Raw genomic sequence first — 112,870 nt, 5'->3', positions numbered from 1 at the left:
TGCAGGACTTCTCCCATCTCGGCACGTTCGACGTGATCTTCTGCCGTAACGTGCTGATCTATTTCGACCAGGACACCAAGGCGGTGATCTTCGAGCGGATGGCGAAGGCCATGGAGCCCGACGGCACGCTGCTGCTTGGCGCCGCCGAATCCGTCATCGGCATCTCTGATGCGTTCCGCCCCATCGCCGATCGCCGCGGTCTCTATCAGCTCAACCCCTTGCGCTCCGGCCGCCCTATGGGCGGTTTGATGCCGCCGTCGTTGAAGGTGGCTGCGGCGCGGTGATCTCATCTGTCATACGCCTCACAATATCGCATGTGGCAGAAACCGCGAGCGGTTGCCCGTGATCGGGCTCTCGTCTTCGCGGATCGAGAGGCCACACGGCTCGTGGTTCACCAGCCAGCTTCCAATCACAGGATAGAAGCCTCAAAAGTTCGGCAGCGGTGATAGCGCCTGCCGCACGAAACCTTCGGCGCCGTAAGGGCCCGCCTGCGCGTCGAGCGGCATGCCGCCAGATACAAGCGTGACATTGGCGCCTTCACGCGACAGCAGCGGCTTGCGCACATAGGACGTTCCGAGTTCAGCAGCGCGAGGATCATCCTCGAAGAAGGCCGGCAGCAAATTGGGATGGTTCGGAAACATCTCCCACAGCAGCGGCAGGATTCCCTTGTTGGAGAGCACGGCCTTCCACGGCGGTTCGATCCAGCGCGTCGGTGCGTCCTTGAGCTTGGCGCCGAAGGCGTCGTGGAACATCCACTCCCAGGGATAGAGCTTGAAGGCCAGCCCGATATCGCAATCGTCGAGATCGACGAAGCCGCCACCATCATCGCGCCAGCCGACCGCCTCGATGTCGAGCAGCCTGGTCGAGAGCCCCGCCTGGCGCGCGGTGTCTTCGAGAAGCCAGCGTGCCGGCGTCTTCCTCATTGCCGGTAATGCCGGTGAGATGGACGTGGCGGCCGGCGGCGATCTCCTTCCACGCGGCGATCAGCCGCTCGTGGATGGAGTTGAACTGGTCGGCACGCGACGGAATGATGCGCCGTTCGATCGCCTGCTCGAGCCATGTCCATTGAAATACCGCGGCTTCGAAGATCGAAGTCGGCGTATCCGCATTGTATTCGAGCAGCTTTGCCGGACCTTCGCCGTCGAACTTGAGATCGAGCCGGCCATAGAGGCTGCGGTCGTCGCGCTCCCAGCTCTCGGCAATCAAGGTCCAAAATGCTCGCGGAATCTTCAGGCTGCGCAGGTAGCGCTCGTCGCCGATGACGCGGCCGGCAAGCTCCAGACACATCGCCTCGATCTCGCCGGTCGGCGTCTCGATGTCGCGCTCGATCTCGTCGAGGGTGAAGCTGTAATAAGCGCGCTCGTCCCAATAGCGTTCGCCGTCGATGGTGTGGAAGACGAAACCGCATTGCGCTGCGGTTTCTCGCCAGTCGTTGCGCTCGAGACAGACGATGCGTTGCATGGATCAGCCGCCGCTTGAAAAGCCATGGCCAAACGAGCCGAAGCCGCCGCGGCTCACGCTGCCGGAGCCCGACTCGGACGACGTTCCCGACGAGGAATGGCTCGAGGAATGCTGCTGAAGAAGCTCGATCGCGACGACCAACGCGAGCTGCTGCCACCGCTCGAGGAACTGCTTCGGCTGCTGCACGGGGTGCTCGCCTGAGCTGGCGCTTCCGTTCCGGGCGGAGGCGGCTCGCAGGTCTGCGGCATCATCGTGTAGGCGGTGGTGCCGACCGCGATCGTGCCCATCACCAGCAGTGCAACATGGCCGGAGCGCTTCACCGGCGGCCTCCGAGGCGGTAGCTCGGCCACTTGCCGGCGCTTGCCGAACTCCTTTTTGGAGGGTTTGTCGGCCATGTCAGTAGATCATGCAGGCGGCGTTCAGCAGGCCCGCGGCGAGCGAGGACAGGCCAAGCCAGATCGCCGGGGCAAGCTCGCCGGCAGAGATCCGCGCCGACAGGTTCGGCACCGGGACCTTCACGAGGAAGAACACGATGACCTGCACGACCAGTGCGATCGTCGCCCAGATCAGGCAATCGAGCACATTGGCCGAATGGGCGATGGCGCTGACCAGCGGTGCCACGAAGCCGAGCAGGCTGAGGCCGAGCGCAATCGCCGCGGCCGGCTCGTTGTCGCGGATGAGCTGGAATTCGTTATGCGCAGTGATGCGCGTGTAGACGAACAGATAGGCCACGATGGCGATCAGCCCGGTGCAGAAATAGACCAGGAAGGCGGGCAGGCCGGCGAGTGATTGCAGGATCATCGTTCCCCCGTCGTGCAGCGACCATTCGTCGGCGGAGAAAGGATAGCGGTTCAATGTCGGGAGGACGATGAGGCGCCTTGGCGTCCCCAAAAAACAAAACCCCGCCATTTGCGGCGGGGTTCAGGCTGGGAGGAGCGAGCCCGAGGGCTCGCGACGTAAACCAGGATCAGGCCGGGATGCGCTCGTCGGCCTCGTGCGGCTCGCGCAGCACGTAGCCGCGGCCCCACACGGTCTCGATGAAGTTGCGTCCCTCGGAGGCGTTGGCGAGCTTCTTGCGGAGCTTGCAGATGAAGACGTCGATGATCTTCAGCTCCGGCTCGTCCATGCCGCCATAGAGATGGTTGAGGAACATTTCCTTGGTGAGGGTCGTGCCCTTGCGCAAGCTGAGGAGCTCCAGCATCTGATATTCCTTGCCGGTCAGATGCACGCGTTGGCCGCCGACTTCCACCGTCTTGGTGTCGAGGTTGACGACGAGGTCGCCGGTCTGGATGACCGACTGGGCATGGCCCTTGGAGCGGCGCACGATCGCGTGGATGCGGGCCACCAGCTCGTCCTTGTGGAAGGGCTTGGTCATGTAGTCGTCGGCGCCGACGCCGAGACCCTTGACCTTGTCCTCAATGCCGGCGAGGCCGGAGAGGATCAGAATGGGTGTCTTGATCTTGGAGACCCGGAGCTGCTTGAGCACGTCGTAGCCGGACATGTCGGGCAGATTGAGGTCGAGGAGAATAATGTCGTAATCGTATAGTTTACCGAGATCGACGCCTTCTTCCCCCAAATCGGTCGTGTAGACGTTGAAGCTCTCCGACTTCAACATCAGCTCGATCGACTGCGCGACGGCGCTGTCATCTTCAATCAGCAAAACGCGCATGCCAGTTCCCCATAGTCGCCGCTCCTGGGCGTCAGGTCGGCCGCATTCGCGGCACTCAACAAAACGCCTTTGAACAACTGATTCGGATCCTGACAACAGATGGTTAACAAACTCTGATTCTGGAACGCAAGTCCCCCCGGTGCAATTTTTGTCGAATCGCCCTAAGGTCTTGCGTGCGAAGCAGCTTTCGTCACCCGATTCCGTTCAAGCTCCACTTTAAGAGACGGGCCTAACCGACTCCCGCGACTCAGCCTTCTTCTGAAGGGAAGTCACGCTCAGTCTCAAAGACAGTGACGCAATGATTAATGATGCGGGTAAACACGAAGTTAAGCGCCGTTCAGAAATATGGCGAAACTTAAGGTTTTCACCTTGAAGCCCCGGACGACGAAGGCGCGCACCTCATGAAGGCCCACCTATGAAGGCTTTGGCCGAACAGATCGGCGACATCGACGGCGTCAACATCTACGGCCGTGTAGTCGGCGTGCGCGGCCTCATGGTCGAGGTGGCTGGTCCCATTCACGCAATGTCGGTGGGTGCGCGGCTGGTGATCGAGACCGGTGCCAACCGCTCGATCCCCTGCGAGGTGATCGGCTTCTCCGGCAACAATGCCGTGGTGATGCCGTTCGCCGGCCTCGACGGCGTGCGCCGCGGCTGCAAGGCGGTCATCGCCAATGCCGCCAATCAAGTGCGGCCGTCAGCGGCCTGGCTCGGCCGCGTCGTCAATGCGCTGGGCGAGCCGATCGACGGCAAGGGGCCCCTGCCGCAAGGTTCCTCGCCGATGCCGTTCCGCAATACGCCGCCGCCCGCGCATTCGCGCAAGCGCGTCGGCGCCCCGCTCGACCTCGGCGTGCGCGCGATGAACACCTTTCTCACCTGCTGCCGGGGCCAGCGCATGGGAATCTTCGCGGGCTCCGGAGTCGGCAAGTCGGTGCTGCTGTCGATGCTGGCGCGCAACGTCGATGCGGCGGTCAGCGTCATCGGGCTGATCGGCGAACGCGGCCGCGAGGTGCAGGAATTCTTGCAGGACGATCTCGGCGAGGAGGGCCTTGCGCGCTCCGTCGTGGTGGTGGCGACCTCGGACGAGCCGGCGCTTATGCGCCGCCAGGCGGCGTATCTGACGCTCGCGGTCGCTGAGTATTTTCGCGACGAGGACAAGGACGTGCTCTGCCTGATGGACTCGGTGACGCGCTTTGCCATGGCCCAGCGCGAGATTGGTCTATCCGCCGGCGAGCCGCCGACTGCCAAGGGCTACACGCCGACCGTGTTCACCGAATTGCCCAAACTCCTGGAGCGCGCCGGACCCGGACTGGGAGAGGGCGCCATCACCGCGATCTTCACGGTGCTGGTCGACGGCGACGATCATAATGAGCCAATTGCGGACGCCGTCCGCGGTATCCTCGACGGCCATATCGTGATGCAGCGCTCGATCGCCGAGCGCGGTCGCTACCCCGCCATCAACATCCTCAAATCCGTCTCCCGCACCATGCCGAAATCGGCCGATCCGCAATTCTGGCCAACCATCCAGCGGGCACGACAGGTGATGGCGACCTATGCCGACATGGAGGAATTGATCCGGCTTGGCGCCTACCGGGCCGGCTCCAGCCCCGAGGTCGACGAAGCGATCCGCCTGCACGAGCCGCTCGAGGCCTTCCTCCGCCAGCGCAAGGACGAAAATGCATCACTCGCGGACGGCTATCGCCAGTTGGCGCAAATCCTGGGTGATTTGGAAACGGAACGCTAACTTTGTCAGGTCATCATCCGATCCCACAGAGTAGCAGAGCCGGTCTTGGCCGCAATCGGGCCTGTGGGGAGACCGGTGCCGTCCCACGTGCAGCGAGGGGACTTCTGGGGAGTACGAGTCGATGAAGTCACGTGATACCCTCATTCGCCTGAAGAAATTTCAGGTCGACGAGAAGCGCCGCCGGGTCACCCAGATCGAGACCATGATCGCCGACTTCCAGCGGATGTCGGTTGATCTCGAGCGCGAGATCCAAACCGAGCAGGAGCGCGCCGGGATCAACGATCCCTCGCACTTCGCCTACCCGACCTATGCCAAGGCTGCGATCCAGCGCCGCGAGAACCTGACCCGCTCGGCCGACGAGCTCAAGGGCCAACTCGACGAAGCCAAGGCCGCATTGGCCGAAGCCTTCGAGGAGTTGAAGAAGGTCGAGCTCCTCGACGAGCGTGACCAGGCCCGCGAGCGCGCCGAAGAGAACGCCCGCGAGCAGGCCGACCTCGACAGCATCGGCCTGATGCGCGCCCGCATCGGCGCCGTCGCCTAACGGCGCCAGCAGCCCGACCGCCGAGAAATCTGCCAAACCCGGACCGCAAGGTCCGGGTTTTCATATTTGCTGTCCACAGTGGAGGCGCGGCGCCTCTTGGTGGTCAGGTTTGTCGCGCGCTATGGTAGCGACGTGCCTGGGCTTGCGCGGAAAGCGACGGGCGGTGGGGGGCTGAATGCTGACGCCAGCAGAGCTGGTCGGGCTGATTGAGGCGGTGGCGAAGGGCGATCAGGCCGCATTCGAGCGGCTCTACGTCGCCACGCGCGCGAAACTTTACGGCGTCGTGCTCCGTATCTTGCGCCGGCAGGATCTCGCAGAGGAGGTCATTCAGGAGACCTACGTCAAGATCTGGAACAGCGCCGGCCAGTTCAATCCGGCCATGTCCTCGCCGATCACGTGGATGGCGTCGATCGCCCGCAACCGCGCGATCGACGTTGTGCGCAAGAAGTCGGAAGTCTCCATCGAGGAAGAGCCTCAGGCGATGGAGGTGGCGGCCGATAGTCCTGATCCGCTGGCGCGGAGGGAGATGACCGAGGAGTTGAAACGGCTCCTGGAATGTATCGGCCGGCTCGAGCCGGACCGCCAGCGGCTCGTGCTTCTCGCCTATTACAACGGTTGGAGCCGTGAGCAATTGGCGGAGAAATTCGTTGCGCCTGTCAACACGGTGAAGACGTGGCTGCGGCGCAGCATGCTGGATATCCGGGAGTGCCTCGGGCTTTAGTGGATGATGAGAGTGGCAGGTACCAGCGCGGCAACGACTGTCCACCTCTCCCCAATGGGGAGAGATGAAGGACAGTGATGGCCTACACGGAGGACCATATCGCGCTCGCCGCGGAATATGCGCTCGGTACGCTCGACGCCGACGAGCGCGTGCAGGTCGAGACCATGATGGCGGTGGACAAGGCGTTCGCCGATATCGTGCAGGCCTGGGCCTTCCGGCTCGGCGCGCTCAACCAGATGGTCGGCTTGGTCGAGCCGCGCCCGATCGTGTGGGAGAACATCAGGTCCGAGATCGCGCGCACGACCCTTGCGCAGGAGCCGCATGTCGAGGCTGCACCGCCACCCATACCGGAATTGCCTTCGCTGGACATTGCCTCTTCGGAATCGTCGACGGCCGGCGTGCAGTCCCCGGAGCCGCAGCATCCCGAAGCGGAGCAGCCGCAGACATCGCGTGCCGAGCCCGACGCTATTCCGGACATCGCGCCGCAGTTCATGCCGCAGGTCCATGCTCCGGATCTCAACGTCGGCCGCGCGCCGCAGGCGCCGGCCGTCGAGGACGGCAATGTGATCCGTATCGAGGGGCGCGTGAAGCGCTGGCGCAACATCGCATCCGCCGTCGGCGCGCTTGCGGCCGCGCTGCTCGTGGCGCTGTCGCTTCAGATATTCCTCCCTGATGCGTTGCCGGGTGCCTTGCGTCCCGCGCCGCGCATCCAGACTGTGGAAGTGAAGACACCGGCCGCGCCGCTCGCCCCCTCCGCGCAATATGTCGCGCTGCTGCAGGGCCAGGGCGGCGGCCCCGCCTTCATTCTCACCATCGACGGCGCGACGCGGAATTTCACGGTCCGCAAGGTCGGCGCGACCCCGGAGCCCGGCAAGAGCTTCGAGCTCTGGCTGATCTCCGACAAGCTGCCGCGCCCGCGTTCGCTCGGCGTGATCGGTGCTAGCGATTTCACCGCGCGTCCGCTGCTGGCTTCCTACGATTTCGACGTCGTCAACGGCGCGACTTACGCCGTCACGGTCGAGCAGGCCGGCGGTTCGCCCAATGGCCAGCCGACCTCGGCGCCGGTGTTTTCCGGCAAGCTGATCGAAACCGTGCCGCCGGCGCAGCCGGCGAAGTAGCCCAACATTTCATCGTCCTGGCGAAGAGCGTCGTGGCCCGGATGGAGCGCAATCCGGACGACCACTGTCCGGCATTCCGCTCTGCTCCGAGCTACCAGCAGAAACTGTCGCCACGGTCCATCCTGTCGTCGTAATCCGACAAGTCCCGCCGATTCCCGCGCCCGATTTGAACCTGGCTGCACTTGGCGGCGTCAAATGCCCAGAATTTGAAGGCGGCGCCGCTGAGCGCGATGCCGGAGAGGGTGAGAAAATCAGATGGATGCAGTGAAGGCTCCCGGCATCTTCATTCACCAATATGCGGGGCTGCCGCACGGTCCGGAGTTCGAGCACTGGCGCGAGCGGGTCTTCGGGTCCTGCGGCCTCGATATCGCGCCGAGCCGGGGCGACAGCATCGACTGCCGGCTCCAGGTCAGCGTCGTCGACAACATCGCGCTCGCCATTCCCGAAGGCGCTTCCGCACAATATTCACGCACGCAGAGCCACCTTGCCGACGGCCGCGACGATGTCGTCCTGATTGCCGGACATGCGGGCCGCGTCCGCGTCGGGCAGAACGGTCACACCGTCGAACTCGCGCCGGCGCAGATGGTGCTCGCCGACATGAGCATCACCGGCACTGTCGGCCACACCGACGAGGAGCGCTTCACTACCATCCGCATGCCGCGCCGCGCGCTGCTCGACATCAATCCGCGCGCAGAGGAGAAGCTGTCGCAGGTGCTCTCCGACGGCGCGGTCGCCGAGACCATCTTCCGCTACCATGCGCTCGCCGCCAATCAGGCGCCGCATCTCGATGCGGTCGGGCAGCGTCTGACCGCGCAGCACATGATTGATCTCGTCGGTCTTCTGCTCGGGACCGACGCCGAGCATGCCAGCCTTGCGCGCGGACGCGGGCATGCGGCGGCCCGTCTCGATCTCATGCGCGCCGACGTGATGGCGGCGCTCGGCCGCAACGATCTCTGCCTGTCCGAGATCGCGACGCGCTCGGGCCTCAGCCCGCGCCAGGCGCAGCGCCTGTTCGAGCAGGCCGGCACGACCTTCACCGAATTCGTGCTGGAGCAGCGCCTGCTCCAGGCGCGCAAACTGCTCTGCGATCCCCGCGCCAGGACGCGCAAGATCAGCGACATCGCGCATTCCTCAGGCTTTTCCGATCTGTCCTATTTCAATCGCGCCTTCCGCAAGCGCTTCGGCGCGACGCCGTCGGAACTGCGCGAGGCGTGATCCGGCCGGTCTAATCTTGTCCGGCGCGTCAATGCTGCCGCAGTTGGTCAAGGCGGCCGAATGCGCTATATCTGGCTGCGGCGGATCGCTCGATCCGCATGTCGGTCGCTCGTATCGGCCGTTGGGAAAGCGCAGTAGGCGGACATGGCGCGTATCGTCGTGCTCGGCGCCGGGTTTGCAGGCCTGTGGGCGGCCATCGGCGCTGCGCGCAAGCGCGACGAGATCGGCGCGAACAGCGACATCGATATCCGTCTCGTCGACCGCAATCCCTATCACAACATCCGCGTCCGCAATTACGAGGCCGACCTCGGCGAGGTCGCGCTACCGCTGCCGCAACTGCTCGATCCGATCGGCGTCAGCCACGGCATCGGCGAAGTTGAAGCCATCGATCCGACACGACGTGAAATCTCGCTGGTCACGAGCGGCGGTGAGGAGAGGTTGGACTATGACCGCCTCGTGCTGGCGCTCGGCAGCGAGGTGATGCGTCCCGACATTCCAGGCCTTGCCGAGCACGCTTTCGACGTCGATACCTATGCCGCGGCGCTCCGCCTCGAGGATCATCTCGTCTCGCTTGGACGCAGCGTGCCGGCGCCGGGGCGTTCGACGGTGGTAGTGGTCGGCGCCGGCTTCACCGGCATCGAGGTCGCGGCCGAGATGCCCGCGAGGCTGACGCGTGCGGGCATCAGCGGCAGCCGCCGCATCGTCCTCGTCGATCCCAATCCAGCGGTCGGCGCCACCATCGGCGCGCAGGCGCGTCCCGTGATCGAGACGGCCTTGGCCTCGCTCGATGTCGAGATGCGGCTTGGTGTGCGCGTCGTCTCGGTCGAGGCTGCCGGCATGCGCCTGAGTTCGGGCGAGTTCATTTCGGCGCAGACGGTGATCTGGTGTGCCGGGCTCCGTGCAAGCCCCTTGGCGGCGAGCTTTCCGGACGCGCGCGATCGCCTCGGGCGCATCCTGGTCGATCCTTTCATGCGGGTTGCGGATGTCGGCGGTGTGTTCGCGGCCGGCGACGTTGCCTCGAGCGTGATCGACGGGCTGCATCCGACCGTGATGTCCTGCCAGTTCGCGCGCCCCATGGGCCGCTTCGCCGGTCACAACGTGGTGGCTGATCTCGCCGGTCTGCCGATGCTGCCGTTGCGGATCGACTGGTACGTGACCGTGCTCGATCTCGGCACCTGGGGCGCGCTCTACACGGAAGGCTGGAATCGTGAGGTGCGCGCCACCGGCGCGGCCGCGAAAGTGACCAAGGAGACGATCAACCGCAGGCGCATCTATCCGCCGCTCACGGGCAGCAGGGACGAGCTCTTCGCTGCCGCGGCGCCGACGGTGCAGACGCCGCCGCCGACGTACCGGGCGCGGTAGCCGCAAGCGCACTGTCATCGTCCGCGAAGGGGTGATCCAGTATTCCAAAAGGAATGGAAAACGAGCCGTCCGCGGCGCACTGGATTGTCCGCCTTTGCGGGGAATCGCAATTGTGACCGTCGTGGTATCGCTGGCTACATCCGCGCCGAATTCATTTCATTTTCCGCAACATACCTCAGACATGAGAAAGCGCCCGTGGGGGGCGGGCGCTTTCTGTAGTCGACTTGGGGTTGGGGTCGTCTACATATCCACGTGGCGACTTTGGGGGGCTGGTAAAGAGCCGCGTGAATTCACAAAACTCGTCAGGTCTCCTTAGCGAACGAGGGACGCGTTCGAACTGGTAATCACGACCGGCTGGCCGGCCTTGATGACGCGGGCGCTCTGGGTCAGGCCTTCATCCGAACCCGTGCGTGCCGTGATGCCGAGGCCGGCCACCACGATCCCTGCGACGAGGGCCACGACCACAATCTTCAGATGGGTCGCGCGGTCTGCGCTGTAGATCGAGTGGTTCATGGAAGCCTCCTGCCGCCATCTACCCGAAGTAGTCGCCAGCCCATTCAGGCAGGTTCATGCTTCCGGTGCCCAACAACCTAGTATTGGGAGGATTCGTTCCCAAGAGGCCATCACAAGAGCGTGACAGGACGTGAAAGGTCGCGATCAAAAGCGATCGTTGGTCATGCGATTATATAATTATTTCAACGATGTAATTACCTGTGAGGCGCCTTTTCGGCTTTTGGGCCACAAGCAGCCAAGAACTCAAAAACCATTTGCATGTGGCCAAAAAACACGCGGCTTCTTGAGCCAAATCAGATGCTTCCGACTGTTTTCAACCTCGCTCTAGGGTGGATTTCGGCCTGCGACAGCACGGTCGTCTGTGCCCGGAACCGTTCCACCAGGGAGCGGACGAAGGGACGAATTGCGGCAGAGGTGACCAGCACCGGCGCCTCGCCTTCGCGGGCGGCGCGCTCGAACGCCTCGCGCACGGCGGTCATGAACTCCGACAGTTTCGAGGGCTGCATCGCAAGGCTGCGCTCTTCGCCCTGGCCGATGATCGACTCGGCAAATGCCTGTTCCCAGCGTGCCGACAGCGCGATCAGCGGCAAATAGCCGTTGTAGGAGGTGTTCTGCGCGCAGATCTGCCGCGCCAGCCGGGCGCGGACATGCTCGACCATGGTCGCGGGATTGCGTGAGAAGGCGAGCGAGTCGGCGATGCCTTCGAGGATGGTCGAGAGATCGCGGATCGAGATGCGCTCGGCCAGCAGGAGTTGCAGCACGCGCTGGATGCCAGAGACCGTGACCTGTCCCGGCACGATGTCCTTGACCAGCTCGCTCTGCTCCTTCGGCAGCTCCTTGAGCAGCTTCTGCACCTCGCCATAAGAGAGCAGGTCCGACATGTTGGCCTTGAGCAGCTCGGTGAGGTGGGTCGAGAGCACGGTTGCGGCGTCGACCACGGTATAGCCCTTCAGCGAGGCCTCTTCCTTGAAGCTGGCGTCCACCCAGGTCGCAGGCAGGCCGAAGGTCGGCTCGGTGGTGTGAATGCCGGGCACCTGCACCTGGCTGCCGCCGGGGTCCATGACCATGAACTGGTTCGGCCAGATCTTGCCGGTGCCGGCGTCGACCTCCTTGATCTTGATGATGTAAGTGTTGGCCTCGAGCTGGACGTTGTCGAGGATGCGCACCGCCGGCATCACGAAACCCATCTCGACCGCGAGCGAGCGGCGCAGCGCCTTAATCTGCTCGGTGAGGCGGTCGGTGCCATCGGGGCCGTTGACCAGCGGCAGCAGGGCATAGCCGAGCTCGATCTTGAGGTCGTCGATCTTGAGCGCAGCCGAGATCGGCTCTTCGGCCGCAGCCGCGCCCGGCGCACCCGGCGTGCCCGGAGCAGGCGCGGCCTTGGCGGCTTCCTCGGCCTTGATGCTGATCCTCTTGTTGGTGCGCGCCTGCCAGGCGAGCGCGCCGGCGCCGGCGCCGAGCGCGAGGAAGGGGAGGGTCGGAATGCCCGGCAGCGCGGCTAGCACCAGCATCACCGCCGAGGACATGGCCAGCGCCTGCGGATAGCCGGAGAACTGCTTCATCAACGCCTTGTCGGCGGCGCCGGAGACGCCGGCCTTGGAGACAAGCAGGCCGGCCGCGGTCGAGACGATCAGCGCCGGCACCTGGGTGACGAGGCCGTCACCAACGGTCAGGAGCGTGTAGCTGCGGCCGGCGTCGGCGAATGACATGCCCTGCTGCGCCACGCCGATGATCATGCCGCCGACCACGTTGATGAAGACGATCAGCAGGCCGGCGATGGCATCGCCGCGCACGAACTTGGAGGCGCCGTCCATGGCACCGAAGAAGCCGCTCTCATCCTCCAGTTCCTTGCGTCGCTCCTTGGCGACCTTCTCGTCGATCAGGCCGGCGGAGAGGTCGGCGTCGATCGCCATCTGCTTGCCGGGCATGGCGTCGAGGTGGAAGCGGGCGGCGACCTCCGCGATGCGGCCCGAACCCTTGGTGATGACGACGAAGTTGACGATGATCAGGATGGCGAAGACGATGATGCCGATGACGAAATTGCCGCCCATCACGAAGCTGCCGAAGGCCTCGATGACGTGACCGGCGGCAGCCGTGCCCTCGTGCCCGTGCGACAGGATCAGCCGGGTCGAGGCCATGTTGAGCGACAGGCGCAGCATGGTCGAGATCAGCAGGATGGTCGGGAAGGCGGAGAATTCCAGCGGCGCCTGGATGAACAGCGACGTCATCAGGATCAGGATCGAGAGCGTGATCGAGATCGCCAGGAACAGGTCCAGCACGATCGCGGGCAGGGGGAGGATCAGCACCACCAGGATGGTGAGGATGCCGAGCGCCAGCGCGATATCGCCGCGCTTGAGGACGTTGACGATTTCGGAGACGGAGGGGATCCCGGGCCTTGCCCCGCCTACGCCTTGTCCCGCGGTGACATCGACCATGGTAGCTGCCTCCCCGCGCGACTGCCGTCCGCGCGCCCCAAACGTCTGCGCAGCGGCCGAGGGGCCGCCGTTCCGAAAGTGAGGCACCGCACTGGCGTCCACGGGGGCTCCCGTTCTACGCGGCTGACGACACTCGACTTCACCCGGCAATTTTTGCCCGGTGTATGGTTAGCAAAGTGTTAACGGAGGGTGCGGAAGAGCGAGGCGAGGGGTTTTTGGGAGTCATTTGCGGGGCGATGCGGAGCATCGAACCCGGAATTCTCGGGATTCCGGGTTCGGCTCTTCGAGCCGCTCCCGGAATGACGCAGAGAGAAAGCCGCCCCTACTTCCACTTCTCCATCTTGGTCACCGAGTAACCCGAGGCGGCCTCCTCGGCCTCGAAGGTCACCTTGTCGCCGACCTTCACCTGCTTCAGCATCGCGGGATCTTTGACGCGGTAGACCATGGTCATGGGTTCCTCCATGCCGAGGCTTTTCGCGGGGCCGTGCTTGAGCGTGATCTTGCCGGCGCCCTCGTCGATCTTCTTGACCTCGCCGCTGATCGAAGCGCCGGCCGCCAGGGCTCCAGTGGCACCGCCTAACGTCAGCGCCAGCGCAGCAGTGATACGGATGATGCGGTTCATGGCAGTCTCCCTTTTCGTTACTTCACGGTGACGTGGCCGACCATGCCGTAGTCGCGGTGGTCGGGAATCAGACAGGAAAATTCGAACGTGCCGGCCTTGCTGAACTTCCAGAGGATCTCGGCCGTCTTGTTCGGGGCGAGACGCACCCCGTTCGGATCGTCGTGCTGCATGTGCGGATGCTTCTTCATCTCCACCGCATGGGCGAGATTCTCCTTGGTGGTCGCGAGCAGGAATTCATGGTCCTCCTTGCCGACGTTGCGCAGGACGAAGCGAATCTGCTCGCCCCGTTTGACCTCGATCCTGGCGGGTGTGTAGTCCATCTCGTTCATCAGAATCTCGATGGTGCGCGCGGGCTTGTTGGGATTGCCGGGCTCGCCGGCCGAAAAGGCCCCGTGCCCGTGCTTGTCGTGGGCAAGAGCCGGCGCGGCCGAGAGCGCGGTCAGCGCCAGGGCGAGCCTGATCGTTTTCTTCATCGTCGTCTCCAGTTGGTGATTCATCGAACGCTCACATCTTGTGCTTCATTGGCGGACTGCCTGATTTTTGTCGTGCCGGCTCTGCGGCCGGCGGCGTGACCTCATAGGCGACGGTACCTTTCGGGAATTGGTAGGGGCCGGGATCGCGATAGTCGTCGCGTGCGAGCTCCTCGCGAATCTTCATCACCGTGAACATTCCGCCCATCTCAATCGGCCCGAACTGGCCGGTACCGGTCATCATCGGCAGCGTGTTGTCGGGCGCGGGCATCTCCATGTTGCCCATCGCCATGCCGGTCGAGCCCATCGCCATGCTGTCGGGCGCGAGCTTGCCGACGGCCTTGGCGAGATCCTTGCGCGATACGCCGATCAGGTTGCGCACGTCATGGCCCATCGCATTCATGGTGTGGTGCGACTTGTGGCAATGGAACGCCCAATCGCCGGGATTGTCCGCGAGCACGTCGAACACGCGCACCGCGCCGACCGGTACGTCCGTCGTCGTCGCCGGATATTGCGCGCTCTCGGGAATCCAGCCGCCGTCGGTGCAGGTCACGGCAAAGCTGTGGCCGTGCAGATGGATCGGATGATTGGTCATGCTGAGATTGCCGATGCGCACGCGCACCTTGTCGCCGAGCCTGACCGGCAGCGGATCAATGCCGGGAAACACCCGCGCGTTCCAGGTCCACATGTTGAAGTCGGTCATCTCGTTGACCTGCGGCAGGTAGGTGCCGGGATCGACGCGATAGGTGCTCATCACGAAGACGAAATCGCGGTCCACGGGCCGGAAGCTCGAATCGCGCGGATGCACGACGACCATGCCCATCATGCCCATCGCCATCTGCACCATTTCGTCGGAATGCGGGTGATACATGAAGGTTCCGCTCTTCTTCATCTCGAACTCATAGACGAAGGTTTTTCCCGGCTGGATATGCGGCTGGTTCAGCCCGCCGACACCATCCATGCCGCTGGGAATGATCATGCCGTGCCAGTGCACCGTGGTGTATTCGGGCAGCTTGTTGGTGACGAAGATGCGGAGCTTGTCGCCCTCGACGGCCTCGATGGTCGGGCCCGGCGACTGGCCGTTATAGCCCCACAAATTCACCTTCATGCCTTCGGCGAATTCGCGCACCACGGGCTCGGCGACGAGATGGAATTCCTTCCAATCGCCGTTCATGCGGAACGGCAGCGACCAGCCGTTCAGCGTGACCACGGGACGATAGTCCGGGCCGCTGATCGGATGCAGCGGCGGCTGCATCACCACCTTGTCCATATGCGCAGCCTCCGGAATCGAAGCGGCCTGGACGCGGCCCTGAATCGCGGAGGCGCTGACGAGCGCGGCAGTGCCCAAAAATCCTCGGCGGGAAAACATGCTGGCCTCCATCTCAGTGGCCGCCATCGGCAGGCGCTGCCGCGGCGATGGTGGTTGGATTGTCGCTGCCGGCTGCAGGGGAGCCGCCGCCATTGACGGCGGTCTGCAAGCCGGACTGCGCGAGGAAGAATCGTTGCTTGGCGTCGATGGCGCCGCGCAGCGACGCGAGGCGCTGCCGTGCCTCGGTGAGCAGCGCAAATATGTCGACCTGCATACTGGAGAAGCGCAGCTGCATCTCCTCGGTGATGATTTTTCGCAAAGGGACGATCTCGCGCTGGTAGTGGCTGGCGATGTCGTAGCTGGAACGATAGATGCGATAAGCGTCGCGTGCTTCCGAACGCACATTGACGGCGCGCTCGGTGAGGCGGTTGAAGGCGAAGTTGTAGATCTCCGCCGCCTGCCGCACGCGCACCTCGCCGCCGTCGAAGAGCGGAATCTGGAACTGCACGTCGAAGCCGCGCTCGCGAAACGGGGGGCCTTCCGGATCCCGGGTGCGGCGGGAGATGCCGGCGAGATCGAGCAGGGTGACGAAGCGCGTCGCCTCGGTGAGGTTCAGCGACTTCGCCAGCGCTGTCAGCTCCAGCCGCGCGATCTGTAAGTCGATGCGATGTGCGACCGCGTCGGCTTCGATCGTGGGCAACGCGTGCGGGCGTCGCGGCAGCGGCGGTAATTGGTTGGGCAGGCGGAAGTCGAGGCCGCCGTCCCACAGCCCCATCAGGCGCGCGAGCCTTTCGCGGGCGCTTGCCGTCGTTTGCCGTGCAGTGGCGAGGTCGGCGGTGGTCTCGGCGTAAAACACCTGCTCGCGTGCTTGGTCGAGCTTGTTGAGTGAGCCGGTCTCACCGAGCTTGACCGCGAGCTGTGCGGTCGATTCCGCCGTCGCTTTCGCGTCGGTCAGCAGCACCACCATCTCGTTGCCGGCAACGGCGCGCCAATAAGCGCTGCGGACGTCGGCGGCGAGCCGCAGCGTTGCCAGTGCGGCGCGCAACTGGGCCTGGCGAAAGCGGTCGCGCGCGATGTCGGAGCGGAACGGCAGGGTGGCGAGCGCAAGGATATCGCCGACTACCTGGCGCTCGATCTCGCTGGCGCCATTGCCTGAGATCCGCGAGATCGAAAACACGGGATTGGGCGGCAGGCTCTGCTCGACCAGATCGGTCTCGGCGAGCGCCAGCTCGTTATAGGCCGCTTGCAATCCCTTGTTGTTGAGCAGCGCAATCTGCACGGCAGCATCTGCGGTCAATGTCCGCGACAGCAATTGGCGCACGCGCCCGTCAACCGCGCCGGCGCCCTCGGTTGTTCGCACGAAGGCGACGTCCTTGTTGATGCTCTGATTCGTCAGCTCCGAGACTGTCGTCATGCCGCTGTCGGGCGAGAACGCAGCACAGCCGGCAAGACCGGCCGCGCAAAGGCCGAGCGCGGCGAGAGCGAGCAGGGGGCGCGCGAGATGATGTATCATGGCGCGCTCCTACTGTTCTTGTTTTGGCTGCGGTGTGACCGCGTCGTTGCGGCCGCGCCATGGGGCCGGCGCCGCAGGCCGCAGGCTCGTGTAGGGCGCAATCGTCGACCGATAGCCGACAGACGCGACCTTGGCCGCGGGATCGGCAGGGTCCGCACTGGCGACGGGTATCGTTGCCGGCATGCAGCCGGACAACGCCAATGCGGCCAAGACCAGCGCCAAGGCCAGCAGCGGCCAATCGTGTCGAAAGTGTCGTCCACGCGCAGCGAGTGCTGCCGCGGACTTCGCCCCGGAAAGCGTAAGCATGATTCATCCCTGATCTGTCGTAAGACCACAGGCGCGCGCGCGGATGCGCTCGACCTGATGCCGTCGCGTCAGATCAGGCGATGGGAGGACGGTAGTGCAGGGGCGGCGCTGCGCTGTGCAGGATCGCCACGATCTCGGGTGCACAGGCGGAGACAGGCAGAAGCGGCTTGGCCACGCTGGGCAGATCGGCCGGCAGCGCGCTCACGCACATCATCGCGCAGCAGGGGCCGACTGTTCCCTTGCCGCCATGATGATGCGAGGCTGGCGCGTCCTGTTCGGCGGTCTGGTGATGCGTATGTGATCCGGCGTGGTGATGCGAGGTGCCGTCATGGGCGTGGCTGGCCGCCATCTGATGATGCGCCGGCACGAGGTCAGCCAGCACGGCCTCATCCAGGCAGGGCGCCGGGCCATTGCTCCAGGCGAGGCCTGCTGCCGGCGCGACCACGCAGAACAGATAGGCCAAGGCAACGAAGCGCCCCAGCTTGATCCGCATCGATCGTGTCAATCGCAGCAACATATTGCGTCGTTAAGTTCCCCGCGCGGCGGTGTTGCACACGCTGATTGCAAATTAATGACAAAACGCGCCTTCGCCAAGCTCCTTCTTACCGCAGTGCACCGCGCATGCCCAATATCGCGCCACGATGCTTGACCATAAAGCGTCCAGCGAACATGGTCCCGACCGTGCTTGCGCCAAATCACCCAGGACAGAGACCGGCCTCCTTCACGCCTGATTCCCGTCAGGCCTGGGTGCGGCTCGCGATTGCGCTTGTGATGGGCTCGATCGGCGCCGTCGGCATGTGGGCGGTCGTGGTCGTGATTCCCGTGGTGCAGGCGGAATTCGGTGCCACACGCGGCGCGGTGTCGCTGGCCTTCACGCTCATGATGTTCGGTTTCGGGCTGGGCGGCGTGATCGCCGGCAAGATCACCGACCGGTTCGGCATCGTGCCCGCGATGGCAATCAGCATCGCCTTCCTCGGCGTCGCCAATGTGCTCGCGGGCTTATCAACTCAGCTCTGGCAGTTCGTGGCGGCGTATTTCCTGATCGGCCTTGGCACCTCCGCGACCTTCGCGCCGCTGATGGCGGAAGCCTCGCATTGGTTCGAGCGCTATCGGGGGCTAGCCGTGACCATCGTCGCCAGTGGCAATTATGTCGCCGGCACGATGTGGCCGCCGATCGTGAGCTGGGGCACACAGACCGCCGGCTGGCGCTATACCCATATCGGCATCGGCATCGTCTGCGCGAGCACGATGGCACTTCTCGTCCTCGTCCTCCGCGCGCAGATGGGCGACGATCATATCCGCGATCACGCCAATGCACCGCCGCCCCAAGTCGATCTGAAGCTGTCGACCAACACACTGACGGTGCTGCTCTCGATTGCCAGCATCTCCTGCTGCGTCGCCATGGCGATGCCGCAGGTGCATATCGTCGCCTATTGCGGCGATCTCGGCTATGGCGTCGCGCGCGGCGCCGAGATGCTGTCGCTGATGATGGGCTGCGGCATCGTCAGCCGGATCGGCTCGGGCTATCTCGCCGACAAGATCGGCGGTATCCGCACGCTGCTGGTGGGATCGCTGGCGCAAGGCTTTGCGCTGGTGTTCTATTTGTTTTTCGACAGCCTCACCTCGCTTTATCTCATCTCCGCGATGTTCGGCCTGTTCCAGGGTGGTATCGTGCCGAGCTATGCCATCATCGTGCGCGAGGCGATGCCGGCGAGCGAAGCCGCGACGCGCGTCGGCATCGTGATCTTTGCGTCCGTGTTTGGCATGTCCTTCGGCGGCTGGGTGTCCGGCGTCATCTTCGATGCCACCGGCTCGTATGCCGCGGCGTTTGCGAACGGCGTGGCGTGGAACGCGCTGAACATCGGCATCGTCGTGTTGCTGCTGATCCGCTCGCGGATGAACGCGACAAAGGCTGGCCCGGGCTTTGCGACTTAGGCCTCCTGTCCAGCTTTCAGCAGCGAGCCTCCGGTGATCTTGTAGCCGCTGTCGGCTATCGCTTGCGCTTTGCGCCCGGCTTCGCGGGTTTGGCGGCGGCGCGCGTCCTGGCCTTGGTGCGGGGCTGCACCCGCAGCCCGTCCACGAACACATCGAGCATGCGCAGCACCGAGGACTGCCAGCCGGGCTGGTCGTGCATGTAGCACATGCCGATCAGGGCCCTGAGCAGGTCCTCCGGGCTGACATCGCCGCGCATCTGACCGGCTGCGACGGCGCGGTCGAGCAATGAGCCGATCGCCTTGGTCAGCCGCTCCATCGAGAAGGCGGCGAGTTCCGACGAGCTCTGATAGGTCAGCGCTAGCGCGGCCGACATGCCTTTCTTCGTGGCAACGAATTCGACGGCTGAGCGCAGCCACCGTCGCAGCGCGTCGACCGGATCGTTGGCGCTTCGCAGATGCTCGGCGAGCTCGCTGAGCTGCTCGACCTCGCGGCGGTAGACCGCCTCGAACAAATCCTCGCGTGTCGGGAAATGCCGGTAGAGCGTGCCGATGCCGACGCCGGCACGCTTTGCCACAGCTTCGAGGCTCGCCTCCGGGCCGCCCGCGCTGAACACGGCTTTCGCGGCTTCGAGCACGCGCTCGCGATTGCGCACGGCATCGGCGCGGGGCTTCCGGGTCTGGTCGGTCTGGTCGTCCATGCCGGCAGTGTAGATCACGAATTGGTTAGATTGAACCCTGGCTAGCTGCATCGCCTTGTTTGCGCACGGGCTTTGACGAATTCCAATATTTTCGCGACGGCCCTTGTTAAGCGGAGGGTGCCTCCGTATCTTCCCTCGAGTGTTGGCCCGGCTCCCGCCTGGCCGATGTGTATCGGCCGCGGCCACGGCGGTGGCACGCTGCGCGATGACTCATGACCAAATCTGATCGGAGCCTTGTATGAACCACTCCATCAGCCTCACCGTGAACGGTGTGCGGCGCGACTTCGACCTCGACGACCCGCGCGTCACGCTGCTCGATCTTCTGCGTGAGCGCCTCCATCTGACCGGAACCAAGAAGGGATGCGACCGCGGCCAGTGCGGCGCCTGCACCATTCTCGTCGACGGCAAGCGCATCAATTCCTGCCTCGCGCTCGCCATCAGTCATGATGGCGCCGACATTCTCACCATTGAAGGCGTTGCGCGCGGCGACCAGCTTCATCCCGTGCAGGCCGCCTTCATCGCCCACGACGGCTTCCAGTGCGGCTTCTGCACGCCCGGCCAGATCATGAGCGCCATCGGCATGATGAGTGAAGCGCAGGCCGGCAACGATCCCGAGCGCATCCGCGAATGCATGAGCGGCAATCTGTGCCGCTGCGGCGCCTATGCCGGCATCGTCGATGCCGTGCTTGACGCACAAGCACGCATGGACGAATCCAATCAGAGGCGCTCCGCATGAAGCCGTTCGATTATGTCAGGCCCGGCACGGTTGCCGAGGCCATTGCCGCCGCGGCCCAGCCGGGCGCCGTCTATCTCGCCGCCGGCACCAATCTGCTCGATCTGATGAAGGGCGGCGTCAGCCGTCCGAATCGTCTCGTCGACGTCACGCATCTTGATGGACTCGATCGGATCGAACGTCTCGCCGACGGGTCGTTGCGCGTCGGCGCGCTCGTCAGCAACGCCGATCTCGCGCATGATTCCGAATTCGCGAGATCGTATCCCGCGGTCGCCGAAGCGCTCCTCTCCGGTGCATCCGCGCAGTTGCGCAACGCAGCCACGGTCGGCGGCAATCTCTTGCAACGGACGCGCTGCACGTATTTCTATGACACGGCGAGCCGTTGCAACAAGCGCGAGGCCGGCCGCGGCTGCGACGCCCGCGACGGCGAGAACCGCAGTCACGCCGTGCTCGGCTGGAGCGAGAGCTGCATTGCCACGCATCCGTCCGATTTCTGCGTCCCGCTGGTCGCACTCGACGCCGTTGTCGAGATCGAGGGCAGGACCGGCCGGCGCGAGATCGCGCTCGACGAACTGCACCGCCTGCCCGGCAACACCCCGGAGCGCGATACGGCGCTCGAACCCGGCGACCTCATCATTGCGCTGCGCCTGCCGCCTGCGGCGCGCAGCTTTGCCGCGCATGCGCGCTATCTCAAGGTTCGTGAGCGTACGTCTTATGCCTTTGCCGTGGTATCGGCTGCGGCCGCGTTGCGGATCGAGAACGGCAAGATCGCCGAGGCGCGGCTTGCGCTTGGCGGCGTCGCGGCAAAGCCCTGGCGTGCCCGCGCCGCGGAGGACGTTCTCAGGAGTGTCGCGCCCACGGCCGACGCCTTCCGGGACGCCGCCTGGCGCGCGCTCGCTGATGCAAAGCCGTCCGGTGACAATGCTTACAAGATCGAGCTCGCGCGCCGTATTCTCGTGCGCGCGTTGACCCTGGCCGCGGCGGGCACGCCCGCGCGCCTGCCGGCGCTGCCGGCCTCTCCCTTTGCTTCGACTTCCGGAGCCGTCCATGCCTGAGCTCAATCTCACGAGTGCGCCCGCCCATCTGCGCCACGGCTCGAATATCGGCCAACCGCTGACGCGCCGTGACGGCGTCCTCAAGGTCACGGGGCGAGCGACCTATGCCGCCGACAATCATCCGCCCGGTATGCTGTTTGCGGTGATGGCCGTGGCCAGTATCGCGCGGGGTCACGTGATCTCGCTCGACGTCGCCGCCGCCAAGCGCCATCCCGGCGTCGTGGACGTCATGACCCCCGACCACAAGCCAGCGCTCGCGATCGACCCGGACATCAAGACCAACCCGTTCGTGTTTCGGATGGAGGTGTTGCAGAGCAATGAGGTCCGCTACGCCAACCAGCCGATCGCCGTCGTGATCGCGGAGACGCTGGAGGCCGCAACGGAAGGCGCGGCGCTGCTGGCGCCGCGATACGAGACGCTGCCCCCGCTTGTCGGCCTCGACGCCGGCGAAAGCTTCGTGCCGCCGGTGGTCGGCGTCGGCAACCCCGCGGCGCATCACCACGGCGATGTCGAGGCGGGCCTTGCCTCTGCCGAGAAGCAGATCGACGCGGTTTACGAGACGAGGCCGCAATATCACAACGCGATGGAGCCGCACGCGATCGTGGCGCATTGGGACGGCGATACACTCTCCATTGACACGCCGAGCCAGGCCATGGTGATGGCCCGCGCGCGCGTCGCCGAGCTGTTCGGCCTCGCGCCCGAGAAGATTCACATCCGCAGCCCCTTTCTCGGTGGCGGCTTCGGGTCGAAGGGATTCTTGACCGGTCCGCAGATCCTCGGCTTGATGGCGGCGAAGCTGGTCGGCAGGCCGGTCAAGCTCGTGCTGCGCCGTGAGCAAATGTATGGCCCGGTCGGTCACCGTGCGCCGACGCGCCAGCGGCTGCGCATCGGCGCGAACGGCGAGGGGCGCCTGACCGCGCTCGATCATCACGCCAGAACCGTATCGAGCACGTTCGATGATTTTTACGAGCCCGCGGCCGATGCCTCGCACACGCTCTATGCGGCGCCTGCAATCCGCACCACACATGACGCGGTCCGCGTCAACACCGGCACGCCGTTGTTCATGCGCGCGCCTGGCGAGGCGACGGGATCGATCGCGCTCGAAAGTGCGATCGACGAGATGGCCTGGGCCTGCAGCATGGATCCGCTCGCTTTCCGCCTGAGGAACTATGCCGAGGTCGAGCCGATCACCGGAAAACCGTTCTCGTCCAAGGCGCTGCGCGCCTGCTACGAGCAGGGCGCGGCGCGGTTTGGCTGGGCGAAGCGTCCGCTGCCGCCACGGCAGATGCGCGACGGTGCCGGCCTGCTGGTCGGCTGGGGCATGGGCACCGCGACCTTCCCGGCGCTGATGTTCCAGGCCGAAGCGCGCGCGGTGATCCGCCGTGATGGCTCCGGCGCCATGGAGATCGGCGCGCATGACATGGGGCAGGGCGCCTGGACCGCGCTGGCCCAGATCGCGGCCGACGAACTCGGGCTCGACATCGACCGCGTGGAATTCAAGGCCGGTAGCTCGGACCTGCCCGACGCGGGCATCGCTGGTGGCTCGGCGCACACGGCGACCGCGGGTGCGGCGATCCATAGCGCCGGGGCGGCCGTGATTGCAAAGCTCGCCGATCTCGCCACCAATGACGAGCGCTCGCCGCTGTTCGGCGCCGGCAATGCCGGCGTAGTTGCGCGCGACGGAAAGCTGTTTCGACGCGACGACGAAAGCCGTGGCGAGAGCTATGCCGAGATCCTGGCCCGCGCTGGCATCTCCGAGGTCGAGGCGCGCGGCACCGGCGCGCCGAACCCTGCGGCGCTGGAGGAATTCGCCATGCATGCCCACGGCGCGGTGTTCGCTGAGGTGAAGGTCGATCCCGAGCTGGGTCAGGTCCGGGTCACCCGCATGGTTGGCGCCTTCGCGGCGGGACGCATCGTCAATCCGCGGATGGTGCAGAGCCAGCTGTTCGGCGGCATGATCTGGGGTCTGTCCTTCGCGCTGCACGAGGAGGCCATCACCGACCGCCGTACCGGCCGCATCATGAACGCCAATCTCGGCGAGTACCACATCCCCGTGAATGCCGACGTGCCGCCGCTCGACGTGATCACGGTCGAGGAGCATGACCCCCACGTCAATGCGCTGGGCATCAAGGGTGTCGGCGAGATCGGCATCACCGGCAGCGCCGGCGCGGTCGCCAACGCGGTCTGGCATGCGACCGGCGTGCGTGTCCGCCGCTTCCCGATCCGGATCGAGGAGTTGCTGACGCAGCGTTGAGGCTTCTTCTTGACCTCTCCCGCTTGCGGGAGAGGTCGGCGCGAAGCGCCGGGTGAGGGCTTTCTCCGCAGAGAGAATCTTTCGGCGGAGACACCCTCTCACCAACCCTCTCCCGCAAACGGGAGAGGGGGCGAACCGCCCGTATCAGAACGTCGGTGGCGTGCAGGCCGAGATCACTTCGCACGGCTTGCCGCCGACGCAGCGGAAGCGATGCGGGCGGCGGCTCTCGAAATAATAGGCATCGCCCGGGTTGAGGATGCGCCGCTCGTCCTCCACGGTGACTTCGAGCTTTCCGGAGATCACGATGCCGCCTTCCTCGCCGTCATGGACGAGGTGGACGCGCCCGGTGTCGCTGCCGGGCTCGTAGCGCTCCTTCAGGATCTGGAGGCTGCGGCCGAACAGATTGTCGCCGACTTGCCGGTAGGAGATCGGCTTCTTGCCGACCTCGGTCAGTTCCTCCGCGCGGTAGAAGATCTTGCGCCTCGACTCCGGCTCCAGCGCGAAGAACTCGGCGAGCCCCATCGGGATGCCGTCAAGGATGCGCTTGAGCGCGCCGACCGAGGGGTTCATCTGGTTGGATTCGATCAGCGAGATCGTCGAATTGGTGACGCCGGCACGTTTTGCCAGCTCACGCTGCGACAGCTTGTTGCGCGCCCGGATGAATCGCAGCCGTCCACCGATGTCGACGCTCATGCCTTGGTCCTTGCCTTGGTCCGTGTTGCAAGTGTTGCGGATCGCGCAAATATGGACCGGCAGCTCCAATTAAATCAATGGCTTGCAGCTGATCAGAAAAGGACTTGTTGCGCTTTGCAAGCCGTGGCTCTGCTGGCAGGTCAGCAAAGGAGCGCGGCCGTGACCCTTCATCAGATTCCGAACACTATCAAGACCGACTCGTTCTGGATGCCGTTCACGGCCAACCGTCAGTTCAAGAAGGCGCCCCGCCTGTTCTCCTCGGCCGAGGGCATGCACTACACCACCGTCGATGGCCGCAAGGTGATCGATGGCTCCGCCGGCCTGTGGTGCGTCAATGCTGGCCATGGCCGCAAGCAGATTGCGGCTGCGGTCGAGCGCCAGCTCATGACGCTGGACTTCGCGCCGTCGTTCCAGATGGGCCATCCGCTGGCGTTCGATTTCGCCGAGCGTCTCGCCGAGATCGCGCCGAAGGGCCTCGATCGGGTCTTCTTCACCAACTCCGGCTCCGAGTCGGTCGACACCGCGCTGAAGATCGCGCTGGCCTATCACCGCGCCAACGGTCAGGCGAGCCGCACCCGCCTGATCGGCCGCGAGCGCGGCTATCACGGCGTCGGCTTCGGCGGCACCTCGGTTGGCGGCATGGTCGCCAATCGCCGCGCCTTCGCCACCCTGCTGCCGGGCGTCGACCATATCCGTCACACCCACGATCTCACCCGCAACGCCTTCGCCAAGGATCAGCCTGAGCACGGCGCCGAGCTTGCCGACGATCTCGAGCGCCTTGTCGGCCTGCACGGTGGCGAGACGATCGCCGCCGTCATCGTCGAGCCGGTGCCGGGTTCGACTGCGGTGCTGCCGCCGCCGAAGGGCTATCTCCAGCGCCTGCGCGAGATTTGCGACAAGCACGGCATTCTCCTGATCTTCGACGAGGTCATCACCGGCTTCGGCCGGCTGGGCACGCCGTTTGCCGCCAACTTCTTCGGCGTCACGCCGGACCTGATGACGACGGCCAAGGGCATCACCAACGGCACCATTCCCTGCGGCGCGGTGTTCGCGAGCCGCAAGGTACATGACGGCCTGATGGTCGGCCCCGAGAACCAGATGGAGCTGTTCCACGGCTACACTTATTCCGCGCATCCGACCGCCTGCGCCGCCGGCATCGCGACGCTCGACATCTACAAGGATGAAGGCCTGCTCACGCGCGGCGCGTCGATCGCCGAATATTGGCGCGATGCGCTGCATTCGCTGAAGGGGCTGCCGAACGTCGTCGACATCCGCAATTGCGGCCTGATGGGCGCGGTCGAGCTCGCGCCGCGCGACGGCGTCATCGGCGCGCGCGGCTATGACGTGATGGTCGACTGCTTCAACACCGGGCTTTACCTGCGCATGAGCGGCGACAGCTTCGCGATGTCGCCGCCGCTCATCGTCGAGAAGAGCCACATCGACCAGATGGTCTCGATCCTCGGCGATGCCATCAAGAAGGTGGCCTGATAATTGCTCCCGCGGTTCACGGAGTTTCTTCTTGCAGCGGCGCGCGTGATGCCGCGGGAGTTTGACGAAGCGTGAAAGTCTTGATCCTCGGCAGCGGTGTCATCGGTGTCACCTCTGCCTATTATCTTGCGCGTGCTGGTCATGAGGTGACGGTCGTCGACCGCCAGCCGGAGCCGGCGCTGGAGACCTCTTTCGCCAATGCCGGCGAGGTGTCGCCCGGCTATTCCTCGCCCTGGGCCGGCCCAGGCGTGCCGGTGAAGGCCGTCAAGTGGTTGTTGATGAAGCACGGCCCGCTGGTGATCCGGCCGAAGCTTGATCCTGTCATGTGGGTCTGGCTGCTCAAGCTGCTGCGCAACTGCACCAGCGCGCGCTATGCGGTCAACAAGAGCCGGATGATCCCGATCGCGGAATACAGCCGCGATTCCTTGCGCGATCTGCGCCGCGACATCGGTATTCAGTATGACGAACGCTCGCAGGGAACGCTGCAGCTGTTCCGCTATCAGGCGCAGCTCGATGGCACGGCTGAGGACATCGCCGTGCTCAAGCAGTACGGCGTGCCTTTCGAGTTGCTGAGCCGCGAGGGCTGCATCGCGGTCGAGCCGGCGCTCGGCGGCGTGAAGGAGAAGTTCGTCGGCGGGCTTCGCTTGCCCCAGGATGAGACCGGCGACTGCCACATGTTCACGCAGGCGCTGGCCAAGCATGCCGAGGCGCTCGGCGTTCGCTTCATGTTCAACACGAGCATCGATCGCATCGTCACCGACGGCGCGCGGGTCAGCAGTGTCGCGACCAGTGCCGGCCTGTTGCAGGCAGACGCTTACGTCCTCGCGCTCGGAAGCTGGTCGTCGCGGCTCCTGGCTCCGCTCGGCATTTCGCTCCCGGTCTATCCGGTGAAGGGCTATTCGATCACGGTGCCGATCAAGGACGCCTCCGGCGCGCCGGAATCCACCGTGATGGACGAGAGCTACAAGGTCGCGATCACCCGCCTCGGCAATCGCATCCGCGTCGGCGGCACCGCGGAAATCTCCGGCTATTCGAGCAAGCTCTACGATGCACGCCGCGCCACGCTCGATCATTCGCTGACCGACCTGTTTCCACGCGGCGGCGATCTCGCCAAGGCGACCTTCTGGAGCGGCCTGCGCCCGATGACGCCGGACGGCCCGCCCGTGATCGGCCCAACGCAATACGCCAACCTCCACCTCAACACCGGCCACGGCACGCTCGGCTGGACCATGGCCTGCGGCTCGGGGCGCGTGCTCGCTGACATGCTGTCGGGCCGGAAGCCGGACATCGACGTCAGCGCGCTGACGGTGGACCGGTACGCGCATCGGTTTGGGTGAAGCTCCATCCGCTCGTCATTGCGAGCGCAGCGAAGCAATCCAGTATCTTTCCGTGGCGACACTCTGGATTACTTCGTCGCAAGGGCTCCTCGCAATGACGATGTGGAGGCGGCGCGGCTCATTTCTCTCAACGCCGAGTGCGGCGAGAGAGGCGAAACACGGGGCTTACCCCGCCCCCGTCACGCAATTCACCCACAGCACCACGGCCTTGGCATCCTGCGCAGGATTGGAAAACCGGTGCGGCCGGCGGCTCGCGAAGCGAAAGCTGTCGCCGGTCTTCAGCGACCACGTCTCGCTGTCTACCGTCAGCATCATCTCACCTTCGAGCACGAGCCCGGCCTCCTCGCCATCATGGGTGTAGAGTTCGTCGCCCGTCGAGCCGCCGGGCTCCAGATGCACCAGGAACAGATTGAGCTTGTTGTCGGCACTCGCCGGACTCAGCAATTGCTTTGAGACGCCGCTGCGCCAGAGCTTCAGCTCGGGCCGCTGAAGCCCGCGCGTCACCACCTGGTCCGATCCGCCGTCGGCGCTCGGGCTCGCGCCGAACAGTGCGGCGATGCCGACGCCGAACACGTCTGCGAGCGTCGCCAGCACGCGCAGCGAGGGTGACGACATGCCGCGCTCGATCTGGCTGAGGAAGCCGATCGAAAGTGAGGTGCGCGCCGCGACCGTTTCCAACGAAAACTGCCTGACGTGCCGGAGATCCCTGATGCGGCGGCCAACCGCGACGTCCATCGCGGGCTCGGCCGGTTTCATGGCAGCCTTGGTGCTGGCTTTGGCCGTTAGCTTCTTCGCCGCCCTCGCGGCCGGTTTGCGCATTCTTTTGCCACCGCTCACGTCAGACCGCTTCCTTCATGTGCATGAAAACCGCTTGCGCGAGCCGCGAAAGTGTGACCAAATTTTCATATCGGTGAAAATAGGCCGAAACGGCGTAGCCCGCAACGTCTCCTGCAACGTGTGATGGCGACATTCGCGAGCGCCGCCATCGGCTAGGCCCAAAGGGGGATGCGATGAAGCGTTTTGGTCTGGCCGCGATCGCGGCATTGGCAATTGCAGCCGCAGCTCCGGCCTCGGCCCAGCAGGTGCTGAAAGTCGGCTCGACGCCGACAGGCATTCCCTTCACCTTCCTCGACACCAAGACCAATACCATTCAAGGCATCATGGTCGATCTCGTCACCGAGATCGGCAAGGATGCCGGTTTCAACGTGCAGATCGAGCCGATGCAGTTCTCGGCGCTGATTCCGTCGCTGACCTCGAGCAAGATCGACATTATCGCCGCTGCGATGTTCATCACGCCCCCGCGCAAGGAGGTCGTCGACTTCTCCGACCCGATCTACACTTACGGCGAGGGCCTCGTCGTGCCGAAGAGCGACACCAAGGCCTATGCGTCTCAGGAAGATCTGAAGGGTGAGACCGTGGGCGCCCAGGTCGGCACCGCCTTCGTTGACGCGCTGAAGAAGTCCGGCCTGTTCGCCGAGGTCAAAGCCTACGACACCATTCCCGACATCCTGCGCGACGTGAACACGGGCCGCCTCAAGGCCGGCTATGCCGACTATCCGATCCTCGCCTACAATCTGAAACAGGGCGGCTTCCCCGAGGTGCGCCTGGTCGACGGCTACAAGCCCGTCACGGTCGGCTCGGTCGGCATTGGCGTGCGCAAGGGCGAGACCGCGCTGCTCGGCAAGATCAACGCCTCGCTCGCGAAGCTCAAGGCCAACGGAACCATTGCCAAGATCCTGGATAAATGGGGTCTGAAGGCGCAAGGTTGATCGATGAAGGCTGGCCGATGAAAGGCTTCTGGCGCGACGCCGTCGAGTTCTTCCCGATCCTGTTGAACGGCGTCGCGCTGACGATCATCGTCACGGTCGGCTCCCTGCTGCTCTCGACGGTGCTCGGCCTCGTCTGGGCGATGATGCGGGTCTCGGGTATCAAGGTGCTGTCGATGCTCAGCGCCAGCCTGATCAATGTGATCCGCGGCATCCCGATCATCGTGCTGTTGTTCTATCTTTACTTCGTGATGCCGGATCTCGGCGTCACGTTGTCGGCCTTGCAGGCCGCAATCCTCGGGCTCGGCATCGCCTATTCGGCCTATCAGGCCGAGAATTTCCGCGCCGGCATCGAGGCGATTGACAAGGGGCAGATCGAAGCGGCGCAGTCGATCGGCATGGGCTGGTGGCTGACGATGCGCCGCGTTGTGCTGCCGCAGGCGGTCCGCATCGTGCTGCCTCCCTACGGCAACGTCATGATCATGATGCTGAAGGATTCCTCGCAGGCCTCCACCATCACCGTCGCCGAGCTTGCCCTGCAAGGCAAGCTGATCGCCTCGTCGACGTTCAAGAACACCAGCGTGTTCACCCTTGTTGCGCTGATGTATCTCACCATGAGCATTCCCTTGATCCTGCTGGTCCGTCACTTCGAGAAGCGGGCCGGCAAGCGATGATCGAACTGAATGACGTCCACAAGAGCTTTGGCAAAGTCGAGGTGCTCAAGGGCATCACGGCCTCCGTTCAGAAGGGCGAGGTGGTCTGCATCATCGGGCCATCAGGCTCCGGCAAGTCGACCATTTTGCGCTGTATCAACGGCCTCGAAAGCTACGACCGCGGCGAGATCAGCGTCGAGGGATTGAAGGTCGACCGCGACGCGCCGTCGATCGTGAACATCCGTACCCGGGTCTCGATGGTGTTTCAGCGCTTCAACCTGTTTCCACACCGCACGGCGCTGGAGAACGTGATCGAGGGGCCGCTGTATGTGAAGAAGGAGCCGCGTGCGCAAGCGTTGGAACGCGGCCGCGCGCTGCTCGCCCAGGTCGGGCTCGCCGAGAAGGCCGATGCGCATCCGCCGCAACTCTCGGGCGGCCAGCAGCAGCGCGTCGCGATCGCGCGGGCGCTGGCGATGCAGCCCAAGGCGATCCTGTTCGACGAGCCGACCTCGGCCCTCGACCCTGAACTGGTCGGCGACGTCCTCGGCGTGATGCGCAAGCTCGCCGACGACGGCATGACCATGGTCGTCGTCACCCACGAGATGGGCTTTGCCCGCGACGTCGCCGACCGCGTGCTGTTCATCGACGGCGGCGTCATCGTCGAGCAGGGGCCGGCCAAGGCGCTGCTCAACCAACCCCAGCATCCGCGCACGCAGGATTTTTTGCGCCGTGTGCTGCATCCGCTCTGATCGGTGTTCGCCATGAACGCGCGCCTGCCTCTGCCGCCCTCTGTCTATGCCGACACCGCCATCGCGCCCGTCGCCACGCCGCCGCTCGATGTCGACAACACCGCCTCCGTCGCGATCGTCGGCGGCGGCTATACCGGCCTGTCCACGGCGTTGCATCTGGCCGAGCAGGGTGTCGAGGCATTGGTGCTGGAGGCGCAGGAGCCCGGCTGGGGCGCGTCCGGCAACAATGGCGGCCACACCAATCCCGGATTGAAGCACGATCCCGATCAGATCGAGGCCGATTTCGGCGCAGATCTCGGCCGCCGCATGATCGACTTCTCCTACGGCACCACGAACTTCACCCACGAATTGATCCGCCGTTACCAGATTCCCTGCGAGGCGCGGCAGAACGGCACGCTGCGCGCCGCCTATAACGAGGCCAGCGCCGCCGCGATCGAGAACACCGCGCAGCAATGCATCCGCCGCGGCATGCCGGTGTCATTCCTGAATCGCGAGCAGTTGCGCGTGATGACCGGCACCGATCGCTATATCGGGGCGATGCTGGACACGCGTGGCGGCGATCTGCATCCTCTCAGCTATGCTCGCGGCCTCGCGCGCGCGGCGATCTCGGCCGGCGCGAGGGTTTTTGGTGAGACGCCGGCGCTGTCGCTGCGCCGCGACGGCACGCGCTGGCGCATCGCGACGCCGCGCGCGATCGTGCATGCCGAAAAAGTCCTGCTCGCCACCAACGGCTTCACCGACGATCTCTGGCCGGCACTTCGACGCACCATCGTGCCGGTGTTTTCCTCGATCGCCGCTACTGCGCCGCTCTCGGACGCTGTCGCGCGCTCGATCATGCCGACACGTCCCGTGCTCTACGAGAGCGGCTATATCACGGTCTATTACCGCATCGATCAGCAGAACCGCCTGTTGATGGGCGGCCGCGGCCCGATGCGTTGGATAAAGTCGCCGAACGACGTCGCCTACCTCATGCGCTACGCCGAGCGGCTATGGCCGCAGCTCAAGGGCGTCGCCTGGACGCATGGCTGGAACAGCCGGCTCGCGATCACCGGCGATCATTATCCGCATGTGCATGAGCCCGCGGAGAACATCCTGATCTCGCTCGGCTGCAACGGCCGCGGCGTTGCGCTCTCCACCGCGATGGGCGCACAGCTCGCGCGCAGGCTGATCGGCGGGCCAAAGGTGGAGATCGACATGCCCATCACGGGCATCAAGCCGATCCCGATGCACGCGTTCTGGCCGCTCGGCGTGACGAGCGCCGTCATCGCGGGCCGCATGAGAGATCGGTTAGGCATATAGATCGGTTAGGGATTTGGAGAAGGCGCCGCCGAGGCAGCGCCTTGCTCGATCCGATGTTCAGCAGCGGCCCTGTTTCCACAGGCCGGGCGGGCAGCCCATGCCGCGCCAGCCGACCTTGCGCCCGTGGTACCATCCCGGCGGCGTGCCATGGTGATGATGGCCCATCGCGTGACCATGGCCATGACCGTGCCCGTGTCCATGACCATGTCCATGACCGCCCTTGGCCAGGGCAGGGCCGGCAAATGTGAGGCCGGCTGCAACGATCAGCGACGCGGCGAGCGCAAGTTTCTTCATCATGTCCTCCACTGGGGCGAGCGCATTTGTCCGTTCAATGAACGAACGGTGGGCAGGTAAGTTCCCTGCCAATGTGGAGAAGTCGTGACGCTCGCGCAGATGCGCAATCGCGCACCAGTTCGATCCGCGTTAGCACATTGCATCCGTGCGCTCAGCCTTCCACCACCGCTTCGGCCCACGGTTGGAAAATCTCGACCGCGCCCGAATTGGTCTCGCCCTCGCGCATCACCACGCTCGGGCAGGCGAACTTCATCGGTAGCGCCTGCACCTGGGTCTCCTGATAGTCGAATCGCGCCGCCAGCGTCTTGCGCGCGTCCGCCGGCAGGCGGGCATCACCGATAACGACCGGGCCTTCGCTGGCGTCGATGCGCGGCTGGTGGATGGCGGCATCGAGGTCCATACCAAAATCCATCGCAAAGGAGACGAGTTGCATCACCGCCGGCAGGATGCGGCGGCCGCCGGAGGCGCCGACCGCGAGGCGCTTGCCATCCGGGGTCTCGGCGATGACGGGCGTGTAGTTGGTGAGACAACGCTTGCCAGGTGCGAGCGAGTTGGTGGTGCCAGGTGTCGGATCGAACCACATGATGCCGTTGTTCATGGGGATGCCGGTGTGCGGCGTGACATATTTCGAGCCGAAGGTGGACAGCAGCGTCTGCGTCACCGCGGCCATGTTGCCGTGGCGGTCGACCACGGAGAAGTGGGTGGTGCAGGCCGGCGCCAGGTATTCCGCGCCGAGCGAGCGCTTGCCATCGGCATCGCCCATGTCGCCCAGCCGCTGGCGATAGGCCGATTGCAGCGCCAGCGCATATTCGGCGTAGGCGGCCGCGTCCGGTGTGCCGCCCGGCTTCAGATTCTGCTGCAACAGGCGTAGCGCATGCGCCATCGTCGGTCCGGCAGTGAGCTCCGGCGTCGCAAACACCTTGCCGCCGCGATAGGGGATCGCCAGCGGCTCGCGCAGGTGGCTGCGGAACGCGGCGAGATCCTCCGTCGATAGCGAGCCGCCGTCGGCCTTGATGTCGGATGCAATGCTTCTTGCGAGGTCACCCTCGTAAAAATCGCGGGGGCCAGCGGCTGCGAGATGGGCCAGCGTCGCCTTCAGCTTGTCCTGCGGCAGCCGCGTCTCGGCCTTGATGCCCCAGGGCGCATTCGGCGGCAGGCCGTCCCTCAGGAAGATGTCCGCGCTGGCGGGATAGCGCCGGAGCTCAGCGGCGGAGCTCGCGATCATGAGCGTCGTCCACCAGTCGACCAGCAGACCTTCGCCGGCGATCGTCGCAGCGGGCGCGACCAGATCCTTCCACGGCATCCTGGCGTGGCGGCGATGCGCTTCCTCCATGCCGGCGACGACGCCGGGCACCGCGATCGAGCCAGGCCCGTGAATGTTGCGATCGTCCTCTACCCGCGGCCAGGGGAACAGGTCGGAGGCCGCGCCTTCGCCCGTAATCGGATAGTCGGCGACGCGCAGGCTCTGCGGTGCGCACATGCCGTAGTCGATCACTTCGTAGCGATTGTCCTTGGCGCGGTAGAGCACCATCGCGCCGCCGCCGCCCATGCCGCTCATCCAGGGCTCCAGCACGTTCAGCGCGAAGGTGGTAGCGACGACGGCGTCGACACAGTCGCCGCCTGCCGCTAGCACCTCTGCGCCGACCTCGGCCGCCCGCCGCGATTGCGCGGCGACGATGCCGCCCTTGGCTCTGACTGCGGGTTTGCGGATGTGCTGGGCGCGGCTGAACTGGTGAGGCATGATGTCGTCTTTGTCTTCGGTTGTCTTGGCTGGCTAGGCGCGCGGACAATGGCACACTGCCGCCAACGAGAACATCCAAAGCGAGGAGCGACATGGCTGGTGTGAGGCAGACGCGGGATGGTGCGGGGTGGCGACCGCCTACCAAGCCCTCATGCCCGGGCTTGGCCCGGGCATCCAGGTCTCCCGCAAGCGGCCCAAGAACGTCGATGGCCGGGACGAGCCCGGCCATGAAAGACACAGCGAATAAGGACGACGCGGCGACCGCTCAGAGCGAGCGGTTCAACCGGCTGGCCTGATACTTGGCACGCCATTTCGGGCCCGGCCCGCGCATGTAGTGAAGCTCGGGGCGGTACGGGTCGCCGGCGACCCGGATCAGGGTCTGCCATTTCATGGCGACGAAGTTCAGGGGCTGGCGAAGGAGGCTCAGTGAAGGGAGCAACATCGGCATCACCTCAATGCGGCTTGCCGAGCATGGCGGTGAAGGGAAGATCGAAAATCTCCTCGCCGTCGTCATCGCTGACGTGGATCACCCAGTCGCGCCAGTCCTCGTTGCTCGGCGTCAGAATCATCGATCGCATGATCTGGGCGGCGCGGTCGCGGGCCTCGGTGAGATTGGAGACGGCGGCGCCGTAGCGATCGATCAGGGTGCCCTCGGTATTGGAGCAGTGAAAGTAGACCTGGACCATCTACGCCTCCTGTAGGGAGCGATTGGGATGGCAAATTGATACCACCCGAGGCATTCGCGAAACATTCGGGTCGAACCCGGTAAGGGAATTTACGGAGATTGGTCGCCTGCAAGGTCGTTACAGGTTTAATCACAGGCGGGTGATGATCAGCTGGACCGCGCTTGGGCGGCATGGAACAACCTCCGACGAAAGTCGAGGGGCGACATGGGTCCTTCCGAAGGCAGCGTCGGTAATGCCATCCGCTTCGGAACGGCACCATGTTCATTGCCGATTACAAGAAGCATAGCGTCGTCCCGGCCTGGAGGCTTGCATCTGGCCGCCGCGGGGACCAAGACTCTGCGGCACATCAAAGAGCATGCGCCCCACGGAGTGTTCGAGTGAAAGCCGTCCATACTGAGCTGCACCGCAGCCATGATCCGCAATTCTTCCTGGTTCGCGGGCTCGTCAAGCGCACCACCGAGCAGCCCGAGCGCGTCGATCGCCTGCTCAAGGGATTGAGGGACGGCAAGCATCAGCTGGTCGAGCCGACGAAATTCGGGCAAGGGCCCCGCGCGCGCATCCACAGTCCGGAATATCTGTCGTTCCTGAGCGAAGCCTGGGAGGCCTGGACGGCGCTCGGCGATTCCGGCCCGGAGATGATCGGCAATATCCATCCGGTGCGCCACGCGGCGACTTATCCCACCCATATCGTCGGCAAGCTCGGCTGGCACACCGCCGACACGGCGGCGCCAATCGGGCCGGGCACGTGGGCGGCCGCCTGTGCCGCGACCGACGTCGCGGTCACCGCGGCGCAGATGGTGATGGACGGCGAGGATGCGACCTATGCGCTCTGCCGCCCACCGGGCCATCACGCCTATCGCGACATGGCGGGCGGTTTCTGCTTCCTCAACAACAGTGCGATCGCGGCGGCGCATCTGCGGCAGAAGCACGAGCGTGTCGTCATCCTCGACGTCGACGTCCATCATGGCAACGGCACGCAGGGCATCTTCTACGCGCGGCCTGACGTCTACACGATCTCGATCCATGCCGATCCGGTTGCGTATTATCCGTTCGTGTGGGGCTATGCCCATGAGCACGGCGAGGGTCCGGGTCTCGGCACCAACCTCAACATTCCCCTCGCCATCGGCACCGGCGATGACGGCTACATGCAGGCGCTGGACGTTGCGCGCAAGGCGATCGAATCGTTTGCGCCGAGCGCGCTCGTCGTCGCGCTTGGTCTCGATGCCTCCGAACACGACCCGCTGAAGGGATTGGCCGTCACCACACCAGGCTTCCGCCGCATCGGCCAGGCCATCGCGAAGATGGGCCTGCCGACCGTGTTCGTGCAGGAGGGTGGCTATCTCTCGGATATTTTGGGCGCGAACCTCACCTCAGTGCTGGCAGGATTCGAAGAGGCGCGGTGAGCTTGAAAGCATCTCGCTCGCCGCGAGCACCTAGCAGACGTGCTGCATCTCGGCTTCGTCCGCGACCATGTCGAGCATGATCGTGGTCAATCCCGTCGCCGTACAATCCTTCGATCTTGCGCCGAGCTCCTCATAGCTGCCGACGAGAGAGCGCCGCAGCTTCAATAGCGCTGCAGTTCGTCCGCGGTCAGATCGGGATAACATCCGACAACGCCATTCCCTTCTGATCTGATTGAGCTATTCTTCCCAAGGATTAGGGAACGCGTCCAGTCTGAGGTGAAGTCGGGCCCCAAATCTGTGATTGAGGGGACCCCAAAGCCCCTTCGACGTAACGATAGGTCGGGCAGAAATCACCATGCTGGAGAACGAGCCGGGCACGGGAACGGAGGGCGGGCTGAAGCGCTGGCTCGAGGGCATCGGTCTCGGCCACTACACCGATCTCTTTGCGCAGCACCGTCTCGATCTCGACGTCGTGGCGGACCTGACCGAATCCGATCTGGTCGAGCTCGGATTGCCGCTCGGTGATCGCAAGCGGCTTCAGCGAGCCATGTCGGCGCTGTTCCAGGCCGAAACGGCGGAGCCGTCGGCGGCAGTGGCGCCGCCGCAAACGCGCTCGGAGGTCGGCGCGGAACGGCGTCAGCTCACCACCATGTTCTGCGACATGGTGGATTCCACCTCGCTATCGGTTCAGTTCGATCCGGAAGACGTGCGCGACATGATTGCGAGCTTCCGCGAAACCTGCGTCCGCGTGGTCAAGCATTACGAGGGCTTTGCCGCCCGTTTCGTCGGCGACGGTATCTTGATCTATTTCGGCTATCCGACCGCTCATGAGGACGATGCCGAGCGCGCAGTTCGCGCCGGGCTCGAGATCGTGCGGGTGCTGTCGAGCGCGCATGCGATCGAGCCGCGCGGTGCGCTCAGCCACTCGCCCGCCGTCCGCATCGGGATCGCGACCGGCCTCGTCGTGGTCGGCGATCTGGTCGGACAGGGCACCGAAGAGCGCGATTCCGCGGTCGGAGAAACCGTCAATCTCGCGGCGCGGCTGCAAGGCCTGGCGCCGCCCAACGGAGTCGTGATCTCCGCATCGACCCAAGCGCTGCTGAAGGGGAAGTTCGACTACCGCAATCTCGGCGTCCATGACTTGAAGGGCATCTCCGAGAAAGCGCAGGCCTGGCACGTGGTGCGCGCCTCGCGGATGGAGACCCGCTTCGCCGCCGCCATGGGCACGCGGCTGACGCCGCTCGTCAACCGCGAGGAGGAGATCGCGCTGCTGATGGGACGCTGGCAGCAGGCCAAAGACGGCGACGGCCAGGTCGTCGTTAAGTTCGGCGAGCCCGGCATCGGCAAGTCGCGCATCATCCAGGAAATCTTCGAGCGGATATCCGGCGATCGCCATGGACAGGTCTCGCTCCAGTGCTCGCCTTACTACACCTCCACGGCGTTCCATCCGTTCGTCCAGCAGCTCAAATTCTCCCTCGGCCTCGATCGGGAGGATGCGTCCGCGCTGTCGCTGGCGAGCCTGGAGACCGCGATCGCCACCGCGCATGGCGACATCGAGCAGGTCGCGCCGCTGTTTGCCGCGCTGCTGTCGATGCCGACCGGCGACCGCTATCCGCGGCTCGACCTTTCGCCGCAGCAGCAGAAGGATGCCACCGTCACGGCGCTGGTCAATCACTTCCTGGGCCTTGCGCGCGAGATGCCGTTGGTGATCGCGTTCGAGGATTTGCATTGGATCGACCCGACCTCACGCGAGGTGATCGACCTGCTGGTCGACCGGGTGCAGAACCGGCCGATCCTGGCCATCATCACCGCGCGATCCGAATTCCAGCCGAGTTGGAACGCGCATTCGCACATCACGACCCTGGTGCTGAACCGCCTGAGCCGGCCGCTGCGCACGACGCTGGTCGGGCGCGTTGCCGGCAGGGAGCTGCCCAAGGAGGTCGTCGAGGAGATCATCGTCAAGACCGACGGCGTGCCGCTGTTCCTGGAAGAGCTGACCAAGACGGTTCTGGAATCCAACCTCCTGACCGAGCGGCACGGGCGCTACGTGCTGTCGGGCCCGTGGCGGCAGCTCGCGATCCCGGCAACCCTGACGGACTCGCTGATGGCGCGACTGGACCGCATGGGACCGTTCAAGCGGGTCGCCCAGATCGGCGCCACGATCGGGCGCGAGTTTTCCTACGAGACGCTGCACGCAGTCGCCAACACGCCAGCCGAGCAGATCGAAGCCGCGCTCAATCACCTGGAGCAGGCGGGCCTGATCATGCGCCGCGGCCATCCGCCGGACGCGCTCTACTCCTTCAAGCACGTGATGATCCAGAACGCCGCGCATGCGAGCCTCTTGCACAGCGAGCGCCGCAAGCTGCACTCCCGGATCGCCCAGGTGCTCGCCGAGATGTATCCGGAGAAGACCGAGCGCGAACCGGAGCTGCTCGCTTATCACCTGACCGAATCCGGCCAGAGCGAGGGTGCCGCCAGCTTTTGGCTCAAGGCCGGCAAGCAGGCGGCCAAGAGCGGCGCCAATCTGGAAGCGATCGGTCATCTGCGCCGCGGCTTGAGCGTCGTGCAGGCCAATGCGCGCGTGCAAGGCGCCGACCAGATGGAGCTCGAGCTCCGGATCGCACTCGGCACCGCCCTGATCGCCGCCAAAGGCTATGCCGTGCAGGAGGTCGAGCAGAACTACATCCGCGCGCTCGAGCTCGGCCAGCAGCTCGACGACGACGAAAAGGCCTTCGCCGCCACGCGCGGGCTCTGGGTGTGCCATTTCATCCGCGCCGATCTCACGCGCGCGCACGATCTCAGCGTCGAGCTGTTGAGATTCGCCAAGCGCGAACGGCTGAACCAGCGGGCGCAGCCGGCGCAGCAGACCGGTTATCTGATCGAGGCGCACCGCGCGATCGCGATGACCATGCTGTATCGCGGCCGCTTTGCCGCCGCGCAGCATCATCTGCATCGCTGCATCAACCTCTACAGCCCCGACCTGCATTCCGGTCTGATGGAGCGCCACGGCATCGATCCCGGCGTCGTCTCGCTGTCCTACCTCGGGTATCTCCTGTGGTTCCTCGGCCGTCCGGACGCGGCGCGCCAGCACAGCGAGCAGGCGATCGCGAACGCCGAGAAGATCCGCCATCCCTTCACGCTCGCCTTCGCGCTCGTGTTCGGCGCCTATCTCCGCCAGCATTTGCGCGATGTCGAGGGCACGCGTGACCACGCCAATCGCGCGATGATCATCGCCACCGAGCACAATTTCCTGCACTGGAAGCAGCAGGCGGCGATCCTGCGCGGCTGGGCGCTGGCTCAGCTCGGCGAAGCCGACGAAGGCCTGAGCCAGATGCGCGTCGGCCTCGACGAGTATGAGGCGATGGATTCCTGGCTCGCCGGCTGTTGGTTTCGCTGCCTGCTCGCGGAGTCCTATGCCAAGGTCGGGATGCGCGACGCCGCCTTGCGGGCACTGGACGGCGCGCTCGCGACCGCAAGACGGACCGGCGATCACTCCTATCTCGCCGAAGTCTATCGCCTGCAAGGCGAGATCACGCTGTCGGACGGCGACCCGGCATCGGTGCGGGAGGCCGAGGATATGTTCGGCCTGTCGCTGGAAACCGCGCGTAAGCAGGGCGCATTGTCCTGGGAGCTTCGCACCGCCGTCAGCCTGGCGCGGCTGTGGCACGAGGCCGGCAGGCGCGAGCACGCAAGTCTCCTGCTCGTGCCCATCGTCGGCAGGTTCAGCGAGGGCTTCTACACGCCGGACCTGAAGCAGGCGATGCAGCTGATCAACGAGCTCGGTGCGGACGCGCCCGTTCGTGAACAGGTCGCCCCCTGACATGAGCGATCTTGCCGCAGAGCGTGCGCGCCATTGGAGCGGCTTGCCGAGCGCGCTGCGGGTTACCTCCGCGCTTATCGCAATGTTGAGGTGGTCCATGGCGCGCTTCCGCACTGGCACCGCTGCGTCTTCGGGGCATTGAACGGGGTTCCAGGCGGACGGCTAATGCTTCGTTTCATTTTACCTTGATTCCGTTTGTGAGTTTCCAGCATCTCCCAGCGCGGCTATGACTGCGGCCCGATGGCCCATTTGAGCGCGCCCATGCATTCCGTTGCCCTGCTGACCGCCAGCTACGCCAAGGATATCGAGCGCTTTTCGCTGCTCAGCGAGAGCATCGACACCTGGCTCTCGGGATACACGCGGCATTATGTTCTCGTTAACGATGAGGACGTGCCGCTGTTCGAGCGGTTTGCCTCCGACAAGCGCGTCATCGTCCCGGCCTCGCGTTACTTGCCGAAATGGCTCTTCGCGCTCCCGCCGGCCCTCCAGTTCATCAGCAGCCGGCGCGTCTGGCTCTCGCTGCTCTCGTCACCGGTGCACGGCTGGCACATCCAGCAGATCCTGAAGATCGCTGGCGTTCTCAACGCGCCGGAGCAGCGCGTCTGCATCCTGGATTCGGACAATCTTTTCTTCCGCGAATTCGACGTTGGCCAGTACGCCGGCGGCGAGAAGACGCCGCTCTTCGTCACTCGCAAGGCGATCGGCGCCGACCACCCGTTGCATGGCCTGTGGCTCCGTACCGTCGATCAGCTTCTGGGTATCGAGGAGCGCTCGTTTCCGGCGGACGATTATGTCGGCAACGCGCTGGTCTGGGACAAGGACACCGCGCGGGCGATGACCGGCGCCATCAAGGCGGCGACAGGGCTGAACTGGGTCCTGGCGCTGTGCCGCAAGAAGAAGTTTTCCGAATACCTGCTCTATGGTCATTTCGTCGCGAGCTCGCCCGCGCATCTGGCTGCGCATCGGGTCACGGAAGACAGTATCGCGGTCTCGCACTGGGACGACACGCGTCTCGACCGTCCGGCCATCGAAGCGATGATGCGCGCGGCCTCGCCAGAACAGGTCGCGCTCTGCATCCAGTCCTATTCGTCGACCTCGATCGTCGACATCCGCGAGGTATTCCGGTTGAATTCGCGCGACCAGCGCGCGCCGAGCCTGTCGCCCGACCTTATGGGCGAGGTTGCAGCATTCGAGGTGCCGAAAACGCGCTAGAACATGATTCGACCCCGAAGGGCGGCGTTCGCGCAAAATGTGCAGCGGTTTTCCGCAAAGATCATGCTCATACGATAGCGCGCTCAAGCATCCTTCGTGAATTTGCTGATGACGTCCATGAACGGCTTCGGCTTGAACTCGCCGTCGAGCGGCAGAGGACGGTTCGGCTGCTTGTCCTTGCGGGCGAAGGTGCCGTTGATCCAGCTGTAGCGATCCGAGATGCCCCAGGTCAGGATCGAGCGCACCGGTCCGCTGCTTGAGATGGCCGTCAGCAGATCGTCGACGCGCTTGGCGACGATGGCGTCGCGCTCCGCCGGGCTCCCCGCCAGCTTCTGATCGTCGACATCGAGCTCGGTGACGAGCACCTCGAGCCCCCAGGAACGCAGCGCGGTGACGAACTCGGCGAGCCCGTGTGTGTCGATTTCGAGCTCCGCATGCAGATGCGATTGCAGTCCGACGGCGTGAAGCGGAACGCCCTGGTCGAGCAGGTCCATGATCAGGTTGCGGTAGGCCGCGCGCTTGGCGATGAAGGAGTCCTTGGCCGATTCGATGTCATACTCGTTGATCGCGAGCTTGACGAAGGGATCGGCCGCGGCGGCGGTGCGGAAGGCCAGCGGAATCCAGCCGTGACCAAGATGCTGCGTCCAGAATGTGTCGCGCCGGTCGGTGACCTTCTTCGGATTGTCCGGGATCGGCTCGTTGACGACGTCCCACGACGTCAGCTTGTTCTTGTAGTAGGACACGACGGTGCCGATGTGATCGACCAAGGCGCGCTCGACGCCCTTGCCGTCCTTGATCTGCTTAGTCCAGTCGGGAATGTCGTGATACCAGGCAAGCGCGTGACCGCGCATCGTCAAATCGTTCGCCTGCGCAAAATCCAGGATCGCGTCGGCACGCTCGAAAGCAAATGTGTGCGCATCCGGCCGCAGCATCGGCCATTTCAGCTCGAGCACCGGCACCACCTGCGTGCAATAGGTGCTGATGGCGTCGCCAAGCCGCGGATCAGCTTGCAGGTCCCAGAGCGTGGCCGCAGCGCCAAAGCCCGGACGGCGCTGGGCACGTTTCGACGCCGGCACTGCGGACGCCGATGCGCCCGCCGCGAGCGTTGCGGCGCCGCCGAGCAAGAATTCGCGTCGGTCGAGCCTGGTCACGCGTGAGGCTGCATCGCCGCTTCGGCGATCTCGTAATAGTGAAGCGCGCCTTTCTCGAGCGTCAGATTGTCCAACACATAGTCCCGCGGTGCGAAGTCTCCCGCCGCGACGTGCGACCAGAAGCCGGCCCAGCCGGCTGTGAAACCATCCGCATCCGTGAAGGTCATGCCGCAGCGCGCGTCGAAATAAGGGACCGAGGACACGCCGCCCTCGTACCTCACCTTGTGCGGAAAATACTTCGGATCCTGCCACGGCCCGCCGCGATCCCAGGCAAAGACGGGCACGCCGCTCGATAGCGCCTGCTGGCAGGCGATGCCCTGGCTCTCGTGCTCGCACAGGAAGACCATGCTGCGGCAGCGCGCCAGCGCCGCCTTGTAGTCGTCCTCCTTGTAATGGCCGTAGCGGATCACTTCGACAGTGCGGCCGCTTGCTTGGAGATGCCTGCGGATCGGCTCGATCAGCTCCGCCTCGTAGCGCCCATAATCCCAGCGGATCTTGTCGTAGAGCAGCACGTCGACGCTCTTCTGCTCGGTTGGCGCTGGTGTCCACAAATCGGTCTCGATGCCGACGGGCCAGGCGCCGACATGGGGCCAGTGCGGACGGAACATCTCGGCGTACCAGGCGCATGGCACCAGCACGCGCTTCACGTCGAGATCCTTCAGAGTCTCCGGCGCATCGATCGGGTGGTCGTACATGGCGACGCCGAGCAGTAGCGGGTTTTTCCACTTGAACCAGTCGAGCACGAACGGCCGGCCGATGATGCAGGCCAGTTCCTCGGGGTGCTTCTGGATGTAGCGATAGTCGTTGACGCGGTAGCGGATGCCGAGCCGATCGAGGCCCGCGCACAGATTGAGGAGCACGCGCCGCTGGCCGCTGATATAGGACTTGCCAACCAGCAAGCGCCGCAGCAGCGGCCGGAGATGGCGGTCACCGGGAAACCAGCGGTCGTCCCGTTCTTCGAAGAAGAGGTTGAGGACCATCCTGTCGCCGCCAGCATTGCCGGAGGTTGCCGGCGCAAGCGGCGCGTCGGTGCCGCGATGCGGCCGAGAGGCCGGCTTCGCCCGTGCTTGTTCGGCAACGTCCATGTCAGTCACATCAGCACATCGGAGGATTCGGGGCGACGTTGCGATATCATTGTTTCTTTTCTGTGATCGCGCCGGCCCCTTCAAGGACAGGGCAAATTTAACGCTAACGCGCGATAACCGCGCGATTGCTCCATTCGCGGTCCGATTTGCAGACTTATGCGGCTATCCTGCCGGCGCCAGCGCGCCGTCCGATTGCTCCACCAAAGTCCAAGTGTTTTAACGCTTCGTTAATCCTCACGGCCGCCACCGGTCCAAAGTCCGCATGCTGAATCGTCATTTCTCCATTTATCTCGTCGCCTACATCCTGCCTGCGGCGGTGGGGTTCTTCGCGGTTACGGCCTACACACGGCTGCTGACGCCGGCGGAGTACGGCGTCTATGTGGTCGGCATCAGCCTTGCGGGAATCCTGGGCGCGATCTTTTTCGCCTGGATCAAGCTGTCGGTATCCCGCTATCAGGCGATGTCGGCGGAGGTGGATTTTCGCGGCACCGCGATGGTCGTCTTTGCGCTCACGGCGGCGGTTCTCTGCGCGACCACTCCGCTGGTCTTCCTGTTCCGAAGCGACGTCACCGTCGAGCTGCTGCTCGCCAGCATGTTCGTCGCGATCATGGCCAATGCGGTCGATGTCGGCCAGGAGTTCGAGCGCGCCAAGCTGCGGCCCTACCGCTTCGCGGCGATCTCGATCGTGCGCAGCGTGTCGAGCGTCGGCTTTGGGCTCGCCGGGATCTGGCTCGGCTGGGGTGGATTGGGGCTGCTCGCGGCATTCGGCCTCGGCTCGCTCGCCGGCATCATCCTGAATTTGGTCGGTGACCGCACCAAGATCGCACGCTTCCAGCGCAGCCAGTTCATGCAGCTGGCGCGCTACGGTCTTCCGTTGACGCTGGCCGGGCTTTCCGTTGCGGTCTACTCGGCCTGCGACCGGCTCATCGTCGCCTATCTGCTCGGCAAGGATGCCGCCGGCATTTTTGGCGTCGCTGCGGACCTGCCGCGCCAATTCATGGTCATGATCGCCTCCAGCGTTGCCGCGGCGACGGTGCCGCTGGTGTTCCGGTCGTTGTCGGAGAAAAACAATGAGACGACGCGGGAGCGGCTGACCGAAAGCCTCGAACTGCTGCTCGTCGTCGTTGCGCCCGTCGCGGTCTGGCTTGCGCTGGCGGCGGACCAGGTCGCCGGCACGCTGGTCGGCGTCGACTTCCGCGCGGGCGTGTCCGCGCTGCTGCCGACCCTGGTGCTCGCCCGCTTGTTCGGGATCGCCAATCAGTTCTATGTCCAGATCAGCTTCCAACTCGCCGAACGCCCCTTCATGCTGGCGGCACAGTCCTTCCTCACGCTGGTCGTCAGTGTGATCCTGATGTTCGCGCTCGTCGCCGGCTATGGCCTTTACGGTGCGGCGCTGGCGACCTTCGCGACCGAGGCGATCGGCTTCCTCGTGGCTGTCCTCTTGATGCATCGGGCCCACCCGGTCCCGTTCGATCTCAACCGCCTCGCCGCTGTTGCCGCTTCCGCTGCGGCGATGGCGGCCGCGATCCTGATCGCGCGATCGCAAGCGGGCGGCACTGGTCTCGGGTCGCTCATCGTCGTGAGCCTCGCCGGTGGCTTCGCTTACGCCGCCGCGGCGTGGCTGATGAACGTCGCGAACGTGCGAACGTTGTCCCTGCGCCTCCTGCGAACGTTCAACCGGAAGGCGCTGGGCGTTTAGCGACCAAGGCGAGCCTGACCGCTCCCGGCATTGTCCCGTGCAGCTGAACCAGCTTAGCCGGACATTCTGCCGCAGCGATCGAGGGCCGGCTTCGGGCCAGCTTCGGCCGGAGGCCGCCTTCCGCCGATGTGAACCGTCGTATATGAGAGATTTGTCGCGGGAACGTGCCGAATCTCGCCACAGACGGAACGTAAGGCGGATGCGATTTCTTAATCCAGAGATCGCAATTTGACATTTGACCGACACCAGCGGACTGGCAGTTCGACCGAGGATGGCATGAAAAACCGATCGACGACGGCGCAATCCACCAGAGCGGTGCGGCGTCAGGGGCCTACCGGGATCATTGCGCTTGCGACGCTGGCCATGTTTGCGGCGGTGGCGCCGGTGACGGCTGCCAAGCAAGCCCGTCAGCCGGTCGAGGCGGTGGCGCCGCGCGTAGCCGGCGAGCCGATCATGGCGATCGTGTCGATCAAGAGCCAGCAGGTCACCTTCTACGATTCCGACGGCTGGATCCTGCGCGCGCCGGTGTCGACCGGCACCACGGGACGCGAGACGCCGGCGGGCGTCTTTGCCATCATCGAGAAGGACAAGGACCACCGCTCGACCATGTATGACGATGCCTGGATGCCGCACATGCAGCGCATCACCTGGAATGGCATCGCGCTGCACGGCGGGCCGCTGCCCGGCTATGCCGCCTCACATGGCTGCGTGCGCATGCCGTTCGGCTTTGCCGAGAATCTGTTCGACAAGACGTATATCGGGATGCGCGTGATCATCTCGCCCGACGATACGGTCCCGACCCAGTTCTCCCACCCCGCGCTTTTCATGCCGAAGCGGGAGGCCATTGCGGCGGCGCCGAGCCGTGCCGACAAGCTCTCCGCCGAGGCGGAGGAGGCCACCAGGGCCGCCGACGAGGCCAAGAAGGCCGCATCGGCAGCCGCAAAAGAAGCCGCTTCGCTGCCGGCGGCGCTGCGCAAGCTGGAACAGCAGAAGGCTCGCGCCGACGCCGAGCTCGCTTTCGCCGACAAGATGCTCGCGAACGCAAAGACCGATCAGGCCCGGACCAAGGCCGAGGAGCTGAAGCAGAAGGCCGCCGCCAAGGCTGCGGATGCAGCGACGCAGCTCGATGCCGCAAAGGCCGCGGCGCAGCCGAAGCGCGAGGCCGTCGCCGCCACCAAGGAGGCCGCCAAGGTCGCGGCGGCCAGGAAAGCCGACGCCGTGAAGGCGGCGACCGATGCAAAGCTCGCGCTCGAGCCGGTCTCGGTCTACATCAGTCGTGCGACGCAGAAGCTGTACGTGCGGCGAAACACCCACAAGCCGGCACCCGATGGCGGCGGCGAGGTGTTCGACACCAGCATCGAGGTCCCCGTCACGATCCGCAATCCAGACCAGCCGCTCGGCACGCATATCTTCACGGCGATGGCGAGGACCGATACGGGCCTGCGCTGGAGCGTGGTCACGATCGAAAACGGCGACGAGGCGAGGGCCGCGCTCGACCGGATCACCATCCCGCAGGACGTGCTCGATCGTATCGCGCCGACCGCGTTGCCGCGCTCCTCGATCATCATCTCGGACGAGCCGCTGAGCAGCGAGACCAACTATCGCACCGAGTTCGTCGCGGTGCTGAGCAATCAGCCGCAGGGCGGCTTCATCACCCGCAAGCCGACCGCGCCTGCCATGATCGCGAGCGATGACGGCTGGGACAATGGCGGCAACGGCTTCGGCTTCTTCTTCCAGCGCGATCCGTACGTGCAACCGGTCAATCCGCGCCGGAGAGGCCAGTATCAGTATTACCAATCGACGCAGCCGGTGCAGCGGGGCTTTTGGTAGCGACGCGGAGATCGCCTGCGGCGCAGGCTTACGGCCGCGCCGTGATCACCAGAGCCTGAATCTTGGCTTCGACCGGACCGGAGCCATGGCGCATCCGGATCGCCTCAGTGACCGCGTCAGTCGCAGCCTGAAGGTCGCCGCCGCTTCTTGCCTCGATCTCGCCGCGCAGCGGCGTGCCCTGGCAGTAGGCGATCGCCACGTATTCCGCCGTTGGCGCGCGGCTGATTGCGGATCGCGTTTCGATGGAGACGCTGCCAAAACCTGCCCGTTCGAGATCGGCCCTGATGATCGCATGGTCGAAATAGCCGTGCGGTGTCCGGGCCATGAAACGCGGCGGATCATCGGGAAACAGCTTGGCCAAGGCGATCGTTGTATCGTGGGCGAACACGTTGTCCTCGATGCGGTCCCAGACGTTGAAGAGGAACGTGCCGCTCGGCTTCAAAACGCGCTTTGCTTCGGAATAGCCCTTGACGCGATCCGGAAAGAACATGGCGCCGAACTGGCAGCAGACCACGTCGAATTCGGCGTCGCCGAACGCAAGGGCCAACGCATCCGCCTGGCGCCAGACAATGCGAGCATCGTCTGCCTGACGCTGCGCTGCAACCGCGAGCATCGGCTCGTTGAGATCGGTCGCAACATAGCGGACGCTGCGTGGCAGCGCCGCCGCCACGGCGCGCGTGACCGCGCCGGTGCCAGCCGCGATCTCGAGCAATACGGAAGGCGAGAGCGCGGCGACGCGTCTTGCGATGTCATCGGCATAGGCGGCGAAGATCATCGGGACGAGATATTCGTCGTAGAGTTTTGGGACGGAGCCGGCGAAAACCTTGTCGGTGTCGGTCATGCTTGCCTCGCTGAAGGTTCAGACGCGAGATCAAGCTACCATGGACCGCTAGCTCACCGCGCCAGCAAAGATGCGAACCAGGCCGGTTTCCGCATCGGGCGCGCTCCAGGCGGTGTCGGCCAAGCCGGCCATCCGTTCTACGATTTCGCCTCGCCGCTGCGGGCCGCACCGCGCAGACGCCCGCCGTCGATAGCGGGTTGAGCGGGATGTAAGGCGCCCAGCGTCCTATCGTGCGTGCGACCGCGCGCGACAGATTAGATGATCGAGCGAGATGTACCCGGGTCCGTAAGCCATGAGGGCAAGTGCCATGGCCGTCCAAGTGAGGTGAATCGGCCAGCCGTCGGGCACGGTGAGCTCGACGATAACGGTCATGAGCAATAATCCGAGCGCAGCGAACCGTGTGCCGAGACCCAGCACCAGCAGGATTGGAAACATGATCTCGCCACATCCCGACAGGAAGGCCATTACCGCCGGCGCAGGAAAGTGATAGGGCCCGCCGGGCAGGTGCAGCATGAACTCGTCGCTGAACAGCGTCACCGCGGTGTCGTTGAGTCTGAGGAAGCCGTCCCACTTGAGAATGCCCGAGCGCCAGAAGGGAACGGCGAGCGCCGCGCGCAGCACGAGCTGAACGAGCGAGGGCGCGGCAATCGTCCGTATCAGAGAGTTGGCCTTGTCGAGCAGCAACCCAAGTGATGGCAGGGCGCTTCCCGCAGTCATGCGTTGGTCGGTGATCATCATGCGTCTCCGAGAGCAAGCGAAGTGAATGCGCCAGCCTCGATCAGGCCGGTGATGTTGGAAGCGAGATCGAGATCGGGGCATGCATCCAGCGCCGACGCGGCGGCCCCGCCGAGTGGCTCGCCCGACGCAAGACGTTCGGCAAACACTGCGCCGCCGGGCGGAAGGCGCCGCACCATGACGTCGAATTCGGGCCGGGTGATCAACGCGTCTTCCGGCGTCGACGCGTCAATGCGCCCGACGGGTGCGTCGTCGCGGTTGGCGGCAAAGATCGTCACTGCCGAGAAGGGCGAGCGCACGATGCGCAGCGCCGGATGCGCGATGAAGACGAGATCGGCCAACCGTTCCGAGGCGAAGGCCGCCAGCGCAGCGGCCGATAACGGCGCGGCGTCCTGCGCATGGTAGGCATCGAGCCACGCCCGCTCGATGCGTGCAACATCCGCAAGCCAGGGCATTGTCTGCGCATACTCATAACGTGTGATGAAGTCGGCAAACTCGCGGCCATATTCGAACAGCAGCGGGGAAGTGGGCGGGCTGCTACGGATGTGGAAGCGCGCCATGGCACGGAAGAAATCAGGACCGGTGATGCGCTGCACCGCCGGATAGATCGCAGCGAGGGCATCGATCAGGCTCACCGTGACATTGTTGCGGTAGACGGCGTAGCGCTTGCCGGCGGCCTTGCCGTTCGGACCCGCCACGATCGCGGGCGCCGCCCGCGTGGGGTCCAGCAGTCCCGGCGTAAAGGCGGCGGCATAGGACAGGTCCTGCTCAGGTGGCATGACGGTCTCCCGCAGTCGCAGTCTGATTGCAGCGATCGAGGATTGCCTGTGCGGCGGCGGCTTCCGCCTGCAGCACCGGCCAGTCCGGAATCTTGCTATCCCATTCGATCAGCGTCGGCACGCCACCGCGGCGCCGGATGACGATCTCGAATAGCTTCCAAACGGCATCTGCGACCGGGCCGTCATGGCTGTCGATCAGCAGCAGGTCGCCTTCGTCATCGGCCTGCTCTGCGTGGCCGGCGAGGTGAATCTCCCCGACGTGCGCCAGCGGAAATTCCGCGAGGTACTCAAGCGCGGAGAATCCGTGATTGGTCGCGGATACGAAGACGTTGTTGATGTCGAGCAGCAGCCCGCAGCCGGTGCGTTCGGCAATGGCGCGGATGAAATCGGTCTCGCTCATCGACGATTCGCGAAAGGCGACATAGGTCGACGGATTTTCCAATAGCAACGGACGGCGGATCGCGTCCTGCACCTGGTCGATGTGGTCGCAGACGCAAGCCAGCGTCGCTTCGGTGTAGGGCAGCGGCAGAAGATCGTTGAAGAAGCTGGTCTCATGCGTTGACCAGGCAAGGTGTTCGGAGACCAGCGCTGGTTGGTAGCGAGCTACCAAACCTCGGAAGCGGGCCAGATGCGCCTTATCGAGCGGCGGGGGTCCGCCGATCGACATGCAGACGCCGTGCAGCGACAGCGGATGGTCGCGGCGGATCGCCTCCAGCGCGCGATGCGGCGGGCCGCCCGCGCCCATATAGTTTTCGGCATGTACCTCGAAGAAGCCGCATTGCCGGCCCGTGCTCAGGATGGCCTGGAGGTGCTCGGGCTTGAAGCTCGTCCCGGCAACACCGCCGATGGGAGCGGAGTAGCGGAGTGGCACCGCAGACGCCTCGGGCACGGTTGCCGTCGTCATTGTCTTCTCCGCTCTTCACTGTTGTCGTGGGCGCGACGCGGTGCATTAGACCGGCTTGAGCGAACCCTTCTTGCCGTTCGGCAGCTCGATGCTGGTGCAGGTGCCGCCCTGCACGAACTTCCAGGCGTTGCCTTGGAAATCGACGGTGGATGTGCCCTGGCAGGTCGTGCCCGGCCCCGCCGCGCAATCGTTCTGGCCCTTGAGCGCGACGCCGAAGCATTTTTCCTTTTTGGCGGCGACGGCCGCATCGGCCTCCGCCTTGGTCAGCGGACCGGCGGCCGCGAGGGTGGCGAGGGCGGTTGACACCGCGCCGGCGAGAACGATCGACGTGACGACGTGCTTGGCAGACATCGGAGTTTCTCCTGTTCGAAATGGCATCGCCTGGCAGGCGAAAGCGCATAATCTCCTTCGCTCCGCGCGCAGCGCGCGTTACTAAGAAGCTACTCACGAATCCGTGAGACCGCTTGGATCTGGCGCACGAAGGCGCGCTTGGGTCAGGATTAGCGGGCAGGCGGCCGTTCAAATCCAATGCGTTGGCGCTATTGAGACATTAGCGGGAGAGCATTGGCCGCGTCGGATTGGACCGGCCAGAGGTAACGAACGGCGGAAGCCAGCGAAGAGCAATGACAGGGGAGCCGTGTCCGACCGAAGGGGGGAAACAACCATGAACGTCGATCCAGGACGGCAGCTTCGGGCGATCGCCAGGCTAACGGTCAGCACGCCTGGCCGTCTCGGCCCTGGTCCCAACAAGTTCACCGGCGAAGCCGCGCGCGACCGCTGTCGGCAATATTCAGCCGCGGCGCCCGATGTCTCATGCCGTCCGGTTGCAGCGTTGACCGCGAAATAGCACGACGCAGAAGCGCGCGCCGTCCGCCAAACCGGTTGGCAAAGTCTGCCCAGCACGGGCATGATGCGGATATGAAAACCACGCTGCTCAAGCCCGAACACTACACCCGCTCGCCGTGGAAAAACGGCGGCGGCTTTTTCACCGACATCGCGGATGCCCATCGCGGTGATGCACCGGTGAAGGATTGGGACAGCCTGCTCTGGCGCTTTGCCAGTACGCCTATCGTTACGCCCGGTCCGTTCTCCTACATGCCCGGCATCGACCGCCTCCAGATGGTTGTGGGCGGGCGCGGGCTGGTGCTGAAGTCGCCTGCGCAGGAATTCGATGAACGAGAACCTTTCACGACCGTGCGCTTCGCCGGGGAGCTCGATATCGTGACGAAGCTCGAGGCCGGTCCGGTCGAGGTCGTGAACCTGATGGCGCGGCGTGGTGCGGTCGAGGTCGAGCTCGAAGCGCTCAGGCCGCCCGGCGATCGGTCGTTGTTTGCCGGCACGCATCTGGTTTACGCGGTTCGGGGCGATTGCAGCGTCCGTCTTGGCGGGGAGGGCTTCGCGATTCCCGATGGCGGCACGCTGAAGGTCGAACTCACCGAGCCGTCGAGCCTCGCGCTCGCATCGGGTCTGGCGGTGTTGGGGTCGATCCGGATCGTCGGTGAGATGGCGCCTCCCCAAACGGCGGCTGCGCACAAACCGGGCAACTGGCCAGGTTGACGCCGTCGCGCCGGAGCACGATATCTGCGCGATGCAGACCGCCGCTCAAAGGGGCAAGATATGGACGCGCCAGACATTCACGCCCCCGCCACGCAAGCCGACAATGTCGTCGACTGGTTGACCAACGGCACGCGCGACGAGCGCTTCGTCGATAACATCTTCGCGCAGATGTGCGTCCGCCTCCAGCAGGCCGGCATCCCGCTCAAGCGGTCGACGCTTCACATCCTGATCCATCACCCGCAATGGCTGGGAGCGCGGATGATGTGGTCCGACGGGATGCGCGAGGCGGAGATTGCACTTGTCGACTACGACGTTCGTGAGCGCTCCGAATACATCGGCAGCGCCGCCAATGAGATCCTTGAAGGCGCCGACGAGGTGCGCGAGCGGCTGGAGCAGGATCGTTCGCTCGGCCGCAGGCACGCGCTCTACGACGAGATGCGGGCGCGAGGCCTGACCGATTATGTGGCCTGGCCGCTCTACCACACGCTCGGCAAGCGCCACCTCGTCACCTTCGCCACCGATCGTCCCGGCGGGTTCGACGATGCGCATATCGCCGGCCTGAAGAAGCTGCTGCCGGTGTTAGCGCTGGTCAGCGAGATCCGCGTCAAGAACCGCCTGGCGCGCACGCTGCTCGAGACCTATGTCGGCCACCATGCCGGCGAGTTGATCCTGGCCGGCGCCACCAGGCGCGGTACCGGCACGACGGTGCGCGCCGCGATCATGATCTGCGACCTCAGAGACTTCACAAAAATCTCGGACAATTGGCCGCGCGATGACGTCATCGATCTCCTTAACGACTATTTCGACGCGATGTCCGAACCCATCGCGCGGTATGGCGGCGAAATCCTCAAATTCATCGGCGACGGCCTGCTCGCCATCTTCCCGCTCAGCCAGCCCGACGCTTGCGCCAACCTGCTCCATGCCGTGACCGAAGCCCGCAAGGCCATGGCCGCCTTGAACGAGCGGAACAGTGCGACCAGCCGCGCGCCGCTCAATTACGGTATCGGCGTCCATGTCGGCGACGTCATGTACGGCAATATCGGTTCAACCAGCCGGCTCGATTTCACCGTGATCGGCCCCGCCGTCAACATGGCCTCGCGCCTGGAGGCGCTCACGAAGCAGCTCGGACGAACGGTGCTGCTGTCGCGCGCCTTCGCCGAACTGGTGGAGAAGGAGTTCGCGCTGGAGCATGTCGGCCAGCACGAGGTGCGCGGCTTCAGCGACCCGATCGAGCTGTTTGCGTATCAGGGGTGAGCGGCGCACGGCGCCGGCTGAATTCGACCCAGCGGCGCCTATTTGCGGTTCGAGCCGGAGTTCGGCATGGCCTGCTGACCGCCCTGGGTTTGCCTGGGGTCGTTGTCCCCTGGCCGGGTCGTTGATGACTTGGCCGGCGCGCTCGCGCCGCCGCTGTTGTTATCCGATGACGTATTGAGGCCCGAGGCGCCTGCTCCGGTCGTGCCGCCTGTCCCGGTCGAATCGATGCTCGACCCGGTCCTGGACGCACCCGCGCCGCCTTGCGCAAGCGCGATGGATTGAGACGCGAGCGCCGCAATGAGCCCTGCGATGACGAGTGCTTTCATGTCCGCTCCTTTGCGCAAAGCCAGGCAGCCCCGGCCCGGCGGTCCGGGGGCGGGGGTCGAGCCGAGGCCGCCATTTGCCGGAATTGTGGAACCCCGGCGGCAGGCCAATGCGCGGGAACGCCGGGCGTTCCTATTCCCGGTTGGCCGAAGCTATGCCGCTAGGCTGACCAGCGATCCTGCTCTTCCTGGTGAGCATGCTCGTTCAGGCGGTCGGCGATTTGGTCCGCAATCTGCTCCGACTCGGCCGAGGCGACGGGGTCGCCCTTGTGTGTCTTCAATTTGTCCTTGTCGGCTTCGATCGGGAAGTCGTCAGGGGTCAGTCCGGCTTCCTTGCTCATGGCGCGCCTCGCTGTGTCCAGAGTCCGGAAAACACGCGTGAAGGCTGATCGTTGCTATGAAGACGAAGGCCCATTGACGGAGCAAAGTCAGGCGCCGCCAACTGCCCGGATGACGGTCCCGCTCCCGCCGCAGGTGGCGCAGGAAGCGCCGTCAATGCGCCCCTTGCCGTGACAATCCGGACAAACATCTTCGCCGGTCCCGGTCGTTCCCCGCGGGGCTTCGTCACCGGGATTGAGCGTTGGCTGCGTCCCCGTCTTTGCGCTTTGCACGTCGAAAGTCTTGGCCTTGGTCATCTGCACCTCCTCGAAAGGACTGCAACGCGCCTTGCCGCAGGAAGTGCCAATTGGCTGAAACCATGCGAGTCGGGACCTCGGAATATCTCTCCCCACCGGGAACAGCGCGATCGCATATGACAGCTGCGAGGCCAGCGAACGTGCTCGGCCTGCATGGTTCGCAACGCCCCGCTGAGGCCGGCTCCTCGCCATGCGGGCCCCAAGATTTGGCCGCAACCTAGGCCTCATCCTGAGCGCCTGCCGCCGGGACGACGTTTGGCTTCGGAGCCCGCCGAACCTGTGAACGGCGAGCCCCGCCAGGGCGGCAGCGTCAGTCTATTCGGACATTGATTGTCTCTACGGCCGATCGCTCACGCGGCGCGCCGGCCGGTGATTGCTACTTCTCGACAGCCCCCGACCAGTCCTTGAAGCCGCCGACGTTGTAGACCTTCTCGTACCCCATATCCTTCAAGAGCTTCCCGGCCAGCGCCGATCTGCCGCCAGACGCGCAGTAGAGAATGACGGTCTTGCTCTTGTCGAACGCCTTGTCGTGATACGGCGACTCTGGATCGGCGCGAAACTCCAGCATCCCGCGCGAGACATTCACGGCGCCCGCGATCTTGCCGCTGGCGGCAACTTCCGGGGCATCGCGAACGTCCACCACAAGCGTGTCGCCGTTCTTGATCATCTCGGCCGCTTGGTCCGAGGTGATCTTGGGGACTGCCGCGTTCGCGGCTTCCAGCATTTGCTTGACGCTTGTTGACATCTTTTCTCTCTCCCTTGCTGCCCTCGCATGAGGATAGCACATCGATCTGTGCTTCGCCTGCTCCTGTCGGTGGACGTCGGCCCCATGGATTCCACCGCGCCGAACGATGGCAAAGCCCTATTGCCGATGCAGGATTGTACGAATAGGCTCCGTCCCGAAAGCGCTCAACGGTCCCTCGATCGGCCGCACATTCATGCCCAAATTCCTTCGCATCGGAGTCCTTCAGTCGAACGTATCCGGATACACCTCAAAGGCCTGGTGCATTCGGCGGGTCGGCTCGACGGTCTTCCTGAAATGGGGCGCCGTGGAGGTCAATGGCGCCGGCGATGGGCGCAAGGTCTCCTGGTCGCGATCGCCGCAGGAGAAGACGATCCGTTGCGGCACGGCGCAGCGCGCGCAGGACTACGCCAAAGCAGCGATCGCTCGGCGCCGCAGCCATCGCTATGAGCCGCTGACCGGACCGATCGCGCTGCGGCGTCGGTCCGCGAACGGTGGCGCCGAGCTCAAGCAGGCGCTCGCCACCATCCTGATCGTCGATATCGTCGGCTCGACCGCGAAGGCTGCGAAGCTCGGCGATGCGCGTTGGACCAAGGTGATGGGCCATTATTACGCGGCCGTCCGCAAGGAATTGAAGAGCTCGCGCGGCAAGGAAGTCGTGACCACCGGCGACGGCGTGCTGGCGACGTTCAAGAAGCCCGCCGCCGGCGTCAATTGCGCGACCGCGATCCAGAAAGCCGTGCGCACGCTGGGCCTCGAGATCAGGGTCGGCTTGCACGCCGGCGAATACACCATCAGCGGCGGCGAGATGGTCGGCCTCGCCTTCCACATCGGCACCCGCGTGGCCGCCAAGGCGCGCGCCGGGGAGGTTTTGGTCTCGAGCGCGGTGAAGGAGCTGATGAAGACGCAATCTGCGATCAGCTTGAAGGATCACGGCGTGCACCGGCTGAAGGGTGTGCCGGAAAGGTGGAGGCTGTGGCGGGTGGAGGGGTGAAGGGACGTCTGGGCGGGGAGGCAGTTCGCCTCCGGTTTTCGAACCTGCCAATAAATTGAAATTTGGTGCACTGTCACCGTAATCGCCGCTTGAGCGATAGAAATCAGGTCAGACGGACACGCAAGAGCACTGACTTGGTGCGCACCGAAATGCGGCAACGGGCGACCAAGCGTGCGCTTCAGGTGCAGTGGCTTGGCGAGCACCGACAAGTTCATAATTTGGGTGATGGGCGCGGCGGGACCCGAACCGGCAACCAGACCGTTATGAGCGGCCAGGCGCGGGAGCGCGCAAAGGCCGAGCGCCGCGAGGGGGCGCCCGGCTAACGACCGTCGGACATGAGGAATGATCGCTCAGACTGGAACCGTCGCGGTTGCATTCTTGGCCGCCATGGCTGCAGGTCTCGCCGCCGCCGCGATGGCATCCGCCTTGAGCCGTACCAATTCGCCTGCGAGACACGGCCCGTGGTCGGATTGCCGCTTCGCGACCTGGCAATCGCCGAGGCGATTCCGGCCGCGGGCCCATCCGAACTCGCGCAGTCCTCGGCGAAACGCCTCCAGGGTGCGCCCGCCAACTGTGCGCCACGCGTCCTGAGGGGCGCGCACACTCATCTGCAGTGCAATGATCGGCTGCGACCTGGGTTTGATCTTGATCAAGTTCAGCAGCGTCGCCGCCACGATCATCGTTAGGACGCCACCGACGCTGAGCGTGATCTGCATCGCAAGCCCCTCCGATATGTCGAGCAAAGCCAGGAGACTGACCAGCGTAAGCAGAACGCCGAGGCAGAAGATTGGCAACGAGTTCTTGCCACAGAGGATGGCGCCGCGCATCACCGCAGTCGTCAATGCTTGTCGATTGGGTGGCACGAGCCATACCGCTACAACCGCAAGAGCCAAGAAATGCAATAGACGCAACGGATCGAGATTCGATTTGTCTACCGGATAAGCCAACTTCGTCAGCCCCTGCGGGATCAACGCTTCCAGCGGCTTGATTCTCCAGCTCAATGCGATGACGAGGCTGACGACCAGATAGAGAATGGCAGGCGCAAGCGCCATGCGTGACGTTAGCCAGGGGCGCACTCTTTCGCCCTCGATTATCACCCACGCGCCAAGCACCACCAGCAGCTGCCAGGCCAGTGGATTGAAAGCCCAGTGGCCGTTCGGCCACGCCGGCAAGGACCAGCCGAACATATGCACCAGCGCATAAAGCGCCAGCGAGGCGCCCAGCGTCAGGTTCGGCAGTCGGAGCAGCAACCACAGCAACGGCGCGAACAAGAGGTGGAGAAGCACGAAGATCGGCAACACGTCGGTATTGACCGGGCGGTATTGCAGAATTGCCGCGTGCGCGAGCGTCGCGCCAGGCTGGTCCAGCAGAATGCGCGTATTGCTCTCGTCAGCAAGGCGTTCCACGCCAGCGATGTGGACTAGGATGGCGCAGGCGAGCGTGAGCAGAAGAAATGCGATATAGATGTCCCAGCTTCGCCGCAGCGTGCGGCGGATCACGCTGGTCCATCCTTCGCAGCTCCATACCTTGCCGTAGGCCAGTGCGCAGGTGACGCCCGAAACGAACATGAACACTTCCGCGGCATCGCTGAAGCCGTAGTTCCGTAGCGTCAGCCAGCTTCCAATGTTATGGGGGACATGATCAAGAAAGATGCACCAGAGCGCGATGCCGCGGCAGGCGTCAATGCGCAGGTCGCGGCCGTTGGCTTTCAGCTCCGGCAGCGCGGCCGCGGATGGCTTCGGGGTGGCGGTTCGGTCATGCATTGGCTTGCCTCGTCCAGCGTGCGCGCACGCTTCAAGAGGAACGATCGACAGGAATCGAATCTGACAAAAAAGCGGCCTGCGGCGGCGGGTTCGTGACAGCGCAGCAGTCCAGCGTTGCTTCACACCGACCGGGCCACGACAGCAATTGAGACAATGGCCGCGCTGAGCAAAAAGCTGGTGGAGAAGCTGACTGTCGACATCATCGTTCAAGTGGCGCAGTGTGTAAACCGGTCGGAGGTCGGTACAGAGAGGTGCCTAGGTCCTATGACCAAGGTACCGTCCGGGCCGCGGCATCTATTTGACGCCGGTGAGACACGTGATGAGCAATTCATCGCTCGCGTGGACGAAGGACCAGTGAGCTTCGCGCTTCGTGTAGTTCGCGTTGCTTACGATGTGTGCCGATTGCAACCATAGCACACAGCAGCCCGCGGCTCCTACTTTGAGTGCGGGCGGCGAACCGCTGGACCAGAGATAGCAGATGGACGGTTTCGAAGCTGGGTGTATGATTTTTCATTGATCTCCGGGCGTCAGAAGACGGAGAGCATTTTTATGAAGGTACTTATTGTTGACGATCACACATTGATTCGCGAAGCGTTGCACGCTGTCCTGAAGGAGTTGAAGCGAGAAGCCGTGATATTGGAAGCATCGAGCAGTCGAGAGGCCATGCACATTGTCGAGGAGCATCCCGATATCAGCCTCATTTTGCTCGATATCAATTTGCCTGACCGCGACGGCTTCTCTGTCCTTTGCGAACTGCGCCAGCGCTATGCGACGATTGCTATCGTCATTCTCTCGTCCTCCGATGATCAGGATACGGTCAGGCGCGCTTTCAAACTTGGCGCGCTGGGTTTCATCCCGAAGACCACGGAACGTGAAGTGATGCTCAACGCCATTGAGTTGGTGTTCTCCGGCGGAGTCTACATTCCCTCCAAGATTCTGGAGGAAACAGCGGGTCCGCGGTTCGCAGATAAACCTTTGGCTCGCGACTCGCTCAAGGGACTCGGGTTGACCGATCGTCAGATCGACGTACTGGCGCTCCTGATGAAAGGAAAAAGCAACAAGGTCATTGCCAGGACGCTCAATATGGCAGTGCCGACGGTGAAGAACCACATCACGTTCGTTCTCAAGGCACTCGGCGTGGCGACGCGCACCGAGGCCGTCATAAAAGTCGGAAAAATGGGCTGGGAATGGCCGCCGAAATCCGAATCATGAAACTGCCCCCGTGCCTCTTTCACCATCATGATTCCTAAGGAGCTCATGCATGACAGCGCGGAGCCGCATCGGGTCGACGGGCTTGTGCAGCAAAATGTATCCTCTGTCCCTAGCGTCCCGCAGAGGTTCAGCTGCGGTATCGCCGCTGATGAGAATGGCGGGAATTGACGAGCCAAACGCTGCATTGATTTGTTCAATAGCCCGGATTCCGGTCTTCCCGCTTGCGAGATGATAGTCCGAGATTATGAGATCGGGGCGTTGTGCGCACTCGGCAAGCCGGACCAGTGCAGCTTCGTCGGATCCGGCGGCAAGAACCGAATATCCCCATTTGCTAAGCAATCCGCCCGTTCCCTCCTGCACGATCGGAGTATCGGCAATAACAAGGATTGCCTTGCCGTCGGCCGCCAAGGCGCCGGGGTAGGGTAAGTCGGCGGGCGCCGCGGACCTGACGCATTGATCGACTCTCGGAACCAGGATCGCAAATCGCGAACCTCGGCCCACCGTCGAAGCCAGGTCGATTTGATGGTTGAGAAGCAGGCGAAGCTTGTCGACAATAGCGAGGCCGAGGCCGAGTCCGCCGGACCGGTTCTGTTCTGAGGTAGGAACTTGAAAGAACTCGCCAAAGATATTCTGCTGTTGATCCTCGGGAATGCCGGGACCGGTGTCGCATACTTCGATACGCAACATTTCACCGCGCCGACGACATCCGACCAGAATCCCGCCCTGCAACGTATAGCGCACCGCATTTGATACAAGATTCAGCATGATGCGTTCGAGCAGCATCGCGTCGCTTCGCACCCAGGCGTCACTTGGCCTGACGCGTAGCCGCAAACCTTTCTTTTGCGTCGCCTGGTCAAACGCCGTCTCGATTTTTTGCAACAGGCGTCCGATCGGGAACTCGGTGATTTTGGGGGTAAGCATCCCGGCATCGAGCCTGGAAATGTCCAGGAGCGAATTGAACATTTCATCCATTTCCTTGCGGGTTGCGTCGACCCGTTCGATCGTTCTTGTCCTTTCCTCCGGCTTGAGCGGCGTGCGCAGCTGGGCGACGAACAAGCCCAACGCATGTAAAGGCTGCCGCAAATCATGGCTTGCCATGGCGAGAAAGCGCGACTTCGCTGTGTTGGCGAGCTCCAGTTCCTGCGTGCGCTCTGCGACCTTCTGCTCGAGTTCGACGTGCGCGCGGCGCAGGTTTCCTTCCGCGTTCTTGCGGACTTCGACATCCGCGCTCAGCAGCAAGCTTGGAACGGTTATACTGATCAAGAACATCAACACCAGCAGGAATGACGCATTGCGATCTGGCGTCGCAAAGGGGCCGCCGCCCGTGTGCGTTGCCCAAATCGTAATGCCCGCAAGCACGAGGGCAACCGTTGCGGTATCGCGTGGACCGCGACGCAGGGCCGCCCATAGCATGGGCAGGATCGCCAGAAAGCCGAGTGGATCTCGGCCGGGCGTCTGCTCGATCAGGGGGCTGAAAGCAATGAGGCCAACAGCCGCCGCTGTCGCGAGGACCCCGGCCGTTTCCAAAAAATCGTGCCGGTTGAAGCCATGATGTTGGTTTGATGCCCACAGCACGATAACAGGGGTAATGACCAGTGCGCCGGTCACGTCTCCCAGCCACCAGGTGATCCACGCGTCCGCGAAATTCTTCGGCTCGATGTACCCGAAGAGTGCCAGGCTGCTCAGTCCAATGCTGGCGCTGATCGGTGTCGCGATCACGACGCAGATCAGGGTAAACTTTGCAACAGAATCTGGCGTTGAAAACGTCTCACAGCCGCCTGACCACCGCTTAATGAGATACGCGCCGGCAACCGCTTCGAGCGAGTTGCCTGTTGCAATCGCAAATGCGGTGGCAACGCAGCCGGCCGTCGTCGCATTGGCGATCATCGCCGCCGCAAAAATTGCGGGCCAAGTTCGATATCCCCACAACAGCACCGCCGCCAGCGCGACACCTGTCGGCGGCCAAATTGGCGTTGCGCTGGGATGGATAGAGGCGAGGGCAAGGCCGCCCTTTGCCGAGGCGAGATAGATCGCTCCAATCACGACCAAACCGCCGACGTAGCTGAGGCCGCGGTATGCATCCATGTCGGAAGCTGCTGATCGTTGATCGGACATGGTCGGCGTCCGGACTAGGCAATTGGATCGTTCACATGACTGACTGTTGATCTCTTGGCCGAAAATCAAAGATCGCTAGCTCGATACGGCAGATGCGCTCAGATCGAAATGATCACCGCACTGCTGGCGGACCAAGAGACGGCGCGTGCGATGGAGGAGCATCCGGCCGGCTTGCGGTCAATCCGTGCGGATCGCCTCAGCACCAATGGGAGACGAACAGCCGCCGTTGCGCCCGGAGAAATTCGCGCCGTCTCGTGTTCACCCGAGCTTTCGGGGGACGCATCGTACGACGAAGACAGGCTCTCCGAAAGGGCTGGATTTGGATCCGGACCAAGTCGCTGTGTGCGACCAGGGCCCTATCTCTCGTTGGAGTCTCGGGACCAAACCACTTGCACGATAGGTGCTGTGGCGGACCGGAAGCGCAGCTTGGCTCCGGAATAGAAGCATCCCCATGACCGATGAGATGCTGAGTCCGTTTGCGTCGGCGGTGGCGTTTGCGATGAGCGGCGCAATTCTCCTTTGGTCGAACCATCGCCAACTCGAACTCGTCTTTGAGGCGATCGTGTCCGCAACTTTGTATTTCCTGGCGACGAAGGACTACACCAGACGGCGGCTCTTACAGCGGTACGGAAGGGACAACGTCGACCTAGTCGGCCGTTCGATGCAACAGACTCTCAACGTTGTTGCCCCGGGTTGGTGCGATAGAGCCGCGGGATCTACACTCAAGAAGAAGAGCCGGCGCCGGACCCGGATCTGGATCGGTAGTTGGTCGCCGTTGAAGCAAAACAACGAGTAGCTACACAGGCAATTTCTGGTGCCGCCTCCAACCGAAAGACAATGGAAAGCTGCTAACCATTGATCCACTGGTGGGCCCGGCAGGATTCGAACCTGCAACCAGACCGTTATGAGCGGCAGAATTTCGATCAGGTTCGTTGACCTTCGTGCGTTTTTGTTCGAGTCCGATGGCCTTCGTTCCGTTTCGTTCACGCCGTTTCTGGTGCGAAACTGGTGCGGTGCCTCGAAACTGGCCTGAGGGCCACACAAGCCGGCGATCGGCAGAAGGGTCCAAGAGCGGACCAAATCGGCCATGATTGCTTTCACGATTGGCCCTTTGCGGTAGTTCGGCACGGATCTGATCCGCTCATCCAGGCACGTGCCGGACAACCGCGCGCGCTTAATGAGCGCTTAACGCTTTTGCGCAACAGATAGATTACCAGCGCGCAGTTAGTCCTTAGTTACGAGTGCGAACCGACCTCCCGCGGAGGGGAATCGGATGGGACTGCTTTTTGTTGGAGTGCTGGCGGGAGTCCTGATCGGCTTTGGCTGGTTCGCGCCTTCCCGAGGGTATTTCCTTAATTGCGCGTCACGCCCCTGTTTCAACCGGGGCGCAGTCGCCCGACCCGCGCTGCCAATGCAGATGGCTTTGGCGCCAGATCCTGCGGCCGTCAAATCGAATTCTGCTACTCCGGCAAGGTCCGGCAAGAGATCTTCCCCGAAGAAGCGTGGAGCGGCCGACCTTGCCAAGGTGGCGTCGCCTCGGACGAGGATCGGCGTCCCGGCATCCGAACACTCCGCGGAAACTTCAGATCCTGTCCTGGACAAGGCGAAGGCCACGATCTCGGCGAAGATGGAGGATCCAGAATCGGCCGAATTCACCGATATGAAGCGCACGATGCGAAAGAACACGCTTGGACGCCCTGTGGATACAATTTGCGGGCGTGTGAAAGGAAGAAGCGCGCCAGGCGGCGAGACCGCGGACAGGCCGTTTCTTTACCTCGTGAAGGAGGATGAAGCATATGTCGTCGACGGCAAGTCAGGGTCGGCGGCGTCAACGGCGTATCGAAATATCTGCAATTAGGGGAGGCGTCGACTGCGCCACGGCGCGGTACGCACCCAAGTGATTTGAGCGGAAAGAATTTCCACCCAGCCGCAAAGTGATCCCGCAGTGGATACGGCACTAACGGCGGCACTGCGCCTCGTGATGATGCATTCAGAATGAATGCAGCAGCAGCAGGGGAAGACGCAATACGGAATGGGAATATCGCGGAAGTTCTTTTCATCTCGAGGAAATCATGCACGACATAACGAACACCTCAAAACGGCTCAATGAATCGCTTCACTTGCCGGTTCTGGTAATCATCGAGCCGCTCCTATTGCCTCGCACATGCATGCTGAACGTCCTCAGGCGGGAGCTGGACCACCTTGAGATCCTTGACATGGCAACGGTCCAAAGCCTGGACTCTACGTCAGCCCGCGATGTTCGTCTGGTGGTGCTGAGTATCGCGGATAGGCCCATCGGCGATCCTTCGGTTGAGGACGATCTCGCCTTCGTTGCGGAGTGTTGTCCCAACGCCGCCGTTGCAGTCCTGTCAAACCATGATGACGAGCCGACCGTGCAGGCTGCGATGCAGCGGGGCGTGCGCGGCTTTCTTTCCACCTCGCTATCGATCGAGATCGCCATGGCTGGCCTGCGGCTTGTTCTTGTTGGTGGCGTCTACCGGCCGTTGCCCGTGGCCCGGACGAACAGGATAGCGGATCTGGAGCCGTCGGATACGCGCGGGCTTGCGCCCGCATATCTGATGAACGAGGGAGTCGGAGTGGCTATCGACAGGAGCGTGACCGATCTCACGCCTCGTGAGCAACAAGTTCTGGCGGAATTGGAGCTCGGCCTGCCCAACAAGCTGATCGCCGCCAAATTGAACCTCTCGGAAAGCACAGTCAAAATGCACATCCAGCATATCATGAGGAAATGTGCTGCGCACAATCGCACGGAAGCTGTCCTCCGCTGGCGCGGCCGGTTGCCCGCGCAGAGTCGCGATGACGATCCCGGCGCAGCTCCAATGCTGGAAAACTAGTCCTCTCTGAATGCACCACGGAAGCTGTCGAGCAGGGGCCTGAGCGCGTAGAGAGCCACAGTACCGCGCCCTGTCGTGATGAACACTTGAACCGGCATACCGGGGACGATCTGGATGTCGTTTGCCGCGATCTGCGCCTCGTCGATCCGGATTTTGGTCGCGTAGTATGGCTGGTCGGTACGCTTGTCGAGGAGCCGGTCCGCGGATACGTGCACGACGGTTCCCTTCAGGCGAGGCACGCGACGCTGATTGTACGGTAGGAGGTGAACCTCGGCATTGAGGCCGGGATGAACCACGTCGATGTCCTCGGGCCTCAGGCGCGCGGTCACGATGAGGCGATCTTGCCGGGGTACCAGGTCCATGAGCGGAGCACCAGCTCCGATGACGCCGCCGGCCGTATGAATCCGCAGATCGGTTATCACGCCGTCTTCGGGCGCCTTGATCTCCGTTCGCGATAGCTGATCCTTGGCCGCAAGCAATCGCTCGCGGAGCTGGAATATCTGGTTCTGCGCTTCACGAAGCGACTGTGCGATCTCGTTCTGCCTCTCGCTCTCGAGCTTGAACAATGTGGCCTGCTGTTCGCTGATGACCTGCGCGGCGCGAGAAATCTGCGCGGCGATCTCGCCGCGGCGGCCTTCAACGTCGGCCAGCTCCCGCTGCAGGTTCAGAAGCCGCGGTCGCCGCTCGAGCCCCTTGTTGACGAGGGTCGCGACCATATCCAGTTCCTCCCGGACGATGTCGACCCGCTGCCCGGTGGCGCTCTCCTGAGCCTTGAGACCTTCGATCTCCTTCTCGACTTGACGCCTTCGTTCGCGAATGACCGTAAGCTGCGACTCGTGAACCTGGAGGCGCGCCTGAAAAATGAACTGCTGCGCCGAAACCGCAGCGGCGGCCACCCCGTTCTGCTTGCTGTCCTGTTCCAGCGCGTCCGGAATTGCGATCCTCTCAAATCTCTGCTGCTCGGCTTGAAGCCGTGCGGCACGAGCAACTGCATCCCACAATTGGCCTTGAAGGCTTTGCATCTCCGAGGCGGCCCGGGTGTCGTCCAGCGCGATCAGTATTTGGCCGCTTCGCACGATATCGCCATCCGAAACAAGGATCCTCCTGACGATACCGCCTTCCAGATGCTGAATCGTCTTGCGGCTCGACTCCGATTCCACGACGCCAGACGCGATCGCGGCGCTCTCGAGAGGCGCGAGGCTAGCCCATGTACCAAGCCCCAGCATGAAGCAGAGCACCAGCAGATTGCCCGCGACTGTGAGACCGCGAAGCCTTCCGCGCGGAGAGGTCGGCGTGGGCGTCGAGCACCATGGAAATTCCAGCGGCTCGAAATCGTCGATTGCGGTCACCACGACGCCAAATCGCCGGGCGGGCGCGGGGCGCGCCGGAGCTCGCATGAGCTGCTCCCAGATCATGGGAAGTCTCGAGACGGCGGGAAACTTCCGGATGATGAGAGAATTCCAAATCATGGCGCAATCTGCGAAGTAACTTGGGGGCGGCTCAAGTGCCGTTCAAAGATGTCCTCGCTGTCGCCGAATGCGGCGATCGCACCGTCTTCCATGATGGCAATTTTGTCCGTGGCTGCGAGGAGACCCATCCTGTGAGTGACGACGACAAGGATGACACCTGCGAGCTTCATGCGCTCGATGGCATCCAGGAGCATTCGCTCGCCCCCGTAGTCGAGGCTGGCGTTGGGTTCGTCGAGAACGATGAGGCGTGGACTGCCGAAAAAGGCGCGGGCAAGTCCGAGGCGCTGCCGATAGCCGCGCGAGAAGTTTGTTTCGCTGTGAACCATCGTGTCGTAACCCTGCGGCAGGCGCATGATCGCCCCATGGATTCCGACGAGCTTGGCCGCTTCGACGACCTCCCGCCGGTCGGCATCTTCAAGGCGTGCGATGATGTCGTTGATCGTGTCGCCGAGCAGGTTGATATCCTGGGGGAGATATCCAAGGCGGTCGCCGTTTCGGCCCTCGCGAAGCAGCGGGACGCCGGTATTGTCGAGGAGGACACGGCCATCCGTTGGCATCGATAGCCCGGCGATCACCTGGCCGAGCAAGGATTTGCCTGACCCGGACGGACCGATAATGCCAAGGCATTGTCCGGGCATGAGGCTGAACGAGACGCCGTTCAGCAGAACATGGTCGGTCCCCGCAAGCCGCACGCTAACATTGTCGACGACGAGGCCGCTTCGCGCCTGCGGCGGAGAAACCTCCGCGCTCTGCTGCAGCGCGATGGGGAATGCGGCGAGAAGTGCGCCGAGCCGCTGACAGGCGCTCAGGGCCGTTACGAGTGATTTCCAGCCAGCGAGCGCACTTTCGACCGGCGCGAGCGCCCGGCTGAACATCAGCGTGGAAGCAAATATGATTGCGGGGCTCTTCCCGTGATCGAGGACGAGCCACGCGGCAGCCCCCATGATCAAGACCTGCGACAGCGCGCGAACCGGCTTGGTGGCCAGCATGACGATCTCGCCTCGCCGGAGTGCCACATCGTGCTCCCTGCGCGCGTGCTGCGCGTCACGGTGAATCATGCGCGCTGCGCTGTCGAACATTCCCATGGCGCGGATCATGTGGATGTTGCCCGCGGCCGTCTGGAGGCGGCCGCAGCTTCTGGACAGTGCGGCGCCGGATCTTTGCAGAACGTCTTCCGTGACCAGCTCTCCGGCAACCGTGAGCGCGAACAGGAAGGCGACGCAGCAGGCGCCCACCACGCCAAGCAGGGGATGGATCAGAAAGAGGACAAGGAGGAACAAGGGCGCCCAGAGCGCGTCGAACAGCAGCGTGCATGCGCCGGACTCGACGAACTGGCGCAGCACGGTGAGATCCCGATATGCGCCCGACGCTTGCGTCGAGTCGCTGCGAGACGCCGATTCGAGGCCGGCCGAAAGCACGCAAGGACGAAGGCGATCGTCGAGCCAGGCGCCAAGGCGTCCCAGGACGGCGCGCCGCAATGCATCGAACACGCCGCCCACGACCACTGTGATCGCGACAATAAGCGTGAGCAGAAGCAACGTGTCGCCGCTCCGGCTCGACAACACCCGGTCGTAGATCTGAAGAAGATAGATGGAGGGCGCAAACAGAAGCAGGTTGTAGCTGCAGCTATAGGCGAATACGAGACCGAGCGGTCCCGCGCAGGACCGGAGGGCCGCGTGCAGTGGCGTCCGGATCTGCGGCAGGATAGGCCATTGAAGGGGCGGCATCAGCATGATCGTTACCGCCTGAAATCGAGGTCCGGCGCACTTGACCGATGGCTAACGTCATCTGCCAACGGTATCGGCGGGGTATTGGCTCGAGCGTCAGGACCGGTGGCGGAAGCCACCGGTCCTGCCAGTCGGACGAGCCGATGGTCAGAACGTATCGAGATGGAAGCTCACCTCTCCGCCCACCGCCGCGTTGCCGTCTCCGCCATTGCCGCCGATGCCGGCCACGACCTCCTGGTGCTGATCCACCCAGACCTTGTTGATCTGGGTCGCATCCGTATTGGCGTATACCTTGGAGGTATCGTGACCGCTGTAGGATTTCTGGCTTCCGTTCGACTCGGCGTCTCCGCCATGGGCCTTCGAAAACCACGAGGCCTTCGCGTTGGCCCCGCCGGCATCCCAATCTGCCGTCTGCTTGACGTGATCGCCGGTGCTCACGTGCACGTCGGCACCTTCCGCCTTGTTGGTTGGATCGAAGTTGAGCGTCGGCTTGCTGATGATGGCTCCCTTGAAGGTGCCGTCGCCTCCATTTCCGACACTTTGACCACCGGTGCTGATCGATTTGAATTCGATCGAGTCCGAGATGCTGATCGCTTTGGGCAACATTTGAGCCTCCCTCTTTCTGCTGGCTTCGCGCATCGTCCATCCCGATCGGGCGGACGCGCGCGGCAAAGTCTGATCCGCCCAGGCGCGATGGCGATAGATGTCAAATCGGACACCATCCGGTTTGGTCGACCTACGTACGAAAGTACGACATTCGTCGCGCAACATCGGAACTCGAAACATCCGGGAGAGCCCGCAGGGCGAGCTTGCATGCGCAGAGTGTCGACGCGGCTCGCGATCGGGCTTGTGCGAGCGGCGCGATATTTCGCTATCCCAGCAGGTGAAGATCCGACAGAAGGTGGGCGGAAAGATCGCCACCCAGCGCGAGATTGCCGTGGCCGCCGTCCCCGCCAAGTCCGGCGATCTGGATCGCACTCTGGTCGATGTGCACGTTGTTGACCTGATCGGCTACGGCCGTCGAATGCGGACCCGCGATTGCGATGTTGATGGGTGCATAGATCGCGACGCTGACATCGATCAGGCTGCCGGCAAAATAGCCCTTGCCGCCATTGCCTGCGCCGTTCGAACCGGTCGCGATCGTGTCGGAGCCGCCCCACAAGCCGTGGGAGAGAAGGCTTGCATGGCCGCCCGCCGCGGCGTTGCCGTTGCCGCCGTACCCGCCAATGCCGGCGATCTGAATGATGGATTGATCCACGTAGGCGTCATTTGTCTGAACCGCGTAAACGTTGGAACCATAGCCCGCGACTGCGATGTTGATCGGGTCGTACAGTACGAAGGAAGTATGGACGAGCCCGCCATAGAACGCGCCATCGCCGCCATTGCCAGCCTGGCTTCCGCCCGTTTGAACGTCGAAGACGTCCCCTCCGTTGCTTGATCCCCAACTGGAGTCGAGCGTGATGACGCTGCCGCCGGCGGCTACGTTTGCATTTCCACCGCTTCCGCTGACGCCCGCGACCTGAGTGGCCGATTGATCGATGTGGACCGTGTTCGATTGACTTGCAAGCGCAGTGCCGCCCGAACCCGCCACGGCAATGTTGATCGGATGATAGATCACCACGGGAGCGTCCACGATCGCACCCGAGAAATAGCCGCTGCCGCCGTTTCCGGCGCTGTTGTCGCCGCTCGCGATCACGCCGCCGCCCAAGGACGTACTGACGCTCCCTCCCGATACAATGTTGTCATTGCCGCCATGGCCGCCGACGCCGGCCACCTGAAGAGCGGATTGATCGACATTCAAATTGTTGGGCTGGTTGGAAAGGGCGACCGAGCCGTATCCCATACTCACCGAGATGTTGATCGGTTCATAGATCAGCAGGGACGCGTGAATGATCCCTCCATAAAAGTAGCCACCCCCGCCGTTCCCAGCCGTGTTCGCCCCACTCTCGACCGAAGCAATGCCCGTCCCTGGATGTGATGCGCCGGCTGCAGGCTTCGTGGACGAAACGTCCAGGCCCGCCGCAGCGTGGTTGCCGGCGTGGCCGCCCGTGTCGACCCCCGATGTGGGATGTTTGGATTGAACCGGGTCGGCCTCGTGATGCTGGATGTTCGCGCTCGCGTGGTGGGCTCCAGGACCAGCAAATTGACCCGCAAGAGGGCCCGGACCATGGAGCAGAGCGCCACCGCCGACCTGAGCTACTAACGAAGCACTCGGCCCAGGGCCCGGTCCGCGCTCGCCATCGTAGCCATCGTGGTGATGCGAGGCGTGATGCAGCCGGATTCCATCCGACATCCGCGAAAAATCCATCGTAGCCTCCCTCATCGCGATCGCTCCGCGCGATCGGACGGGTTCTGCGCTCCGGACACAATGTCATCCCGGGAAGGTCGAATGCCCAGTCGTCAGTTCGGATATGGCGCTTCGTCGGGCACCCGTAACAACGGCTACATCCGTTCGGGTGGGCTACAGCCTTTGCAAGCTTGCGCGGGCCGAGCTTGGAAGTGCGACCTTGAGGGGATGGCGAAAATGGACGATCGGGCTGGTGGAGAGGTCGTCGTAGGGTCTGTGGCCAAAACCAATCCACCGCAATGCCCGACTTAAGTCGCATTGCGACCTAGGTCACGGCCAAAGCTCGTGTTCGGGCAGGGGCGCAACACCGGGGTTTCCATGTCCGGTCATTTGCGATTTTGTTTCGCCGCTTTTGTACTTGTTGCAGGCCTCCCGACGTCATCAGCGTCTTCGAACCCATTTTCTGGATTCTTCAATGCCAGTCCCGCGACAGCCTCTGCGCCCAGTTCCGCGGAAGTCGCGGAAGTGAAGTGCTTGTCGCGGCCCGGCAGGTCGACCGCCGACGGCCAGCGCTGGGTCTATCGGGTGGAAGGCCGGCGCAGATGCTGGTTCCAGGTCGCCGAAGGGACAGAGCCGGTGAAGATGCCGGTTCGGTATCGCGCCGCCAGATATCGTGCCGCCGCGGCCGAAGAGAACAAGTCCGCAGCGCGCAAGCGGAAGGCGATGGTAGATGCGCGCGCGGAGCTGCAGCGCTCCGCAGCGGTGGATACGTCTCGGCCGAGCCCGTCCGCGCCCGTGCAGGTGGTTGATGCCGGTCCCATCCTTGCTACCGGGATTGCGACCCGCGTGTCGCCGGCCCCCTTCTCCAAACGCGCCGACCGGCTCACGCCGGACGAAATCGCGCCGCGCCAAGTCGACGTGGATGCACGTTTGGCAGCCGCGCCCGCCGCCAGTGACGTGGTTGCCGCCTCGGCGCCTTCGGCGACGCCGCTCGCCTTTTCCGCCGCCGAGGCGGGTGATGGCGGGCAGGGCTGGACCTGGCTTGGCATGCTGCTGATGGCCTTGGGGCTCGTCTCCGTCTTGAGCGCGAGCCGAACCACTCGCTGGGCCGTGCCGCTGCCCCACCTTTATTTCGCTTGCCAGAGGCTGATGCTGGTCAAGACGCGACCTCGCGGGGAGGCTCGCTAGATCGAACGTTGAGCGGGAGTTTGATAACCATTGAAGCGATCAATGAGCGGCAGCGCGCGGCGTTTCTGTTGCAGCAAGGGAAAAACGAAAGCCTGCCAAGTGGTGATGATCGATTTACTGGTGGGCCCGGCAGGACTCGAACCTGCAACCAGACCGTTATGAGCGGCCGGCTCTAACCATTGAGCTACAGGCCCCGCCGCGAGGCGGCTACTTTTGCAAGCGGCCGGCAACGGTGCGCGGTTCGTTTACAGGGCCTGGGGCGGGGGTGCAATGCTGGCTCTGCTCAAACGGAACGCCAGGCGTCGCGTGGCAAACGCGGCTCTTTGGTTGATTGCGGGATTCGGAATAGTCGCATTCTGTCACTGTTTTGCCCGACGAGTCAAACGGCTCTGCGATCATGTGCCGGCGGCCGTCTTTCCCTTCCCACAACCCACTGAAATTGCTCACGTCTTCTACTGTGCATGGGGTTGTTTTCGCACTTTTGTTGTGAGGGGCCCGCCGGTCCCCCGAACGTCTTGCCGACGAGCAACAGCGCCGCCGCGCGGCCCTAATCCACCGACACGCCGGCGAACTCGACCACCTTCCGCCACTTCTCGGTCTCGTCCGCGACCAGCTTGCCGAACTCGGCCGGCGTCATCGGCTTGGGGATGCCGCCGGTCTCCGCCAGGCGTGCCACCAGCTTCGGGTCCTTCAGCGCTTCGCCCACCGCCTTGTTGAGGATCTCGATCACCTCGCTTGGAGTGCCCTTCGGCGCGGAGATGCCGTAGAAGCCGACCGCTTCGAAGCCCGGCACGGTCTCGGCGATCGCGGGCACGTCGGGAACGCTCGGCCAGCGCTGCGGCGAGGTCACCCCTAGCGCGCGGACATTGCCGCCCTTGGCCTGCTCCAGCGCGGACGGCAGGTTGTCGAAGATCAACTGCACCTTGTTGGAGATGATGTCGGGGAAGGCGATCGCCGAACCGCGATAGGGCACGTGCACCATGTCGCATTTGGTCATCACCTTGAACAGCTCCGCCGACATATGCACCGAGGTGCCGTTGCCGGACGAGGCAAAGGAGACCTTGCCGGGATTGGCCTTGCAATAGTCGATGAACTCCTGAACCGTCTTCGCCGGAAACGCGTTGGAGACGACCAGCATGTTGGTGAGCTGCATGATGCTGGCGACCGGCACGGTGTCGCGCAGGAAGTCGAACGGCAGCTTCTTGTAGAGCGAGGTCGAGATCGCATTGTTGGGTGCGACGAACAGCAGCGTGTAGCCGTCCGGCGGCGAATTGATCGCGGCGGCGGCCGCGATGTTGCCGCCGGAGCCGGTGCGGTTCTCGACGATGAATTGCTGGCCGAGGCGGTCCGACAGCCACTGCGCCATGATCCGCGCCACGATGTCGACCGGGCCGCCGGCGGAAAAGCCGATCAGCCAGTGCACGGGGCGGTCGGGATACGCAGCGGAGGCGCGCGGCGTGGCGCCGAAAAGCGTGGCAAAAACGACGAGCCCGAAAACACCACTACGCAAAATTCGCAACATCACGCCTCCCATTGCTTTATTGTCTTTGGGCGACATGCTTTCACAAAATCGGGCTGCTGCCTACATCGTCGCAAGTCGGTGTTGACGCAGGTCCGCGGGAGCGACCATGAGATTCGCAACGTTCATCCTCGTCAGTGCGGCGCTGCTCTTTGGCCCCGCTGCTGCCCAGACCGGAGGCACGGCCATTTCGACCACGACGATCAGTTTGGGCACCGCGACGCCCGGCGGCGGCTTTCCACTGTATGGCAACGCCTTCGCGGAGGTGATGAACGCAGCCGACCCGCAAATTTCCGTCGTCCCGCGCAACACCAAGGGCAGCAGCGAGAACATTCCGCTTTTGGAGAAGGGCGAGCTTGATCTCGCGCTGGTCGCAGGCGAGCCGGCCTACGAGGCCTTCGCCGGCATTGGCCGTGCGAAGGTGGCGCTGAAGATTCTCACCGCGATCTATTCCAACCCTGGCATGTTCGTGGTGCGGGCGGACAGTCCCTACAAGACGATTCACGATCTGGTCGGACAGCCCGTGGCCTTCGGCGCCAAAGGCTCGGGCCTGCCGATCCTGGCGCGCTATGTGCTTGACGGACTCGGCCTGAAGCAGGACGAGGATTTCAAGGCGGTCTATCTCGACCGCGCCGGCGACGGCCCGGCGATGGTCGAAGACGACCGCGTCGCCGCGCTGTGGGGCGCCGGCATCGGCTGGCCCGGCTTTGCCGCGGTGGCATCAAGCGCATCAGGCGCGCGCTTCATTGCGCCTGAGCTGGACGAGATCGCGCGCATCCGCGCCAAGCATGCGTTCCTCAAGCCGCTTACCGTGCCGGCCAATAGTTATCCGAAGCAGACGGAGCCGATCGCCTCGCTCGGCTCGTGGAGTTTTGTGCTGACGCGCGAGGATCTGCCTGACGATGTCGCCTATCGCCTCGCCAAGACGCTGCACGGCGTCGAGGCGACGTTCTGCAAGAAGCTCGCCCAGGCCTGCGAGACGACGGCCGCGAACACAGTCGCGGCAGCGCCGAAGCCGGAGCTGATCCATCCGGGCGTGATGAAGTATTTTCGCGAGATCGGCGTGGCGAAGTGACGATCGCTTTAGGCGATCGTCACTTCTTCACCAGCGGACACGCCGGATCCGGCGGCCCGAACGCCTTGTCGCCGGAAATGGTCGTGAGGATCTTGTAATAGTCCCACGGATATTTGCTCTCCTCCGGCGTCTTCACCTGCACCAGCCAGAGGTCGTGCACCATCAAGTTGTCCTCGCGCAAGCGGCCGTTGCGGGCGAAGAAATCTTCGATCGGCTTCTCGCGCATTTTTGCGGCGACCTTGAGCGGATCGTCTGTGCCGGTTTCCTTGATCGCGTTGAGATAGTGCATCACGCTGGAATAGACGCCGGCCTGCCACATCGACGGCATCTTGTTCATCTTGGCGAAATAGCGCTTCGACCATTCGCGGGTCTTGTCGTCCATGTCCCAATAGAACGACGTCGTCAGGAGCAGACCCTGCGCAGCCTGCAGGCCGAGGCCGTGGATGTCGGTGATCAGCGCCAGCAGCGCCGCCATCTGCTGGCCGCCCTTGAACACGCCGAACTCGGAGCCGGTCTTGATCTCGTTCATGTTATTGGGGGGGCCGGCGGCAATGCCGATGATCTTGGCCTTGGAGGCCTGCGCCTGCAGCACGAAGGAGGAGAGGTCGGGCGTCGCCAGCGGGGGCCGGACCGAGCCCAGCACCTTGCCGCCATTGGCGGTGACGACGGCGGAAGCGTCGCGCTCCAGCGAATGGCCGAAGGCGTAGTCGTCGGTAATGAAGAACCAGCTGTCGCCGCCGCGCTTGACCACCGCATCCGCTGTGCCGACCGCGAGGGCGCGGGTGTCGAACACCCATTGGATCGCATAAGGAGAGCAGAACTTGCCGTGGAAATCCGCGGTGCCCGTGGAGTGGGTGATGAACAGCCGCTTCTTCTCGTTGGCGACGTTCTGCACCGCGAGCCCGACCGCGGAGACCGGCACGTCGACGATCAGATCGACCTGGTCGACGTCGTACCAGCGCCGCGCGATCGTGCCGCCGATGTCGGCCTTGAGCTGGTGGTCGCCGATCACGACGCTGATCGGCTTGCCGAGCACGGTGCCGCCGAAATCGTCGATCGCCATCTGCGCCGCCGTCACCGAGCCCTGGCCGGTCGGTGCCGAGGCCGGCCCGTTCATGTCGGTGAGCACGCCGATCTTGACGACGTCGTCGGACACCTGCGCCATTGCCGCATCCGGCAGCAGCGACGCCGCCGAGAACGTCGTGGCGAAGGCGGCCGCGACCGACAGTCCAAATCTGATTGGATTCATGGTTCTCCTCCCCTGATCCGGCTCGTTGGCCGGTGTTGCCCGGGTATGCCCGGCTGAATTGGTTTCTTTTGCAACTATTTGGGGGCGGGCGTCAATGTCAGGCGGTGAAGCGGATCCGCCCGGCCGGCGAGGGGCGTAGCCGGTGGGCTCCTTGGCACGCTGGCGCGGCCGCCCTTCGCCGAGCAGCCGGGGCAGGGCCTGCATGGCGGGGCGGAAATAGCTGCGCTGCCGCATCGCGAGGTCGAGCGCGCCGCCGCCGCGCGCGGCGATGCCGCAATCGGTCTGGCCGGCGCGGAGCGCAAGGAGCCCCGATGCGTCACGAGTGCGGCGCAATCGATCATCATCATGATTCCGTCAAGCCAATGGGAACCCGATCATGGCCGTCCGCCGCCTGTCCGTTGCATTCGCGCTTCTCTGCGGCCTTGCCGCGGGCGTTGCGGCGTCATCCGCTGAGGAGCGCGGCATCGTCCTCGCGTCGACGACGGCGACGCAGGAGTCCGGCCTGCTCGATTATCTGCTGCCGATCTTCCGCGCGAAGACCGGCATCGACGTGACGGTGATCGTGCGGCGCGCCGATGAAGTACTCGACGGGGCGCGAAGGGGCGAAGTCGACGTCGTGCTGATGCATGCGCGACCGCAGGAGGAGAAATTCGTTGCCGACGGTTTTGGCGTGAAGCGCCTCGACGTGATGTACAGCGATTATGTGCTGATCGGGCCGAAGAGCGATCCCGCGGGCGTGAAGGGCAAAGACATCGCGACGGCGCTGAAGGCGATCGAGGCCAAGGGGACGCCGTTCGTGACGCGCGGTGACCGCTCGGGCACCCATGCCGCGGAGCTCGCGCTCTGGATCGTCGCCGGCATCGACATCGCGAGCGCCAAGGGCGCCTGGTATCGCGAGGCCGGGCCCGGCATGAAGGCGGCCCTCGAGGCCGCGCGCGCCGCGAACGCCTATGCGCTGTCGGACCGCGGCAGCTGGATCTCGTTCAGGGATCGCGGCGATCTCGGTATCGTCGTCGAAGGCGACAGGCGACTGCTCAATCAGTACGGCGTGATGCTGGTGAACCCCGACAAGTTTCCGAACGTGAAGAAGGACCTCGCGCAGACCTTCATCGACTGGCTGACCTCGCCGGAGGGGCAGACCGCGATCGCCGGCTACAAGATCGACGGGCAGCAGCTGTTCTTCCCCAATTCAGACAGGTCCGGCGGGTAATGTCCGTAGCACTGGCGGTTGCCAAACCGGGCGATGCATGGTCCATCATGGCGCATGATTCAGCGCCTGCCGTCCTCGCTCACGCCGCTCGACGCTGCGCTCGCCGCGTTGCTGCGAGGCGTCGATCCTGTCGCGCCGATGGAGTTGCCGCTGGCGGAAGCGAGCGGCTGCGTCGCGGTGGGCGCTCCGCTGCTTGCCGCCTATCCCCCGCGCGACATTGCCGCCGCAGACGGTTGGGCGCTCTCCGCCAATGATCTCGTCGGTGCGTCCGCGTATTCGCCGCTGCCACTGGCGATGGCTCCTGCATGGGTCGATGCCGGTGAGGCGATGCCGGAGGGATGCGACTGCGTGCTCGACGCCGGTGCGGTCGAGCTGTCAGGTCCCCTCGCGCAGGTGTTGGCCAAGACCGTGCCGGGGCAGGGCGTCAGGCGGGCGGGAAGCGACGTCGCAGCGCACACGCCCGCCGGCGCCGAGGGCTATCCGATCGGCGCGGCCGATCTGCTGATCGCGCGCGTCGCGCATCTGGAAAAGTTCAGCGTGCGGCGGCCGCGGCTGCGCATCGTCAACGTGCCCGGCGCAACGGCAACGGCGCAGATGATCGCCGGGATCGCGCACGCGTCGGGGCTGGAGGTGAGGACGTGTGAGGCCGGCGCGCGCGACGGAGCATCGATTGCCGAGACGCTCGACGCTTCCTCCTGCGATCTGCTGCTGACAGTCGGCGGCAGTGGCGTCGGCCGTGGGGATGCAGCTGTCGCGGCGCTGGCCCAGCGTGGCGAGGTGCTTGCCCATGGCCTTGCGCTCCAGCCTGGACGCACCGCTGCGGTCGGCCGGCTCGAAAAGGTTCCGATTGTCGCCTTGCCCGGCTCGCCCGATCATGCGCTCGCGGTATGGCTCGCGCTCGTGCTGCCCCTCATCGATCACTTGTCGGCGCGCCGGCCACGCCGACAGTTGACCTTGCCGCTCGCACGCAAGATTGCATCCGGTGTGGGCATCGCAGAAATGGCCTTGCTGGCCGAGGAACATCATGCGTGGATGCCGCTTGCCGTGGGCGAATGGCCGCTCCAGGCCATCGTCCGCGCCGATGCATGGCTGCTCGTCCCCGCCAGCCACGAGGGATTTGCGGCGGGCACGCCGGTCGGTGCCTATCTGATGCGGGAATGATATGGGGTCCGGCATGACGATGATTCCGCGATCGCAAGAGCGCAGCGCGCTCGAACAGGAGCAGTTCCTTAAGATCCTGTCGCGCGAAGAAGCGCTGGCACGTTTCGAGGCGGCGCTGTTCCCGCGGTCGATTCCGAGTGCACCGTGCAAGCTCGCCGATGCACTCGGTGCGGCGCTCGCCGAAGACGTCACGGCACCGATCGACGTTCCGCCGTTCGACCGCTCCAATGTCGACGGCTTTGCCGTCCGCTCCGCCGATGTCGTTGCGGCGCGGGAAGGTGCACCCGTTCGTCTCGAGCTCAATGATGAAGAGATCCATTGCGGCACCGCCCCGAGGCTGCAAGTGGCGGCTGGGTCCGCAACGGCGATCGCCACCGGCGGTCCGCTGCCCCGCGGCGCCGACGCTGTCGTCATGGTCGAGCACACCCAGCCGGCAGGATCGGACGCGATCGAGGTCCGTCGCGCCACGTCTCCCGGGCAATTCGTCGCCTATGCCGGATCCGACATCGCGCGCGGCGAAGCGCTGCTGCGTGCGGGGACGATCATCGGTTCGCGCGAGATCGGTATGCTGGCCGCTTGCGGCATCGCCGAGGTGAATGTCGCGCGCAAGCCGCTTGTGGCCGTCATCTCCACCGGCGACGAATTGGTGCAGCCCGGAGAGCTGCTCGCGCCCGCCGAGATCTACGACACCAATGGTGCGATCGTCACTGCTGCGATCGACGAGAATGGCGGCGAGGCGGTCTTCCTCGGCGCCATTCCCGATGATGAAGCCAAGCTCGAAGCCGCCATGCGCCGCGCGCTGGCGGATGCCGACATGCTGGTGCTGTCGGGCGGCACGTCGAAAGGCGCGGGCGACCTGTCCCATCGCATCATCGGCCGGCTCGGCCAGCCCGGAATCATCGCGCATGGCGTGGCGCTCAAGCCCGGCAAGCCGCTGTGCCTTGCGGTGTGCGACGGCAAGCCGGTGGTGATCTTGCCGGGCTTTCCGACCTCGGCGATGTTCACCTTCCACGACATGATCGTGCCGGTGCTGCGCAGGATGGCCGGGCTGCCGCCGCGCTCCGATGCCAAGGTCAGCGCGACCGTGCCGGTCCGCATCGCCTCGGAGCTCGGCCGCACCGAATTCGTCATGGTCTCGCTGGTCGAGGGGCGCGGCGGCCTGATCGCCTACCCCTCCGGCAAGGGGTCTGGTGCGATCACGTCATTCGCGCAGGCCGACGGCTTTTTGCGCATCGACGCGCTCGCCGACCAGATGCCGGCCAAGACTGAAGCCGAGGTAACCCTGTTCACGCCGCATGTGCGCGTGCCGGATCTCGTCATCGTCGGCAGCCATTGCACCGGCCTCGATCTCGTCACGGCACACCTCGCACGTGCCGGTCTTTCCGTCCGCTCGATCGCCGTCGGCAGCCTCGGCGGGCTCGCGGCGGCGCGGCGCGGCGAATGCGATCTCGCGCCGATCCATCTGTTCGACGACAGAAGCGAGACCTACAACTCGCCCTATCTCGTCGAGGGGCTTGTGCTCGTGCCGGGCTGGCGGCGGATGCAGGGCATCGTCTTCCGCAAAGGCGACAAGCGTTTCGAAGGCCTCAGTGCGAAGGAGGCGGTCGCGGCTGCGATCTCTGATCCCACCTGCATCATGGTCAACCGCAATCAAGGCGCCGGCACGCGCATCCTGATCGATCGGCTGCTCGGCGGCGCCCGCCCGGAGGGCTATTGGAACCAGCCGCGCTCGCACAATGCGGTGGCCGCCGCCGTCGCCCAGCACCGCGCCGACTGGGGCGTGACCATTGCGCCGGTCGCCCATGCGGGCGACCTCGATTTCATTCCGCTCGCGGAGGAGCATTATGACTTCGCGCTGGTGACGGCGCGCAAAGACCGGCCGGCAGTGCAGGCCTTTCTCGATGCGCTCGGCTCGCATGAGGCGCGCGCGGCGCTGGAGCGCGCCGGATTTCGGCCTGCGTGAACGGCCCCGCATGCGGCCACGTCGTAAGCGCGCTAGGACGCCTCATCCAGCGCCGCCAGCCGCTCGGCCTCGGCGATGTCCTCGACAGTATTGGCATTGAAGAACGGGTCGAGCGGCTCGGTCGGCCATCTCACCGTCGCCAGCGGATAGCGAGCGGTCCAGCGGTCGATCTTGCGGAGGTCCTCGACCACGAGCGCGTGGCGTAGCTCCTCACGCAGGTCCACGCGCCACAGACCGATCACCGGATGCGACTGATCGCCTGATGCCGCGACCGCGAGCTGCGCGTTCTCGCGCGCGCGCGCCTCATGCAGGCGGGTGACCAGATCGCGCGGCAGGAACGGGCAGTCGCCCGCGGCGCTGAGCACCCACTCGATGTTCGGCCGGTTCGCCGCGGTCCAGTCGAGCGCCGCGAGGATGCCGGCGAGCGGGCCGGGAAAGCCGGGCACGTCGTCGGCGACCACCTGCAAGCCGAACGCGGCGAAGCGCGCGGGATCGCCGTTGGCATTGAGGATCATCCCGCTGCATTGGGGTGCAAGGCGCGCGATCACACGCTCCAGGATGGTGCAGCCGCCGATGCTGCGCATTGGCTTGTCACCCCCGCCCATGCGCCGGGCGAGACCGCCGGCGAGCAGCACGCCAACAGTCGGCGGAACACTCGTCGCCGGAATCCTAGTCGTCACCACCTTCACCCTTGCGCTTGTGCTTGGCCGATTCCTCCTCGACGTAAGCGAGATTCTGGTCGTAGACGATGCGGTCCTCGCCCGCGAGTGCGATGAAGCGTTTTCCGCGCGTGCGCCCGACCAGCGTCAGCCCGACCTGTCTTGCGAGATCGACGCCCCAGGCGGTGAAGCCGGAGCGCGACACCAGGATCGGAATCCCCATCCGCACGGTCTTGATCACCATCTCCGACGTGAGGCGTCCCGTGGTGTAGAGGATCTTGTCGGAGGCATCGACGCCGTGGCGGTACATCCAGCCCGCGATCTTGTCGACCGCATTGTGGCGGCCGACGTCCTCGGTGTAGCAGAGCGGGGTGCCCTCCTTGCACAGCACGCAGCCATGGATTGCGCCGGCCTCCAGATAGAGCGAGGGCATGGTGTTGATGGTCTGGGTCATCTGGTACAGCCACGAGGTGCGCAGCTCTGCCTTCGGCAGTGCGACGCTCTCGACCGCTTCCAGCAGGTCGCCGAAAGCTGTGCCCTGCGCGCAGCCCGAGGTCTGCGTGCGCTTCTTCAGCTTGGCCTCGAAATTGGTGTGATGTGAGGTGCGCACCACGACCACCTGCAGGTCGTCGTCGTATTCGACCTCAGTGACCTCGTCATTGTATTTCAGCATGTTCTGGTTCAGTAGGTAGCCGAGCGCCAGATATTCCGGATAGTCGCCGATCGTCATCATGGTGACGATCTCCTGCGAATTCAGGTAGAGCGTCAGTGGCCGCTCCATCGGCACCTTGATCTCGACCCTGGCGCCAGTCTGGTCAGTCCCGGTCACGCTCTGGGTCAGGCGCGGGTCGTCCGTGTCAGGGACGATCAGGGGCACCGGCGTCTTGTCGATCTTCATCATGGCCACGAGGTTAGCATGACATTCGGATCAAGCCGATATAAGCATGGCGGGGAAAGGCCGGAGGTTCCATCGGCTCGTGAGCCGTTGGCGGAGATCGGGCGGTTATGAAAGTCATCGGGCTTGCAGGCTGGAGTGGGGCGGGCAAGACCACGCTGTTGACGCGGCTGATCCCGCATTTCAACGCGCAGGGCCTGCGTGTTTCCGTGATCAAGCATGCGCATCACCAGTTCGACGTCGACGTGCCCGGCAAGGATTCCTGGCGCCATCGCGAGGCCGGCGCGGCCGAGGTGCTGGTTGCTTCGGCGAACCGTTGGGCCCTGATGCACGAGCTGCGCGGCGCCAAGGAGCCGCGGCTGCCGGAACTGTTGAGCAAGCTATCCGCGGTCGATCTGGTCGTGGTCGAAGGTTTTAAGCGCGAGCCACATCGCAAGATCGAGGTGCATCGCGGCGGCAATGGCAAGCCACTGCTGTTTCCAGACGATCCCGGCATTGCCGGGATTGTCGCCGACGTCGCGGTTGACACCCGCCTGCCGACTGTCCATCTCGACGATATTCCGGCCGCCGCGGCTTTGTTGCTGCGCGCGGCGATGCCGGTCGACGAAGCGGTGGCGAAAAGCGCCGCGATGCGCTGACGAGGCACCATGGCGCAACTATCGGACGATTGCTTTGCCTTCGGCGGCCCGATGATGTCGGTGGATGAGGCCGTTGGCCTGATCACCACGCGCGTCAATGCGATCGCCGATCTCGAAACGGTTGCGCTCGTCGACGCGGACGGACGCGTACTGGCGCGCGACATCGCAGCGCCTTTGCCGCTGCCGCCCTTCACCAACTCCGCCGTCGATGGTTACGCCGTGCGCAACGCGGATCTTCCGCAAAGCACCGAGCAAGCGTTGCCGCTCGACGGCCGTATCCAGGCCGGCGGCCTTGCACAGGCGCCGATCAAGCCCGGCCACACCGCGCGCATCTTCACGGGCGCGCCGATGCCACTGGGCGCCGAAACCGTCTTCATGCAGGAAGATGTCCGCGTCGATAAGTCCGGCAAGGTGGTGCTGCCTCCGGGATTGAAGCCGGGTGCCAATGTCCGCCCTGCGGGCGAAGACATTCCTGAAGGGTATGTCGCGCTGCGCGCCGGGCAGCGCTTGCGGCCGCAGCATGTCGCCCTTGCGGCGGCGTTCGGCCTGACCGGCCTCGACGTCGTCAGGCGCATCCGCGTCGCAGTTTTCTCGACCGGTGACGAGCTGGCCTCGCCCGGCGAGCCGCGCGCGGCCTCGCAACTGTTCGATTCCAACCGCTTCATGCTGATGGCGATGCTGCGCCGGCTCGGCTGCGAGGTCAGCGATCTCGGCATCTTGCGGGACGAGCGTACCTCGCTTGCCCATGGCCTGAAGCAGGTTGCAGGCGATCATGACCTGATCCTCACCACTGGCGGCGTCTCCACCGGCGAGGAGGATCACGTCAAGGCGGCGGTTGAGAGCGTCGGCTCGCTGGTGCTGTGGCGGATGGCGATCAAGCCCGGCCGACCGGTGGCGATGGGCATCATCGACGGCACGCCGCTGATCGGATTGCCCGGCAATCCCGTTGCGAGCTTTGTCACCTTCGTGCATGTGGTGCGGCCGACGGTGCTGGCGCTGGCCGGTTCCCTGCCGGAGCCGCACTTGCCGATCCCTGTGCGTGCTGCGTTCACCTACAGGAAGAAAGAAGGCAGGCGCGAATATGTTCGCGCCTCCTTGCGGCGCGGAAAGGATGGCACACTGGAGGTCATCAAGTTCCCGCGCGAGGGAGCCGGGCTATTGTCCTCACTGGTGGAGACCGGTGGCCTCGTTGAGCTTGGCGAAGACATCACGCAGGTCGAACCTGGACAGGACGTAGGCTTCTTGTTCTATGCCGATCTGCTCTAGCGGTCCTTGCGTTGACGCCATCGATCGGCCCCGCCATGGTACGCCCATGACCAGAACGACGCTCGACCTCACCGGGTTAAAATGTCCGTTGCCCGCCCTGAAGACCCGAAAAGCGCTGAAGCCGTTGCAGCCCGGCGATCAGCTCGAGGTTCACTGCACCGATCCCTTGTCGGTGATTGACATTCCGAACTTGATCCGCGAGACCGGCGACACGGTGGAGATCACCGAGCGCAACGACGCGCGCATCGTGTTCTTGATAGAGAAAACAAATCGTTCGATAGAGAGTGCTAATGGTGCGTCGCGTTCTTGAGAACGTTACCGCGCTGATACCGACCATTTGTCTATCGACATCGCTCATGGCTTCTGCAAATTGGCTTTCTCCGTTCAGGCGCGGAGGTTGAGTCTTGTCTGCGACACGCTGATCGACGGGCCGCGCTCACAATGCCTGTATGTCGTATAGGGCATAGCATCCCGCCCGAAGGGTTAGCATTTCGGATGCGCGTGACGATCCTGACGCGCGTCGAATCACTGAGCGGAGCAGCAGGGACACTTGGCTGCGTCGCTGGACTGGAGATCAGGATCTTAGGGCAGGCTGCTCAGAAGGGCGGCCTCAGGGGAGGAATGCATGGCTAGTGTTGAGAGCGCCGGGACCATTTCGGGCCGTGGTGCGGGGGTTCTTGATCGCGAGCGGACCATCGCGACCGCCGGATTCAATCGCTGGCTGGTGCCGCCGGCGGCGCTGTGCATTCATCTCTGCATCGGCATGGCCTATGGCTTCTCAGTGTTCTGGCTGCCGCTTTCCCGAGCCATCGGCATCACGGCGCCGAAAGCCTGTCCGGATATGTCGCTGTGGCAAGAGCTCTTCACCACCACCTGCGACTGGAAGGTTGCGAGTCTGGGATGGATGTTCACCCTGTTCTTCGTCGTGCTCGGCGTTGCCGCCGCTGTTTGGGGCGGCTGGCTGGAGCGGGTCGGTCCGCGCAAAGCAGGCTTCGTTGCTGCGCTATGCTGGTGCGGTGGCCTGCTGCTTGGCGCGATCGGCATCTATACCCACCAGCTCTGGATCATGTGGCTGGGCTCCGGCGTGATCGGCGGCATAGGTCTTGGTCTCGGTTACATCTCGCCGGTGTCGACGCTGATCAAATGGTTTCCCGACCGCCGCGGCATGGCGACCGGTATGGCAATCATGGGTTTCGGCGGCGGCGCCATGATCGGCGCGCCATTTGCCAACCTCCTGATCAACTACTTCAAGACCTCGACCGATGTCGGTGTATGGCAGGCCTTCGTCGTCATGGCCGTCGTCTATTTCATCTTCATGACCATCGGCGCTTTCGCTTATCGCGTGACGCCGGCTGGCTGGAAGCCTGAAGGGTGGACGCCGCCGAGCGAGAAGAAGACGATGATCTCCGAGCATCATGTCCATCTCAACAACGCGCACAAGACGCCGCAGTTCTGGCTGATCTGGTGGGTGCTGTGTCTGAACGTGTCGGCGGGCATCGGCGTGATCGGAATGGCCTCTCCGATGCTCCAGGAAATCTTTGCTGGCAAGCTGATCGGACATCCGGAGCTTACCTTTGGTCAGCTCTCGGTCGAGCAGAAGACGGTTATCGCTGGAATTGCGGCGGGCTTCGCCGGCCTGCTATCGCTGTTCAACATCGGCGGCCGCTTCTTCTGGGCAACGCTGTCGGACACGATCGGCCGCAAGAACACCTACTACACGTTCTTTATTCTCGGCATCGTTCTCTACGCGCTGGCGCCGACCTTTGCGGCGATGGGCTCGAAGCTGCTCTTCGTGCTCGGCTTCGGTATCATCCTGTCGATGTATGGCGGTGGATTCGCGACCGTGCCGGCCTATCTCGCCGACATGTTCGGTACCCAGTTCGTCGGCGCCATTCACGGCCGGCTCCTGACGGCGTGGTCCACCGCAGGCATCATCGGCCCGGTCGTGGTGAACTACATTCGCGAGTTCCAACTCGCGGCGGGCGTTCCGCGCGACCAGCTCTACAACACCACTATGTACATTCTTTGTGCGATGCTGATCGCTGGCATCATCTGCAACTACTTGGTCAAGCCGGTCGATCCGAAATGGTACATGAGCGAGGCCGACGTCGCCAAATTGCAGGCGGCGAATGCGGGCGCCGCCACCGTGCAGACCGGCTCGTTCGGAATCGGCACCGGCGGCCTCGATGTCAAGGCAGCACTGTTCTGGCTCTTCGTCTGCGTTCCGCTGGCGTGGGGTGTCTACAAGACGCTCGAGAGCGCGGTTAAGATCCTCTGATCGCGCAAACCTCTTCGTGGCGTGCAGGGCATGCGGCCTTATTGGCCGCATGCCCTTAAATGCTTATTTGAGCGCAAGAATTCTCTTGGCATCTGGTATGCCAGGGACTAGGATTGGATATATTCCAAGAAGGGCTACGAGACGCAGCGATGAGCCACGACGTGCAACAGGTCCGCTCGTTCGAACATCCCGGCGAGGGCCGGAAGCGAGCCAAGGCGACCTCTAAGGGAAGACAGGTCGACCCCACGGCCGCGCACGAAATCGAGCAGCTGCTCGGCGACAGGCCGCGGCGGCGCGACCTGCTGATCGAACATCTGCACCTGATCCAGGACAAGTACCACCAGATTTCGGCCGCGCATCTCGCCGCGCTCGCCGACGAGATGAAGCTCGCCTTTGCCGAGGTGTTCGAGACCGCGACCTTTTACGCGCATTTCGACGTGGTGAAAGAAGGTGAGCCTGACATCGACCCGCTGACGATCCGCGTCTGCGATTCGCTGACCTGCGCGATGCTCGGCGGCGAGAAGCTGCTGCAAGATTTGCAGAGCGCATCGGGTCCCGGCATTCGCGTGGTACGCGCGCCCTGCGTCGGCCGTTGCGATACGGCGCCTGCCGCTGAGGTCGGCCACAACTTCGTCGACCACGCGACCGTCGCCAATGTCATGGCGGCCGCGAAGGCCGGCGACACTCACGCGCATCTGCCGAAATATGTCGATTACGACGCCTATGTTGCCGGCGGCGGCTACAAGCTGCTCAATCGCCTCCGCTCCGGCGAATTACCGAAGGACAACCTGCTGAAGGCGCTCGATGACGCTTCGCTCCGCGGTCTCGGTGGCGCCGGCTTCCCGACGGGGCGCAAATGGCGTGCGGTGCTGGGCGAACCCGGCCCGCGCTTGATGGCGATCAACGGCGACGAAGGCGAGCCCGGCACGTTCAAGGACCGCTACTATCTCGAAACCGATCCGCATCGCTTCATCGAGGGCATGCTGATCGGCGCGCATGTGGTGCAAGCCTCCGACGTCTACATCTATCTGCGCGACGAATATCCGGCCTCACGCGAGATCCTGGAGCGCGAGATCGCCAAGCTCCCGCCGGGCGGTCCGACGCTGCATATGCGCCGCGGCGCCGGTGCCTATATCTGCGGCGAGGAATCCTCACTGCTGGAGAGCATCGAAGGCAAGCGCGGCCTGCCCAGGCACAAGCCGCCTTATCCCTTCCAAGTCGGCCTGTTCGGCCTGCCGACGCTGATCAACAACATCGAGACGTTGTGGTGGGTGCGCGACATCGTCGAGAAGGGAGCCGACTGGTGGAAGGGCAATGGCCGCCATGAGCGGCATGGCCTGCGCAGCTTCTCGGTCTCGGGCCGCGTCAAGAATCCCGGCATGAAGCTCGCGCCTGCGGGCATCACCGTGCGCGAGCTGATCGATGAATATTGCGGCGGCATGGCCGACGGCCATCAATTCTACGCGTACCTCCCGGGCGGCGCGTCGGGCGGCATCCTGCCGGCGTCGATGGACGACATCCCGCTCGATTTCGGCACGCTGGAGAAATACGGCTGCTTCATCGGCTCCGCCGCGATCGTGATCCTGTCGCACAAGGACAGCGTGCGCGCAGCGGCACTAAACCTGATGAAGTTCTTCGAGGACGAGAGCTGCGGTCAGTGCACGCCGTGCCGCGTCGGAACCCAGAAGGCTGCGCTGCTGATGCAGAAGCCGGTCTGGAACCGGGCCTTGCTGGAAGAATTGAGCCAGGCGATGCGCGACGCCTCGATCTGCGGGCTCGGACAGGCGGCATCGAATCCGCTGTCCTCGGTAATCAAATATTTCCCTGACGAGTTCAAGGAAGCGGCCGAATGACCAAGATTACGTTCGAGCTCGACGGCAAGCAGGTCGAAGCGAAACCCGGCGAGACGATCTGGCAGGTGGCCCAGCGCCAGGGCCGCGAGATCCCGCACCTCTGTTATTCGCCGGCTCCCGACTATCGCCCCGACGGCAATTGCCGTGCCTGCATGGTCGAGATCGAGGGCGAGCGCGTGCTCGCGGCGTCCTGCAAGCGCACGCCGTCGGTCGGCATGAAGGTGAAGACCGAAAGCGCGCGCGCCGTCGCTGCGCAAAAAATGGTGATGGAGCTGCTCGTCGCCGACCAGCCGGCGCGTGAGACCTCGCACGATCCGGATTCCAAGTTCTGGCATTGGGCCGAGACGACGGGTGTCACCGAGAGCCGCTTCCCCGCTGCCGAGCGCTGGGCGACCGACGCGAGCCATCCGGCGATGCGCGTCAATCTCGACGCCTGCATCCAGTGCGGCCTGTGCGTGCGTGCCTGCCGCGAGGTCCAGGTCAACGACGTCATCGGCATGGCGTACCGCAATGCCGGCGCCAAGATCGTGTTCGACTTCGACGATCCCATGGGGGAATCAACCTGCGTCGCCTGCGGTGAATGCGTGCAGGCCTGCCCGACCGGCGCGTTGATGCCGGCCGTGATGCTCGACGACAAGCAAACGCGCGTCACCTATCCCGACAGGAAGGTGGATTCCCTCTGCCCGTTCTGCGGCGTCGGCTGCCAAGTGACCTACGAGGTCAAGGACGAGAAGGTGATCTACGCGGAGGGCCGCGACGGCCCCGCCAATCACAACCGCCTCTGCGTCAAGGGCCGCTTCGGCTTCGACTACATCCACCATCCGCACCGCCTGACCAAGCCGCTGGTGCGGCTGCCGAATGCGAAGAAGGATGCCAACGACCAGGTCGACCCGGCCAATCCCTTCACTCATTTCCGCGAAGCGAGCTGGGAAGAAGCGCTCGACATCGCGGCCAAGGGTCTGGTCAAGATCCGCGATGAGAAGGGCGCGAAGGCGCTGGCGGGCTTCGGCTCGGCCAAGGGTTCGAACGAAGAGGCCTATCTGTTCCAGAAGCTGGTGCGTACCGGCTTCGGTTCGAACAACGTCGATCACTGCACCCGTCTGTGTCATGCCTCGTCCGTGGCAGCGCTGTTCGAAGGCCTGAGCTCGGGCGCGGTGTCGGCGCCGTTCTCCGCAGCCATGGATGCCGAGGTCATCGTCGTGATCGGCGCAAATCCCACCGTGAACCATCCGGTCGCGGCGACCTTCATCAAGAACGCGGTCAAGCAGAACGGTGCAAAACTGTTCGTGATGGATCCGCGCCGGCAGTCGCTGTCGCGTCATGCGACCAAGCATTTGCAGTTCAAGCCGGGCTCCGACGTCGCCATGCTGAATGCGATGATCAACACGATCATCACCGAAGGCTTGACCGACGATCAATACATCGCCGGCTATACCGAAGGCTTTGACGAGCTCAAGGAGAAGATCAAGGAGTTCACGCCGGAGAAGATGGAGCCGATCTGCGGCGTCCCGGCGCAGACCTTGCGCGAGGTCGCGCGGACCTATGCGCGCGCAAAATCGTCGATCATCTTCTGGGGCATGGGTATCAGCCAGCACGTCCATGGCACCGACAATGCGCGCTGCCTGATTGCGCTGGCGCTGATCACCGGGCAGGTCGGCCGTCCCGGGACCGGCCTGCATCCGCTGCGCGGCCAGAACAACGTGCAGGGCGCCTCCGATGCCGGCCTGATCCCGATGTTCCTGCCGGATTACCAGCCGGTCGGACGCGACGACATGCGCGACGCTTTCGAGAAGCTGTGGCAACAGGATCTCGACCCCGTCCGCGGCCTGACCGTGGTCGAGATCATGAACGCCATCCACGCCGGCGAGATCAAGGGCATGTACATCGAGGGCGAGAACCCCGCGATGTCCGATCCCGACCTCCAGCACGCACGCCACGCGCTGGCCATGCTCGATCATCTCGTGGTGCAGGATCTCTTCGTTACCGAGACCGCGTTCCACGCCGACGTGATCCTGCCGGCCTCGGCCTTCGCCGAGAAGGACGGCTCCTTCACCAACACCGACCGCCGCGTGCAGCTCGCGCGCCAGGTGATCAAGCCGCCCGGCGATGCGCGGCAGGATCTCTGGATCATCCAGGAGATCGGCAAGCGCATGGGGCTGCCGTGGAATTACTCCGGCCCCGGCGACGTCTACACCGAAATGGCGGAGTTGATGCCGTCGCTGAAGAACATCACCTGGGAACGGCTGGTGCGCGAAGGCGCAGTCACCTATCCGGCCGACGCTCCCGACAAGCCCGGCAACGAGATCATCTTCACCACGGGCTTCCCGACCGCGAGCGGCCGCGGCAAGATCGTGCCGGCCAAGGTCATTCCGCCGGACGAGCTGCCCGACGCCGAATATCCGATGGTGCTGTCGACGGGCCGCGTGCTCGAGCACTGGCACACCGGCTCGATGACGCGCCGCGCGCAGGTGCTCGACCAGATCGAGCCCGAGGCGGTCGCGTTCATGTCGCCGAAGGACATGCGCAAGAAGAGGCTCGCGCCGGGCGACTTCATTCGCCTGGAGACCCGCCGCGGCGCCGTCGAGGTCAAAGTGCGCTCCGACCGCGACGTGCCGGAGAACATGGTGTTCATGCCGTTCTGCTACGCAGAGGCGGCGGCGAACCTGTTGACCAACCCGGCGCTCGATCCCTTCGGCAAGATCCCGGAATTCAAGTTCTGCGCGGCCAGGGCCGAACGCGGGGAAATGCGGGACGCTGCGGAGTAGGGGAGAGCCGCGATACGATCGCTCGGGCTGCTCCCAAATCAGTGTCATGCTCCGCGAAGGCGGGGCATCCAGTACGCCGCGGCCCATCGGTTTGATCACAGTCGTCTCGGAGTACTGGATCACCCGGTCCCGTCTCCGCGAAGCTACGCCGGGCCCCCAGTGGTGCTCGGCCGGCGTGCTGACGGCTCCCCCACAACGCTTCGCTCCTCGCAATGACGGTGGTAAATGTGACTGATGTCCAAAGCCACCCCAGCCACGCGGGCGCTTGAATCCGCCGGAGTTGCCTTCACCCTCCACACTTACGACTACGATCCCGACGCCGAGAGCATCGGGCTCCAGGCCGCCTCCGCGCTCGGTGAAGACCCGGCGCGCGTGTTGAAGACGCTGATGGCGGTGGTTGACGGCAAGCCGGTCTGCGTGATCGTCCCGTCCAACCAGGAAGTCTCCATGAAGAAGCTCGCCATCGCTGCGGGCGGCAAGTCGGCGCAGATGATGAAGCCGCCAGAGGCCGAGCGCCTGACCGGCTTCAAGGTTGGTGGTATCAGTCCGTTCGGGCAGCGGAAGGCGGTGCGCACTGTGCTCGAGCGGAGCGCGCTCGCGCATGACCAGGTTTATCTCAACGGCGGCCAGCGCGGCTTGCAGGTGCGGGTGAGGCCGGCTGATGTGCGCGACGTTCTGACGGCAGTCGTCGCGGACGTGATTGCCTGAGGCGCCTCGCGCCTATTGCTTCTGCAGCAGCTTGAGCCGGCAGCGCAGCGCCTCGCGGATATGGGCGCGCGCGAGCTGCTCGGCCTTGCCGCCGTCGCGGGCAGCGATAGCGCCGATGATGGCCTGGTGCTCGCCGTGGCTTGTCTTGGGGCGGCCTGTCACGGTGAAGGTGGTCAGTCCGAGCAGGGCGATCCAGTCCTGCAATTCGCGCGACGCATTGTCGAGGTAGCGGTTGCGCGCGGCGCGGCAGATTGCCTCGTGGAAGGCGCGGTTGAGCCGCGCCAGCTCGGCAGCGTGGCTCGCGGAGGTCTCGACAAAGGCTTGCTCGATATCGCGGAGCGCGTCGATCTCCGTGGCGGAGGCGTGTTCGGCGGCTAGGCGCGCAGCGGCGCCTTCCATGATCTCGCGCATGGCGTAGAGCTCGAGCACCTCGGATATGTCGAGATTGCGCACGATCAGCCCGCGGCCGCCGGCCGGCTCGACGAAGCCGCGTGCCGCGAGGCGTCCCAGGGCTTCGCGAACCGGGGTGCGGCTGACCTTCAGCCGCTGCGCGACCTCTTCCTCGCGCAGGCGGTCGCCGGCACGGTAGCTGCCGGCCTGAAGCGCCTCGCAGAGCGAACGGAACACCGCTTCGCCCAGCGCGACACCACCGCCGCGCGCGATCGTTCCGCCTGTCCTTGCCGGGCGTTTGGCCATTGTTCCTCGATGCGCATCCTGCCCATGCAAGACGCGCCGCTTGCGTCCCTTATGTATATCTTTGTATACAAAGGTACGCAACATCGGTCGTGCTTGGACATGGCCGCTGACGGCGGATTGTCTCTAATCTGGCGTGCCATCGGGCAGACGGTATGGGCAGCAAGTATGATGTGCTGGTGATCGGCGGCGGCAATGCCGCTCTGTGCGCAGCGATCGCCGCGCGCCGCAGTGGGGCGTCGGTGCTGGTGCTCGAGGGGGCGCCAAAATTCTATCGCGGCGGCAACACCCGTCACACCCGCAACATGCGCTGCACCCATGATGCCGCGACCGAAATCCTGACCGGCCCCTACACCGAGGAGGAGTTCTGGGAGGACCTGCTGCGCGTCACCGGCGGGCAGACCGACGAGGTGCTGGCCCGTCACATGATCCGGGAGTCCAAGGACATTCTGAACTGGATCGTCGAGCAGGGCGTGCGCTGGCAGCCCTCCCTCGGCGGCACGCTGAGCCTCGGCCGCACCAACTCGTTCTTCCTCGGCGGCGGGCGAGCGATGCTGAATGCGCTCTATCTCACCGCCGAGCAGCTCGGCGTCGAGGTCGAGTATGATGCCGAAGTCATCGACCTGGTTATCGAGCATGGCATGTTTCTCGCCGCCCGCCTCAAGCGGCCGGTCAACGGCGAGACCGAGATCCGCGCGACCTCGCTGGTGGCGGCGGCCGGCGGGTTCGAGGCCAACATCGAATGGCTGAAGCAATATTGGGGCGAGGCCGCCGACAATTTCCTGATCCGGGGCACGCCCTATAACCGCGGCTCGATCCTGAAGATGCTGCTCGATAAGGGTGTGCAGGAAGTCGGCGATCCCACACAGTGCCATGCGGTCGCGATCGACGCCCGTGCGCCGAAATTCGACGGCGGCATCATCACCCGCCATGACTCCGTCGTGTTCGGTATCGTCGTCAACAAGCATGCGCAGCGCTTTTACGATGAAGGCGAGGACATCTGGCCGAAGCGCTACGCGATCTGGGGCCGGCTGGTCGCGGCGCAGCCCGACCAAATCGCCTACATCATCTTCGACTCGACCGTGGTCACGAGCTTCATGCCGACGCTGTTTCCGCCTATCGCCGGGCAGACGGTGACCGAGCTCGCCGGCAAGTTAGATCTCGATCCGGCCGCGCTGGAGAAGACGATCACCGAATTCAACGCCGCCGTGCAGCCCGGCACCTTCGATCACACCATCCTCGATGATTGCCGCACTGAAGGCATCACGCCGCAGAAAACCCATTGGGCGCGCCGGATCGAGACGCCGCCTTATCTGGCCTATCCGGTGCGGCCCGGCATCACCTTCACCTATCTCGGCACGCGCGTGAACAAGGAGGCGCGGATGCTGATGGCTGACGGCAGGCCGTCGGCCAACATGTTCGCGGCCGGCGAGATCATGGCCGGCAACGTGCTCGGCAAGGGTTATGCCGCCGGCATGGGCATGACCATCGGCAGCGTGTTCGGGCGGATCGCAGGACGGGAAGCGGCGAAACATGCACGGAACTAGGATTTTGGACGAAGCCGACCGTCTGATGACGGTCTGCAATTCCTGCCGCTATTGCGAGGGTCTGTGCGCGGTGTTTCCGGCCATGGAGATGCGGCGCGCCTTCTCCGACGGCGACCTCAATTATCTCGCCAATCTCTGCCATGGCTGCGGCGCCTGCTATGTCGACTGCCAGTTCTCGCCGCCGCACGAATTCAACGTCAACGTTCCGAAGACGCTGGCAATTGCGCGCGCCGAGTCCTACGCAGCCTATGCCTGGCCGCAGGCGCTATCAGGGACATTTGCCCGCAACGGGCTGGTCATCAGCATCATCGCCGCGGTCAGCATGGCCGCCTTCATCCTCGGCTTCGCCATTTGGAACGACCGCAGCGTGCTGTTCGGCGTGCACACCGGACCCGGCGCGTTCTACAGGCTGATGCCCCATAACGCGATGGCCGCGCTGTTCAGCGCTGCCTTGCTTTATGCGATCCTCGCGCTCGTATTGAGCGTGCGCGCCTTCTGGCGTGACATCGGTCCGCCGATTGGCGGCCGCGCCGACGGCGGTTCGATTTTTCAAGCGATCCGCGATGCCGGCGAGCTGCGTTACCTCCATGGCGGCGGCGTCGGCTGCTACAACGAAGACGACAAGCCGACCGATCGGCGCAAGCTCTATCACCACCTGACCTTCTACGGCTTCCTGCTGTGCTTTGCGGCGACGTCCGTCGCCACGCTGTATCATTATGTGCTCGGCCGGGAGGCGCCTTATCCGTGGTGGGACCTGCCTGTCGTGCTCGGCACGCTCGGCGGCATCGGCCTGATCATTGGGCCGATCGGGCTCTTCGCCGCCAAGATGCGCCGCGATCCAGCGTTGCTCGACGAGAGCCGCTACGGCATGGACGTGGGCTTCATCGCCATGCTGTTCCTGACGGGTCTTACGGGCATGGCCCTCCTGCTCCTGCGCGAGACCTCTGCGATGGGGCCGCTGCTGGCGCTGCATCTCGGCGCGGTGTTCGCGCTGTTCATCACCATGCCCTATGGCAAGTTCGTGCACGGCATCTATCGCTTCGCGGCGCTGGTGCGTTACGCACAGGAGCGGCGTAGCGAAGCCAGCGCTTGAGAGGCTTGCCCCGATCGGTCGTCACGCCACCTCGCGCTCCGGTGCCGACGCTTGCTCGCGGGCCATTGTTGTTGCCGTGACATAGTCGGTCTTGCCGGTGCCGAGCAGCGGCACCTTGTCGACCACCATGATCGCCGCGGGAACGGTCAGCTCGGACGCTCCGAGCGCCTTGGCCTGGGCCTGCATCGCGCTGCGCTCGGCGTTCTTCTCCGTCGTCAGCAGCACGATGCGCTCGCCTTTGCGCTGGTCCGGGATCGAGACGGCGACCGATGCGGCCTGCGGCCACAGCGTCGTCGCGATGCTCTCGACCGCCGACAGCGAGACCATTTCGCCCGCGATCTTGGCAAAGCGCTTGGCGCGGCCTTTGATGGTGATGAAGCCGGCCGCGTCGATCGAAACGATGTCGCCGGTGTCGTGCCAGCCTTCTGCCAGCGGCTCGAGCACGCCGGGATTTTCAGCCCGCAAATATCCGAGCATCACGTTCGGTCCGCGCACCGAGAGGCGACCGCCGTCCTCGATGCCGGGGACCGGATCGAGCCGGCTTTCCATCAGCGGCGACAGGCGGCCGACGGTGCCCGGACGGTTGGCCATCGGCGTGTTCATCGCCAGCACCGGCGCAGTCTCGGTGACGCCATAGCCTTCGAGGATGCGGATGCCGTAGCGCTCCATGAACACCTGACGCGTCCGGTCCTTGACCGCTTCGGCGCCGGCGATCACGAGGCGCAGGGTGCGGAAGTCGTAGGCGTGCGCCGAGCGTGCATAGCCGGTGAGGAACGTGTCGGTGCCGAACAGGATGGTGGCGCCGGTCTGGTAGATCAGTTCGGGCACGATCCGGTAATGCAGCGGCGAGGGGTACATGTAGATCGGAATGCCCGCCAGCAACGGCATCATCATTCCGCCAGTCAACCCGAAGGAGTGGAACACCGGCAGCACGTTGAACACCTTGTCGTTGGCGTTGGCGTCGACCCGCGCCAACGCCTGCGCCGCGTTGGCGAGGATGTTGCGATGGGACAGCACCACGCCCTTGGGCGTTCCTTCCGAGCCCGACGTGAACAGCACGACGGCCGGATCGTTGGCCTGGCGGGTGACGCGCGGCGCGGTGCTTGCGAGCAGGCCCTGGATCTTGTCGGCCACGCCAATCGAGGCGCGGACATCCTCGAGATAGATGATTCGCGCCTCTGCGGAGATCGCCGCCATCAATTTGTCGAGCTTGCCCTTGTCGATGAAGGCTTTCGACGTCAGCACGGTCTTGACCTGCGCCGCCTTCATGGCGGCGAGCACATTGACCGGGCCGGCGGAGAAGTTGAGCATCGCAGGCACCCGGCCGATGCTTTGCAACGCCATGAAGACAACGGCGACGCCTGCCGAGTTCGGCAGCAGCACGCCGACATTCTCGCCGGCGGCGGTGCCTGCCTCGAGCTTGCGGCTCAAGACCTGCGCGCCGAGAATCAGCTTGCGATAGGTCAGCTTGGTGCCGAGCGCGTCTTCGACGATGACCTTGCCGGTGTCGCGGTCGCGATAGGCGTGGCCGAGCGCCTCGAACAGCGTCTGATCGAGCATCGCGTTCTTCACGAGAGCATCGATCATCACGTCCTGGAGCGCGCTGCCGGCGGCGTTGCGGCGCGCCTTGCCCTTCAGCGACGGGTCGACCGGAAGCTTGACCGGCGGCAGGATGGTGACCGTCACCCGCGGAAACCAGGAGCGCTTGATCTGGCTGCTATTGAGATAGCTGAGATGCGAGCGCTGCGCGCCCTCGATGCGGACGGGCACGACCACCGCGTCGGCCTTGTCAGCGATCATCGCGGTGCCGTCATAGACCTTCATCAGCGAGCCCGAGACGGTGATGCGTCCTTCCGGGAAGATCACGACCGGCTCACCGGCGGCGACGAGCTTGATCAGGTCGCGCGCAGCCAGTGGCTTGGTTGGATCCATGGTGTAGTGCTTGACCACGCGCAGGAACGGCTTGGCCCACCAGGCCTTCGAGATGCCGGTATCCACCGCGAAACTCGCGTCGATCGGCAGCACGGCGTGCAGCAGCGGACCGTCGATCAGACTGACATGGTTGGGCGCGATCAGCATGCGCGTGCCTGACGGCGGCAGGTTTTCGAGCCCGCGAATTTCGGTGCGGAACAGCGCGCGGAACAGCAGTCCGCCGAAGTCGCGCACGCCCTCCTTGCCCCACTTGGTCAGCACGAACCACACCGCGCCGAAGCTCGCGACTCCGAGGCCGAAGAAGATCCAGCCGACATGGAGGCCGGCCGCCTGCAACAGCGCGACGAACAGCGAGCCGACCACCATGAAGGCCGCCTGCAGCACGTTGCCGGCGGCGATGATGCGGGCGCGCTCGGACGGCGCCGACCAGGCCTGAACAGCCGCAAATGAGGGAACGACAAACAAGCCACCGCCGAATGCAAAAGCGACGAAGTCGATCATCATGCGCAAGCCCGCGAACGAGGTTGCGAAACCGGCCGCGGTGATGTCCTGACCCCTGGTGGTCACGCCGATAGCCCAGGCGAGATCGAGGCCAGAACATCCCATGATGATGGCGCCGATCGGCACGAGAGCGAGGTTCGGGCGAACGTGGCTGAGGCTGGCGGCGAACAGCGAGCCGACGGCGATGCCGATCGCGAAGATCGCAAGACACAGCGTCACCACGCCCTCGGTGCCGCCCACGACGTCCTTGACCAGCGCCGGCAGCAGCGACAGCACGATGGCGCCGACGAGCCAGAACCAGGAGACGATCACGGTGCCGTCCCACAGCCGATGGTCTGCGTGCAGGGTCCTAAGCAGGCTGAGCGTCGAGGTCCAGGGATTGGCGGTGACGGGCAGATCGGGCGCAGACGGCGTGGTCGCCGGAATGCGGGAGGCGAAGGCCCAGGACAACAGGGCCAGCACGACCACGGCCGACGCGACCCACCCCATATGCGCGGAGCCGGCCACGAACTGGCCGCCGGCGACGGTGCCGAGCAGGATGGCCATGAAGGTTGCGCCTTCGACCAGTGCGTTGCCGGTCGCGAGCTCGCCGAGCTCGAGCTGGTCCGGCAACATGGCGTATTTCACCGGGCCGAACATGGCGGCGATGATGCCGAACAGCGCGAGCGCTGCGAACAGCAGCGGCACTGAGTGCAGGAAGAAGCCGGCGGCCGCAAAGCAAGCGGCGAAGATCTCGGCGAATTTGAGCCGCCTTGCGACGACGGATTTGACGTATTTGTCGGCGAGCTGGCCACCGAGCCCGGACAGGATGAAATAGGGGAAGATGAAGACGGCGCCTGCGATCGTCACCAGAGCATCGCCATGGCCGGTCGCGGCACTGTAAAGCAGGATGATGACGAGTGCGTTCTTGAGCACGTTGTCATTGAGCGCCGAGAAGAATTGCGCCCAGAAGAGCGGCGCGAAGCGGCGTGACGACATCAATTCCCTGATCATGACTAGTCCTGTTTTGGAAAGGCAGCCTGAGATTTACGTTGTGGGTTAAGCGTCACGACCGGAAGGGTATGGGATGAGTGATTGCAGGGCGACGACGGTTGCCGGCCTGCTTCGTCGCCTCGATTCTTCCGATCCTGTTGGTCTCCAAGTGGTCTCGTTAGGTTCGCAAATATCTGAGCGCGACCGCAGTTCGGGCGAGATGGCCGCGCTTGCCGGATATCGCGCCGGTTCTGAGGAAAAGCTGAACCGCATCGCCGAAGTCCGCCAGATCGACCGCCAATGTCCGGAGATGGTGAGTCCTTCGTTGCAACCCGATCTTGCATTCGAGCCGATCGGAACGTGCCGGCTGTGCCTGTCTCAGGTGAGATGGGAGAGGTGGCGAAAGGGCGAGAGGCGGCCGAGCAGGCTGAACCGGCGGCCCTCGAGACGCCCACGGGCACGGTTGGCCCGCCACATCCGGAAGGTCGCGCGCCGCTCAGTAAGCACGCCGGCGATGTCGCAGGCATTTGCGACGCGATCGATCGGAGTCATGGCGAACCGCAGCAGGGCGTGGCCAAAGCCGGTCACGAGAGCTGCGGCGTCATCGACGAAGGTGGCGGCGATATCAAAAGCGAGGGTTTGCATTTTGCAGGTCTCCGGGCTAATTTGAACAATGTTCACATGGGTAGCCTGAAAATGAACAATGTTCAAGAAAAATCACTGCGCGGGCAGAAAAAAAGTGGGCGACGGCTCCAGATCGTGGAGATCGCCCGGGGCATCATTTCAGCTAAGGGGCTGAAATCATTGAAGGTCCGTGATGTCGCGGAAGCCGCCGGTTGCTCGGTCGGCAGCGTCTATAACGAGTTCGGCGACTTCGATGGGGTGATCCTGACCGTCAATCGGGAGACGGTTCAGGCGCTCACAGCGCGGCTCCGCGGAGTTCCTGCCAAGGATCCCGTCCGTCAGCTCTATGGCCTTGCCGCGACCTATCTCGACTTCTTTGCTGAGCACGCCAATTTGCTGCGCTCGTTGTTCGAGCATCGGATGGAGGACGATCGCCCTTATCCGGACGACATCCTTCAGATGGTCATGGACGCCTTCGCGCTGATGCATCCACCGCTGGTGCGGCTATTGCCGGATGCGAATGACGTGGAGATCGCGCTTTTGTCGCGTACGCTGTTTTCGGCCGTGCATGGAATCATCTCGCTCGGCCTCGAGGAGCGCATGGTGGCCGTGCCGCCGCAGATGCTGCGTCAGCAGATCGAGCAGTTTCTCGACGCCCATCTCGCCGGCCTTGGAATTTTGCCTCGACGGTGACGGCGCGGGCAGCGTCAAGCGCGCGCCGCTTCGCGCGGCCGGGCTGCCGCGACGACGACATCCGGCCTTACGCCGTCGACCTGAACCCGGTTGCGTCCCTTCTCTTTGGCACGGTAGCAGGCGGCATCCGCGCGCCGCATCGCATCCTCGAGCGTGGTGTTGCGGTCGGTGATGCAGGCGACGCCGATGCTGGCGGTCACCGCAAAGCAACGGTCGTCCCAGGCGAAATTGAACAGCTCGAACGATCGGCGCAGCCGTTCGGCGATATCGACGGCATTCGAGGGCGGGCACCGCGGCAGGATCAGGCCGAATTCGTCACCTCCGAGCCGGGCCACCAGATCATGGGCATGCCGGTCCTGTTGCAGGAGGCGCGAGACCTGGCAGAGCAGGCGATCGCCGGCAAGGTGACCGCAGGTATCGTTGACACTCTTGAACTGGTCGAGGTCGAGCAGGATCAGTCCCAGCGGACCCGCGGCGGCATTGTCCAACTCGCTCTGCAGGCTCGCCTCGAAGGCGCGGCGGTTGGACAGGCCGGTCAGCCAGTCGTGCGACGCCTGCCAGGCCAGGCGCTCTTTCTCGGCGTGCAAGGCCTCCTCGAATGCCTGTCGTTGCAGCACCAGCCGCCGCGTATGCCAGATCAGGAGCAGGATCAGCGTCGCGGCGGTGACGATGTTGATGCACGTCAGCGTCACCTTGATGGCACGAGAGCCTTCACCGAGGACAGTGGAGAACCGCTTGGCATGCACCGTGAATTGGGTATTGAGCTCCGAGAGCCGCGACGACAGGAATTGCAGGCGACCGTCGTTTTGAATGGGGCCGTTCTCCAACTCGGACCGGATGACCTCGCCGAACACGCTGAGCTCCAGCAGCATGGGATCGGTGGCAGCCCACTCCCGGATCGCTTCATGGAGGAAACTGACACGGTTGAAGTAGCGATACAGCCAGATCAGTCCCGGAACGTCATCGGGATGGTTGCCGCCCTGCAGAAAGCCGATGCGGGCGACCTCGACGTCGACCGGATCGCGTTCGAGCGCCCAGCGCGCGAATTGGTCGCCAATGGGAACGGCGAGCGCGGCCCGATATTGCGCGAACTGGCTGGCCTCGCCCGAATGCAGATAGCGATTGAGGAAGTAAACAGCATTCTTCTGCGAGCGCGACCACAACGCTTCGCCGGCGACATAGGCGCGGACCGAGGACATCACCTCGAGGCTGAATCCTGCGATTGCCGCCTGGAGCACGACGACCATGACGAAAGGCGAGACAAGCTTGATGACGTGAAGGAGACTGTGTCCCTTCGTCGACGTCGCTGTTCTACGAAACACCCTGCGTTCCCCAAATCGATCAACGATCCCAGCGGAGCGTTGGGCCTGCAACGCGAAGTAGAGCAGAATGTTGCTTAACTCGACCTGAAAACGCGAGCGACTGCACCCAGGGTGAAGGCGCTGTGAAGTGGATGCGCGCAGATCGCGTCAAATACTGGTCAATCGGAACTGGCGCGGCATCGGCGAACCAAAGCCTCATATTCATCGTGCGCGGTTTACCGGATCGAAAGAAGCCTGGTCCGCTGCTAGACCAGCACCGGCTTGCGCACGCGTCCGGCATCGCCGAACACGCGCAGGTAACGCTCGATCTCCGAGGGCAGGCCGGTCGCTTTCTCCGGATTGTCGGAGAGCTTGACGGCCGGATGTCCGTCGACGGACGAAACCTTGCAGACCAGCGAGATCGGATCGAGATTGAACGAGCCGTCCGGCGTGCAGCCGACGAAGTCGTTGGTGAGGTTAGTGCCCCAGCCGAACGAGAGCCGCACACGGCCAGCGAAGTGGTGATAGGTCTCCTCGATCGAGCCGACGTCCATCGCGTCGGAGAAGACGAGCAGCTTGTCCTTGGGATTGCGGCCCATCTTCTTCCACCACGCGATGATCTCTTCGCCGGCCTGGATCGGTGGCGCGCTATCGGGGCGGAAGCCGGTCCAGTCGGCGACCCATTCCGGCGCATCGCGCAGGAAAGCTTTCGTGCCAAAGGCGTCGGGCAGCGCAATCAGGAGGTTGCCGCCATAGGTCTGGCGCCACTGGTCGAGGATGCGATAGGGCGCCCAGCGCAATTCCTCGTCGTCCCTGGCGAGCGCGGCCGCGACCATCGGCAGCTCATGCGCGTTGGTGCCGATGGCTTCGAGATCGTTGTCCATCGCGAGCAGCACGTTGGAGGTGCCGATGAAGGACGAGCCGAGGCCTTCCTTCACCGCCTCCACACACCAGCGCTGCCAGAGGAAGCCGTGACGGCGGCGGGTGCCGAAATCGGACAACCGGAGGTTCTCCAGCTTGCGCAGCCGCTCCACCTTGGTCCACAGCTTGGCCTTGGCGCGGGCGTAGAGCACGTCGAGCTCGAAGCGGCCGCGGCCCTTCATCGCTGCGCGCGAGCGCAGCTCGTTGAGGATCGCGAGTGCCGGAATCTCCCACATCGTGGTGTGGGTCCAGGGGCCGTGGAAATGCAGCTCGTACTGGCCGTCGACCTTGCGCAGCTCGTATTCGGGCAGGCGGAATTCGGCCAGCCAGCGGATGAAGTCCGCCGAGAACATGTGGGTCTTGCCGTAGAAGGTGTTACCGGCAAGCCAGATCAGCTCCTTCTTGGTGAAGCGGATGGTGCGGGCATGGTCGAGCTGGGCGCGCAGCTCGCCCACGTCGATGATCTCGGCGAGACGCACATGGCGCGAGCGGTTGATGACCGAAAACGTCACCTGCTGATTCGGGTAATCCTCCCGAATCATCTGTAACATCAACAGCTTGTAGAAATCGGTATCGAGCAGGCTGCGGATGATGGGATCCAGCCGCCAGCTGTGATTGTAGGTTCGGCTCGCAATGTCGGTCACTGTCATGGCGCGATTTTAGCGTGGCTCCCCGTGCGCAACCAGTGGGTTTGGCGGGAATCAGGTTTTCGTGGGGTGGGGCCGGCTCAAGCGGCAGCCATCGCCGCGACAGTCTGGAGCTGGCTCGCCATGAACATCGGCAGCCGGCCAACCTTCGCGTGCGGGCGATGGCCGGCTTCGACGTCTTCAAGAAGAACTTTTGGACGTCCTGGTGACGCCGAGCACCAAGGGCGAACGCATCACGCTGGAAGGCAGGGTGCTCGACGGTGCCGGCGGCCGTCCCAGGATCATTCCACCCGGTCGCCCCGATCGATCGATCCGCGCGCGAGGAATTGCGGTGGCTGCCGAAGCTCGCGGGGCCGGTCGGCGGGATCGCGCCCCACTTTTGGTTTCAGGTCTGCCAAATCGAGGAATACGTCCGCCTGTCGGCGCAGGTCGTCGGCGACCATGGGCGGCTGAGTGGAGAGCGTGGAGACGACCGTCACGCGGACACCGCCGCGTTGCAGGGCTTCCACGAGGGAACGAAAGTCCCCATCGCCCGAGAACAATACGATCTGATCGACGTGTTCGGCGAGCTCCATCGCACTCACGGCGAGCTCGACATCCATGCAGCCCTTCACCTTGCGGCGGCCGGTGGTGGCGTCGACGAACTCCTTGGCGAGCTTGGTGATGACGGTGTACCCATTATAATCGAGCCAATCGATCAACGGGCGGATTGACGAAAACTCCTGATCCTCGATGACGGTCGTGTAGTAAAAGGCGCGCAACAGTGCACCTCGGCTTTGAAATTCGCTGAGCAACCGCCTGAAATCGATGTCGAAGCCGAGCGCTTTGGAGGTGGCATACAGATTGGAGCCATCGATAAAGAGTGCGATCTTCTCAAGAGAAGACATTGTGCACAAATCTCCAGTTTCGCAAAAAGCTGGCGATGGCTTGCTGAAAAAAGCGGCGCAGACGACCGGACAGGGGTGGCCGTCTTGCGCCAAGGTCAGGGAGGTTTCATGCCACCAGCGCCAGGGCGCCGAATGCAGTCACGCTAAGGCGCGAGCATTCCGTACTCAATTGTACTGAGGTAAACGGCCTCTATCCAAAGGATAGGACACCATATACGAAGGTAAGTGGCCGTGCCGGCCAACAAAGGCCGAGGTCGTCAGACTTCCTCCCCATCCGCGCCTCCCGGAGCTGCCGGTTTAGGGTGGCACGCGTTTACCCTGCCCTGGAGGGAGGCGATCAACTGCTACTTCCCCTCCAGCATATTGACCGGTCTCCAATCCGACGCGGGCGGATTCGCGATTAGCATTCTGGCGCGTTTGGCGAATAGCGCCGACGACGGATCGATCTTCGCCGCGCTCTCGAACGCTTCGGCCGCCTTCACAAAATCCCTGGCCCGCCAGCAGGCCAACCCCTCCGCATACACCGCGGCCACCTTCGCCTGCTCGGCGCTCGCCGCGCCTCTCTCCGCCAGCGGCTCGAACACCCTGACCGCCTCGCCGCGTCCCAACACCCTGATCGCATCGAGCTCGCGCCAGGCGAAGGTGTCACCGGTCTGCGCCATCGTGGTTTCGGAGGCCATGATCGCGGTGCCGTAATATTTGTTGGCGCCCTCGAGCCGCGAGGCAACGTTCACGGTGTCGCTCATCACGGTGTAGTTGAAGCGGCGGCGCGAGCCGATGTTGCCGACCACGGCTTCGCCGCTGTTGAGGCCGATGCGATGCGACAGGCCGTGGCCCGCAAAGGCGGCATTGTTGGCGTTGAGCTCTGCGAGCTTCTCGTGGCATTTCAGCGCGGCACGCACCGCATTGCGCGCATGTGCGACGTCGTCGGCCGGGGCGCCGAACATGGCGACGATGGAATCGCCGATATATTTGTCGACGTAGCCGCCATGGCCCTCGATGATGTCGGTCATGGCGGACAGATATTCGTTCATCAGGGTCACAAGCTCGCCAGGTGTCATCGTCTCCGCGATCGCTGAGAAGCCGCTGAGGTCGGAGAAGAACATGGTGACGTTGCGCATCTCGCCGCCGAGCGCCGGCATCTTGCCGGATGCAACCATGGTGTCGATCACTTCAGGCGCGAGATAGAACGCAAAGCTCTTGCGCAGGAAGCGCTCGTCGCGATCAGCCAGCACGAAGCGGTAGCCGATCATCATCGCGAGCGCGGCAAGACTTGCGAGCGCAGGCTCGGTCAGCGGCAGTGCCAGTGCGCGAACGAACGCACCGACAGCCATGGCGGCGTAAACGGCGGTGAGGCCGAGCCAGGCGATCAGGGCGCCGCTCGGTGCAAGCACGCAGGCGGCGCAAGCGATGACGAGCGCGAACAGGATTGTGAGGATGCTCCGCGCGGGAAAGCCGAGCTCGGTCACGGCGTCGCGTTCGATCAAGTTGCGAACGACGGTGGCGTGCACGAAGACGCCGGCGACATCGCTGCGGGGGCGTTGCGCGCCACGCTCCGGCGCGGGCAGGGCGCATCGCGCCGCCGGCGTGCCGTCATATCCGCCAGACAAGCGCATCGAGGTGAGCTTACGGTCCTCGAAATTCAGGACCGTGCCGAGCAGCACGACCTTGCCGTCGAAGGCGCGGCGAAAGAAATCGCGATCGCCCTTCTCGACACAGGCGCGCAGGTCGGCGAAGGAGAAGGTCGGAACGTCGCGTCCCAGCCCGCGAAAGTTGAGTGTGATTGTATTCGGCATCGCGCTCGGGATCGCATAGCCGGACAACTCGGTCGCGCCGGACGGCGCAATCTCAGGCTTTGCGCCAAGCGCACGCGCAGCCAGCTCGACCGCCATCGCGGGGACAGGCTTGCCCTCGATGGCAAAGCTCAATGGCATGCGCCGGATCACGTCGTCGGGATCAGTGTGTACGTTGAGCGCGCGGATGGTGTTGCGCACGGCCACTTGCTGTGCGCGATAGGGCACTTCCAGGTGGTCGTTGTTCAGGATTTCGCCGAGCACCAGTTTGCCGCTGTCGGAGATTTGCCGCAGGGCGATCAGATAGTCCCGATCAAAGCCCTTCATGCGGGTGCCGAGCGGCGCGTCGCCGAAGGGAATCTCGGACTGCTCGATCGAGCTCGGAAAGATGACGTCGAAGCCGATGACCTTGGCGCCGCCCTCGGTGATGCTGCCGAGCACCCGTCCAATCTCACGCGTCCAGGTTTGCGTCGGCGATCCCTTGAAGGGCGGCGTGTCGTAGGTTTCCGCATCGATCGCCACTACAACGACCGGCGACATTGCAGGATCGCGGCGCTCATCGGTCAGCTTGCCGCGCAACGCGGTGAGAATGTCGAGCGACAGGCCTTGCAGCGTCTGAAGCGGCGGAGACGTGACGATCGCGCCCGCGAGGAGCGCAATCAGCATCGCCGCAACAATGTCCCGCCTGCCGATCCGCCGCATCGCGGCCTCGCTAGGTCCGTCTATTCGAGCCGCAGCAGGCGGCCGATAACCGGGGTAGGCGATGCCGTCGCGCCGGCGTCGACTTGGAAGGCGTAACGCTTGGCGCCGAGAATGGCGAGATAGCTGCCGCCCGGGGTCAGTGACTTTCCGGCCCTGGCAAAGTCATAGAATTTGCCGCGGATCATGACGTCGTTCTTGAGCGGCACGCTGATCGTGGGTTCCTTGCCGTCGGTGCGCTCGATCACGAGCGTGCTGCCGCTCTTGGCCTGGACCAGCGGCGCGACGCCATAGATCGTCGGCAGCTTGGACGGAGCCCCCTTGGCATCGGACCGCACGGTCCGGAAGGTGGTCGCGGCACTCTGGTTGGCCTCGCGTTCGGAGAGCTGCGCCGCCTTGGTATCGCAGGGCACCTTGGCGCGCTGAACGTCGCCGAGCTGTACGGTGCTCTGTTCAGTGCCGACCAGGACGACGCCTTCGCTGATTGTTTCGCGCAAGCAGGATTTCAGATAGCTGAGGGTAACGCTGGTCTTGGGCCCGAGCTTGATGATCTTGCCCGGCGCCACATAGTCCATGAACTCGACGCCGTCGACCTTGCCTTGCACATCCTCGACAATCGCGGCGGGTGTCTCCGCCAGGGCGGGGGCCGCAATACAGAACGCGCCGACAAGGGCGCCGATCAGGCTTTTCATGGGAATTCTCATCCAATTCGACGATGCTCTACCGGTCCCCGTCCCGGTCCGATGCTTAGCAGCGGGGCGCCCAGGCAAGTGTGACCAGAATCACTCTTTGATATTGGTGCACTTTATCAGGAACAGGTTCAAATCGGCGACCGAGTATCAAGCCATGGGCACGATGGCGTAGAACTGTTTTGACGTCGCTGCCGGCTTTGCATCGCGGCCGGCAGAAATTTGATCGATCGACTTTGCAGCGTGTTAACCGTGGCGGAATGCTCGCCGCGCCAGCCATTGTCGCGCCCCACAGGTTCGTTGCAAATACGGGTGAAAATCACGACGGATGTTCCCATGCTGAAAGAAGGCAAATACGCGGCGTGGTTCAGAACCGCACAAGCGCAAGGCACCGGTATCGTGCATCTGGCCCAGGGCCGGATTTCGGGCAGTGACAGCTTCTTCACCTATGGCGGCTCCTATCAATTCGATGACGACCAGCGTTTCACGGCCGTTCTGACCACGCGCCGGCATGCCGACGGCCCGCCGACCGTGTTCGGGCGTGACGAGGTCGAAGTCTATCTCTCCGGCGTCTTCAGCGGCGCTATGGCGACCTGCTCCGGAACGGCGAAAGGAGCGCCCGACGTGAAATTCGAGGCGACGCTGATCTACAGTCAGGAAGATGCCCCGGCTGCCGATGTCAGGAGCGCGGTCGTGAAGCTCAATGCCGACAAGCTGCCCAAGGGGCCCGACAGCCGTTCCCGGCCGCGGCATCCGTTCGCGGCGGGCCCGCCCAGGTGAAAGCCAAATCGACGATCATCCGCTCAGCTCGACGGGTGCCCGCCGCGATGATTAGCATTGCATTGACACTATTGTTTCGAAATCACGCCGCGGCCGCGCTGCAGCAACCCTGCCTTTAGACGCGAGAATTAGCCTCGCGGCCGATCAAGTGTGGTGGAAGAACATGCCTCAAATCTGGATAACATACGACGAGCTCGGTGCTCTTTGCGGCTGCGGCGCAATGGAGGCCAGGGAGCGTGCCATCCATTTGTCGCTCGATCGCCGCAAGAGTCGCGACGGGACGACGCGCGTCAAACTCGATCTGGCGCTGACGGCCAAGTTCTTTGCAGCCGTTCGTGAGGCGGATTTCGATCTGGATTGCGCCATTGAGGCGCTGCACAACACCCATCGGCAGATGGCCGAACTCCTGGCTCCCACCCAGCTCCACAACAGGCGTGGAGCGGCCTGAGCCTCCGCGTGTTCCGGCCTACGCCGAAGGCTAATTCCCGCGTTCGTCCCGAATCAGCATAAGCTCTGTGGCGGAATTTACGGCTGTCGTCGGTGTTCACTGCCGATGGGTCGCGAAGTCCGCAGGAGGGATGCATGAGCAAAGCCGGGCGTCGGCCGTCGGTGGCACTGTTGGGAACGCTTGCGCTCATTGGAAGCGTCATTGCGACGAGCGGGACGGCAAACGCGGAAGTCGTGAAGCTGCAAGCCGAGCTCAAGGGAAGCAATGAAGTGCCCCCGAACAGCTCGACCGGATCGGGCAAGGCAGAAGCCATCTACGACAGTGAAACGAAAGTTCTGACTTACACCGTCACCTATGCCGGGCTTACGGGACCGGCAATGGGCGCGCATTTCCATGGCCCCGGCGAAGCCGGCAAGAACGCCGGCATTGTCTTGCCGTTCAAGACAGTGCAAAGCCCAATCCAAGGCAGTGCCACGCTCACCGACGCGCAGGCGGCAGATCTATTGGCCGGAAAATGGTACGCAAACATCCATACGGCCGCGAACCCGGGCGGTGAATTGCGCGGCCAGATGATGAAGTAAGGACCGGTTGTGCGTCCGACCGGTCATCTTGCTGAAGCGATACCGGTTGCTTCAGGACGGCGGTCTGGGCAAGAACGCCAGGATCATTTGGGCGAGCATGACGCCGACGGTGCCGCCTGCCGCCTTCTGGAGCACGTCGAGAAAGCCCGGATCCCGATCGGGTATCAACGCTTGCATCAGCTCCAGCCCCATCGCGACCGCGATCACGAGCGACCAAGCCAAACCGAGCCGTCCTGGCAGCAAGAAGGAAAGAAGGAAGCCGAGCAGCCCATAGGCACTGAAGCGCTCGATCACGACGACCCAGTACGCCTCGTGATGGCCCAGGAGCGCGGGTCTTCCTGCCAGCTTCGCCAGCGTGGCGTAGACGATGAGGGCAAGGCAGATGCTCGCGGCTGCAATGAGATGGTTTCTGCGCATGGCACCAGCATAGCCGGTCGGTTGCCGGTCTGGCTCGAAAGCAGAAAATATCGTTAAAAGCTCGCGCCGCCGTTACGCCACCAAAGCCGTATCATCTGACACCGCCGCGCCTGATTGCACCGCGCGCCGGCACTCGACGAGCTCACTAAACTTGGCGAACGGAAGCGGAGGTGCCACGAGATAACCCTGACCCTCTTCCACGCCGGATGCGACCAGCGCGCGGAGCTGCTCCTCCGTCTCAATGCCTTCCGCGACCACGGTCATATGGAGGTCCCTCGCGAGCGCCACCAGCATTTCCACGATCGTCGTCGTCGACGCGTCCACGGTGATCGTGTCCACGAAGAACTTGTCGATCTTGATCGTGTCGGCGCCGAGGCCTTTCAATCGGGACAATCCGCTATGGCCGACGCCGACGTCGTCGATGGCGACGCGGAAGCCATGGTCTCGTAGCTCGGCGACAACCGCCGCGGCGCGCGCAAGATCGTCGAGCTCGTCGCGCTCGGTGACTTCGACCACGATTTGGCGCGCGGAGACCCTGGCCGTCAGGACCGTGCGACGCAGCGTTTCGACGAAGCCGGCACTCAGCAGGTGCTTGGGCACGACATTCAGGGACAGCTTGAAGGTCTTGTCCGTCCTCAGCATTGGCTGCAGGTCGGACAGCGCCGATCTCAGGATCTGCCAGGTCATCGCCTGGATGCGTCCACTGGATTCGGCGAGCGGAATGAAGTTCATCGGCGGGACGACCGAGCCGTCTCGGCGCACCCAGCGCGCCAAAACCTCGCAGCCTGTGATCCGGCCCGCCCTGAGCTCGAAGATGGGTTGGTAGTATGGCTTGAATTCGCCAGCTGCCAATCCGCGATCGAGATCGGCGACCGGCCCTTCCATCCGGCGGCTGCGTGCCAGCAGGATGCCGAAGAGTGTGCCAAGGCCAAGGGCGACTGCGAGCGCCGGCCAATAAGCCTCGCTGTTCCAGCTCGAGAGGACCGCGTGCTCGACCCGGATCGTGGCATCAAGCGGCAAGCGCGTGGAATGCCGCTCGAAGCTGATTGGTCTCACCAGCGGCCTGTCGGCATCGAGCAGGAATTCGCCGAGCTTCTCGCCATTGCTCAAGCTGAGGATCACCTCGCTGTGCGCGCGCAACTCGGCGGGCATGATGTCGAACAGGCTGGCATTGATGCCGACGATGGCGACAAGGGCGGAGCTGTCATTGATATCCCTGAGCACGCCCAGGGCGTCGCCGCCGAACTGCTCCACGCGGAACAGCGACAGCGCCTTGTCGCGCGAGGGCAGCATGTCATGGCGACCCGCCCATCCCTTGTCGAACTCGAGCGTCTCGGAATAGGCCGAGCAGATCACCGAGCCATCCGGTTTGACGAGGCGGACGTCCTTAATCGCCGAGCGCTGGTAGACGTGGAGGCGGATGGCTTGCAACGCCGCGGGCTCGCAGCTGGCGAGATTGCGTTTTGGGAGCTCGTCCAGGCTGGCCGCGGCAAAATCGACGGCCAATTCGGAGCGGCGCAGCACGACCTCGGTCAACTCGTTCAGCTGATGCGCGTGCTGGTGGCGAATGACGGCGTCCACAGCGAAATGCCCGGACAAGGCGAACGCCATCGTGCTCGCAAGCACGAGCGCCGCAAACGGGAGGGTCGGTCGCAGTCGTTTCATCCGGGTCAGGCGAAATGAGGCGAGGCTTGGAGAATTGATCCTAGCCAGCGGGGGCTAAGATAGAGTTTAACGGGCGGACCCCGGGGGCCTACCCGAGTGATGGCTGGCCGATGGTCTCGCGGCGCAAGCATTAGAAACGAGCATGGAAAGTTGAGCAGTATGATCAGGACGTTAAGCATCCTTCTCCTGGCGCTAATTGTCGGGAGCTCTGCGGCTTCGGCACAGGGAACCAAAGACAGGCCATCGGGCACGCAGCCCACTTCGGCGACCCGCAGCGGCACTGGAACGAATTCCGGTTCGGACAGCATGGGTGGCGCGTTCAAAGGAGCCGGGACGCCCAATTACGGGACCAGCTCCGGGATGGGCTCCCAGAAGAAGACCAACAACTAAGGCGTGATCCGGAAAAGTGCGAAGCGGTTTTCCGAAAAGATCATGCTCAAACGATAACCTAAGCGCGATAACGATTGGTCCTGATCTCATCGCGCTTTAGGTTGAACGAGCCGAACGGACCCCTCGGGCGAGATCTTCTATCGCCGATCACCGCCCGAGGCGATGGCGCAGAGGAATCACGTCGGGACAAGGTGAGCTGGGCCTGTGGGTGGGGGCGTGGCCGGATGGCGGGGGGTCCGGAGCCGAAGCACCACGAAGGCGATATTGATCGCCAGCCAAATCAACATCGCGGAAATGGCCAAGTTGAGCACTGCCAGGCCTCGCTGTGAAGTCTGGCATCAACAGCCGAGCGTTGGTTTGGTTCCGCCCGCCGGGATGAAGCTATGGCCGCGTCGAAGGCGTGTTGCGGCGCTGTCGAGGATGGGATCACCTGTTCGGCTCGCCCGCGACGTCGTTCGCGCGCGCCGCACCGCGGGGAGGTCGGCTGCGAGGCGCAAGGCGAGCGCTGCCGCGCTTCCGCGGCTAAGACTTCTTGCCCCCTTTCGACTTCAACGAAAGACCGAGTCGCAACGCCATGCGCTTGATCGCATCAGGCGAGCGCCCGAGAACTTTCGCGGCCTCTTGCAGCGAAGCCGACGACTTGGCCAGCTCCATGAGCCGGCGGTCTTCCTTGAACGACCAGGGCTTGCGCGCCATAACCGAAATGATCCTCTCGTCGACACAAGGACAAAGCCGCCAAGCGACCCACGTTCGCTCGACGGCTTTGCTTGGGTGGGGCCGGGCTTGGGGGAGCCCGGTGCGAAGATGGATAAGCGAAATGCGAGATTTCGCAACAAACAACGCGGATTAAGCTAACTGCTCAACCTTACCGGGATGAAGTTGGTGCATGACGCTCCGTATAACCACGGAGGTTTCGTCAGTGTCTGCAATCGCCAGCAGCCGCGTGCGAAAAAATTGTCGGAAGCGACGTCATCACGCAGAGTACAGACACGCTCGACCACCGGTGCGCGTCGCTCAGGCGCTTGCCTAGGTGAACAGGGGTTAGCATCGCCGGCGGGATCCGCTCTTGAACAATGAGAGATTTCGTCATCCTCCCGGCCCTAGGTTTTCCCGCGACGACCAAACTCCGAGCACCACGTTGCACAAACTTCATGTTCGTCTGACAAAAGTTTCAGCGCCGATGATCTTGAAGTCGTCACGACATCACGTTGAAATGGACCGGGAGGAGCGTTCCGAAAACCGGGAACATTCCACATGCTTGCAATTCTGGTTTTGATGTCGATTTTTGCAGCTGGCTTTTGCTGCGGCTATGGTGTGCGGGCGTGGCGCTCGCGCAAGCGATCAGCGCGATATCGTCTCTATGCGCCCTACACGCCGGCCTCGATGAGAGTCAGGCCAAGCGAGCGTCCATCGTGATGGCAACACCAGGGGCGCGACGTTTCGGTTGGAGTTGATGTTGTGGCAACGTCGAATAACCATGTGCAGTTAGGTTAACGTGGCGCGGTCCTTGAGCGCCTCGGAAAGGCAACTTAAGACGGATCAGTTCATGGCGAAAGTTTAGTCATCTCGATTTTTCGCGGCTCGCAGGGTAGGCGTAGATGGCGTATTTGATTGTGTTGCTGGGCGCGACTTGCGTCCTCATTTTGGTCGCGTTTGTTCGTAGCTTTGATCGTCGGCTGAAAGATCTTCCAGGGCCTTGGATCATGAATGAGGGCCATTCGAGATGATTGATCAAAGGCGCAATGCGCCCCGTAGGTATTTCGTCGACGCACAAGGGCGTCGTGTCCTGATCGGCCTTTCGCTGCAGCAAACTGCGGAGTTCGAAGCGCTGGATCTTTCGCCGAACAATACGGTGCAATTCGCGTCTGAGATTTTGCGTGAGCGAAGCAGCCGCCGCTGCGGCCGAAGTTCGCTGGCTTGAGCTCTATTCCAGGCACGAAGGAGCCTGGCGGGCATGGATCGAACAAAGCCAGGCGGAGCGGGCGCAAGATTTAGGGTTTGTTAACTATGTCTGACCGATGGTAGCCGCCTGATCTCGAATGTGGGATGGCCCAAATGTTTCAGCTGTTCCTGAGAGCGCGCGCGCACAATCTTCTCGGCTCCCGCCGCGAGGACAAGGGTTTTAAGGCGCGCTCTGTCGAGCGTGATGCGGAGACCGACCGCGTGCGGATCGGTGCCGTCCTGGCGGCGATTGAAACAGCATTGCAGGAGGCGGAGCGGGAGCAGGCCGGCCTCAACCGGCGTGTTGATGATGCCCTCGCGCGTGCGTCCGTCACCTTCGGAAATGGCACCGATGAATATCTCGAGCGAGAGCCGCTCGACAATTATCATCAGGATCTCTTCGCGGCCGACATCTCGAATGGCCAGCGACGGCTCAAGGAATTGGCAAGCAGCATTGCTCACTTGAAGTTCGTCAAGACCGCAATGCTCACGCGCTTTCCGGATTTCAAGCCGCCGCAGCTCAACAGCTAAAGCGAGATGAGCTTTGGTTGACTCGGTGCGAGCCGAGGAGGGCACCTCTCCCGTAGGCAGAGGTGAACCATCGGCGTCGGGGCCCTTGAAACTGCTTCCGCGCGCTCCATCCTCATCCTGGGGAGCCCGCCCAAAGCGGGCGTCTCGAAGGGTGGCAGCGGGAAACACTCTCAAATGCATAGCCCTGCGCCGAGTAGGTACGGCCGCGTGACAATTCGGCACCGCTTTGCCGTTTGGTGGTGCGATCCTTTTTGCTATGGTCCCGGCAAGCATCCACGAATTGAAGGAGCGAAGAGGTGCCGGTCAAGAATTTGCGGACGTTGATTGGATTGGCGGGTGCTTTGACACTGGCCGCGCCGGCGACGGCTTCGGCCATCACTGCCGAGGTGGCGCGCGCATGCGATGCGGCGCTGGCCAAGGCCTTTCCGCCTAGACAAATCGGCAACCCCGCGGCGGGGAGCACCAAGGGAACGGCAAAGGAGAAGCGCGAATATTTCCAAAAATGCGTCGCCAACAACGGCAAGGTCGACGACATGCCGCCGGACGCGCCAAAGGACAACAAGCCGGCCAAATAAGAACAGGTGGCTACGGCTGGCGTCGGGGCGGCGGACAGGGCGAGTAGAACGCGCCGTTCGTTGCATTGATACGTTCGACGCATTGATTGGGATCAGTGACCGTTCCGGCCACCGTGAAGTCGTAGCCCATGCCCTTGACCACCACGACGTAGCGGCCGGGGGCGAGCGTAAAGCCGTCTTGCTCTGGTTGGAGCAACAGCATTCTCGGCTGGTCTTCGACCGGGCCTACCTTGTAGGGGTAGGACATGCTACGAATGACCCAGGAATCGCCGGCGCTGACCATCGCGGCTTTCCCGGTGGCATCGACGCCCATCGCGCGGGAGACTTTCGCGACCACCCGAACTTCGGTCCCGCTTGGATCGACACCCCCGTCGGGCCTGAACACGATGAATTTGACATCGCCGTCCGTCAATGTGGTCGCGCTCGGCGTGTTGATGGCTGCCGAGATCGCGACGCGCCGGTCCGGAATCTTTCCGGGCACCGGCTTGAGCTCATGGAGCTGGCCCTCGCTCAAGGCGTAGACGCCGAAGGTCGTCGGCAAAGGCATCGACGGTTGTGCAGCTTGCGCCGGCTCCTTTGGGCTTTCCGGCCGGCGTTCACCGGTCTCGCCCACCGCGGGAGTCGGGATGGCGGTCGGCTGAGGCTCCGAGCTTTTCGGTGAGCGCACCGACGGCAGCGCCATCTGCGACAATTCGGTCACTTGTGTCCTCAGACGCGGCCAATAGGCGGCACCGGCACCGGCGCCGGCAATGAGCAGGAGGATGGCCGTCGATCGAACGAGAGATTTATAGGCGCCGCTTCGTTTGAGTTGGTCCAGCGATCTTGGCAGTGCCGCAGGTCCGCGTGGCGTTTCCGCGGCCTTCGGAGCGGCCGGTGAAGCCAAAGCAGGCGGCGGCGGAATGGGCGGGGGAACAGGGGCATTGGCCGGCGGAGAATTCGCCACGACGGTGGCGGCAGTCTTTGCCGGCGAGGACGGCTCGCTTTGGTCAAAGGACCGTTCGACCTCCCGGATGGCGCGTTCGAGGACCTGTTGGAGCGCTCGTGCTTCCCGCGCATCGGCCTCGGTGAATTGTTCCAGCAGCTTGATGCGGGCCAATTCGTAAACGACATCCCGCATCTGCCGAGGGTCGTCGGAGATTTCGCGGATCCGCCCTGATAACAGGCGGACAAGTCCAGCCTTGATCTCGTGCGCGTTGGCTGCAGTGTCACCCGGCTCGGTCATTAAGGCCGATCAACTAACCCGGATACAGCTGTTTCGCTAGGCCTTTTCACCGCGGATCCTTCGGCTACGGTGGCTCGCTCCGATGGATCCGACCTGCAAAGGTCCGTCGCGACCATCTCGAATAGCTTGCTTT

At 64.0% G+C, this 112,870-nt stretch carries 100 protein-coding genes, 2 tRNA genes and 3 pseudogenes (1 of these 105 only partly in view); 51 read left to right on the top strand and 54 right to left on the bottom strand.

Annotated features, from left to right (window positions below):
* A protein-coding gene (locus tag IVA78_RS20480; protein ID WP_247416148.1) for a protein-glutamate O-methyltransferase CheR crosses the window boundary here: on the top strand, positions 1-284 show its end. The gene continues 589 nt to the left of window position 1, outside the view; the window shows 284 of its 873 coding nt (coding positions 590-873); its start codon lies off the left edge, out of view; its stop codon occupies positions 282-284.
* 18 nt (positions 285-302) lie between these two features.
* Here IVA78_RS20480 and IVA78_RS20475 read toward each other — a convergent pair.
* The 4 genes and pseudogenes from IVA78_RS20475 to IVA78_RS20460 form a co-directional block, all read right to left on the bottom strand.
* Positions 303-1,461: pseudogene (locus tag IVA78_RS20475) on the bottom strand (glutathionylspermidine synthase family protein).
* A gap of 3 nt (positions 1,462-1,464) precedes the next feature.
* Positions 1,465-1,856: pseudogene (locus IVA78_RS20470) on the bottom strand (hypothetical protein).
* A gap of 1 nt (position 1,857) precedes the next feature.
* Entirely contained in the window at positions 1,858-2,262 is a 405-nt protein-coding gene (locus IVA78_RS20465) for a DUF350 domain-containing protein (RefSeq protein WP_100181150.1), read from the bottom strand.
* 166 nt (positions 2,263-2,428) lie between these two features.
* Positions 2,429-3,130: a response regulator transcription factor gene (locus tag IVA78_RS20460; protein ID WP_016848562.1), complete on the bottom strand. Its 702-nt coding sequence runs from the start codon at positions 3,128-3,130 to the stop codon at positions 2,429-2,431.
* A gap of 415 nt (positions 3,131-3,545) precedes the next feature.
* On the opposite strand from IVA78_RS20460, the gene fliI reads away from it, so the two are divergent.
* From fliI to IVA78_RS20430, 6 genes are all read left to right on the top strand, one after another.
* Positions 3,546-4,871, top strand: coding sequence for a flagellar protein export ATPase FliI (gene fliI / locus IVA78_RS20455; RefSeq protein ID WP_247280852.1), 1,326 nt, complete (start codon positions 3,546-3,548; stop codon positions 4,869-4,871).
* A 121-nt stretch (positions 4,872-4,992) separates the two neighbouring features.
* The gene (gene fliJ / locus IVA78_RS20450) at positions 4,993-5,412 is read left to right on the top strand and encodes a flagellar export protein FliJ (protein WP_011084990.1); all 420 of its coding nucleotides are present in this window, start codon (positions 4,993-4,995) and stop codon (positions 5,410-5,412) included.
* Between the two features lie 175 nt (positions 5,413-5,587).
* On the top strand, positions 5,588-6,133 hold the full coding sequence (locus tag IVA78_RS20445) for a sigma-70 family RNA polymerase sigma factor (protein ID WP_247280851.1): 546 nt from the start codon (positions 5,588-5,590) through the stop codon (positions 6,131-6,133).
* Between the two features lie 77 nt (positions 6,134-6,210).
* The gene (locus IVA78_RS20440; RefSeq protein ID WP_247280850.1) at positions 6,211-7,251 is read left to right on the top strand and encodes an anti-sigma factor; all 1,041 of its coding nucleotides are present in this window, start codon (positions 6,211-6,213) and stop codon (positions 7,249-7,251) included.
* Between the two features lie 255 nt (positions 7,252-7,506).
* On the top strand, positions 7,507-8,466 hold the full coding sequence (locus IVA78_RS20435) for an AraC family transcriptional regulator (protein WP_247280849.1): 960 nt from the start codon (positions 7,507-7,509) through the stop codon (positions 8,464-8,466).
* 144 nt (positions 8,467-8,610) lie between these two features.
* Positions 8,611-9,828 (top strand): NAD(P)/FAD-dependent oxidoreductase, encoded by a 1,218-nt coding sequence (locus tag IVA78_RS20430; RefSeq protein WP_247416137.1) that lies wholly within the window; start codon positions 8,611-8,613, stop codon positions 9,826-9,828.
* Between the two features lie 312 nt (positions 9,829-10,140).
* On the opposite strand, the gene IVA78_RS20425 is transcribed toward IVA78_RS20430, so the two are convergent.
* The 8 genes from IVA78_RS20425 to IVA78_RS20390 form a co-directional block, all read right to left on the bottom strand.
* Positions 10,141-10,341: a hypothetical protein gene (locus tag IVA78_RS20425; RefSeq protein WP_247280847.1), complete on the bottom strand. Its 201-nt coding sequence runs from the start codon at positions 10,339-10,341 to the stop codon at positions 10,141-10,143.
* A 293-nt stretch (positions 10,342-10,634) separates the two neighbouring features.
* A complete protein-coding gene (flhA, locus tag IVA78_RS20420) occupies positions 10,635-12,776 on the bottom strand; it encodes a flagellar biosynthesis protein FlhA (RefSeq protein ID WP_247280846.1) in 2,142 nt (713 codons plus the stop codon).
* Positions 12,777-13,098: 322 nt separating this feature from the next.
* Positions 13,099-13,398, bottom strand: coding sequence for a copper-binding protein (locus IVA78_RS20415; RefSeq protein ID WP_247280845.1), 300 nt, complete (start codon positions 13,396-13,398; stop codon positions 13,099-13,101).
* A gap of 17 nt (positions 13,399-13,415) precedes the next feature.
* Positions 13,416-13,871 carry a cupredoxin family protein gene (locus tag IVA78_RS20410; protein ID WP_247280844.1) on the bottom strand — a complete coding sequence of 152 codons (456 nt, stop codon included), beginning with the start codon at positions 13,869-13,871 and terminating at the stop codon, positions 13,416-13,418.
* Between the two features lie 31 nt (positions 13,872-13,902).
* Positions 13,903-15,237 (bottom strand): copper oxidase, encoded by a 1,335-nt coding sequence (locus tag IVA78_RS20405; protein ID WP_247467341.1) that lies wholly within the window; start codon positions 15,235-15,237, stop codon positions 13,903-13,905.
* 13 nt (positions 15,238-15,250) lie between these two features.
* Entirely contained in the window at positions 15,251-16,690 is a 1,440-nt protein-coding gene (locus IVA78_RS20400; protein WP_247280842.1) for a TolC family protein, read from the bottom strand.
* Positions 16,691-16,699: 9 nt separating this feature from the next.
* A complete protein-coding gene (locus IVA78_RS20395; RefSeq protein ID WP_247280841.1) occupies positions 16,700-16,996 on the bottom strand; it encodes a hypothetical protein in 297 nt (98 codons plus the stop codon).
* A gap of 73 nt (positions 16,997-17,069) precedes the next feature.
* Entirely contained in the window at positions 17,070-17,489 is a 420-nt protein-coding gene (locus tag IVA78_RS20390) for a hypothetical protein (RefSeq protein ID WP_247280840.1), read from the bottom strand.
* A 176-nt stretch (positions 17,490-17,665) separates the two neighbouring features.
* On the opposite strand from IVA78_RS20390, the gene IVA78_RS20385 reads away from it, so the two are divergent.
* A complete protein-coding gene (locus IVA78_RS20385) occupies positions 17,666-18,931 on the top strand; it encodes an MFS transporter (protein ID WP_247280839.1) in 1,266 nt (421 codons plus the stop codon).
* Between the two features lie 55 nt (positions 18,932-18,986).
* On the opposite strand, the gene IVA78_RS20380 is transcribed toward IVA78_RS20385, so the two are convergent.
* Positions 18,987-19,628 carry a TetR/AcrR family transcriptional regulator gene (locus tag IVA78_RS20380; RefSeq protein WP_247280861.1) on the bottom strand — a complete coding sequence of 214 codons (642 nt, stop codon included), beginning with the start codon at positions 19,626-19,628 and terminating at the stop codon, positions 18,987-18,989.
* Positions 19,629-19,866: 238 nt separating this feature from the next.
* Between IVA78_RS20380 and IVA78_RS20375 the strand changes: the two genes are divergently transcribed.
* From IVA78_RS20375 to IVA78_RS20365, 3 genes are read left to right on the top strand one after another with little or no spacing between them, the layout of a single operon-like run.
* Positions 19,867-20,364 (top strand): 2Fe-2S iron-sulfur cluster-binding protein, encoded by a 498-nt coding sequence (locus IVA78_RS20375; protein WP_247280838.1) that lies wholly within the window; start codon positions 19,867-19,869, stop codon positions 20,362-20,364.
* Positions 20,361-21,416 (top strand): xanthine dehydrogenase family protein subunit M, encoded by a 1,056-nt coding sequence (locus IVA78_RS20370; RefSeq protein WP_247280837.1) that lies wholly within the window; start codon positions 20,361-20,363, stop codon positions 21,414-21,416. The genes IVA78_RS20375 and IVA78_RS20370 overlap by 4 nt, the downstream gene beginning before the upstream one ends.
* Entirely contained in the window at positions 21,409-23,670 is a 2,262-nt protein-coding gene (locus IVA78_RS20365; protein ID WP_247280836.1) for a xanthine dehydrogenase family protein molybdopterin-binding subunit, read from the top strand. The genes IVA78_RS20370 and IVA78_RS20365 overlap by 8 nt, the downstream gene beginning before the upstream one ends.
* A 144-nt stretch (positions 23,671-23,814) precedes the next feature.
* On the opposite strand, the gene IVA78_RS20360 is transcribed toward IVA78_RS20365, so the two are convergent.
* Entirely contained in the window at positions 23,815-24,363 is a 549-nt protein-coding gene (locus IVA78_RS20360) for a cupin domain-containing protein (RefSeq protein ID WP_247280835.1), read from the bottom strand.
* Between the two features lie 159 nt (positions 24,364-24,522).
* Here IVA78_RS20360 and IVA78_RS20355 point away from each other — a divergent pair, with 159 nt between their 5' ends.
* Complete coding sequence (locus IVA78_RS20355; RefSeq protein ID WP_247280834.1) at positions 24,523-25,851, top strand: aspartate aminotransferase family protein; 1,329 nt, start codon at positions 24,523-24,525, stop codon at positions 25,849-25,851.
* A 71-nt stretch (positions 25,852-25,922) separates the two neighbouring features.
* Positions 25,923-27,188 carry a D-amino acid dehydrogenase gene (locus IVA78_RS20350; RefSeq protein WP_247280833.1) on the top strand — a complete coding sequence of 422 codons (1,266 nt, stop codon included), beginning with the start codon at positions 25,923-25,925 and terminating at the stop codon, positions 27,186-27,188.
* Positions 27,189-27,353: 165 nt separating this feature from the next.
* On the opposite strand, the gene IVA78_RS20345 is transcribed toward IVA78_RS20350, so the two are convergent.
* Positions 27,354-28,007 (bottom strand): cupin domain-containing protein, encoded by a 654-nt coding sequence (locus IVA78_RS20345; RefSeq protein WP_247449016.1) that lies wholly within the window; start codon positions 28,005-28,007, stop codon positions 27,354-27,356.
* A gap of 191 nt (positions 28,008-28,198) precedes the next feature.
* On the opposite strand from IVA78_RS20345, the gene IVA78_RS20340 reads away from it, so the two are divergent.
* The 4 genes from IVA78_RS20340 to IVA78_RS20325 are packed head-to-tail and all read left to right on the top strand — an operon-like array spanning position 28,199 to position 31,655.
* On the top strand, positions 28,199-28,957 hold the full coding sequence (locus IVA78_RS20340) for an ABC transporter substrate-binding protein (protein WP_247280831.1): 759 nt from the start codon (positions 28,199-28,201) through the stop codon (positions 28,955-28,957).
* Positions 28,958-28,974: 17 nt separating this feature from the next.
* Positions 28,975-29,628, top strand: coding sequence for an amino acid ABC transporter permease (locus IVA78_RS20335; RefSeq protein ID WP_247280830.1), 654 nt, complete (start codon positions 28,975-28,977; stop codon positions 29,626-29,628).
* Positions 29,625-30,356 carry an amino acid ABC transporter ATP-binding protein gene (locus IVA78_RS20330; RefSeq protein ID WP_247280829.1) on the top strand — a complete coding sequence of 244 codons (732 nt, stop codon included), beginning with the start codon at positions 29,625-29,627 and terminating at the stop codon, positions 30,354-30,356. The genes IVA78_RS20335 and IVA78_RS20330 overlap by 4 nt, the downstream gene beginning before the upstream one ends.
* Before the next feature lie 12 nt (positions 30,357-30,368).
* The gene (locus IVA78_RS20325) at positions 30,369-31,655 is read left to right on the top strand and encodes an FAD-binding oxidoreductase (protein ID WP_247416105.1); all 1,287 of its coding nucleotides are present in this window, start codon (positions 30,369-30,371) and stop codon (positions 31,653-31,655) included.
* Positions 31,656-31,712: 57 nt separating this feature from the next.
* Here the strand turns inward: IVA78_RS20325 and IVA78_RS20320 are convergent, their stop codons facing one another.
* The 4 genes from IVA78_RS20320 to IVA78_RS20305 form a co-directional block, all read right to left on the bottom strand.
* Entirely contained in the window at positions 31,713-31,952 is a 240-nt protein-coding gene (locus IVA78_RS20320; RefSeq protein WP_247280827.1) for a hypothetical protein, read from the bottom strand.
* Between the two features lie 148 nt (positions 31,953-32,100).
* On the bottom strand, positions 32,101-33,690 hold the full coding sequence (locus tag IVA78_RS20315) for a gamma-glutamyltransferase (RefSeq protein ID WP_247280826.1): 1,590 nt from the start codon (positions 33,688-33,690) through the stop codon (positions 32,101-32,103).
* A gap of 265 nt (positions 33,691-33,955) precedes the next feature.
* Positions 33,956-34,132, bottom strand: coding sequence for a hypothetical protein (locus tag IVA78_RS20310; RefSeq protein WP_247280825.1), 177 nt, complete (start codon positions 34,130-34,132; stop codon positions 33,956-33,958).
* A gap of 10 nt (positions 34,133-34,142) precedes the next feature.
* The gene (locus tag IVA78_RS20305; RefSeq protein ID WP_091884042.1) at positions 34,143-34,376 is read right to left on the bottom strand and encodes a hypothetical protein; all 234 of its coding nucleotides are present in this window, start codon (positions 34,374-34,376) and stop codon (positions 34,143-34,145) included.
* 377 nt (positions 34,377-34,753) lie between these two features.
* Between IVA78_RS20305 and IVA78_RS20300 the strand changes: the two genes are divergently transcribed.
* Positions 34,754-35,779: a histone deacetylase family protein gene (locus IVA78_RS20300; RefSeq protein WP_247280824.1), complete on the top strand. Its 1,026-nt coding sequence runs from the start codon at positions 34,754-34,756 to the stop codon at positions 35,777-35,779.
* Between the two features lie 30 nt (positions 35,780-35,809).
* Here IVA78_RS20300 and IVA78_RS20295 read toward each other — a convergent pair.
* A pseudogene (locus IVA78_RS20295) lies at positions 35,810-35,926 on the bottom strand (LLM class flavin-dependent oxidoreductase); the annotation flags it as partial.
* 208 nt (positions 35,927-36,134) lie between these two features.
* Between IVA78_RS20295 and IVA78_RS20290 the strand changes: the two are divergent.
* Together IVA78_RS20290 and IVA78_RS20285 are read left to right on the top strand one after the other, a co-directional pair.
* On the top strand, positions 36,135-39,599 hold the full coding sequence (locus IVA78_RS20290; RefSeq protein WP_247467338.1) for an AAA family ATPase: 3,465 nt from the start codon (positions 36,135-36,137) through the stop codon (positions 39,597-39,599).
* 261 nt (positions 39,600-39,860) lie between these two features.
* Positions 39,861-40,811 carry a DUF6492 family protein gene (locus IVA78_RS20285; protein WP_247416095.1) on the top strand — a complete coding sequence of 317 codons (951 nt, stop codon included), beginning with the start codon at positions 39,861-39,863 and terminating at the stop codon, positions 40,809-40,811.
* An 83-nt stretch (positions 40,812-40,894) separates the two neighbouring features.
* Here IVA78_RS20285 and IVA78_RS20280 read toward each other — a convergent pair whose 3' ends face one another.
* On the bottom strand, positions 40,895-41,962 hold the full coding sequence (locus tag IVA78_RS20280; protein WP_247467334.1) for an endo-1,4-beta-xylanase: 1,068 nt from the start codon (positions 41,960-41,962) through the stop codon (positions 40,895-40,897).
* On the bottom strand, positions 41,959-43,047 hold the full coding sequence (locus IVA78_RS20275) for a glycosyltransferase family 1 protein (RefSeq protein ID WP_247416089.1): 1,089 nt from the start codon (positions 43,045-43,047) through the stop codon (positions 41,959-41,961). The genes IVA78_RS20280 and IVA78_RS20275 overlap by 4 nt, the downstream gene beginning before the upstream one ends.
* A 262-nt stretch (positions 43,048-43,309) precedes the next feature.
* Between IVA78_RS20275 and IVA78_RS20270 the strand changes: the two genes are divergently transcribed.
* Both IVA78_RS20270 and IVA78_RS20265 read left to right on the top strand, forming a co-directional pair.
* The gene (locus IVA78_RS20270; RefSeq protein ID WP_247467331.1) at positions 43,310-44,746 is read left to right on the top strand and encodes an oligosaccharide flippase family protein; all 1,437 of its coding nucleotides are present in this window, start codon (positions 43,310-43,312) and stop codon (positions 44,744-44,746) included.
* Between the two features lie 276 nt (positions 44,747-45,022).
* Positions 45,023-46,576 carry a L,D-transpeptidase gene (locus tag IVA78_RS20265; RefSeq protein WP_247416084.1) on the top strand — a complete coding sequence of 518 codons (1,554 nt, stop codon included), beginning with the start codon at positions 45,023-45,025 and terminating at the stop codon, positions 46,574-46,576.
* A 28-nt stretch (positions 46,577-46,604) separates the two neighbouring features.
* Here IVA78_RS20265 and IVA78_RS20260 read toward each other — a convergent pair whose 3' ends face one another.
* The 5 genes from IVA78_RS20260 to IVA78_RS20240 form a co-directional block, all read right to left on the bottom strand.
* Positions 46,605-47,417 carry a class I SAM-dependent methyltransferase gene (locus IVA78_RS20260; RefSeq protein ID WP_247416083.1) on the bottom strand — a complete coding sequence of 271 codons (813 nt, stop codon included), beginning with the start codon at positions 47,415-47,417 and terminating at the stop codon, positions 46,605-46,607.
* A gap of 225 nt (positions 47,418-47,642) precedes the next feature.
* Positions 47,643-48,152, bottom strand: coding sequence for a DoxX family protein (locus tag IVA78_RS20255; RefSeq protein ID WP_247416168.1), 510 nt, complete (start codon positions 48,150-48,152; stop codon positions 47,643-47,645).
* Positions 48,152-48,931 (bottom strand): DNA-binding domain-containing protein, encoded by a 780-nt coding sequence (locus IVA78_RS20250; protein ID WP_247416080.1) that lies wholly within the window; start codon positions 48,929-48,931, stop codon positions 48,152-48,154. Before IVA78_RS20250 ends, IVA78_RS20255 begins: the two co-directional genes overlap by 1 nt.
* Complete coding sequence (locus IVA78_RS20245) at positions 48,921-49,835, bottom strand: DUF692 domain-containing protein (RefSeq protein ID WP_247416077.1); 915 nt, start codon at positions 49,833-49,835, stop codon at positions 48,921-48,923. Before IVA78_RS20245 ends, IVA78_RS20250 begins: the two co-directional genes overlap by 11 nt.
* A 45-nt stretch (positions 49,836-49,880) precedes the next feature.
* A complete protein-coding gene (locus IVA78_RS20240) occupies positions 49,881-50,186 on the bottom strand; it encodes a DUF2282 domain-containing protein (RefSeq protein ID WP_247416074.1) in 306 nt (101 codons plus the stop codon).
* Positions 50,187-50,499: 313 nt separating this feature from the next.
* Here IVA78_RS20240 and IVA78_RS20235 point away from each other — a divergent pair, with 313 nt between their 5' ends.
* The 3 genes from IVA78_RS20235 to IVA78_RS20225 all read left to right on the top strand — a co-directional run bounded on the left by IVA78_RS20235 (position 50,500) and on the right by IVA78_RS20225 (position 52,646).
* A complete protein-coding gene (locus tag IVA78_RS20235) occupies positions 50,500-50,682 on the top strand; it encodes a hypothetical protein (RefSeq protein WP_247416072.1) in 183 nt (60 codons plus the stop codon).
* 71 nt (positions 50,683-50,753) lie between these two features.
* The gene (locus IVA78_RS20230) at positions 50,754-51,392 is read left to right on the top strand and encodes a HutD family protein (RefSeq protein WP_247416071.1); all 639 of its coding nucleotides are present in this window, start codon (positions 50,754-50,756) and stop codon (positions 51,390-51,392) included.
* Between the two features lie 60 nt (positions 51,393-51,452).
* The gene (locus IVA78_RS20225) at positions 51,453-52,646 is read left to right on the top strand and encodes an adenylate/guanylate cyclase domain-containing protein (protein ID WP_247416070.1); all 1,194 of its coding nucleotides are present in this window, start codon (positions 51,453-51,455) and stop codon (positions 52,644-52,646) included.
* Between the two features lie 38 nt (positions 52,647-52,684).
* Here the strand turns inward: IVA78_RS20225 and IVA78_RS20220 are convergent, their stop codons facing one another.
* From IVA78_RS20220 to IVA78_RS20205, 4 genes are all read right to left on the bottom strand, one after another.
* Positions 52,685-52,972, bottom strand: coding sequence for a hypothetical protein (locus IVA78_RS20220; protein ID WP_247280811.1), 288 nt, complete (start codon positions 52,970-52,972; stop codon positions 52,685-52,687).
* 158 nt (positions 52,973-53,130) lie between these two features.
* Positions 53,131-53,310 (bottom strand): hypothetical protein, encoded by a 180-nt coding sequence (locus IVA78_RS20215; RefSeq protein WP_247280810.1) that lies wholly within the window; start codon positions 53,308-53,310, stop codon positions 53,131-53,133.
* Between the two features lie 87 nt (positions 53,311-53,397).
* Entirely contained in the window at positions 53,398-53,604 is a 207-nt protein-coding gene (locus tag IVA78_RS20210) for a hypothetical protein (protein WP_247416068.1), read from the bottom strand.
* A 376-nt stretch (positions 53,605-53,980) separates the two neighbouring features.
* Positions 53,981-54,349: a rhodanese-like domain-containing protein gene (locus tag IVA78_RS20205; RefSeq protein ID WP_247280808.1), complete on the bottom strand. Its 369-nt coding sequence runs from the start codon at positions 54,347-54,349 to the stop codon at positions 53,981-53,983.
* A gap of 193 nt (positions 54,350-54,542) precedes the next feature.
* Here IVA78_RS20205 and IVA78_RS20200 point away from each other — a divergent pair, with 193 nt between their 5' ends.
* Positions 54,543-55,340, top strand: coding sequence for an adenylate/guanylate cyclase domain-containing protein (locus IVA78_RS20200; RefSeq protein ID WP_247416040.1), 798 nt, complete (start codon positions 54,543-54,545; stop codon positions 55,338-55,340).
* 350 nt (positions 55,341-55,690) lie between these two features.
* Here the strand turns inward: IVA78_RS20200 and IVA78_RS20195 are convergent, their stop codons facing one another.
* The gene (locus IVA78_RS20195) at positions 55,691-57,103 is read right to left on the bottom strand and encodes an OpgC domain-containing protein (RefSeq protein WP_247416038.1); all 1,413 of its coding nucleotides are present in this window, start codon (positions 57,101-57,103) and stop codon (positions 55,691-55,693) included.
* 549 nt (positions 57,104-57,652) lie between these two features.
* On the opposite strand from IVA78_RS20195, the gene IVA78_RS20190 reads away from it, so the two are divergent.
* Positions 57,653-58,315 (top strand): response regulator transcription factor, encoded by a 663-nt coding sequence (locus tag IVA78_RS20190; protein ID WP_247280805.1) that lies wholly within the window; start codon positions 57,653-57,655, stop codon positions 58,313-58,315.
* On the opposite strand, the gene IVA78_RS20185 is transcribed toward IVA78_RS20190, so the two are convergent.
* Positions 58,310-60,430, bottom strand: a complete 2,121-nt coding sequence (locus tag IVA78_RS20185) for an MASE1 domain-containing protein (protein ID WP_247467328.1) — start codon at positions 60,428-60,430, stop codon at positions 58,310-58,312. The two genes, IVA78_RS20190 and IVA78_RS20185, sit on opposite strands and share 6 nt — an antisense overlap.
* A 451-nt stretch (positions 60,431-60,881) precedes the next feature.
* Here IVA78_RS20185 and IVA78_RS20180 point away from each other — a divergent pair, with 451 nt between their 5' ends.
* A complete protein-coding gene (locus tag IVA78_RS20180) occupies positions 60,882-61,226 on the top strand; it encodes a hypothetical protein (RefSeq protein WP_247416034.1) in 345 nt (114 codons plus the stop codon).
* Between the two features lie 68 nt (positions 61,227-61,294).
* Here IVA78_RS20180 and IVA78_RS20175 read toward each other — a convergent pair.
* Positions 61,295-61,367 (bottom strand) — tRNA-Met (locus IVA78_RS20175).
* A gap of 336 nt (positions 61,368-61,703) precedes the next feature.
* On the opposite strand from IVA78_RS20175, the gene IVA78_RS20170 reads away from it, so the two are divergent.
* Both IVA78_RS20170 and IVA78_RS20165 read left to right on the top strand, forming a co-directional pair.
* The gene (locus IVA78_RS20170) at positions 61,704-62,288 is read left to right on the top strand and encodes a hypothetical protein (RefSeq protein WP_247467325.1); all 585 of its coding nucleotides are present in this window, start codon (positions 61,704-61,706) and stop codon (positions 62,286-62,288) included.
* Between the two features lie 214 nt (positions 62,289-62,502).
* A complete protein-coding gene (locus tag IVA78_RS20165; RefSeq protein ID WP_247416028.1) occupies positions 62,503-63,285 on the top strand; it encodes a response regulator transcription factor in 783 nt (260 codons plus the stop codon).
* Here IVA78_RS20165 and IVA78_RS20160 read toward each other — a convergent pair.
* From IVA78_RS20160 to IVA78_RS20145, 4 genes are all read right to left on the bottom strand, one after another.
* Positions 63,282-64,700: an HlyD family type I secretion periplasmic adaptor subunit gene (locus IVA78_RS20160; protein ID WP_247416025.1), complete on the bottom strand. Its 1,419-nt coding sequence runs from the start codon at positions 64,698-64,700 to the stop codon at positions 63,282-63,284. The two genes, IVA78_RS20165 and IVA78_RS20160, sit on opposite strands and share 4 nt — an antisense overlap.
* 50 nt (positions 64,701-64,750) lie before the next feature.
* Positions 64,751-66,487 carry an ATP-binding cassette domain-containing protein gene (locus IVA78_RS20155; protein WP_247467324.1) on the bottom strand — a complete coding sequence of 579 codons (1,737 nt, stop codon included), beginning with the start codon at positions 66,485-66,487 and terminating at the stop codon, positions 64,751-64,753.
* Between the two features lie 141 nt (positions 66,488-66,628).
* Positions 66,629-67,120: a hypothetical protein gene (locus IVA78_RS20150; protein ID WP_247416019.1), complete on the bottom strand. Its 492-nt coding sequence runs from the start codon at positions 67,118-67,120 to the stop codon at positions 66,629-66,631.
* Between the two features lie 232 nt (positions 67,121-67,352).
* On the bottom strand, positions 67,353-68,789 hold the full coding sequence (locus tag IVA78_RS20145; RefSeq protein ID WP_247467322.1) for a hypothetical protein: 1,437 nt from the start codon (positions 68,787-68,789) through the stop codon (positions 67,353-67,355).
* Positions 68,790-69,302: 513 nt separating this feature from the next.
* Here IVA78_RS20145 and IVA78_RS20140 point away from each other — a divergent pair.
* On the top strand, positions 69,303-69,956 hold the full coding sequence (locus IVA78_RS20140) for a hypothetical protein (RefSeq protein ID WP_247467320.1): 654 nt from the start codon (positions 69,303-69,305) through the stop codon (positions 69,954-69,956).
* A 118-nt stretch (positions 69,957-70,074) separates the two neighbouring features.
* Here IVA78_RS20140 and IVA78_RS20135 read toward each other — a convergent pair.
* Positions 70,075-70,150: transfer RNA gene (locus tag IVA78_RS20135), tRNA-Ile, on the bottom strand.
* Between the two features lie 353 nt (positions 70,151-70,503).
* Positions 70,504-71,478: a tripartite tricarboxylate transporter substrate binding protein gene (locus tag IVA78_RS20130; protein ID WP_247416000.1), complete on the bottom strand. Its 975-nt coding sequence runs from the start codon at positions 71,476-71,478 to the stop codon at positions 70,504-70,506.
* A gap of 106 nt (positions 71,479-71,584) precedes the next feature.
* Here IVA78_RS20130 and IVA78_RS20125 point away from each other — a divergent pair, with 106 nt between their 5' ends.
* On the top strand, positions 71,585-72,550 hold the full coding sequence (locus IVA78_RS20125; RefSeq protein WP_247467319.1) for a TAXI family TRAP transporter solute-binding subunit: 966 nt from the start codon (positions 71,585-71,587) through the stop codon (positions 72,548-72,550).
* Between the two features lie 19 nt (positions 72,551-72,569).
* Here the strand turns inward: IVA78_RS20125 and IVA78_RS20120 are convergent, their stop codons facing one another.
* The gene (locus tag IVA78_RS20120) at positions 72,570-73,799 is read right to left on the bottom strand and encodes an ABC transporter substrate-binding protein (RefSeq protein WP_247467356.1); all 1,230 of its coding nucleotides are present in this window, start codon (positions 73,797-73,799) and stop codon (positions 72,570-72,572) included.
* A 376-nt stretch (positions 73,800-74,175) separates the two neighbouring features.
* Here IVA78_RS20120 and IVA78_RS20115 point away from each other — a divergent pair, with 376 nt between their 5' ends.
* From IVA78_RS20115 to IVA78_RS20105, 3 genes are read left to right on the top strand one after another with little or no spacing between them, the layout of a single operon-like run.
* Complete coding sequence (locus tag IVA78_RS20115) at positions 74,176-75,009, top strand: substrate-binding domain-containing protein (RefSeq protein ID WP_247415991.1); 834 nt, start codon at positions 74,176-74,178, stop codon at positions 75,007-75,009.
* Positions 75,010-75,063: 54 nt separating this feature from the next.
* On the top strand, positions 75,064-76,170 hold the full coding sequence (locus tag IVA78_RS20110) for a molybdopterin-binding protein (RefSeq protein WP_247467317.1): 1,107 nt from the start codon (positions 75,064-75,066) through the stop codon (positions 76,168-76,170).
* A gap of 13 nt (positions 76,171-76,183) precedes the next feature.
* Complete coding sequence (locus IVA78_RS20105; protein ID WP_247467315.1) at positions 76,184-78,133, top strand: molybdopterin biosynthesis protein; 1,950 nt, start codon at positions 76,184-76,186, stop codon at positions 78,131-78,133.
* Between the two features lie 32 nt (positions 78,134-78,165).
* Here IVA78_RS20105 and mobA read toward each other — a convergent pair whose 3' ends face one another.
* The gene (gene mobA, locus IVA78_RS20100) at positions 78,166-78,801 is read right to left on the bottom strand and encodes a molybdenum cofactor guanylyltransferase MobA (protein ID WP_346275309.1); all 636 of its coding nucleotides are present in this window, start codon (positions 78,799-78,801) and stop codon (positions 78,166-78,168) included.
* 1 nt (position 78,802) lies between these two features.
* The gene (gene fdhD, locus IVA78_RS20095) at positions 78,803-79,693 is read right to left on the bottom strand and encodes a formate dehydrogenase accessory sulfurtransferase FdhD (RefSeq protein WP_247280789.1); all 891 of its coding nucleotides are present in this window, start codon (positions 79,691-79,693) and stop codon (positions 78,803-78,805) included.
* 104 nt (positions 79,694-79,797) lie between these two features.
* Here fdhD and mobB point away from each other — a divergent pair, with 104 nt between their 5' ends.
* The 7 genes from mobB to ybaK all read left to right on the top strand — a co-directional run bounded on the left by mobB (position 79,798) and on the right by ybaK (position 89,195).
* A complete protein-coding gene (gene mobB / locus IVA78_RS20090; protein WP_247415986.1) occupies positions 79,798-80,325 on the top strand; it encodes a molybdopterin-guanine dinucleotide biosynthesis protein B in 528 nt (175 codons plus the stop codon).
* Between the two features lie 9 nt (positions 80,326-80,334).
* Entirely contained in the window at positions 80,335-81,591 is a 1,257-nt protein-coding gene (glp, locus tag IVA78_RS20085; RefSeq protein WP_247415984.1) for a gephyrin-like molybdotransferase Glp, read from the top strand.
* 46 nt (positions 81,592-81,637) lie between these two features.
* Complete coding sequence (locus IVA78_RS20080; RefSeq protein WP_247415982.1) at positions 81,638-81,901, top strand: sulfurtransferase TusA family protein; 264 nt, start codon at positions 81,638-81,640, stop codon at positions 81,899-81,901.
* Between the two features lie 315 nt (positions 81,902-82,216).
* Positions 82,217-83,869, top strand: coding sequence for an OFA family MFS transporter (locus tag IVA78_RS20075; RefSeq protein WP_247415980.1), 1,653 nt, complete (start codon positions 82,217-82,219; stop codon positions 83,867-83,869).
* A gap of 149 nt (positions 83,870-84,018) precedes the next feature.
* Entirely contained in the window at positions 84,019-85,722 is a 1,704-nt protein-coding gene (locus tag IVA78_RS20070) for an NADH-ubiquinone oxidoreductase-F iron-sulfur binding region domain-containing protein (protein ID WP_247415978.1), read from the top strand.
* Entirely contained in the window at positions 85,719-88,487 is a 2,769-nt protein-coding gene (gene fdhF / locus IVA78_RS20065) for a formate dehydrogenase subunit alpha (protein ID WP_247467313.1), read from the top strand. The genes IVA78_RS20070 and fdhF overlap by 4 nt, the downstream gene beginning before the upstream one ends.
* Positions 88,488-88,721: 234 nt before the next feature.
* A complete protein-coding gene (gene ybaK / locus IVA78_RS20060; RefSeq protein ID WP_247467311.1) occupies positions 88,722-89,195 on the top strand; it encodes a Cys-tRNA(Pro) deacylase in 474 nt (157 codons plus the stop codon).
* Between the two features lie 12 nt (positions 89,196-89,207).
* On the opposite strand, the gene IVA78_RS20055 is transcribed toward ybaK, so the two are convergent.
* Positions 89,208-89,891: a GntR family transcriptional regulator gene (locus IVA78_RS20055; protein ID WP_247415972.1), complete on the bottom strand. Its 684-nt coding sequence runs from the start codon at positions 89,889-89,891 to the stop codon at positions 89,208-89,210.
* 152 nt (positions 89,892-90,043) lie between these two features.
* Here IVA78_RS20055 and tcuA point away from each other — a divergent pair, with 152 nt between their 5' ends.
* A complete protein-coding gene (gene tcuA, locus IVA78_RS20050) occupies positions 90,044-91,435 on the top strand; it encodes an FAD-dependent tricarballylate dehydrogenase TcuA (protein ID WP_247415970.1) in 1,392 nt (463 codons plus the stop codon).
* Positions 91,422-92,528: a tricarballylate utilization 4Fe-4S protein TcuB gene (tcuB, locus tag IVA78_RS20045; protein ID WP_247415966.1), complete on the top strand. Its 1,107-nt coding sequence runs from the start codon at positions 91,422-91,424 to the stop codon at positions 92,526-92,528. The genes tcuA and tcuB overlap by 14 nt, the downstream gene beginning before the upstream one ends.
* A 21-nt stretch (positions 92,529-92,549) precedes the next feature.
* Here the strand turns inward: tcuB and IVA78_RS20040 are convergent, their stop codons facing one another.
* Positions 92,550-95,954: an acyl-[ACP]--phospholipid O-acyltransferase gene (locus tag IVA78_RS20040; protein ID WP_247415964.1), complete on the bottom strand. Its 3,405-nt coding sequence runs from the start codon at positions 95,952-95,954 to the stop codon at positions 92,550-92,552.
* Between the two features lie 675 nt (positions 95,955-96,629).
* On the opposite strand from IVA78_RS20040, the gene IVA78_RS20035 reads away from it, so the two are divergent.
* The gene (locus IVA78_RS20035) at positions 96,630-97,250 is read left to right on the top strand and encodes a TetR/AcrR family transcriptional regulator (protein ID WP_247280858.1); all 621 of its coding nucleotides are present in this window, start codon (positions 96,630-96,632) and stop codon (positions 97,248-97,250) included.
* Positions 97,251-97,264: 14 nt separating this feature from the next.
* Here IVA78_RS20035 and IVA78_RS20030 read toward each other — a convergent pair whose 3' ends face one another.
* The 5 genes from IVA78_RS20030 to IVA78_RS20010 form a co-directional block, all read right to left on the bottom strand.
* Positions 97,265-98,572, bottom strand: a complete 1,308-nt coding sequence (locus IVA78_RS20030) for a GGDEF domain-containing protein (protein ID WP_247280778.1) — start codon at positions 98,570-98,572, stop codon at positions 97,265-97,267.
* Between the two features lie 245 nt (positions 98,573-98,817).
* Positions 98,818-100,122, bottom strand: a complete 1,305-nt coding sequence (gene pncB / locus IVA78_RS20025; protein ID WP_247280777.1) for a nicotinate phosphoribosyltransferase — start codon at positions 100,120-100,122, stop codon at positions 98,818-98,820.
* A gap of 278 nt (positions 100,123-100,400) precedes the next feature.
* Entirely contained in the window at positions 100,401-101,006 is a 606-nt protein-coding gene (locus IVA78_RS20020) for an NYN domain-containing protein (RefSeq protein WP_247280857.1), read from the bottom strand.
* Between the two features lie 344 nt (positions 101,007-101,350).
* The gene (locus IVA78_RS20015) at positions 101,351-103,501 is read right to left on the bottom strand and encodes an adenylate/guanylate cyclase domain-containing protein (RefSeq protein WP_346275308.1); all 2,151 of its coding nucleotides are present in this window, start codon (positions 103,499-103,501) and stop codon (positions 101,351-101,353) included.
* A 20-nt stretch (positions 103,502-103,521) separates the two neighbouring features.
* The gene (locus IVA78_RS20010; RefSeq protein ID WP_247305260.1) at positions 103,522-104,190 is read right to left on the bottom strand and encodes a hypothetical protein; all 669 of its coding nucleotides are present in this window, start codon (positions 104,188-104,190) and stop codon (positions 103,522-103,524) included.
* 333 nt (positions 104,191-104,523) lie between these two features.
* On the opposite strand from IVA78_RS20010, the gene IVA78_RS20005 reads away from it, so the two are divergent.
* The 3 genes from IVA78_RS20005 (at position 104,524) to IVA78_RS19995 (ending at position 105,996) form a co-directional block, all read left to right on the top strand.
* Complete coding sequence (locus IVA78_RS20005; RefSeq protein WP_247467306.1) at positions 104,524-104,967, top strand: hypothetical protein; 444 nt, start codon at positions 104,524-104,526, stop codon at positions 104,965-104,967.
* Positions 104,968-105,130: 163 nt separating this feature from the next.
* Complete coding sequence (locus tag IVA78_RS20000) at positions 105,131-105,415, top strand: hypothetical protein (protein WP_249809053.1); 285 nt, start codon at positions 105,131-105,133, stop codon at positions 105,413-105,415.
* A 134-nt stretch (positions 105,416-105,549) separates the two neighbouring features.
* Positions 105,550-105,996: a CHRD domain-containing protein gene (locus IVA78_RS19995; RefSeq protein ID WP_247467299.1), complete on the top strand. Its 447-nt coding sequence runs from the start codon at positions 105,550-105,552 to the stop codon at positions 105,994-105,996.
* A 51-nt stretch (positions 105,997-106,047) separates the two neighbouring features.
* Here IVA78_RS19995 and IVA78_RS19990 read toward each other — a convergent pair whose 3' ends face one another.
* From IVA78_RS19990 to IVA78_RS19980, 3 genes are all read right to left on the bottom strand, one after another.
* Positions 106,048-106,413 (bottom strand): VanZ family protein, encoded by a 366-nt coding sequence (locus tag IVA78_RS19990; protein WP_247355393.1) that lies wholly within the window; start codon positions 106,411-106,413, stop codon positions 106,048-106,050.
* Between the two features lie 72 nt (positions 106,414-106,485).
* Entirely contained in the window at positions 106,486-108,024 is a 1,539-nt protein-coding gene (locus IVA78_RS19985) for an EAL domain-containing protein (protein ID WP_247467295.1), read from the bottom strand.
* Positions 108,025-108,990: 966 nt separating this feature from the next.
* Positions 108,991-109,164 (bottom strand): hypothetical protein, encoded by a 174-nt coding sequence (locus tag IVA78_RS19980; RefSeq protein WP_247467292.1) that lies wholly within the window; start codon positions 109,162-109,164, stop codon positions 108,991-108,993.
* Between the two features lie 1,181 nt (positions 109,165-110,345).
* Here IVA78_RS19980 and IVA78_RS19975 point away from each other — a divergent pair.
* The 3 genes from IVA78_RS19975 (at position 110,346) to IVA78_RS19965 (ending at position 111,515) form a co-directional block, all read left to right on the top strand.
* Positions 110,346-110,483 (top strand): hypothetical protein, encoded by a 138-nt coding sequence (locus IVA78_RS19975; RefSeq protein WP_247467289.1) that lies wholly within the window; start codon positions 110,346-110,348, stop codon positions 110,481-110,483.
* A gap of 40 nt (positions 110,484-110,523) precedes the next feature.
* Positions 110,524-110,940 carry a hypothetical protein gene (locus tag IVA78_RS19970; protein ID WP_247467286.1) on the top strand — a complete coding sequence of 139 codons (417 nt, stop codon included), beginning with the start codon at positions 110,524-110,526 and terminating at the stop codon, positions 110,938-110,940.
* A 296-nt stretch (positions 110,941-111,236) separates the two neighbouring features.
* Positions 111,237-111,515: a hypothetical protein gene (locus tag IVA78_RS19965; RefSeq protein WP_247305282.1), complete on the top strand. Its 279-nt coding sequence runs from the start codon at positions 111,237-111,239 to the stop codon at positions 111,513-111,515.
* 10 nt (positions 111,516-111,525) lie between these two features.
* Here IVA78_RS19965 and IVA78_RS19960 read toward each other — a convergent pair whose 3' ends face one another.
* A complete protein-coding gene (locus tag IVA78_RS19960) occupies positions 111,526-112,737 on the bottom strand; it encodes a hypothetical protein (protein ID WP_247467283.1) in 1,212 nt (403 codons plus the stop codon).
* Positions 112,738-112,870 lie beyond the last annotated feature (133 nt).

The organism is Bradyrhizobium sp. 137, assembly GCF_023074095.1.
GTDB lineage: Bacteria > Pseudomonadota > Alphaproteobacteria > Rhizobiales > Xanthobacteraceae > Bradyrhizobium.
This window is presented reverse-complemented; position numbering and strand designations above follow the sequence as displayed.

What these genes read in the sequence shown, in the direction of transcription:
- IVA78_RS20465 (WP_100181150.1), bottom strand. Translation starts at nt 2,262, where the DNA reads ATGATCCTGCAATCACTCGCCGGCCTGCCCGCCTTCCTGGTCTATTTC.
- IVA78_RS20460 (WP_016848562.1), bottom strand. Translation starts at nt 3,130, where the DNA reads ATGCGCGTTTTGCTGATTGAAGATGACAGCGCCGTCGCGCAGTCGATC.
- fliI (WP_247280852.1), top strand. Translation starts at nt 3,546, where the DNA reads ATGAAGGCTTTGGCCGAACAGATCGGCGACATCGACGGCGTCAACATC.
- fliJ (WP_011084990.1), top strand. Translation starts at nt 4,993, where the DNA reads ATGAAGTCACGTGATACCCTCATTCGCCTGAAGAAATTTCAGGTCGAC.
- IVA78_RS20445 (WP_247280851.1), top strand. Translation starts at nt 5,588, where the DNA reads ATGCTGACGCCAGCAGAGCTGGTCGGGCTGATTGAGGCGGTGGCGAAG.
- IVA78_RS20440 (WP_247280850.1), top strand. Translation starts at nt 6,211, where the DNA reads ATGGCCTACACGGAGGACCATATCGCGCTCGCCGCGGAATATGCGCTC.
- IVA78_RS20435 (WP_247280849.1), top strand. Translation starts at nt 7,507, where the DNA reads ATGGATGCAGTGAAGGCTCCCGGCATCTTCATTCACCAATATGCGGGG.
- IVA78_RS20430 (WP_247416137.1), top strand. Translation starts at nt 8,611, where the DNA reads ATGGCGCGTATCGTCGTGCTCGGCGCCGGGTTTGCAGGCCTGTGGGCG.
- IVA78_RS20425 (WP_247280847.1), bottom strand. Translation starts at nt 10,341, where the DNA reads ATGAACCACTCGATCTACAGCGCAGACCGCGCGACCCATCTGAAGATT.
- flhA (WP_247280846.1), bottom strand. Translation starts at nt 12,776, where the DNA reads ATGGTCGATGTCACCGCGGGACAAGGCGTAGGCGGGGCAAGGCCCGGG.
- IVA78_RS20415 (WP_247280845.1), bottom strand. Translation starts at nt 13,398, where the DNA reads ATGAACCGCATCATCCGTATCACTGCTGCGCTGGCGCTGACGTTAGGC.
- IVA78_RS20410 (WP_247280844.1), bottom strand. Translation starts at nt 13,871, where the DNA reads ATGAAGAAAACGATCAGGCTCGCCCTGGCGCTGACCGCGCTCTCGGCC.
- IVA78_RS20405 (WP_247467341.1), bottom strand. Translation starts at nt 15,237, where the DNA reads ATGTTTTCCCGCCGAGGATTTTTGGGCACTGCCGCGCTCGTCAGCGCC.
- IVA78_RS20400 (WP_247280842.1), bottom strand. Translation starts at nt 16,690, where the DNA reads ATGATACATCATCTCGCGCGCCCCCTGCTCGCTCTCGCCGCGCTCGGC.
- IVA78_RS20395 (WP_247280841.1), bottom strand. Translation starts at nt 16,996, where the DNA reads ATGCTTACGCTTTCCGGGGCGAAGTCCGCGGCAGCACTCGCTGCGCGT.
- IVA78_RS20390 (WP_247280840.1), bottom strand. Translation starts at nt 17,489, where the DNA reads ATGCGGATCAAGCTGGGGCGCTTCGTTGCCTTGGCCTATCTGTTCTGC.
- IVA78_RS20385 (WP_247280839.1), top strand. Translation starts at nt 17,666, where the DNA reads ATGGTCCCGACCGTGCTTGCGCCAAATCACCCAGGACAGAGACCGGCC.
- IVA78_RS20380 (WP_247280861.1), bottom strand. Translation starts at nt 19,628, where the DNA reads ATGGACGACCAGACCGACCAGACCCGGAAGCCCCGCGCCGATGCCGTG.
- IVA78_RS20375 (WP_247280838.1), top strand. Translation starts at nt 19,867, where the DNA reads ATGAACCACTCCATCAGCCTCACCGTGAACGGTGTGCGGCGCGACTTC.
- IVA78_RS20370 (WP_247280837.1), top strand. Translation starts at nt 20,361, where the DNA reads ATGAAGCCGTTCGATTATGTCAGGCCCGGCACGGTTGCCGAGGCCATT.
- IVA78_RS20365 (WP_247280836.1), top strand. Translation starts at nt 21,409, where the DNA reads ATGCCTGAGCTCAATCTCACGAGTGCGCCCGCCCATCTGCGCCACGGC.
- IVA78_RS20360 (WP_247280835.1), bottom strand. Translation starts at nt 24,363, where the DNA reads ATGAGCGTCGACATCGGTGGACGGCTGCGATTCATCCGGGCGCGCAAC.
- IVA78_RS20345 (WP_247449016.1), bottom strand. Translation starts at nt 28,007, where the DNA reads ATGCGCAAACCGGCCGCGAGGGCGGCGAAGAAGCTAACGGCCAAAGCC.
- IVA78_RS20340 (WP_247280831.1), top strand. Translation starts at nt 28,199, where the DNA reads ATGAAGCGTTTTGGTCTGGCCGCGATCGCGGCATTGGCAATTGCAGCC.
- IVA78_RS20335 (WP_247280830.1), top strand. Translation starts at nt 28,975, where the DNA reads ATGAAAGGCTTCTGGCGCGACGCCGTCGAGTTCTTCCCGATCCTGTTG.
- IVA78_RS20330 (WP_247280829.1), top strand. Translation starts at nt 29,625, where the DNA reads ATGATCGAACTGAATGACGTCCACAAGAGCTTTGGCAAAGTCGAGGTG.
- IVA78_RS20325 (WP_247416105.1), top strand. Translation starts at nt 30,369, where the DNA reads ATGAACGCGCGCCTGCCTCTGCCGCCCTCTGTCTATGCCGACACCGCC.
- IVA78_RS20320 (WP_247280827.1), bottom strand. Translation starts at nt 31,952, where the DNA reads ATGATGAAGAAACTTGCGCTCGCCGCGTCGCTGATCGTTGCAGCCGGC.
- IVA78_RS20315 (WP_247280826.1), bottom strand. Translation starts at nt 33,690, where the DNA reads ATGCCTCACCAGTTCAGCCGCGCCCAGCACATCCGCAAACCCGCAGTC.
- IVA78_RS20310 (WP_247280825.1), bottom strand. Translation starts at nt 34,132, where the DNA reads ATGTTGCTCCCTTCACTGAGCCTCCTTCGCCAGCCCCTGAACTTCGTC.
- IVA78_RS20305 (WP_091884042.1), bottom strand. Translation starts at nt 34,376, where the DNA reads ATGGTCCAGGTCTACTTTCACTGCTCCAATACCGAGGGCACCCTGATC.
- IVA78_RS20290 (WP_247467338.1), top strand. Translation starts at nt 36,135, where the DNA reads ATGCTGGAGAACGAGCCGGGCACGGGAACGGAGGGCGGGCTGAAGCGC.
- IVA78_RS20285 (WP_247416095.1), top strand. Translation starts at nt 39,861, where the DNA reads ATGCATTCCGTTGCCCTGCTGACCGCCAGCTACGCCAAGGATATCGAG.
- IVA78_RS20275 (WP_247416089.1), bottom strand. Translation starts at nt 43,047, where the DNA reads ATGGACGTTGCCGAACAAGCACGGGCGAAGCCGGCCTCTCGGCCGCAT.
- IVA78_RS20270 (WP_247467331.1), top strand. Translation starts at nt 43,310, where the DNA reads ATGCTGAATCGTCATTTCTCCATTTATCTCGTCGCCTACATCCTGCCT.
- IVA78_RS20265 (WP_247416084.1), top strand. Translation starts at nt 45,023, where the DNA reads ATGAAAAACCGATCGACGACGGCGCAATCCACCAGAGCGGTGCGGCGT.
- IVA78_RS20260 (WP_247416083.1), bottom strand. Translation starts at nt 47,417, where the DNA reads ATGACCGACACCGACAAGGTTTTCGCCGGCTCCGTCCCAAAACTCTAC.
- IVA78_RS20255 (WP_247416168.1), bottom strand. Translation starts at nt 48,152, where the DNA reads ATGATCACCGACCAACGCATGACTGCGGGAAGCGCCCTGCCATCACTT.
- IVA78_RS20250 (WP_247416080.1), bottom strand. Translation starts at nt 48,931, where the DNA reads ATGCCACCTGAGCAGGACCTGTCCTATGCCGCCGCCTTTACGCCGGGA.
- IVA78_RS20245 (WP_247416077.1), bottom strand. Translation starts at nt 49,835, where the DNA reads ATGACGACGGCAACCGTGCCCGAGGCGTCTGCGGTGCCACTCCGCTAC.
- IVA78_RS20240 (WP_247416074.1), bottom strand. Translation starts at nt 50,186, where the DNA reads ATGTCTGCCAAGCACGTCGTCACGTCGATCGTTCTCGCCGGCGCGGTG.
- IVA78_RS20235 (WP_247416072.1), top strand. Translation starts at nt 50,500, where the DNA reads ATGAACGTCGATCCAGGACGGCAGCTTCGGGCGATCGCCAGGCTAACG.
- IVA78_RS20230 (WP_247416071.1), top strand. Translation starts at nt 50,754, where the DNA reads ATGAAAACCACGCTGCTCAAGCCCGAACACTACACCCGCTCGCCGTGG.
- IVA78_RS20225 (WP_247416070.1), top strand. Translation starts at nt 51,453, where the DNA reads ATGGACGCGCCAGACATTCACGCCCCCGCCACGCAAGCCGACAATGTC.
- IVA78_RS20220 (WP_247280811.1), bottom strand. Translation starts at nt 52,972, where the DNA reads ATGAAAGCACTCGTCATCGCAGGGCTCATTGCGGCGCTCGCGTCTCAA.
- IVA78_RS20215 (WP_247280810.1), bottom strand. Translation starts at nt 53,310, where the DNA reads ATGAGCAAGGAAGCCGGACTGACCCCTGACGACTTCCCGATCGAAGCC.
- IVA78_RS20210 (WP_247416068.1), bottom strand. Translation starts at nt 53,604, where the DNA reads ATGACCAAGGCCAAGACTTTCGACGTGCAAAGCGCAAAGACGGGGACG.
- IVA78_RS20205 (WP_247280808.1), bottom strand. Translation starts at nt 54,349, where the DNA reads ATGTCAACAAGCGTCAAGCAAATGCTGGAAGCCGCGAACGCGGCAGTC.
- IVA78_RS20200 (WP_247416040.1), top strand. Translation starts at nt 54,543, where the DNA reads ATGCCCAAATTCCTTCGCATCGGAGTCCTTCAGTCGAACGTATCCGGA.
- IVA78_RS20195 (WP_247416038.1), bottom strand. Translation starts at nt 57,103, where the DNA reads ATGCATGACCGAACCGCCACCCCGAAGCCATCCGCGGCCGCGCTGCCG.
- IVA78_RS20190 (WP_247280805.1), top strand. Translation starts at nt 57,653, where the DNA reads ATGAAGGTACTTATTGTTGACGATCACACATTGATTCGCGAAGCGTTG.
- IVA78_RS20185 (WP_247467328.1), bottom strand. Translation starts at nt 60,430, where the DNA reads ATGTCCGATCAACGATCAGCAGCTTCCGACATGGATGCATACCGCGGC.
- IVA78_RS20180 (WP_247416034.1), top strand. Translation starts at nt 60,882, where the DNA reads ATGACCGATGAGATGCTGAGTCCGTTTGCGTCGGCGGTGGCGTTTGCG.
- IVA78_RS20170 (WP_247467325.1), top strand. Translation starts at nt 61,704, where the DNA reads ATGGGACTGCTTTTTGTTGGAGTGCTGGCGGGAGTCCTGATCGGCTTT.
- IVA78_RS20165 (WP_247416028.1), top strand. Translation starts at nt 62,503, where the DNA reads ATGCACGACATAACGAACACCTCAAAACGGCTCAATGAATCGCTTCAC.
- IVA78_RS20160 (WP_247416025.1), bottom strand. Translation starts at nt 64,700, where the DNA reads ATGATCTGGGAGCAGCTCATGCGAGCTCCGGCGCGCCCCGCGCCCGCC.
- IVA78_RS20155 (WP_247467324.1), bottom strand. Translation starts at nt 66,487, where the DNA reads ATGCTGATGCCGCCCCTTCAATGGCCTATCCTGCCGCAGATCCGGACG.
- IVA78_RS20150 (WP_247416019.1), bottom strand. Translation starts at nt 67,120, where the DNA reads ATGCGCGAAGCCAGCAGAAAGAGGGAGGCTCAAATGTTGCCCAAAGCG.
- IVA78_RS20145 (WP_247467322.1), bottom strand. Translation starts at nt 68,789, where the DNA reads ATGGATTTTTCGCGGATGTCGGATGGAATCCGGCTGCATCACGCCTCG.
- IVA78_RS20130 (WP_247416000.1), bottom strand. Translation starts at nt 71,478, where the DNA reads ATGTTGCGAATTTTGCGTAGTGGTGTTTTCGGGCTCGTCGTTTTTGCC.
- IVA78_RS20125 (WP_247467319.1), top strand. Translation starts at nt 71,585, where the DNA reads ATGAGATTCGCAACGTTCATCCTCGTCAGTGCGGCGCTGCTCTTTGGC.
- IVA78_RS20120 (WP_247467356.1), bottom strand. Translation starts at nt 73,799, where the DNA reads ATGAATCCAATCAGATTTGGACTGTCGGTCGCGGCCGCCTTCGCCACG.
- IVA78_RS20115 (WP_247415991.1), top strand. Translation starts at nt 74,176, where the DNA reads ATGGCCGTCCGCCGCCTGTCCGTTGCATTCGCGCTTCTCTGCGGCCTT.
- IVA78_RS20110 (WP_247467317.1), top strand. Translation starts at nt 75,064, where the DNA reads ATGATTCAGCGCCTGCCGTCCTCGCTCACGCCGCTCGACGCTGCGCTC.
- IVA78_RS20105 (WP_247467315.1), top strand. Translation starts at nt 76,184, where the DNA reads ATGACGATGATTCCGCGATCGCAAGAGCGCAGCGCGCTCGAACAGGAG.
- fdhD (WP_247280789.1), bottom strand. Translation starts at nt 79,693, where the DNA reads ATGATGAAGATCGACAAGACGCCGGTGCCCCTGATCGTCCCTGACACG.
- mobB (WP_247415986.1), top strand. Translation starts at nt 79,798, where the DNA reads ATGAAAGTCATCGGGCTTGCAGGCTGGAGTGGGGCGGGCAAGACCACG.
- glp (WP_247415984.1), top strand. Translation starts at nt 80,335, where the DNA reads ATGGCGCAACTATCGGACGATTGCTTTGCCTTCGGCGGCCCGATGATG.
- IVA78_RS20080 (WP_247415982.1), top strand. Translation starts at nt 81,638, where the DNA reads ATGACCAGAACGACGCTCGACCTCACCGGGTTAAAATGTCCGTTGCCC.
- IVA78_RS20075 (WP_247415980.1), top strand. Translation starts at nt 82,217, where the DNA reads ATGGCTAGTGTTGAGAGCGCCGGGACCATTTCGGGCCGTGGTGCGGGG.
- IVA78_RS20070 (WP_247415978.1), top strand. Translation starts at nt 84,019, where the DNA reads ATGAGCCACGACGTGCAACAGGTCCGCTCGTTCGAACATCCCGGCGAG.
- fdhF (WP_247467313.1), top strand. Translation starts at nt 85,719, where the DNA reads ATGACCAAGATTACGTTCGAGCTCGACGGCAAGCAGGTCGAAGCGAAA.
- ybaK (WP_247467311.1), top strand. Translation starts at nt 88,722, where the DNA reads ATGTCCAAAGCCACCCCAGCCACGCGGGCGCTTGAATCCGCCGGAGTT.
- IVA78_RS20055 (WP_247415972.1), bottom strand. Translation starts at nt 89,891, where the DNA reads ATGGCCAAACGCCCGGCAAGGACAGGCGGAACGATCGCGCGCGGCGGT.
- tcuA (WP_247415970.1), top strand. Translation starts at nt 90,044, where the DNA reads ATGGGCAGCAAGTATGATGTGCTGGTGATCGGCGGCGGCAATGCCGCT.
- tcuB (WP_247415966.1), top strand. Translation starts at nt 91,422, where the DNA reads ATGCACGGAACTAGGATTTTGGACGAAGCCGACCGTCTGATGACGGTC.
- IVA78_RS20040 (WP_247415964.1), bottom strand. Translation starts at nt 95,954, where the DNA reads ATGATCAGGGAATTGATGTCGTCACGCCGCTTCGCGCCGCTCTTCTGG.
- IVA78_RS20035 (WP_247280858.1), top strand. Translation starts at nt 96,630, where the DNA reads ATGAACAATGTTCAAGAAAAATCACTGCGCGGGCAGAAAAAAAGTGGG.
- pncB (WP_247280777.1), bottom strand. Translation starts at nt 100,122, where the DNA reads ATGACAGTGACCGACATTGCGAGCCGAACCTACAATCACAGCTGGCGG.
- IVA78_RS20020 (WP_247280857.1), bottom strand. Translation starts at nt 101,006, where the DNA reads ATGTCTTCTCTTGAGAAGATCGCACTCTTTATCGATGGCTCCAATCTG.
- IVA78_RS20015 (WP_346275308.1), bottom strand. Translation starts at nt 103,501, where the DNA reads ATGCGGCGGATCGGCAGGCGGGACATTGTTGCGGCGATGCTGATTGCG.
- IVA78_RS20010 (WP_247305260.1), bottom strand. Translation starts at nt 104,190, where the DNA reads ATGAAAAGCCTGATCGGCGCCCTTGTCGGCGCGTTCTGTATTGCGGCC.
- IVA78_RS20005 (WP_247467306.1), top strand. Translation starts at nt 104,524, where the DNA reads ATGCTGAAAGAAGGCAAATACGCGGCGTGGTTCAGAACCGCACAAGCG.
- IVA78_RS20000 (WP_249809053.1), top strand. Translation starts at nt 105,131, where the DNA reads ATGCCTCAAATCTGGATAACATACGACGAGCTCGGTGCTCTTTGCGGC.
- IVA78_RS19995 (WP_247467299.1), top strand. Translation starts at nt 105,550, where the DNA reads ATGAGCAAAGCCGGGCGTCGGCCGTCGGTGGCACTGTTGGGAACGCTT.
- IVA78_RS19990 (WP_247355393.1), bottom strand. Translation starts at nt 106,413, where the DNA reads ATGCGCAGAAACCATCTCATTGCAGCCGCGAGCATCTGCCTTGCCCTC.
- IVA78_RS19985 (WP_247467295.1), bottom strand. Translation starts at nt 108,024, where the DNA reads ATGGCGTTCGCCTTGTCCGGGCATTTCGCTGTGGACGCCGTCATTCGC.
- IVA78_RS19980 (WP_247467292.1), bottom strand. Translation starts at nt 109,164, where the DNA reads ATGGCGCGCAAGCCCTGGTCGTTCAAGGAAGACCGCCGGCTCATGGAG.
- IVA78_RS19970 (WP_247467286.1), top strand. Translation starts at nt 110,524, where the DNA reads ATGTTTCAGCTGTTCCTGAGAGCGCGCGCGCACAATCTTCTCGGCTCC.
- IVA78_RS19960 (WP_247467283.1), bottom strand. Translation starts at nt 112,737, where the DNA reads ATGACCGAGCCGGGTGACACTGCAGCCAACGCGCACGAGATCAAGGCT.